Below are 115,343 nucleotides of genomic sequence, written 5' to 3'. Positions count from 1 at the left end.
GTCATGGTGAAGCGCACATCCTGCATCCGGATATTCAGCTTCCAGTGTGTCGAGGACTTCATTTATCTCATCTGAATTCTTAAAATATTTTATTGGTTTAATCTTCTTCATTTAATTAATTTATCCTATATATTGATTGATTGACTTTTTGTATGCTCTCACTATAATTGTATACTGATAGTACAAATGCATAGATTGTATACTTGTACGATATCGGTACTAATCTCAGGAGGTAAGTAATAATGATGACAAACCCAGGAATCGAAAGCAACCAGCCGCTATCCAACACGCTTTTTGTACAGATACAAAAAGATATATTAAGCGGCAAGCTGCCGGCAAACTCCAAGCTGACGGAACAGGCCGTTTGCAAGCAGTACGATGTCAGCAGGACTCCGGTTCGTGAAGCCTTTAGACAGCTGGAGTCGGATGGTCTAATCGAGAACATCCCTAACCGCGGTGCATACGTAATCGGCCTTAGCAGTCGCGATATATCTGATCTGTTTGACCTGCGCAGAACCTTTGAAGTCAAGGCTGTCGAATGGGCAATCGAGCGTATGGACGACAGTGAAATTGATACTCTGCGCGAGAATATCGAATTCATGGAATTCTACACTCTCAAGGCCGATGTCGAAAAGGTGCTGCAGTTCAATTCCGCATTTCACAACATCATCTATAAAGGTACCAAGAATCGCATGCTGTACCAGACGTTGTCGTTATATCAGACATATCTCAAGCATTCAGCACCTGCAAAAACTTTTAACGACGGTTACCTCAGAATTATTCTCGATGAACACAAGGCTATATTCGAGGCATTCGAAACCAAGAACCCTGCTGCAGGCAAAAAGGCCATGGACTATCATATGCAGCAAAGCAAGCTCCGCAGAATGTCTCACCTCTTCTAGGTACTATCCCCTCCGGTTGAGCTTCTGCTCTATCCAAGCGATAATATCCTTTGTCACGCACGCTTTGCAGCTATCGTGCAGTATATCGTGATAACAGTCTTTGTAAAGCTTATACGCTACCTCGTTATGCCCCTTTTCGGTCAACATGGTAGCTATTTTCATCACAGCATTTCCGCAGCCGCCACGTTGGTCCTCAGCACCGGCAACCATATAGATTGGAATATCCGGAAGCCTGACAATCCCTTTTTTGCTCCTCAGCTCCTCAATAACTCGAATCATCTCCCTGTATGCCGATGCGGTAAGCATGCACCCGCAATTATCATCCTGAATGTACTTATCAATTTCTTCTCTGACCTTGCTAACCCAATAAAAGTCGCTGTAAACGTCACCGCCTCCGAGCTTGGCAGTCTGGTACATCATGTTGTGAACGCTTTCAGAGATTGAGTTATATCCCTTTCTCATGATGTGGTTGTTGGCGTTCATCTTGATGAAGCTGATACCGCCGGGGATCTCGAGATTTTCCATGGATACAATCATGGCGATATTGCCATATCTTATTGTATAGAGCTCACTGAGCATTGCGCCAAATCCGGCTCCAATTATTATCCTTGGAACATCTTCGCCGACTTCATTTGAGACTTCCCGGAACAGCGAGTCGATGTCGCCGAGCAGTCCCTCATAGGAGTTCTTGCGCAAGCCAAAGCAGCCCGGATGTCCCTGTTTGCTCATCCCATGTCCGATTAAATCATTTCCACATACATAGAATCCCGCATCGTTGAGCGCCGAAGCGAATTCTCTGTAACGAAGACTATGTTCGCTTATGTCGTGCACTATCTGAACTATCGCTCGCGGATGGACGTTGGTGAATTTGAAAGAAACAACCTGGCCCTCACCGTTAGCCGCTCTCCTGTATAAATCCCTGTATTCCGACATATGCCCCCCTTATGAATAAATATAGAAGGTGTGCGGTCTACGCACGCTTGGTAATGAGTAATTACTAATTAAAAATTAATATAGCAGCTATCACGCAAGGTCGATTATGCGCGGATAACATATCAAGTATAACATAAGAGACAGGTGCAATAAAAACACCTGTCCCATGCTGCAATTATCATTTTAAAAACTTTACCTGTCTGCTATACAGCAGCTACGCTGACTAGTAAACGGTTTTATTCCAAACTAACGAATATCAAACATAAGCCCATTATCCGAGACGTCAACTTCTATCGTCTGACCATCGACTACCTTGCTGCCTATTATCATCTCAGCGATTTGATTCTCAAGGTTGCGCTGTATGTAACGCTTAACCGGTCTGGCGCCAAACTCCTCGTCATATGACTCCTTAGCTATATAGCTGCGGGCTTCAGGTGACATTTCAAGCTCAATGCCTCTATCCTTAAGCCTTTTGACCAGTGACTCAACTGTCAAATCAACGATTTTCTCAATCTCCTCCAAATTTAACGACTGGAATACGATAATATCATCGATTCTGTTGAGAAATTCCGGTCTGAAGAACGACTTCAGCTGAGATTCCTGAAGGTTAGAGGTCATAATTATGATCGTGTTCTTAAAATCTACTGTTCTGCCCTGATTGTCTGTCAATCTTCCATCATCGAGGAGCTGCAGTAAAATGTTAAATACATCAGGGTGAGCCTTCTCAATTTCATCGAACAGAATAACGCTGTACGGTTTCCTTCTGACTGCTTCAGTGAGCTGTCCGCCCTCATCATAGCCGACATATCCCGGAGGAGAGCCCACAAGTCTCGACACAGTGTGTTTCTCCATATACTCCGACATATCGATTCTAATCAGATTTTTTTCTGTGTCGAACAGAGTTTCAGAAAGCGCCTTTGCCAGCTCAGTCTTACCCACGCCGGTAGGTCCGAGGAATATAAACGAACCGACCGGACGATTCTCATTCTTAAGACCGGCCCTTGCGCGCAATATCGCTTCAGATACGGCCTTAACACCTGCATCCTGTCCGATTACCCGCTTATGCAGAATATCGCCTAAATGGAGCAGTTTTTCGCGTTCTGATTCAGCCAGTTTACTGATGGGAATTCCTGTCCATTCGGAAATTACCGACTGAATTTCTTCTTCTCCCACTTCCTCGCGCAGCAGTCTATTTTCGCTTGATTGCTCAGTCTTCTCCTTGAGTCCCTCTATCTCCTTCTCGAGTCTGGGCAAATCACCGTATCTAAGCTTTGCGAGCTTCTCAAGATCATACTCTCTCTCAGCTGTTTCTATCTGATGACGAATCTCCTCTAATTCAAGCTTCTTGTTCTTGAGTTCCTGAATATTCTTTTTCTCGTTAGACCATTTAGCGGTCAGCTCGTCATTTTCACTCCTTAGATTAGCGAGCTCTTCGCTTATTGCTTCCAGCCTTACCTTGCTCGCCTTATCGTCCTCCTTGGATAACGCTTGCTGTTCTATTTCAAGCTGCATGATTTTACGTGATATCTGATCGAGATCGGACGGCATGCTGTCAATCTCGGTTCTTATTCTGGCAGCTGCCTCATCCATCAAATCTATCGCCTTGTCCGGCAAATATCGGTCGCTTATATACCTGTTTGAAAGTGTCGCACAAGCGATAAGAGCATTGTCCGTGATTCTGACACCGTGGTGAATCTCAAATTTCTCCTTCAGCCCCCTGAGTATAGAAATCGTGTCCTCAACAGTAGGTTCGTCTACCATTACCTTTTGGAATCGTCTCTCAAGAGCTGCGTCAGTTTCTATATATTTCCTATATTCATCAAGTGTAGTCGCTCCGATGCAGTGCAGCTCTCCTCTTGCCAGCTTTGGCTTAAGCAGATTTCCCGCATCCATAGATCCCTCTGTGCGACCTGCACCAACGATATTATGAATCTCATCTATGAACAGGATAATGTTCCCGTCAGATTTATCTATCTCATTTAAAACAGCCTTGAGTCGCTCTTCGAATTCTCCGCGGTACTTAGCTCCCGCAATCAACGAACCCATATCGAGCGAGAATATCGTCTTACCCCTCAGGCCATCCGGTACGTCACCATTGACTATTCTCTGCGCCAATCCCTCTACTACGGCAGTCTTGCCGACTCCAGGTTGTCCAATTAAAACCGGGTTATTCTTGGTTCTCCTCGATAGAATCTCGATAGCTCGCCTTATTTCCACATCCCTGCCGATAACCGGATCCAGCTTCCCCTTCCTAGCGGCATCAACAAGATCGATGCCATACTTATTAAGAGCATCATAGGTATCTTCCGGATTCTGATTAGTCACTCTCTGGTTACCTCGAACCATCGTTAGAGCTCTCATAAAATCATCCTTGTTGATACCGTACTTTGTCAGGATTCCGTTAACTTCGGAGTTTTTGGAATCAATAATTGCCAGATACAGGTGCTCAACACTGACATAATCATCCTTAAAATCTCCGGCAATTTTTTCAGCTTTTATAAGGACGCTGTTGAGTTCAGGACTCATGTATACCTGCCCATTACCGCCACTAACCTTTGGCATCTTCTCAAGATTTTTCTCTAAATCAGCCTTTAGCGCTCTCACATCTACGTTCATAGCTTCAAGAAGCTTAGGAATCAATCCGTCGCTGTCGCTTATTATGGCGTAATGTACATGTGCTATCTCTAACTGCTGATGCCCGTAAGAAGTTGCTAAATTTTGTGAATCGAGAATGGCACCCTGCATTTTCTGCGTATATTTTTCAATATTCATTGCCTTCCTCCTCATTTAATATTTCATGATCCAAGTCTCACTTGCTTACAAGATAATTATTAGCACTCGTCTGTGACGAGTGCTAATAATTATCGTGATGAAATTGTGAAGAACTTCTATGCTAATATAATCCCTGTAAGCAGCGTTGAATAAACCGAACTGGTCAGTGGATACAGTATCCTGCTGACTACCCCGAATAACAGCAACAACAATAAAACCAATCCGCCATACTGATACACTGTGTAGTACCAGCCGGTCTTGCGCAGATTAAACAGCTCCGTAACTAAACCGAATCCGTCCAGCGGCGGAACGGGGATGAGATTAAATATCATCAGTGTTATATTGATCATAACGACGTATAGCAGAACCTTGACAGCTAACCCCTGCACAGAATCTGTCAATATAACATCTCTGCCCCAAAGGTTAATCGCAAATCTGGATATGAAGGCGAATACTATCGCTATTATCAGATTCATCGTTACACCCGCGACGGATACGATAAACTCGTCTAAACGAGGCCTCTTATAATAACGATTATCTATTTGTACGGGAACACCCCAGCCGAATCCGCAAAAGATAAGCGCAAAGAAACCAAACGGATCAATGTGCTTTGCCGGATTAATTGTCAATCTGCCTTGTGCCTTGGGTGTCGGGTCTCCAAATGCATTTGAAGCAAACGCATGGGCAAATTCGTGGAACGAAAGCCCCACCACTATGCCCGGCAGCGTCAACAGCATATTGAAGAAATACGTCTTGGGATCTTTAAGTCCGCCATTTAAAAAGTTAGTAATCAGAAGCAGGATTAATATAATACCCGGTCCTGACCGCAATAAGCTGCTAAGTTTATCTCTCATATAAATATTCCTTTTTGTATTATTATTCTTAAGTGGCAAATAAATAGCTAGGCCAGAATTCCATCTATGCTGAACGTCTTGCAGTCTGTAATCCTGACATCGACAAGCTGACCTGTGATATCCCTTCCGGACGAGATATTAACCAGCTTGAAGCCATCAGTTCTTCCCGAATATGCGTTTTCGTCCTTACGACTCGCTCCGTCCACGAGCACCCTTACAGTTTGATCAGCAAGCATCGAATTGTTGCGCAGAGAACATTCGTTAACCACCCCGTTTAGGCGTTCAAAACGCTCGTGCTTGACATCGTAAGGTATCTGATCTGTGTAACCAGCCGCAGGAGTGCCCTCACGAGGCGAATATATAAATGTAAATGCTGAGTCGTATCCGACATACTCGACTAGCGACAATGTCTCTGCAAATTCATCCTCTGTCTCCCCCGGAAAGCCGACTATGATGTCTGTGGTGATTGCAATATCCGGGCATGCAGCTTTTAGCTTGTCAATAATTTCGATATACCTATCTCTGTCGTATCTGCGATTCATGCGCTTCAGTACAGTGCTGCTGCCCGACTGAACAGGTAAATGGATGTGCTTACACAGCTTGTTACAAGTGCGGAAGCAATCTATCAGATCGTCTGAAAGATCCTTGGGATTGGATGTCATAAATCTGATTCTCTCAATTCCTTCAACCTCGTTAATATATCTGACGAGTGTTGGGAAATCATTGCCTTCGCCGTCCTTAAAGGAATTTACATTCTGTCCCAACAGCATAACCTCCAACACACCGTCAGAAGCCAGCTTTTTAACTTCATCGACAACATCTGCAAGCGACCTGCTCTTTTCTCTGCCGCGAGTGTATGGAACAATGCAGTAGGTGCAGAAGTTATTGCAGCCGTAAGTGATATTTACAAGCGCCTTATGCTCATAAACCCTCTTAGGCTCCTTTTCATCCGGAATTACAGGGCTGTTTGCGGTGACGGAAAACTGCTTTTTGCCAGTTGCTATTCTTGAATTGAGGAGCCTCGGAAAATCACCAATTGTCTGTGTACCAAACACAACATCTACCCATCCAAAGCTCTTCTTGATTTCCTCCTGCACGCGCGGCTGTTGCGGCATGCAGCCGCAAACACAGACGATTCGGGAATCTTTATTTTCATCTCTGCGTTTTTTAAACTGTCCGAGCATGCCGTAAAATCGCTTATCAGCATGCTCTCGGACGCTGCAGGTATTCATGACTACAACATCCGCTTCATAAGGATCAGCAACAAATTCGTATCCCATGCCTTCGAGCATACCGGCGATATTCTCCGAGTCGTGCTCGTTCATCTGGCATCCGAAAGTAATAATGTGATATTTTTTCATGTGTTATTTGTTCTCTTGTTTCCTATCTCTGTTCATCAGCAGTTCAACTGCATCGCGAGGTTTGAGGTTACCATCTATCACACTCTTGACGGCATCTGTAATCGGCATCTCTATTCCCAGCTTAGCCGCCAGCCTGCTAGCGGCCTCGACTGTATAGAAGCCCTCAACTGTAGTCTTGATCTCGGCGACCGCTTCATCCGGTGTCATTCCACCTCCGATGAGCAACCCGCACCTTCTGTTTCTCGACAGATCGGAGGAGCATGTAACCATGAGATCTCCTATTCCTGACAGCCCTGCAAAAGTCTCGCTCTTGGCACCCATCGCTTCTCCAAGCCTGGAAATCTCGTGGATACCTCTTGTCATCAGAGCAGCCTTGGAGTTATCTCCGAATTTCATGCCGTCTGCAATACCTGTGCCAAGTGCAATTACGTTCTTAAGTGCACCTCCAAGCTCGACCCCGAGAATATCATCGCCGGTGTACACACGGAAAGTCTTGCTCATCAGTATGTTCTGAATTTCCTTGGCCGCATCATCGTCATCAGACGCAGCAACTACTGTAGTTGGGTAGTTGCGGACGATTTCCTCAGCATGCGAAGGTCCGGAAACTGCGACATATTTGTTATCAACTAAGGACTTTGCAATTTGAGACATAGTCTTAAGAGAATCGTTTTCGATCCCCTTTGCAAGATTTACAAGAATAGCTTCCTTGTCGATATACTTTGCAGATTTCTCGATAACGCGTCCAAACTGCTGAGCAGGAATCGCAAATATAACTATGTCACGTTTACTTACCCCTGTACGCAGGTTCGAGGTGAACCTGATGCTGTCAGCCAGCTTGGCTCCCGGCAAATACTTCTCATTTACCCTATTCTCTCGAATCCTGTTAATATCTTCCTTGTTACGGCCGTAGATCGTAACTCTATGGCCGTTATGCGCGATTACATTCGCAATCGCGGTACCGAAGCTGCCGTTTCCAATCACTGCTACTTTCTTCTTTGCCGAACCCTTGAGCTGTGGTATCTCAACGTCCTTGTAATAATCTGCCGCCGAATCCAAAACCTCAACCCTGGTGTGGTTGATCGATGTTGCCTCGTTGATAAGCTCGTCCCTGGAGCCGGACGCCAGTATATCATCATGTACCGAGCCAGTGAGCCCCATGTCTTCATCTTTATCAAATTTATCGAGATTATCGTGAGCCTTCTCTATATTCATGCTTGATTTTTCACCGGGAGTATCAAAGCTTTCGTCTGTATCTGTATTAGATTGTGCTGTGAGCTTCTCTCTGATTCTGGAACCAATGCTCAGCTCCTTCTCCTCACCATTCATCAGTCTCTTGATATTACCGCGGTGAGTGAACACTATTACAAGTGCCATAAGGATGGCGATTGGCAAATCCTTTGGGTAGTAGTACAGCATTAACAAAGGATACATGAGTGCTGCAGTAATTGAACCAAGAGACATCTTCTTGGATACTCCGGCAACTATAACTGCAATAAGAGCAGCTGCAAAGGTACTTGGCCAATTGATAGCCATGGCAGCACCTATAAAGGTAGCCACCCCCTTGCCACCCTTGAATTTAAAGATAACAGGATATATATGCCCGATAACAACAGCTGCAAATGCTAACATCGCACCGAGATTATTAAATCTTCCCTGTGCTATTGTTACAGCCACGAGGCCCTTGAGTATATCTATTACAAGAGTACAGGCCGCAGCCTTAGTTCCCAGAACTCTGAGCACATTTGTAGTACCGGCGTTGCCGCTTCCTGCCTTCTTGATATCGATTCCGTAGAAACGACCAATTAATGTAGCCGGCGATATATTACCGATGAGATATGCAATTACCACCATTATAGTCAGCGATACATAATTCATTAATTATCTCCCTTTTTCTCATTGAACAAGAACTTGATGGACGTTCCTTCAAAGTCATATGCCTCACGCAGCTTGTTCTCCAGATACCTTGAGTACGAGAAGTGCATAAGCCGGCGCGAATTTATATTGAACGAAAACAGCGGCGGTCTGGAGCCAATCTGACTCGCATAGTAAATCTTGAGACGTTTGCCCTTGTCTGAAGGCGGCTGCCTCATCATAACTGCATCCTCGATAATGCTGTTGAGCTTACCTGTTGTGATTCGCCTCGACCTAATATCCTCAATCTTAGCTGCTTTGTCTATTATGTCGAAAACCCTCCTGTTCTCCAGTACTGATACAAAGAGTATCGGTGCATATGACACGAAGCGGAGATCCGCTCTGAGCTTGCGTTCATAATCTCTCATGGTGTTAGTTTCTTTTTGGACAAGATCCCACTTATTAACGACAATCATAAGGCCCTTGCCGGCTTCATGAGCAATACCCAGAATCTTCTTATCCTGCTCTGTTAAGCCTTCGGCTGCATCAATCATCATTATGCAAATATCACACCGCTCAACGGATGCAACAGCTCTGATGACACTGAAATGCTCGATTGAATCGTTGACCTTGCTCTTGCGTCTCAACCCGGCTGTATCTATCAGAGTGTATTCTTTATCATTATACGAAAATGGCGTATCAATCGAGTCACGGGTAGTTCCTGCAATCGGCGAGACAATTACGCGCTTTTCGTTTGTGAGTGCATTTACAAGTGAGGATTTACCGACATTAGGCTTCCCTATAATGGCAATCCTGGTTGAATCTTCATATCCATAAAGCTCATCGTCCGGGAAGCCTGTCACGATTGCATCGAGCAGGTCACCCATATTGAGCATGTTGACCGAGCTGATAGCGATTGGTTCGCCAAATCCAAGCTCATAAAAATCATATATATCGTCACCAAGCTTGCCCGGATTGTCAACCTTATTGACAACCAGTATGACCTCCTTGCCCGTCCTTCTGAGGATATCAGCAACGTCATGGTCGGCAATGGTAAGACCTTCCTTGCCATCAACCATGAAAAGGATAACATCGGCGAGCTCCATAGCCGTAACCGCCTGCTCCCGCATCTGTGAGAGAATGATATCGCCGGTATTTGCTTCAATACCGCCCGTATCGATAATGGCAAATTCACGTCCGTTCCATTCAGTCTCGGCATAAATCCTATCGCGAGTTACTCCCGGAGTATCTTGCACTATAGCCTTGCGCTCTCCAATTATTCTGTTGAAGAAAGTAGATTTTCCTACATTAGGCCTCCCTACTACAGCGAGTATAGGTTTACTCATCAAAAATACCTCCTGCAAATTCCTGCGGATCGAACTCCTTGAGGTCATGCATACCTTCACCTACTCCAATGAACTTGATAGGCAGATCGTACTCGTCCGTCACCGTTATAGAGATGCCTCCCCTCGCTGTACCGTCAAGCTTGGTAAGTATGATGCCTGTGATATCAGCAATTTCACTGAATTCCTTGGCCTGACTGATAGCATTTTTGCCGGTTGTCGAATCGAGAACTATAAGAGTCTCACGTGAAGCATCAGGATACTCACGTCCAATGATCTTATCCATCTTTTCAAGCTCTTTCATAAGATTTGTCTTATTCTGAAGCCTCCCGGCCGTGTCGCATATGAGCACGTCGATATTGTTGGCTTTAGCTGACTGAACAGCGTCATATATTACCGCAGCAGGGTCTGTACCCTCATCGTGGCGAATTACTCGCACTCCTGAGCGATTTCCCCACTCAACCAGCTGGTCGGCAGCCGCCGCACGAAAGGTGTCCGCAGCTGCGAGCAAAACGCTCTGACCGCGCTCCTTGAAATAGTTGGCAAGCTTTCCTATCGAAGTCGTCTTGCCGCCGCCATTGATCCCGATCATAAGAATCACAAGCGGATAATCTGCCGATAGTTTGTTGCGTTCGCCCTTGTCCACAATTTCGGCAATGACATCAGATAGAGCCTTCTTTATTTCGTCCGGCTTGGTCAGATACTTGGCATTGACGCGCTTTTTTAGCATATCCATTATCTTTTCTGTGGTTTCAATACCAATATCGGAGACAACGAGCGATTCCTCAAGCTCTTCATAAAACTCCTCGTCGATATTAGGGTTCCCGACGATTACGTTTGTAACTCTCTCTGTAAATTTTTTAAATGTACTCTTGTCTTTGAAAAGTCCCATGTTTATCCTTTCCGTCCTGCGCTGTACAAATGCATTTGCCGGTGCGGTTATTCGTCTGCATACTCGTTTGGATCAAATCCATCTTCAAATTTGAGCGACAGAACCCGTGAAATTCCCTGTTCAGGCATAGTGACACCGTAGAGTACGTCTGCGTGTTCCATCGTGGCCTTGTGATGCGTTATAAGAGCAAACTGCACTTCTTCAAAGTGCTTGAGGTAATTGGAAAACCGCTCTATATTCGCTTCATCCAGCGCAGCCTCAACTTCATCCAGTATACAGAATGGCGTAGGCTTCGCCTTGATAACCGCAAACATAAGCGCAATGGCTGTCAGCGTTTTCTCTCCTCCGGACATAAGGTTGATATTCTTAAGTCTCTTGCCCGGCGGCTGAGCTATGATCTCGATTCCTGAAGCCAGCGGATCAGATTCATCCTCAAGCCTTAGCTCGGCGTGACCGCCGCCAAAGAGCTCGCTGAAAATCTCCTCAAAATTGATAACCACCTTGTCAAAGTTCTCCTTGAACTTGTCTCTAATCTTGCGCTCCATATTGCTGATAATAGACTTTAGCTCCTTCATAGCTGTGGAGATATCGTTTTCCTGAGCAGTCATAAACTCATACCTCCTGCTCACGGCCTTGTACTCTTCTATTGATGATATGTTTACATCACCCAGTTCGGCCATACGAAGTTTGATTTCCTTAGCCTCTTTGTTGCCGGCAGTGATTCCGAAATTCTCATCGCGTATATCCTGAGCCTCTGCGAATGACACCTCGAATTCATCCCATAGTTTATCCTTCTGAGTATCAAGCAATGTCTCACTTCTGGTGCTCTTGACTTCAAGCTTGTATTTAGCGTCCTGCAGCTCGGTCACATCGCGGATCAATTCCTTTTGATTAGAAATTGCAACTTCATATGCAGCCTTGTTTGAGTCGATTTCTTCTCCTAATGCCTTTATCTTATCCTCCAGCTGTTTCCTGCGATTCTGCAGCTCTTCTATCTTATCACTCGACTCTGCATCGCTGCTTGTCAGCATGTGGTGCTTCTCATCGAGCTCCTCGTATGACATACGGGCATCGTCGATTTCATTTTCAAGATCCGTTACAGTATCCCTGACACGCTCTATCAGCTCATTAAGTCCAAGGATCCTGGCATCCTGCTCGCTTAGCTGCAGCTTGTTCTCAAGTGTTACCTCTCGTAACCTGTTAACACGTGAATCGTATCGCTCAGCATCTACCATCAGCTCCTCAATATGATTGTTGAGCTTCTCAATCCTCGTATCAGTCTCGGATATTTCAGCCCTGTGCTTGTCTACCATCTCCGTAGCTTTAGCGATATCACCATCAAGTGTCGCAAGCTCACTGCTAAACTGCTCTCTATGCGCACCAGCATCCTCAGTTAACTTCTTGATTCTATCAAGCTCGCTTCCTATAACACTCTTGTCAATTTCTATCTGATGCAGCTCATCGTAGCACTGCGCCCTTGACTCCTTGAGTGCCGCGACATTGGCTTCACCCGCGGCAATCTTATCTCTATGCTCAGCAATCTGTTCTCTCAGCTTATCGGCGATTTCACTTAGTTCCTTGATTTCGTTTTTGCGCTCAAGTATATTGGCTGATTTGTTCTTGTACCTTCCACCGGTGATCGCACCGCTGGAATTGATAACCTCTCCATCCGTCGTTACAATCCTATATCCGCGGCTCGACATCTTGGAAATTCGAACGGCATCATCCATGTTGCTTGCAAATATAACTCGTCCCAGCAGGTACTCAAGTATGACGTGATATTTTTCGTCCGCTCCCACTATTTGGGAAGCTATGCCGAGATAGCCGGGAGAATTTTCAATATCTCTTTCCTGATATTGCTTGTTATACCTGAGAGATGACAGAGGCAGGAATGTCGCTCTACCGGCTCTGTTATCCTTGAGCCATCTCACAGCTGCCTTTGCTGATGCATCGTCATCACAGACTATATTCTGCATAGCCGCTCCGAGCGCAGTCTCTGTCGCTATCTCGTATCCTGAGGGTACCTTGATAAGATCTGAAACCGTACCGAAAATTCCATTGACATGCTGTCTCATAAGCTGTCTGACAGCATTGTTATAGCCTTCGTAGTTGCTTTCCATCTCTTCGATGGTGTTTTTACGAGCCAGCGTGCGGTTATACTTGTTACTCAGCTCTGCAATCTGCCTATTCCGTTGATTGGACGTTTCTTCAAGCTCTCTGATCTGCACGACAATCTCGTTGATCTTTGAGGCTGCGTGGCTCTGCTTGTCTTCAACCTCAGCAAACTGTGATTCCAGTGACTTGAGCTTGCGAGCATTTTCAGCATCAGTCTCATCCTTGCCGCTGTATTCCTCATTCAGCTGATCTCTTCTATCATTAAGCGTGCTGACATAATTCTCGAGGGTTGTAATATCGGCCCTGCGGGTTACATTTTTGTTCGTCAGGCTGATAATGTCGTCCTTACTGTTTTCAATCTCTGTATTGACGGCCTCAAGCTTTCGCTTGCTATCGTTGAAATCCGCTTCTGCCTGAGCCAGCTCTCTCTCAACCTGCTCCTTTTCAGCTCTATAGGATTTTTCGTTAGCCTCAAGCTCTCCGAAATTTCGCTTTTCAGAATCCAGCTTAGCCAGGTTGTCTGAAATTACAGCTTCAAGCCTTGCGAGCTCTCGCTCAATGCTTTGAAGCTTCTCTTCGTTTACCTGTCCACGGCTGGTTACAGTGTTGAGCTCATCTATTCTATCGAGAAGCTCAGCATTGGCATCTTCATACGATTGATCGAGCGCTGCCGAATTGAGTCTTCTCTCTTCGATCAGGGCTTCGATAGATTTACCCTTCTCATCCATCTCGGATAGCGTAGCTTCCATGTCGAACAATTCAGCTCGAGAAGCCTCAACCGTACGGATCAGACTATCGATATTGTGAATAATTATATTTACGCCGACGTATTTATATCTGTCGCGAAGCACTATGTATTCGCTCGCCTTTTCCGACTCTTCCTTAAGAGTTCCAATACGGCTTTCAATCTCGGAAATGATGTCCTTGACGCGTTCAAGGTTATCAGAAGCCGCCGCCAGCTTTCTCTCAGCTTCTGCCTTGCGACTCTTATAGAGCACAACTCCGGCAGCCTCTTCGAATATCTCCCTGCGGTTCTCCGGCTTAGTGCTCACAATATCCTGGATTTTTCCTTGGCCAATAATTGAATATCCGTCAACTCCAATTCCGGTATCCATAAACAGCTCTTTGATATCTTTCAGCCGACACTGATTGCCATTAATCAAGTATTCGCTGTCTCCCGACCGATACATGCGGCGTGTTACCTGAACCTCGTTGTATTCTAGCGGTAATATTCCAAGCGAATTATCAATGACAAGTGACACCTCGGCCATACCCTTGGGCTTTCGCGTCGCAGTTCCGGCGAATATGATATCATCCATTTTACCGCCACGCAGCGACTTAGGACTCTGCTCGCCAAGTACCCAACGGAGGGCATCGCTGATGTTGCTCTTACCACTTCCGTTAGGTCCGACTATACATGTTATTCCGTCGTTGAGGTCAATAGTCACCGGGTCAGCAAATGACTTAAAGCCCTGTAGCTCAATACGTTTAAAATACAAGCTATATATCCCCTTTCATAAGTGCATCCGCTGCAGCGGCCTGCTCAGATTCCTTCTTGCTCTTGCCTATTCCTCTACCCAGCTCATTGCCGTCAACAAGCACCGCTGCCACGAACTCCTTGCTATGGTCCGGACCTGCCTCATTCACTATCTGATACCTGATATTAACTCCCTTGATATAATCCTGCAGCTTCTCTTGCAGAAGAGTCTTATAATCCTTATACAGCTCCCCCTTAACTGCAAGTCTAATCTTATCTGCAAAAAGATCCAGCACCACTCGCTCAGCTGCAGCATATCCTCCATCGATTATCATCGCACCGATAACGGCTTCGACAGCATCTCCGACAATTGATGTTTTCTGACGACCGCCACCATTTTCTTCACCATGACCCAGCTTCAGATATTCACCAAGCTCAAGCTGACTAGCTACCTCAGCAAGAGATCGCTCACACACGACATCTGCGCGAGTTTTTGACAATACTCCTTCGTGCGCCTCCGGCATAACCGCAAACATCTTCTTACCGATTATTGCATCGAGAAAAGCGTCTCCGAGAAACTCAAGCCGCTCATTGTTGAATTCATAGTGCTTACCATGCTCAGAAGCGTATGAGCTGTGAGTGAGTGCAGTCTCCAGCAGCTTTTCATTTTTGAATTTATACCCTAATTTATTTTCTAAGCTATCCATTTCATCCTAACCTATACATGACTTATGCATAACACTGCCGTGTGAATGCTATGTATCCGAAACCTGATATTTCTACGCTTCTGCGTTACCATCCGTTACTTCAGTTTTGTATTCGCTAAGCTCATCGTTATCAGCCAGAGCTTTTTCAATCTGCCCGGTCACATCTGACGCTACATAATCTCGGGCTTTGAGGATTGCATTATAGACAGCGTAAGCCTTAGAACTACCGTGAATCTTGAGAACCGGTCCCTTGAGTCCAAGAATAGGAGCTCCACCTTCTTCTGAATAGTCGAATTCCTTCTTCATTTCCTTGAGTTGCTTAGACAGCATAAGCGCAGCAATCCTGGAGATAGTTCCCCCTAGCAGAACATCCTTGAGCCTGCCCATGATCGAAAGCGCCAGACCCTCCGAGCTCTTGAGGAATACATTTCCTGAAAATCCGTCAGTAACGACAACATCGCAGACACCAGAGGCAATCTCGCGACCCTCAACATTGCCTTTGAAATTGATGGAGCTATTAGCGAGAAGTTCATGAGCTTCCTTATGAAGGTCATCTCCCTTTTCAGCCTCTGTTCCGACGTTAAGCAGTCTTACGTCCGGATGCTCAATACCTTTGACATTTTCCACGTAAATGCTGCCCATAATACCGAACTGGTACAAATATTCAGACTTGCAGTCCACATTTGCACCACAGTCTAAGAGAAGTGTCGTCTCATTCTTGCCAATCTGCGGAAAAAACGCTGCAATTGCCGGTCGCTTGATACCCTTGATACGGCCCAGCCCCAGAAGTCCTGCGGCTAGCAGTGCACCCGTGCTGCCACCAGAGATAAACACGTCGCCATCTCCTGCCTTGATCATCCTCATTCCAACATTGACTGTAGCATCCTTCTTCTTGCGTACTGCCATTGCGGGAGCTTCGTTGTTGGTTACAGCCTCGGTTGCATTTACAACCGCAATGTTGTCTCCATCCCACCCCCGCTTCTCCAGTTCGGTACTGATAAGCTCTTGAGCTCCAATTATTGTAATCGTATCCTCTATCTTTCTAGCGGCAGAAATCGCACCCTTGACGATTTCCTGTGGAGCGTAATCTCCACCCATGCCATCAATCAATATATTCATAATCCCTCCGCTATAATGCACAAACAGAATTAAGCATAATATTATACCATAAACCCCTGAACCTTGTGAATTTCTGAGGGTTATATTGTATATCGAGCATGAAAAAAGTGCTGTTATCCGGAGTCCGGCCGCACACAGCACTGTATTGATCGACATCGTATTCATCTGAGTCTGAGCTGACCACACGCCGCATCGATATCAGTACCTAGAGTCCTTCTCACTGAAACCGCAATGCCGTGTTCCTCGAGTGTCCACGCGAAACTTCTGACAGTTTCCCTGTTAGATGTGAGGTAGCCTGTACCGTCTACCTCATTGAGTGGAATCAGATTAACATGAGTAAGCCAACCCTTGAGATGGCTGGCAAGTTCTAGCGCATGCTCCCTCTGATCATTGACACCGTCGGTGAGCGCATATTCAAAAGTTATACGTCTCTTAGTCGACTCTGTGTATGTCCTGCATGCTGCGATGAGATCTTCGTACGCATATCTCCTTGCAATCGGCATGGTACGTCTTCTGATATCGTCATTGGGCGCGTGTAGCGATACCGCTAGATTCACTTGAGGAAAATCTTTCCCGAATTGCTCAATCATCGGCACAAGTCCGCACGTAGATACGGTAATATTCCTCATTCCGAGATTGTACCCCTGCTTGCTGTTAATGAGACTGATAAATTTTGATAGTCCTTCGTAATTATCAAAGGGTTCCCCTATGCCCATTATTACGACATGCCCAATGTCCTCGCCGGTCAACCTGCGCATCTTGAGAACCTGTGCCAGCATTTCTCCGCCAGTCAGCGATCTGTCAAGTCCTTTGCGTGTCGATGCACAGAACGTACACCCCATACGGCATCCGACTTGAGAGCTGATGCATATTGAGTTGCCGTAATTATATTTCATATATACGGCTTCGACGCGTGCACCATCCGAAAACTCAAATAGGCATTTACAAGTTCCGTCCTGCTTTGACTCCTGAACGGTAACCGCTCCGGGCATATCGATATAGTAATCTTGAGCGAGCGCACCTCTAAGCCTCACTGGTAGATTGCTCATCTCATCGAACGAGTCGACACCCTTTGAAATCCACTCAAATATCTGTTTGGCTCTAAACTTTTTCTCACCGTATGAAGAAACGACCCCGGCTAATTCGTCGGGATCGAAATCTGCGATGTTGAGCTTAGAATTATTTTTGTTATCTTCACTCATAATATTTATTGCTCTTAATACTTAGCTACTGCAAGTCCGGTATTGTGACCATTGATATCAAACACATCCAGGCCTGTAGCTTCAACAACAGCATCGGCGAGAGTCTCTTCCTTGATATGATCAATCGCACCTAGAACAGCCGCCTTCACATCATCATCTGCCTCCAAGCTGATGGTTATGTGGTCAAGCATCTTGAAGTCGTGCTGCTTGCGAAGCTGCTGAACCTTAGAAATAACCTCACGGACATATCCCTCGCTGACAAGCTCCGGAGTTAGAGTTGTATCCAGGATAGTGAAAACGTTGTTCTCCATACCCACAATAAAGCCTTCCTTTGCCGAAATACGTACATCGAGGAATTCTTCAGTGATGTCGTACTCAGTACCACCGAGCTCCAGCTTAACAGAACCGTTTGCGACATTTGCCAGGAGCTCCTTGGCATCCAGCTGTGCCAGCTTTGCGGCAAACTCCTTGATATTCTTCCCGAGCACCGGTCCGGCTGTCTTGAAGTCCGGCTTAACTGAGAAGTTCATGTATTTATCCAAATCGTTTTCAAACACGACATTCTTGACGTTGAGCTCCTCGGTGATCAGGGGTACGAGGTCGCTGATCAGGCTCTCGTATTTACCGTCAACGATTACCTCGCTGAGTGGCTGTCTGACCTTGAGTCTCTCTTTTTCTCTGGTTCCTCTTCCAAGGTTAACAAGAGTCTTGACTAGACCCATCCTATCCTCAGTTTTTTCATCGATGAGTTCTTTGTTGGCAACCGGGAAGTAGGCAACATGAACGCTCTTATCTCCTGTCAGCTTGACATACATTTCATCGGAAATAAACGGAGCGATTGGCGCTATCATCTTGATTGTACCGAGAAGAACCTCATAAGTAGTTGCGTAAACGCTCTTCTTATCGTCAGTCATTCCCTCGGCGTAGAATCTTCTTCTAGCTCTTCTGATGTACCAGTTGGAGAAGTCCTCTACTACGAAATCGTTGATTGCTCTGACTGTCTTCATATGGTCGTACTCATCCATGTGTTCAGTGACCTCAGCTGCAAGCCTGTTATATCTGGAGATAATCCATCTGTCCAGCTCCGGTCGATCTGCATAAGGAACCTCTATTTTCGCCGGATCTATGTCGTCCATATTTGAGTATAGTACAAAGAAGTTGTAGATATTTCTGAGAGTACCGAAGAACTTGCTCTGCACGTCCTTAACTCCTTCCACATCAAACTTAGTTGGTGTCCAGGCCGGTGATACGGATACCAGATACCAACGTATTACGTCAGCTCCGTACTTACTCATCATCTCGAACGGATCAACTGTGTTTCCTACATGCTTGGACATCTTCTTGCCATTTGCGTCGAGAATCAGGTCGTTAACCAGTACGTTCTTGTAAGGTGCTTTGCCCATGATGAAAGTGGATATAGCCATCAGTGAATAAAACCAACCTCTGGTCTGGTCAATACCCTCACAGATGAAATCAGCCGGGAACAGCTCACTTTCGAATCTCTCCTTGTTCTCAAATGGATAATGCCACTGTGCAAACGGCATCGAACCCGAGTCGAACCAGCAGTCCATAACATCGGGAATTCTCTCCATAGCCTTGCCGCAATGAGGGCACTTGAAATGAATATCATCTACATATGGTCTGTGAAGCTCTATTGTCTCCGGATCGACATCCTCTATTGCCTTTTCAGCCAGCTCAGCACGGCTGCCGGCACCCTCAAGATGTCCGCACTCACACTTCCAGATTGGAATTGGAGTACCCCAGTATCTGGCTCTTGAGATGTTCCAGTCCTTAACATCAGAAATCCAATTGCCGAATCTCTTCTCGCCAACATATGGCGGATACCAATTAACTTTATTATTATTCTCAACCAGCTGTTCTCTGAGCTTAGTCATCTCAATATACCAGCCGGGCTTTGAATAGTACACCAAAGGTGTATCGCACCTCCAGCAGTGTGGATAGTTGTGAACCATCTTCTGTTTAGCAAATACCTTGTTCTCAGCTGCAAAATGCTTGAGTATCTCTACATCCAGACCCTCGTCCATAACGAATCTACCCTTCCATGGAGTTGCCGTAAAACATCCTCTCTCATCAACCGGTTCTGCAAAATCAACACCATATTTGCGGCAAGTATTATAGTCGTCTTCACCGAAAGCATATGCCGTATGAACAAGACCTGTACCGTCATCAACTGTTACATAATCTGCATTCGCTATGAAAAAGCCTTTAACCTTTTCCGGATCATCGCCATATACAAATGTCGAAAGAGGCTCATACTCAACGTGCTCGAGCTCCTTACCTGTCATCTCATCGAGAACCTCGTATTTGCCCTCTCCGAGAACCCTATCGGCAAGATTCTTGGCTACGTAGAATACGTTGCCTTCTTCGTCGCCCTCAAGCATCTTAGCTCTGATGTATACAACCTCTGGACCTACTGTAATTAAAATGTTAGAGGGAAGTGTCCACGGTGTTGTTGTCCATGCTAAGAAATACTCATTATCTCTGTCTCTGCGTTTGAACTTGCAGGTTACTGTGAGGACCGGATCCTCCTTATAGCCCTGTGCAACCTCGTGAGAAGCAAGACCTGTTCCGCATCTGGCGCAATATGGCAGAACCTTGTGACCTTCGTAGATTAAGCCCGCATCAAAGAACTTCTTGATTATCCACCATACAGATTCGATATAGTTATTATCAAATGTGATATACGGGTCATCCATATCGGCTAAATATGCCATTTTCTCCGACATCTCACGCCATAGACCTGTGTATTTAAAGACGGAGTCCCGGCACTTCTCATTAAACTCCTTGATCCCGTACTTCTCGATATCGCCTTTGCCGGACATACCGAGCTGCTTCTCTACCTCAATTTCGACCGGAAGTCCGTGTGTATCCCATCCAGCCTTTCTCTTTACCTGGAAACCCTGCATAGTCTTGTATCTGTTGATGGAATCCTTGAGCGTTCTAGCCATCAGATGGTGTATACCCGGCTTACCATTGGCTGTCGGAGGCCCCTCGTAGAATACGAAGCTTGGTTCACCTTCTCTCTCTCTTACGCAGAGCTCCAGAAGATCTATGTCGGCCCAATGCTTGACCTGTTCTTCTTGAACTTCCGCTACTGATTGCTCAGATAAGTTTTCAAACATATTTTCATCCCTTCCTCTAACATTAATTATTGTAATAAACAAAATATTCATTAATTTTACTAATTAAAGCACAAAATGTCAACATTACCATAATGTGTATGGCTTATAAGCTCACAATATGTATGGTTTATAAACCATATAAAACAAACAATACTATTTGCGATACTCATTGAAATTTCTCTTAATCTTATCCACTAATTCCGGATATTTTACAGAATGAAGATCAGGGTAGGACTTCAAAATTCTGCCTGATCCAAATAACGAGGTCTTGCTCAGATTTTTGTAAAGCTCCTGTCTCACAAGCTCGTACTGCTGTTTCATTTCAGCAAGCTCATGGCTAACCTCTTCTCTTCTAGCGGTTGCCATATCTCGCACATCGGCCTCAAATAACGCACTCTGAACTTTGTATTCATCTACATGTTCCTTCGTACTGAGAGCGTTCTCGCCAATCCTCGTGCTCAGCTCATCACTGAATTCCCGCATCGCCTGCTGCATATCGTCAAGCTTTCTGATTTTCTTGTTGAGTCCGAGCATTATCAGAACTGATACCACAAGATCTGAAGCAAATCCTGCATATGCAATTGCAAGCACAATTAAGCCCAGAGTCGACATAGAGAATCCGCCAAGCAGCGACTGCGTCAACGGATGAATGCGTCTCACAATAAACAGAATGCCAAAACCCCAGATAAGGCTAAACTCAAGGCATATATAGCCATGGTAGTTAAGAGGCTTCCCGGAATAGTCCCACCACCTGGCGTGGAAAACTTTGAGAAGCACGTAGCCGCCGATCAACTCAAGAAGTGTAGATAGAACCACGCCAAGCAAGAACACCTCTATGTCTGATGTCGTAGTACTGTGGCTGAGATCAAGTACATTTACAAGAAGAATTACGAATAACGCTCCAAACCCGTAAATCGGGCACACCGGTCCGTTGAGAAAGCCCCTGTTTACGACTAACCCCTTGCTTACCGCCTGATAAATCACTTCCGTAATCCACCCGAGAACCGAATACACAATAAAGAAAATTGCAATGTCTGTTATCTGATAGCCCCCTATCATCGTTCCCCCTTCAATCTATATAATCGTTAAATTGGTACAGGAGTCGTTCCTGACTATCACGCATTATACCATCTGCGCGCAGTTCTGCGTACCGTCCATCGTTGCGTAAGCACCTTGCTCTAACGTTATCTGTAAGGTTTTCATACATTATGTGCTTAATCTCAGATATAGCGGCTCTATCCGTAATCGGAAACGCAAGCTCGAAACGCTTATCCATATTGCGATTCATAAGATCAGCAGAGGATATATATGTGATTTCGTCATCGTCAGAACCGAAAATATATACGCGTGAATGTTCGAGGAACCTACCCACGATGCTCAGAATCTGAACATTTTCAGTATACCCGCTGACCCCGGGTAGCAATGTACAACTCCCTCTCACCAGCATGCGGATTTTAACACCTGCAACCGAAGCCTCCGCCAGCTTCTCAATGATGGCTCTATCCGTAACTGAGTTGACCTTAATGAAAATTCGTCCCGCAGAGCCTTTTTCTATTTCTCTATCGATCAGTTTAACGATCCCTTTGCGCAAGCTCCCCGGCGAAGCCAATATACATTGAAAAGAATCATCGATTATTCCCCGCACCGCATCGTCAAACAAACGCATCACTTCAAGTCCCAGCAAATGATTTGCTGTAATAACGGAAAAGTCAGTGTATTGCTTAGCTGTGCTCTCGTTGTAATTACCAGTACCGACTTGCGTAATAATCTCATTAGCGCCTGATTTGTTAAATGATTTCCTAAAAATTACCTGGCATGTCTTAAAGTGTGATTTGTAGCTCTTGGTACCATAGTATACGTGACAACCAGCTTCTTCCAGTCGTTTTGCCCAATTAATATTGCTCGACTCATCAAATCTCGCCCTGAGCTCGATGAGGACCTTGACGCACTTGCCATTGTGTGCCGCCTTGATCAGGTACTCATATATTCGCGGGTGGTTGGACAGCCTGTATATACTGATTCTAATCTCTTTGACCTTAGGGTGAGAGGAAGCCTCTTTGAGCAGCTCAAGCAGATTATCCATAGACTCATATGGATATGCATCTAAAATATCCCTGTCCATAGCACAAGCTATCACAGACTCACCGTTCCTGCAGTTAGACGGAGCAGCAGCAAATCGCCGATATGAATTTGCACTAACAGTCTTGCTCGTCAGACATTCCTGCAAATGCACGAGATGCTTAACCGTAGGTAGCTCCGAGCATTGTACAAGTTCATTCCCAGGCAGTGTAAGCGCCTCACAGAGTATCTCGCACAGTCCAGAGCTGCTGTAATCTGTGCACACAAAAGTCCCCACAAACTCAGAGTCGGTTCGCTTTTCAAGCATCTTGCGAATACGCTCTCTGGCTCCGGCTCCAAATTCGAACTCATCATATTCAAAGTCGATATCTGCATTTCTAAAAGCTCTGAAGGCAATACTTCCTCGTGGCACGAACGGAAAGCATATCCGGGCAATATATCGGTGCAGTATATCCATCGGCGGCAACAAGCTCATAATATCGCCACGACCAATCACAACGCCTTGAAGCCATGAATCAGGAAGCTCTACCAGCATGAGCGTCCGGTTGTTGTCCGCATCAGTGTCTATGAGGACATAAAACTTTCCGTCCTCAACCATTTCGGCAAGGTTACCTACCTCGACAAAATTAGGCTCTAACTCCCTGGCCAGCCTCATCATAAACTGACCATCAAGATACTGCGCAGTCTGTGCCTTTAAGCTGTCGGATGATTCGCGCGCAGCACCAATCTGCTTCAGGTCATCATAAATTTTGAGAAGAATCTGCTCGGCTGCTGCATGTATTCGCCTGATCTCCTTCCAGATGGAATTTATCTGTTCAGATGCGGTCATTCCCGACATTGAATCCCTGCTGAGGTGATCCACCCTGCTGAGGTGATGAAGGCTGCCCACGCGAACCCTTATAAATTCAGCCAGATTGCTCTCGTATATGCCCAAGAACCTGATGCGCTCCAGAAGAGGATTGGCACTGTTTCCGGCTTCGAGCAGAACCCGCTCATTGAACTTTAACCACGACAGTTCACGATTTTGCGTGTATCCCTCCAGGTATAGCTCACTCATTTACAGCCCCATTCAATTCCTCAAGCTTGTTCAACAGATAGCCCTCGCGCACGCCGGATTCGGACACTTTGATGACATCTGTTCCAAACCTATCCATTATCGTCTTCTGTATGCACATGCCGGTTACCAGTGTCTGTACTCTCTCCGGCTTGACCTTGAGCAACGTTTTTATAAATTTCTTTTGTTCTTTAAAATACAGCTCAAAGAGCCTGTCATACTCGACTCCGCTGAGGGTAGTCGTGTCCTTGCTCCTATCGAGAAGCTTATTTGCAAGCTTACACGTGGCTCTAACAGTTCCACCAACTGCATATATGTGTCCATTTGAGAGGATAATACCATCCGGAATATTAAGCCTGTTCAGCATACTCTCGGTATCCGCCTTGATGTCACGCAATTCCTCCTCAGTCGGGAAAATACCTTTGACGTGATTGTAGTATGAGTTGAGAGATCCGATAGGCATGGTATCCGCAAAGATGACCGTATCACCTGTAAAAAGCGACACCTCCGTACTTCCGCCTCCACAGTCGGTAAGCATCCCGGTAGCCTCGCCAATATCCTTCGTAATTCCGTAATAATCGTAAAGAGCTTCCTCTTTGCCAGAGATGACATTTACTTCAAAACCGGTTTCATCCTTGATACGCTTGATAACCGCATCGCGATTGCTGAGCTCCCTGAGGCTTGCAGTGGCAATTGCAAAGACCGTGACATGCGCCATCCCGTCTACGGCAATTCTGAATTGCTTGAGCGCATCAATCATGACTTCTATGCCCTCTGCGTTCATCTCGTCATCCTCAATGTAGCCGGCTAATCCACAGGATACCTTGTTGCTCATAATCTGGTTAAAAGAGTTGTCCTTCTCTATGTTGTATACAGCCATCCTCACAGTGTTAGAGCCGATATCTATAATTACATACATTAAAACGTCCTCTGTCCATATAATTTGTGATTGGTCCATTCATTCTAACAAAATACACTTTAAATATAAAGTTGAAACACAATTCCATATTAATTTTTTGTGTTTATGTTATAAACAAGAAAACGAGCACGCATCACTGCGCGCCCAGTCTCATCGATACGAATGATTATTCATAATAATCTGTATCTGCGGTACAGGAAACAATATCTGCCGCTTATTTATTTGTGCCAAAGTCCACCTTGACGTTCTCACGCTCAGCTGCGGCCGATACCTCGAACATCGGCTTTGACTCATAACCAAACATCCTGGCGATGATTGAAGATGGGAATACTCTGCATTTTACATTATATTTCTTTACCACTGCATTATAGTATTTGCGAGCACTTGCGATGTCGTTTTCCACAGACTTGAGCTGTTCCATAAGCTCTATAAAGTTTGTGTTCGCCTTTAAATCGGGATATGCTTCTGCAACTGCAAAAAGACTCCTTAGCGTACCGGAGAGTATATTCTCATTTTCCAGCTTTTCAGCAGTTGTAGATGAATTCCCTACAGCAGATCTTGCCGCAGTTACCGCCTGAAGTGTTTCAGATTCATGAGCTGCATATCCCTTAACAGTCTCCACCAGATTGGGGATCAAATCAAACCTCTTCTTGAGATAAACATCCATCGTGGAGAAAGCTTCGTCACAGCCTACACCCAGTTTAACAAAACCGTTATAAGTAGCGATAAACCACATAGCAAAGAGTACGACTACCGCTAAAATTATCCAAATTGCCATTTCTACACCTCATTCTTATATATTAAGTTATAAACGATTCAATTTATTCTATATTACACAGCTGTTAAATCACGTGTTTTTTACATCACTTAATTGTAAAATTACCGTGGCAGACACAAGCCGGCCGTATTCTACCAGGCACCTCCGCCTCCGCCGCCGGAGCCGCCTCCCGAGAAACCGCCGCCGGAAAAATCGCCGATACCGCCACCTCCGGAATCTGCATTTGCGGCAGCGATGCCGGAATAGGTGCTATGTTGAATGCTGTTCATCATCATGTTTATTCTCATGTAATCAAACACAGTCATATTATAATAGCTGTACCCTTCATGCTCAGGTATCTTGATATTATCAAACTTCTTAACCCATTTGCTAGTTAAGCCCAATACGTATGCATATGGCAGCACATCGTAGAAATATGACGGATTATCCGTAACAAGCTCATTGATTCTGTCTATTTCAGCGGTCGCAATGAACTCTTTGAAGCCGAGTATTTCACCGTAAATTTTGCGATTATATTCACTTCTGGCTTTTATCCCAACAACAAAGACAGGTATTAAAAGCGAATACAGTGCGAATATAAGGAATATATATGTAGGCGTCTCTTTTTTTCCAATCGCCGCCATCATTAAAATAAAGCCCGCAGTAAAAATCAAATAAAGGATAATCCATACAATTAAACCTGACGCACTCTTCACAGCATTCATAGATTTACGGTAATAGTAATGAGTCCTTATTTTACTCGTTATATATATCCATATCAGCAGGGTGAATATAAGCAAACCGCCTATCATCGCGACCACTGCACCGCTAAAATAAATCGGTAAATCAGACCTGTATATCCCAAGTGCCAATGTCACTCCATATCCAATGCATCCAATAACCATCGCAAGTTGTTCCATCACTAAAGAGCTGCCGGAGAATATGGACATTTCACCCGAATACTTATCCTCAATTTGACTGCAAATCGTATCGTATGCTTCTCCAATTGACTCCCCGGCTTTTTCAAGCGAAGCGGTTTTTCCTATGCTGCTCTCACTGTCACTGCCAAATAAAGACTTGTAGAATTTATTTACAAAGCCCGGTTCATTTACAGGTGCTTTTAAAGCCTTAAACTTTATAGCTTTTTTGTCTGAGCCTTCTTCTATTTGGATGTATCCCTTAGAAGCAAGATATAAATATAGCGATGTCACATCCTTCTTGTCAACCGCTCCGTCCGCTAAATATCCTAATTCCGCCGGAGTTATACCCTCAGGTGGATTGAACATCACCGGAGACACAATCTCTTTATTTTTATTTCTGCTTAGCCTTATAAAGGCAACAGTAGCAAAACAAGCAAGAACAACTATCGTGTTAAATATATTGCTCCAGGACTTGCTTCGTGCTCCAACCCAGTAGTTCTTTGGTGTTTTTACCAGCAAAGTGATGCCGGCTTTGGCAGGAATCATTGTGTCACTTGATTCAAGAGAATGGTTTTCTTTGTTATAATACCATTTATCATTATTATCACTGCTGCTGCCATAATGACCGGAATAGGCCTTAAACCCGTCGTATTTAAAATCATCCGGAAGCTTTACTCTTAGCTTTGAAGATAAAATAACAGTTTCCCATCCGGTAGGTAATACATCCACATAAATATTATTTTCAGAATTTCTCTGCAGATAATTTTCAATCCTATATTTAATCTTATATGTCTTCCTGCCATTGACATATCTGTCAGCGCTGCCTATCTTGATAATTAAATTGCCGTCTTCTTTTTTGACATCGTAATCATCACCTTCAACGCTGATATTTTTTATTTTATAATTGCCTGCAATTGGAATATTCCTTACTATACCATGCTTTTGAGTCTTGAAATCCACATCGATGGTCTCTGTAAAATCATACGAATAATCCTTGTTAACCTTTACGTCAACATCAAAAGAATTAGTAGCATAACCGTTAACATAATAATCTTCGTTAAAGCCGGACTCAAAGTCCTGCTGCTCGGATGATATAGACTTGGTATCATTGGACACATCCTCATCTGCATAAATAGGAGCAATACCACTGAAGGCAATTACGATAACGATCATAATTGAAAGAAGAGTCCTACGTAATTTGTTTCCTTGTATATTATCAAACATAGCTATAAAATCCCTCTATAATCGAGTGTTGTCAAACACTCCCTATCTCTCAACAATTCCCCTAACCAATGTTAACAAAGCAGCACATCAGCAACAAGCCGATGTGCTGTCAACTGAATACTATATTGAGTACTAGTTTTCTACAAGCTCTTTTCTGGAGAGGTTGATGCGATTCTGGTTATCAATCTCAGTTACCTTGACCTTAACCTTGTCGCCTATATTCATGACATCTTCAACCTTCTCAACTCTGTGATTTGCAATCCTGGAGATGTGCAGAAGGCCCTCCTTGCCGGGGAGAATCTCGATAAACGCACCGAAGCTCATGATTCTTTTAACTTCTCCCTCGTAAGTCTTTCCGACCTCAACGTCAGCTGTAAGATATTCAATCATGTCTTTAGCCTTAGCTGCACTTGGCTCATCAGAACTGTAAATGCTGATTAGACCGACATCATCATCTGAAATATCGATCTTGCATCCGGTCTCCTCAACAATCTTGTTGACGTTCTTACCTCCCGGTCCGATTACAAGTCTGACCTTATCCGGATCAACTCTCATGGAAATGCATCTTGGCGCATAAGGGGAAAGCTCAGCTCTCGGTTCAGCGATTTCCTCAAGCATGTTCTCAAGGATATGAGCCCTGCCGACTCTTGCCTGCTCCAGTGCCTGCTCCAGGATTTCTCTGGAAAGTCCATGAACCTTGATATCCATCTGGATTGCTGTAACGCCATCTGGTGTACCTGTTACCTTGAAATCCATGTCTCCGAGGAAGTCTTCCATCCCCTGAATATCCGAAAGGATAGCATATCTGCTGCTGCCATCAGGATCAACTCTCTCGATTAGTCCCATAGCAATACCCGATACCGGCTTCTTGATGGGTACGCCGGCATCCATAAGTGCTAAGCAGGAACCACAGGTAGATGCCATCGAAGATGAACCATTGGAGGAAAGCACCTCGGATACTACTCTAATAGCATATGGGAATTCCTCCTCGCCGGGAATAACCGGCAGCAATGCTCTCTCAGCCAGTGCACCGTGTCCGATTTCCCTTCTGCCGGGACTACGAGGTGGCTTAGGTTCACCTGTACAGTAGCCGGGAAAGTTGTACTGATGCATATATCTCTTGGTGGTTCTGTCGATATCAATGCTGTCCAAATCCTGAGCATCAGACAGGGGTGCAAGTGTTGCAACAGACAGAACTTGAGTCTGTCCTCTCTTGAACAGTCCGGTTCCATGTGTTCTAGGCAAAAATCCGGTCTCGGAGAATAGAGGTCTGATCTCTGTAAGCTTTCTGTTATCAGGTCTAACGCCCTCATCAAGAATCATAGCTCTTACCTGCTCCTTTTTGATAGCATATAGAACCTCTCCTACTTCCTTATCCCTGTCCTCGAAGAGTTCTGCAAAATGCTCCTGAGTATCTTCCTCGACCTTCTCCATATTTTCAAGACGTTCAAGCTTGTCGAAAGTCTTGATAGCAGCTACCATCTTGTCTGTCGCATACTCTCTGACTGCAGTCTCGACATCCTCTGCAGCCTTAAATAAAACATACTCCATCTTGTCTTTGCCGACTTCCTTGACAATCTCTTCGATGAACTCGCATAGCTGCTTGATCTCAACGTGAGCAAACATGATGGCGTCGAGCATATCACTCTCAGATACCTCCTTAGCTCCTGCTTCAACCATCATGATAGCTTCTTTAGTTCCAGCTACAGTCAGGTCGATATCGGAATTCATTCTCTGCTCATAGGTTGGGTTGATGACGAGCTCACCATTTACTCTGCCAACCTTGACGGAACCGGTTGGACCATCCCAAGGAATATCCGATGTAGCAAGTGCAACGGATGATCCAATCATTGCAGCAATTTCCGGTGAGCAATCGTGATCAACGCTCATTGCAACTGCAACGACAGAAACATCGTTTCTAAACCCCTTAGGAAAAAGTGGTCTGAGCGGTCTATCCATAAGTCTGGAAGTTAGAATTCCGTGCTCTCCCGGTCGCCCCTCTCTCTTGATATATCCGCCAGGAATCTTTCCTACGGAATACATCTTCTCCTCATAATCACAGCTAAGAGGAAAGAAATCAATATCCTGTCTTGGCTGCTTAGAAGCGGTAGCTGTGCAGTTTACTACAGTGTCCCCGTATCTTACTGTAACCTGACCGTTCGCCTGCTCGCATACCTTACCGAGCTCGAGCTGCAGCAGTCTACCGCCCAGTGCTGTTCTAAATGTGTGATAATCAGTGAATCTTCCCATTATAATTAACAACTCCTTCCTGTTAATCGTACTATTTTATTAATAAGATTCGCATTGCAAACCGCCCACAACGCGAACGGTCTCGGGAAAAAGATCCCTCCTATATACAAATAAGCGGGATAAACATCCCGCTTATATTGTCAGGTAATAATATTACTTTCTGAGACCCAGTCTGGCAATAAGAGTTCTATATCTCTCAATATCAGTATCTCTTAGGTACTTGAGAAGGTTTCTTCTCTGACCTACCATCTTGAGCAGACCTCTTCTTGAGTGATGGTCCTTGGCATGCTCCTTGAGGTGCTCATTGAGATCGTTGATTCTATAGGTAAGAATAGCAACCTGAACCTCCGGAGAACCTGTATCGCCTTCCTTATTAGCGTATTCTTTGATGATTTCCTGCTTCTTTTCCTTTGTAAGCATTGTTTCTCCTCCTGTTTTGTCATCCGCCCTCGCATCGCCGCCGTTCGGAGTAACGAGCAGCTGAGGTAAGGGTATAAAAAATTACCATGTAATACTATCATACTTGGAGTTGAACTGTCTAGCATTGTTGCTGCTAAAAACACGATTATTTGAGCGACTTGAGGTATGCCTTTACCTCGTCACTCACCCTGAAGCTCTCCCGCGCTTTCTGAATAGCCTTGCGGTGTGTCCATTCATGCAGCCTATGCTGCTCGATATACGGAATTGAAGCTTCATACTGCTTGGCAATCGCAGTGGCAAAATACCAAGCCTGCATCATTCTGACATAGTATTCGTCAGACTCAACTGTCGCTACCCATTCCAGATGCCGCGGGTTAAAAGCCTCATCAAGATAAAATTCCAGCAGTACTCCCATTCCAAAGCGCATCGTATAGGTATCGCCGGAATTGATCCACCTGCACACATCGTGTTCCAGCCTGTCAAGATTTCCTTTGAAGGCTTTCTTGAAGCTGAGCAAATCACACGTAGCCCAGTTATCGACATAAGGAAGAAATTTGTCTATCTCGCAGACAGCCTCTTCATAATCCGAGATATCGCAGATGATCATGCCATGCAGATTCATCTCGTCAAAATACTCGTGAGGAAGCTCGCTTATAAATTCTTGATAATCTCCCGACTTTATCAGTTCTTTAGCATACCTTCGAAGCATCGGAGTACGTACGCCTATCACGCGTGAAGCATCCACGTTTGGAATGAGCTTGCAGTGAAACTCCTTGTAGCCTAAATCCTGAAGTCCGAGCAGGTGTTCCCTGATTTCTTTGTTTGTCATGCTTATCCTCCTCGTTTGTCAGCATGTATGATTGAATTTATTGTATAAGCTCCGGTGTCAGTCAGATCTGATATATCGCCAACTGACTATGCCCCTAATTCCTCATAGTTATGTTATTTGCTACTAATTGTTTTAGTTTGCTGAATTGCGCTGCTCGCTCAATTGTTCGTTTCTGCGGATTTTCTCGTTGTTAAAGAACATCATGATATTGGCAATCAGCAAGAGCGCAACGACTATAAACGCAGCTGACTCATATAGCCTGCGTGTAAAGAAATCACCTATAATCGCGCCTACTATAAAAAACACGATACATCCGTAATAGTGAAGGGATTTCCTGATATATTGGTATTCCTTTGTTGCCAAATACATATTCAGATTCATAGTTCCTATCTTGAGGTTGCCTGTGCACATCGTCGTCGACATCGCATAACCGCGTATCTTGGCAAACGTGACTACCTGAATTCCGCACGTAAGCGAGATAAGAGAGTTTGCCAACAGGTTGTACTGCTGCGGTAAAAAAGCCGCTATAAACATCGCTACGGTCTCGAAAAAAATAGTGATCTGCCGCCAGTGCAGCTTAGTGGGTCTGTTCTTGCGCCTTATCTTGACATGCTGCGAAATCATAACCCCTACAGCAAACGACATAATTGGCACTAAATAATGGAAGATCCCCTGCAAGTTCTTGTTACCTATGCTGATTGCGAGAAGCACGATGTTACCGGTCTCTGCGTTTGCAAAGACTCCGCCCCTGCCGGTATACGAATACGCGTCCATAAACCCGCCGGAGATGGCGAGCACAACGCCTATCCTTATAGATTCTGAAGTCTCAAACTTCTGTTTCATCTATCCCCCCTTGGATATAACTAATAAAACTCTATGCAAACGGATTCCATTCCTCTTCAGCCGGTTCGGCTCCCACAGCCCTAAGCTTGTCTTGTTCATCGATCAGCATCGCTACAATCTCGGAGTTCTTCAGCCCGGCTGCCAGATCAACCAACTCCGCTATCTGTTCTGAACGAATCAGGCTTGCTCTAATCATATACCTTATAGCTCCGGCATTCGAGTGTCCGATCGCAAGACGCATAATTGTGTCACCATGCGTCTGAGCGTACTCGCTGATCAATACGCTGCCGTCAGCCTCCGCCGGTTCATCATCGCTGTGCTCTGCCATGTATGTCAGCACCGCCAAGTCTCTATGCGACGCCGGAAGTATACCCAGCCTTGCCGGACTAATGACAAGCCTCTCAAGTAACGGTGTCTGGTCAAATGCCGTCGCATCAATCTCTGATACACTATCAGGTATAAATATATCTCGCAGAGCATTGCATTCGAGGAACATATCTCTATCTATTCGCTTGACCCCACTCGGAAGTGCCACGCTTTCCAGCGCCCAGCAATTCTCGAAGACGCCGACTCCAAATTCCTCCACCTCTTCCGGCAGCACTATCTCCCTCATGCCATAGCACATTCTAAACGCATAATTCCCAATGCCGGTAATAGAAGCTCCCATCTCTACAGCCTTGATATTCCCACGCTCGGAAAAAGCCTTATCAGCGATTGAATACACGAAATTCGGAATAATGACACGTGATACGTTTTCGTCGTAATTTACAAGGGTATGTCCTGCTATCAGCTTTGGCATAGCTCCCCCCTTACTCGCCGATGCCGGCAATCTCGGAAGCCAGTTCCTGCTCCCTGTCGCTCATGATAAGGCGCTTGCTCCATCTCGAATATTCTTCGTTGCCGTGCCTAGCGAGAAAGCCTGCACTGAACTTATCCTCGGAGAGCGTTCTCACAAATATCGTCATCTCGTTATCGCTTTCAAAAGCTTTATCTATAAATACAAAAGCATTGCTGAGGCGAGTATTTACCGACTTGACGAGACTGTTGCGTTCATCGTTAAGCTTGCCCATCTCGGAGGTGATTATAGACGCTGCTTCTCCTATGCCTCCTACTATATGCTGTCTGATGTCGCGCATAGTCTGAATAGATTTTCTGGCAATGCGTTCGTTCATCCTTGATACAGAATGTGCCTTTTTGCTCTCTCTCAGCTCGTCGTCAATCTCTGCCGCTATGCTCTTCAGAATTCCGGCAGCGTCATCAATGCCGGCACCCAGAAGCTCGTCCTTATTAAGCTTAATCCTGTTCATAACCTCTTCAATTACTCCGGAGCGAACATATTCCTTTCTAAATTCGGACGCAAGCGCATCACATAGCAATCTCACGACGGTAATGCGCTCATCGAAGGATGCCCTTACCAGCTTGGAAGCCGCTTCATCTAAGCCCTTGCCTTCAAGTATACCCACGATATCGTATTCCCTGCGATATCGATAGAAAAGGTCATAATACGAAGTGAAGTCACGCGCTATGCGTTCATCCTGTATGTACTGGCTTACAAGCTCTATATTCACGTCTATATCGTTCTGCTCATATAAGTATATCATCTCGGATAAGTCAACCCAGCCTCTTGCTGTGACAAACAGCTTGCCGTCAACTGTAAGTCTCACGCTGTAGAAGTCATCTTTTTTGACACTCAGATAGTTGAGCACCGAAGCATGAACTGCATTTGTCCTTGCGTAAGCAAGCCACGGATCGAGCTCCGGTTCCACATCTATTCGCTTAAGCCGATCCATCGTAGCAAGGTCAAATTCTCTTGCCGAACTGTTGTACTCCAGTGGATTTCCCGCCGTTATCACAACCCAGCCCTCCGGCAGCCTGTGACGACCAAAGGTCTTCATTTGCAGGAACTGCAGCATTGAAGGCGCGAGCGTTTCTGAAACACAGTTAATCTCGTCGAGGAATAATATTCCCTCATGCTTGCCGGTCTCCTTCATCTTATCGTAGACACTGGCGATAATTTCGCTCATCGTGTACTCAGTAGTCCTGTAGGTCTCGTCTCCATACTGATGTTCAGAGATAAAAGGCAGACCGATTGCACTCTGTCTCGTATGGTGCGTCATCGAGTATGAAACAAGTGCGATATCCATCTCCTCGGCAACCTGAGACATGATCTCGGTCTTGCCGACACCGGGCGGGCCGACAAGGAACAGCGGTCTCTGTCTCTCTACCTGTATTCTATATTCACCAAATTCATCCTTTGACAGGTATGAAATAACTGCGTATTTCACCTGATTCTTTGCTTCCTGTATGTTCAAATTATCTCCCTTTCCACATGATTACGTACTTCACTCATCAAAATACACCTTCATTGCCCATGCCGGCACATCATCCGAATAAGCCTCATCATCTGCAAATATAAACGCTGTATCGTATGGAGGCTTGCGCTTCGGATATGTGCCCTTTCCATCTGTAAAATACAGCAGCCCGCGCAGATTGCGAATCTCCTTGTGCTGTATGAGCTCATTTATATAACGAAACACCGGGCGGAAGTCGGTACCCCCCAGACCCTTGATCTCGATATTTTGCAGAAAACTATTCACATCTTCTCTTGTGCGCAGCACCGTATCATCCTGTATCTCTGCGTCACATTGTATCACGTGGATATTGAATCTGTTGCCAAATATCTCAGAGCTGCCCAGTATCTCGAAGCTCTTGTCCACGAACTTCTTGACTAGCTCACCGTCCGTCGAACCGGACGTATCTATGGCAATGACCAGATCCCTGATGTTCTTTTCATCCCTGTACTCCAGCGGCTCTATCAGCGGCATATCCTTATACCTTTCTAAACCGTATGTGTACATGATGTAGTCGAATGCATTGTCATCAATCTTGAGCGTCTCGTGCATGGCTGCAAACTTTCTGAGAAATGCGCTGTAGTCAACCTGCTTCTCCTCCGCACGCCTAAGCTCCTTCTGCATGCTGCCGCCGGCTTCCCCGAACCCGGAGTCATCCATCTCAAGAGCTGTCTTGACCATATCTCTGATCTTGTCCCAATCCTGATCTGCCCGCAAAGCAGCACCGTCAGCATTGCCATCGTTCGCATCAGCCTCATCCACTCTTTCAATCTCAAGCTCGTTTATATCATCTGGGCTTGAATCATAATCTGAATTTTTATCGTATAAATCAGCATCCCGATTGCATTCTCTTTTTACATCGGAGCTGTCTGAAACTTCAGAATCAGCCATATCAATGCTATGATGAACATCTCTGTACCAAAATCTGTGATCGTCCACGGTAAAGAGATCCGTCATGGTGTTAATCTCTGCCTCTATTGGTGGGTCATTAAGAAATGACCTGTACAGCCTGTCAGCCGACAGTCTGCCGCGCTTAATCCTTATTTTATGCAGCTCATCACGCCGCTCGCTGCTTGCCGGTGTATTGAAGCAGCTGAGCCCCAGCGACTCGATAAGCTCTTCAACGGCAATGTCTGCGGCCAGATTCCAGTATCTCATGTTAACTCTGCCCGTTACGAAATAGTGCTTGAATACGCAGTGGAGCAGGATATGCATATAGTCGTGTGTAAAACACGATAATCCATGCTCAGCTCTGTCGAAAATGACGCGCGGATTATAATACAGCTTTGAACCATCCGTCATAAGCGTATTCACAGCTGCGTCTCCAAGACAAACTCCCTTAAGCGCAAAAACAGCAGAGTCCATAAACCGCATACCTCCGACAATTTTGTCCTGTGCTGCGGCTATAATTTTCTCTGCTAAAAGTACCTCTTTATTATGTTCTCTATCTATACGATTATCACTACCCGGGTTATTCGATACCATGAAATCTCCTCGCGGACTTGATATCATCGGCAATTTGCACGGCAAGCTGCTCTATTGAATCGAACTTAATCTCAGGTCTCAGCAGCTGCAGAAATTCGATCTTCACACTTTGGCCGTACAAATCATGGTCAATTCCAAATATATTGGTTTCAACAGACTTCTCATACTCACCTATCGTAGGCTTCGTCCCAACGTTTGAGATGCTGCAATATGACTTGCCGCCGATCGTCGTCCGCGTAAAATATACTCCGTTAAGCGGTGCAACCTTTCGTTTACTCAGCCGGACATTAGCCGTCGGGAATCCAATAGCGGAACCGATATGGTTGCCCTGAACGACTATACCGCTAATGCTGAAAGGCCTGCCCAGAGCTTCATTAGCCTTGACAAGGTCTCCGGCTTCGACAGCGCAACGGATATACGTCGAGCTTACAACCTCTCCGCCCACCTTTACCGGCCGGATTACTCTTGTTTCATATCCGTAGCCGACTCCTAGCTGCGACAAAAGCTTTTCATCCCCACTAGCCCTTGCGCCAAACCTGTAGTTAAAGCCACAAGATACACCCTTGGCGTTAAGCTTATCACATAGAATCTCTTTAATGAATACCTCAGGAGACATATTCATTGTAAATTCATCAAAGGGAACATCAAATACGACATGTATGCCGGCTTGTTCGAGTAATTGCAGCTTCTCTTCATCGCCGGAGATGAAGAGAATTTTGTCTCTCAACTCAGCGTCACCGGCAAACAGCTCCCGCGGATGATTGGAGAAAGTAAAGCAGGCCGGAACAGCTCCGAGCTTTCCGGCCAGATCTACAGCCGCATCCAAAATCTGCTGATGCCCAATATGGACTCCATCAAAGTTCCCGAGTGCGACAGCAGTCGCAAATTCAATATTAATATCTGCAAGTGATCTATACACCTTCATATTAATCTCTGTTACCAATTACCTTTTCCGGTTTTAAAACGCCATCCTCAAGCATACGACAGGTTCCGAGAAATTCTCCATGTACGTCATAAAGCCTGTACAAATCCGGAAAGATATCCCCGTCATTCGCATTTTCAAAGGAATCACTGCCTGCTGAAGAATAATACCGAGGTTCAATCTTCCTGCCATTAAAATAAAACGGTTCGCTCCCCTCTTTCAGCACCAGCTTCCTGAGGTTGATAATAGTCGAGTCGCAATCTATTACTATTTTCTCCAGTTCCTCATCGTTCATCGCCAGCACATCATCGAGATTATAGGCATCTACAATCTCAAATACCCCGCTTCTCGTCCTTTCAAGCTTAGTCATCACTGCACCTGTACCGAGAAGCTCGCCTATCTCTGCACAGATGCTCCTTATGTAGGTGCCCTTCGAGCAGGTTACGGTGAAGGAAACCTTTCTTGTGGGAATATCAATGCTCGTAAATGCAAAGCTGCGGATTTCAATCTCGCGCTTTTTGGAGTCGATGTCGATCTCCTGTCCCTCACGAGCATACTTGTAGAGAGGTCGACCGTTGATTTTAAGAGCGGAATACCTTGGCGGAATCTGCGTTATAGTGCCTCTGTACATAGGCTCAAGTGCGAGAACATCCTCACGTGTAACTCCTGCAGCCGAACGCTCTTCGACAACTTCACCGGTAGAATCGAGCGTATCACTTACCTTCCCCAGCTCAAGCTCGGCCTCATAGGTCTTCCAATCATGGTCGTAATACTCGATAATTCTCGTCGCCTTACCGTAACATACAGGAAGAACTCCCGTCGCCATAGGATCGAGAGTTCCCGTATGCCCCACACGCTTGATGCCAAGCCTACGCCTAAGCCTGGCAACCACATCATGCGAGGTGTAGCCCTCAGGCTTGTTAATATTGATAACACCGCTATTTTTCATCATTTGCCCTATCAAGCTCTGCTTCGAGAGCCCTTGAAACATCAACAACCGCTTCGTCTACAGTTCCTTCAAAGGTAAAACCCGCAGCCCGCACGTGTCCACCGCCGCCGTAGCTCTGCGCGACACGTGCAACATTGGCATAGGACTTTGCTCGCAAACTGACTCTGACAGTGTTCGCATCCGTTTCCTTGAGTATACAGCCTATCTCGACACCATCAATGCTCATGAGCTTCTGAACTATTCCCTCAGACTCACTCATATCCGTGTCGGTTTCATCAAGGAGCTGTCGGGTGACTGCACCTATCGCAAGCTTGCCGCCAGCACACACCTTCATGCCGGAAATCACTCTGCCTTCAAGCTGAATTGAACCGAGCGATTGTCTGTTGTATAGCAGCTGAGTGATTTCGTTTCCGTCAAATCCATCAATGTCGTAGAGCTCACTGACAATTACATGAGTCCTGGCTGTAGTATTTGAATGCTGAAAGCTGCCAGTGTCCGTATTTATGGCTGCAAATACACATCGCGCGATAGGCAGAGTTATCTCAACCCCCATCTCCTTGGCTATAAGATACACCAGCTCCGCAGTCGCTGCCGAACTAGGTTCAATAACGCCAAAATCAAAAGCAGTATCCTGCTCTGAGACACCATGATGATCGATAACTGCCTTTACCCTGCCTCTGTCAAAGACAGCCGCACGGTCTCCGATTCTGCTCCTACTGCCGCAGTCGACCAAAACTGCGAGGTCATACTCATTAAAGACATCCTTGTTGCTGGTCAATGTACCGCTCTCCAGAAAGTCAAGATTCCGCGGAGTCTTGCCATCAGCGACAACATACGCTTCCTTTCCGCTGTTGCGCATCATCTGACACAGTGCAGCGGCAGAACCGAGGCAGTCGCCATCCATATTTTCGTGAGGAAATATCAGAATCTTTTCTGACTTAAGCAGATTATCAGCGATTTCCAGATAAGTGTTATTAGTCATTTTTATTACCTTCCGGTTTGTTGAATCCATCAATAATCTCATCGATATGTCTGCCGTATTCCATGGATGAATCCAGCTTGAAGTTCAGCTCCGGAGCGTGCCTCAACTTGATATCATGGGAAATTTTGGTTCTAAACAAGCCCTTTGCACTGTTAAATGCAGTCAGAACTTCCTTTGCAACTTCTCGGCTGTCTTCATCAGACAGCGTAAGAGGTGTGAAATAAACGGTAGCATAGCTCCCGTCGCTAGACACCTCAACCGCTGAAATTGTTATGATTCTGGCAGACAATCTAGGATCCTTAATTCCGTTGAGGAGATAACCTGAGATACACTTTTTTATCTCCTCTCCAAGTCTGCCCTGTCTGTAATTTCTACCCATATTACCTCTCTATTTCCACCATGTGGAAGCACTCGATAATATCACTTGGCTTGATATCATTATATGACTCTATACCCAGACCACACTCATACCCCTGAGCAACCTCCTTTACGTCATCCTTAAATCTGCGCAATGACGAGATAGTGCCCTCGTGTATTACGATTCCATCTCTTACGAGACGAATCTGTGCATTTCTCTTAACCTTACCCTCGATGATGTATGCACCACCGACGATTCCAAGGTTAGGAACCTTAAATATCTCTCTGATCTCAGCCTTACCGAGTATTTCTTCTTTATACTCCGGATCAAGCATACCCTTCATAGCGTTCTGTACATCATCGATGATGTCGTAGATTACACGGTACGTTCTGATTTCAATTTCTGCATCATCCGCACGAGTCTGAACTGCCGTAGTAGGTCTGACATTGAAGCCTATGATGATAGCTCCGGAGGTCTCTGCGAGCATTACATCAGACTCAGTAACAGTACCGACTCCGGAGTGAACTACATTTACACGCACGTCAGCTGTGTCCAGCTTCTCAAGCGACGATATGATAGCACCGACAGATCCCTGCACGTCCCCCTTGATGATGAGGTTGAGCTCCTTGGTCTCGCCCTCCTGAATCTGGGAGAACAGCTTCTCCAGAGTTGTGCTTGAGTTCTTGGCAAGTATATCCTCTCTCACCTTCTCCTGTCTGCTTTCAGCGATTTCTCGAGCAACCTTATCATCCTTAACGGCGTTGAAGGAATCTCCCGCCATTGGAACATCCGAAAGTCCCAGAATCTCAACAGGTGTAGCCGGGAGAGCCTTTCTGATTGTCTCACCGCGGAAGTTCGTCATAACCCGTATTTTACCGGATGTTGTTCCGGCTACTACACTCTGACCGGCCTTGAGTGTACCGTTGGTAACGAGCAGAGTAGCGATAGGTCCCTTGCTCTTGTCGAGTCTTGCTTCGATAACAGTACCCATAGCGAGTCTGTCCGGATTTGCGCGCAGCTCCAGCACCTCTGCCTGCAGCAGAATCATCTCCAGCAGATCAGTTATCCCTTCGCCCTTCTTGGCTGAAACCGGAACGCTGATCACATCGCCACCCCAGTCTTCAACGAGAACTCCGTGATCGGCGAGATCCTTCTTAACTCTATCTATATTTGCACCCGGCTTATCAATCTTGTTGATAGCTACGATGATAGGAACATTAGCTGCCTTTGCATGGCTGATAGACTCAACTGTCTGAGGCTTAACGCTATCGTCAGCCGCAACTACAAGCACTGCGATGTCAGTAACCTGTGCGCCTCTAGCACGCATAGTCGTAAACGCTTCGTGTCCCGGAGTATCGAGGAATACAATTTTCTTGCCGTTGATCTTGACCTCAGAAGCACCGATGTGCTGTGTTATTCCTCCGGACTCACCGGCTGTAACATTGGTGTTACGGATAGCATCGAGCAGCGAAGTCTTGCCGTGATCAACGTGCCCCATTACAGTGATGATCGGTGCGCGAGGTTTGAGTTCGCTTTCCTTATCCTCGTGCAGATCCAGCCCTTCCTCAACGACCTCCTCATGCTCTTCGGTCACGACAACCTGTATCCCCAGATCCTCAGCCAGCATTTCAATCGTATCCTTGTCGAGAGTCTGATTCACAGTTGCCATGATGCCCAGCTTCATCAGAGACATGATGATCTTGCTTACAGATATCTCGGCCTGCTCAGCCAGACCGGCAACGGTGATTGGAGCTGTGACTGCAACAGTACCTTCCGGCAGCAGCTCTTCAATCTCAACCTCAGGCTCCGTAACCTTTGGTGCCTTTTTCTTTCTATGCTTAACCTGCTTCTCGAGGTTTCTCTCATCGAAGAAGCGTGAACGGCTCTTTCCTTCGCTACGTTTTTCGTGCTTGAACTTATCTCTATCCTTGTCCTTATCCTTGTCGAAAAACTTCTTGCTCTTGCCCTTCTGCGGCTTATCAACCATAGGTGCATCTGCACGCGATGAACTCTGTGGCCTGGAAGAATTTTTCCCTTGTCTGGACTCGGAGCTCTTGCCGCCCTGTCCGTTTCGATCGTTTCTCCTGCCCCCACGTTCAGCCTTCTTGCCGTCTTTCTTGTCACCGGACTTCTTGCGTGAGCTCTTAGACTCTTCCTTAGGAGCTGTTGACGCGTCGAAAATCTTCTTGAAGCGCATTGGCTTATTAGGAGCATTTTCGTATGGTTCATCCTTCTTCTCTGACTTCTTATCTTTAGCCTTTTCCTCTGTTTTGGCAGCCTTCTTAGATACTTCCTCCGACTTCTCACCATTGTCTGCAGCTTTGACCTTCTTCGCGGGCTTCTTGTCTTCAGCCTTGCTTTTCTTGATCTTTGGCGCCTTTTGGGGTTCATCTGCAGCAGCCTCAGCCTGTACCTTCTCCTTGCTGCCAGAATCCTCTACAGCCTTAGCTGACACCTCTGCAGCCTTGTCAGCTGCAGCTTCTTCCCTGCGTGGCATTGGCTTTCCCATAGGTGCCTTAGGCTTGTGTGCAAAATCCTTGTTAATTATTGGAGCCGCCTTAATTTTAGGCTTATTGCTATTTTTGTCGGACTTGGAATCCAACCCCTTGAGCTTGCTAAAGGTATCGCTCAGTCTGTCAGCGTCCTTCTGAGCAAGATTAGTGCGCTCGGTCTTAACCTCAATTCCCATCGTATCAGCGGCCTTCTTGAGCTCCTGATATGACACTCCGAGTTCTGTCATAAGCTCATTAACCTTTTTTGTCATCCGCTACCTCCTTGTTCTCTCCAGTATCTCGTCGAGCAGTTCGTTCAAGCTCGTGTCATCCAACCCTTTGCGAAAAGCTCTGTTGAACGATCTACTCTTACGAGCAGCTTCGATGCACGACACGTCTCTGCATAAGTAGACGCCTCTGCCCTCATCATGTCCCGTTTTATCTTCGTAGATTTGTATGCCGCGGCATGTAAATCTAAACATCTCTCCTTGTGGATGTGACTCCTTGCAGCCGATACACCTGCGCATCGGTTCTCTATTGTCATTTAGAGCCATATCTCTACGCTTCCGTACCGGCTTCTACTTCGGCTTCAACCTCAGCAGGAGCTGCAGCCTCGTCAGCTGCCGGTTCTGCAGCAATCTGACCTTCTGCCGCAGGACTCTTATCCGGCTGTTCTACCTCATTAACAGCATTTTCCGATGAGTCATCCTCGTCCTCATACTCTTCAAACGCGAAGCCACTCTCCTCCAGCTGAGCCTTGCTCTTGATATCGATCTTCCAGCCGCTTACTCTTGCTGCGAGCCTTACGTTCTGGCCTTCTCTACCGATAGCAAGCGACAGCTGCTGCTCCGGAACAACGGCTGTAGCCATCTTTTCCTTCTCGCTCACGTAGTTGATGTATACACCTTCAACCTCCGCCGGTCTGAGCACGTTGCTTATTAGAATAGCCGGATCCTCATCCCATACGATGATATCAATCTTCTCTCCAAACAGCTCATCTACGATATTCTGAACTCTGCTTCCCCTGTTGCCGACACATGCACCGACAGGATCGACATTCTCATCGTGCGAATATACGGCAATCTTGGTTCTCGAGCCTGCCTCGCGAGCTACTCCCTTGATTTCAACTGTGCCGTCTGCAATTTCCGGAACCTCAAGCTCAAACAACCTTCTAACTAAGCCGGGATGCGATCTCGAAAGGAATATCTGAGGACCTTTAGTAGCTTTCTTGACATCTATTACGTATACCTTGATGCGATCCCCTACGTTGAAAGACTCGCTCTTCACCTGTTCGGATAGAGGCAGAATACCCTCGGAATTTCCAACCGACAGGAACATAGTTCCGTTGTTGATTCTCTCAATCTTGGCTGTGATGATTTCTCCCTGCTTGTTAACGAACTCATCGTAAGAGTTGCGTCTCTCAGCTTCTCTGATTCTCTGCACTACTACCTGCTTAGCGGTCTGTGCAGCGATGCGACCAAAGTCCTTAGGGTCCACCTGATACTCAATGATGTCACCCAGCTCATATCTGGAGTCGTAAGATCTGGCCTCCTCTAGGGAAACCTCCATCATGTCGTCCTCTACATCCTCGACGACCTCCTTGCTCATCAGAACAAGAACCTCGCCATCCTCGCGATCTACCGAAACCCTGACATTAGGGTAGTTGCCGTAGTTCTTTTTATATGCGAGTTCTACAGCATCCTCAATCGCAGTGATAATGTCTTCTTTTGAAATGTTTTTCTCACGCTCAAGTTCAGTGAGAGCATCCAAAAACTCTTTATTCATCGAATCCTCCTAAAATATTACTGCTAAATTTATCTTGGCAATCTTATCAGCAGGTATCACGACTTCACGTCCTTCAACCTCTACAGTTACTCTTTCATCTGTACGACCGAGCAGTCTGCCGGCAAGCTCTTTGCGACCATCAATAGCTGTGTATAGCTTGACTTCTACATCTCTGCCCTTAAATCTCTCATAGTCAGAAGGCTTCAACAGCTCTCTATCCAATCCCGGCGAGGAAACCTCGAGTGTGTAGCTTCTCTCGATGAAGTCCTCTTCATCCAGCCTGTCGCTGAGGAAGTGCGTAACATCTTCGCACTCGTTGATGTCTACATACTCCGAATCACAGCCTATTGGCTTGTCCAGATATATGCGAAGCTTCCAGTCCTTGCCTTCTTTCTTATACTCAATGTTATATATCTCAAGCTCCTTGTCTGCGAGATACTCATCCAGCAGGCCTTCAATTCTTGCACCAACATCCTGTTTTGCCATAATTCCTCCCGGGAAAAAGTCATAACATAAGTGAAAGAGTGGGTTGCCCCACTCTTTCGCTCCCAACGTCCGCATGTATGCTATCATATAAACCTTAAAATTGCAAGTTTTTCTACATATTTCTACATATCAAATATAGATACCTGGGCGCTGTCGGGAAGATCATCGAAGACTCCGCATGCCTTGAGGTCCTCAATATTGGAGCTTGACAGCTTAGTCTTGCGCTGCACCTCATCAATAGATAGGAAAGGAGCATCCTTGTACGCCTCTGCCAATGATATAGCAGCACTCCGTCCAACGCCGGTGACAGCCATAAAAGGAATGTTGATCCTGTCATCCACAACATTGAACATGCACGGGTCTGAAACTCCCAGCTCCGGCATTGAGAACTCACATCCGCGAGATAGCAGCTCATATATCACCTCATATACGACCTTGAGCTCCTTCTTTTTAGCTGAGCTGGTATCGTCATCGTCAGAATTAAGCGCATTCATAGCCGACTTTACGGCGTTTATGCCTCCTCCGGCGACATTCACATCAAAGTTGTCGATTTTGGTGGACAACCATGCGCAGTAGAACGCGCTAGGATAGTATACCTTGAACCAGGCCATCCGAAGAGCCATTATTACGTAGGCTGCAGCATGTGCACGTGGGAACAGATATTTTAGCGTCCTGCACGACTCAACATACCAGTCAGGAACACCGTGTTTCTTCATGATATCCAGCTCATCCTGCTTGAGCTCTCGGTTCTTACGGACATCCTCCATTATCCTAAACGCATTGCTCTTGTCCACGCCCTTGATAATCAGATAGTTCATGATGTCGTCACGACATGAGATTAGCTCCTCGATGGTCGCAACACCGCTTTTGATCAGATCCTCGGCATTGTTGGTCCACACGTCAGTGCCGTGCGAGAAGCCGGAAATCTTGATGAGAGCGGAAATTGTCTTCGGCTGAATGGCATCCAGCATGCCTCTGGTAAAGTTGGTTCCGAACTCAGGAATACCATACGTTCCGTGCTTAAACTCGTATTCGTCCGGATCCAGTATGTTGAGCGCATCGATGGAAGTAAATATGCTCAGAGTTTTCTTGTCAGCTATGTCTATCTTGAGTGGGTCCACCCCTGTCATGTCCTGCAGATGTCTAATCATCTGCGGAACATCGTGTCCGAGGATATCCAGCTTCAGCAGGTTCTTATCTATCTTGTGATAATCGAAATGTGTAGTTATAAACTCCGCATCCCTGTTGTTAGCAGGCTTCTGCACCGGACAGAACTCGAATATCTCGCGGTCGGCCGGAACAACGATGATGCCTCCCGGGTGCTGACCGGTAGTTCTCTTGGTACCTGTGCACCCATTTGCAAGGATGAGCTCCTCCGAGCTGGAAAAGGTCTTGCCGGTGTCCTCCTCATACTTCTTAACATATCCAAAGGCAGTCTTTTCAGCGATAGTTGCTACTGTTCCGGCCTTAAAGATATTCTTCTCTCCAAATATCTCGCCCACGAACTTATGCGCAATCGGCTGATATTCGCCGGCGAAGTTGAGGTCGATATCAGGCTCCTTGTCCCCGTTAAAGCCCAGGAACGTCGCAAACGGAATGTTGAGTCCGTTCTTGTCCATAGGGGTACCACATCTGACACATACCTTGTCAGGCATATCAAAACCGGTGTCGTACACATCCAATTTCTTTGTAAACTCCAGCTTGTGACACTTAGGGCAGATATAATGCGGCTCTAACGGATTAACCTCAGTGATCCCGGCCATCGTAGCTGCAAACGATGAGCCGACAGAGCCTCTGCTGCCTACCAAGTAACCGTCTTTATTTGACTTTTCAACCAGCAGCTGTGCCGCAACGTACATGACCGCATATCCGTTGCTGATGATAGAGTTGAGTTCAGTGTCCAGCCTCTCCCGAATCTCTTCGGGAAGCGGCTCGCCGTATATTCTCCCGGCATTTGCGTAGCAGGTGCTCCGCAGCGTCTCATCCGCGCCGTCGATGCTTGGCGGGCATTTCTCATCAGGGACCGGTTGAAATTCTTCAGTCATCGCAGCGATGAGATTCGTATTATCAATTACTATCTCCTTAGCTCTTTCCCCGAGGTAATCGAATTCCTTGAGCATCTCCGCAGTAGTTCTCAGATACAGCGAGTTGGAATTTGTATCGCCAAATCCAACTCTCGACATAACGATGTTGCGATATATTGCCGACTCTTTATCCGGATAATGGGAATCTGTAGTAGCTACGACAGGCTTACCCAGCTTATCGGCCAGCTCCACAATCTTCATATTGAGATCGATTAAATCCTGTTTGGATGTTACATTGGGATACCTGTCGCTGTTTATCAAGAAGAAATTGTTGCCGAGAGGCTGAATCTCAAGGTAATCGTAATAAGAAGCAATCCGGAGCAGTTCATCATCACTTGCACCCTTAAGCACTGCCTGAAATACCTCGCCAGCCTCACAGGCGCTGCCTATAATCAGCCCATCTTTGTATTTATCCAGCACTCTTCTAGGCAGCTGCGGTCTCCTGTAGAAATAATCAATATGAGTATACGAAACTATCTTGTATAGGTTCTTGAGCCCGGTCAGATTCTTGGCTATGAGGATAATATGATAGGTATTTCTTTTCTTGCTCAGATTGATATTTCCATTCTCATCGTAAGCATCGTCATCGGGATATAGATATCCCTCCATACCGTACAGGATTTTGATTTTTTTACCCTTTTTGGCGAGCTTCTTGGCAGTATTAGCCGCATCTGGAAACGACTGCACAACGCCGTGATCTGTTATGGCAATCGCCGGTTGACCCCAATCGGCAGCCTGTTTAACCATCTCATCGACATCGTTGAAACCGTCGTTTTCGCTCATCCTGGTATGAGCATGCAATTCCACTCTCTTGTCGCCATCATAGGTTTCAACTCTCTTGCTCTTTATCCCTCTATTGATGCTGTTAGCAATCATCACATTTTCGTGAATATAATCGTCATATCTGATATCTCCCTGTACGATTATAGTATCTCCGGCGGAGAGCGATTCACTGACAGTCTCATACTCCTGCTTGCTCTTGATAAATGCCTTGACCGCAGCTGCACGAGGTCCCTTATTAATCCTAAGCGTCATAACCCAGAAATTCTTCTTTCTGGTCTCTTTGATTTCCATTTCAAAGACATCGCCGGAGATGGCAACCTTTGTGCGGGCACCTGAAATCTCGGCAAGATTTTCGTACGATGTCTCGGCCATCGTGATTCTCTTGCCTAAAATTACCCCATCGCTTACAGGCTTAGCCTTTTCAGTCGGATTGGCTCCGCTCACGGCTAAGCACGGCTTGCAAGCTCCGTAGCTCTCGTCGTAAAAATAGCTGAACTTGACATCAGTGATATTTCCAAGAGTCTTTATAAGTCTATCCTTCATCTTGTGCTCCAGCTGAGGCCTGACATCGAAATTGGTCAGCACGTCGAGCTCCAGCACGAGTCCTTCTCTATCGAGTGAAATATGCTTAAAAGAAAGTGTTAACTCTTCAGCAGGCCTACCTGCAGATGCGCTCACCTCTTCGGGCATCAGAATTCCATCAGGTATATCAATCATATATACAGTATCTCCATCAACCTATACATTTATCAAGCTTTCGTCCTTCGAGATCACTTCAATCAATGTTGAAATCAACTGCTTCTCCGGAACCTTAGCGATTATCTCCCCGTGCGCAAATACGAGTCCTTCCATGTTGCCTCCGGCTATTCCGTAGTCCGCTTCTCTGGATTCTCCCGGCCCATTGACTACGCAGCCCATAACAGCAACCTTGAGAGGTTTCAGTCCCAGCACGGCTCTCTTGTCGGCAATCGGTCTCAGCTGAGCTTCGGCCTCGTTGGCCAGGTTAATAAGGTCGACCTCGGTTCTGCCGCAGGTTGGGCAGGAGACTATCTCGATGCTCTTTTCACGAAGCCCGACTGTCTCGAGAATTCTGCGTCCAAAGATTACTTCGTTTACAGGGTCATCGGTTAACGAAACTCGAAGCGTATCTCCGACGCCGGCAAGCAGCAGAGAACCGATGCCTACTGCGGACTTGAGACGTCCATTTGCAGGAGTACCTGACTCGGTGATACCGATATGCAGAGGATGATCCGTCATATCCTTGACCATCATATGCGCATCGTAATTTATCTTCACGTTGGACGATTTAATCGATAGAACAAGATCATCAAAGCCCATTTGTTCTATCTTGTCGAGCGTATTTACCGCACTTTCAGCAAGCGCAGCCGCTGTCACTCCACCGTGCTTCTCCAGGAGCTTCTTCTCCAGCGAACCGGAATTTACACCGACTCGGATAGGAATTCCCTTATCAGCCGCAGCCTCGACAACTCTAGCTACCTTCTCATCGCTACCGATATTGCCGGGATTGATTCTGATCTTATCAGCGCCGGCCTCTATAGCCGCCAGAGCAAGCTTGTAATTAAAATGTATGTCGGCAACAAGCGGCATCTTCGTCTGTTTACGAACCAAGGCGAACGATTTTGCAGCAGCTTCATCCGGTATAGCCACGCGAACGATATCACAGCCTGCTGTCTCCAGCTCATTAATCTGAAAGAGCAGCTTCTCACTGTCTCTAGTATCCACATTTGTCATGGACTGGATAGATATTGGCGCACCGCCGCCAATCTTAATCCTTCCACATCTAACCTGTTTAGTCATAATCCAGCTATCCCTTCTAATGTCCCAGCAGCCTCAAGATGTCCTGCCATGCCACAAATACAAAAAGTAGCATCAGAACCGCAAATCCGGCGATATGCATATATCCTTCAACCTTGTCGGAAATCATATTTCCCGTGATCTTCCGTATTATCACAAATATTATTCTGCCTCCATCAAGTGCCGGAAACGGCAGCAGATTGACAATTGCCATATTGAGGCTAATCAACGCGACCAGATACAGATATGCAATCAAGCCAGTTTGTGCGGTTTGACTGACCAGACTCACCATTCCAATTGGACCGGTGACACTATCCTTGGTAATGCCTTTATGGAACAGCTGCCTGAGTGCACCGAGCATCTCTCCGTTGAGTCTCCATGTCAGTTTTGCGCCCTGTCCTGCGCATACAAACACATTGTGCGATGCCTTTGAAACAATACCGATCACCAGTCTGCCATCTTTATCCTTCGTGGGCCTGATGCTGTAGCTGTGCTGCTTACCGGCTCTCCTGACAACCACATTTATTGACTTTGCACCCTGATTACCGGAGATTGCCGCCACAGTATCAGCCCATGATTTTGTCGCTTTGCCATCGATAGATATGATTTCATCACCGGCTTCGACACCCGAAACAGCCGCCGGAGAATCGGGTACAACCTTATCCAGAGTATTTGTAGGAATGCCTACCGAGGTTGTTATTATTATCATCAACAGCAGTGCCACCATAACATTGACAGTCGCACCTGCCACCAATACAATCAAGCGTTGCCATGCAGGCTTGTTGTTAAAAGCTCGTTCGTCATCGCTCTCCTCATTCTCCGCCTCCATGGCGCAGTATCCGCCTATGGGAATTGCTCTAAGCGAATACTGAGTATCGCCTTTTGTCCTGCCGGCTATGAGCGGACCCATTCCTACAGCAAACTCGTTGACCTTGATGTCAAACAGCTTGGCTGTAATGAGGTGTCCGAGCTCATGCGGAACGGTAATCAGCATGAGCATCAAAATTGTTAGAAGAATAGTTATTATCATATCGTCCGATTATATCGTCTGTTTTGTGAAATATTATATCAGTATTTTCTGCGTCTACATGAGGATTGATCCTAAGCAAAGAGCTCCCTTGCTCGCGCTCTTGATTCTTTATCTATCTCAAGGAGATCCTCTATTGAACATGGATCAACAGCCCTATGCCCATCCATGAGCTTGCGCAGCGAGCGCTGGATATCTATGAACTCAATCGTACCGTCAAGCAGCATTGCTACCAGCTCCTCGTTAGCACCGTTAAGCATGACAGGATAGCTGCCGCCCTCTCCAATTGCCTCATAAGCCATCGCAAGGCATTGGAACACCTCGAGATCAGGCTTTTCAAAGTGAAGGTTTGCACCCTCCTCAAACATGTTGAGGCTCTTGCCGGAATACTGCAGTCTGTCCGGATATCCCAGCGCCAGACTTATAGGAATTCGCATATCCGGAAGTCCCAGCTGCGCCATTATCGATGTATCCGCAAACTCAACCATCGAATGAACGATACTCTCCGGGTGCACATGCACATCAATTTTCTCCGGTTCAATGTCGAACAGCCATTTCGCCTCAATAACTTCAAGCCCCTTATTCATCATGGTTGCAGAATCGATTGTAATCTTGCGTCCCATATTCCATTTAGGATGACGAAGGGCTTCCCGAAGCGATACTCTCTCGAGTTCTGTCATGGAATAGTTTCTAAAAGGTCCGCCTGAAGCGGTGAGTAAAATTCTCTTCACCGCTCTTCCATGATTACCCTCAAGGCATTGAAATATGGCACTGTGTTCGCTATCGACCGGTAGGATTTTAACACCGCACCTGGTTGCCAATTCCATTATCAGGCTTCCGCCGGCGACCAAAGTCTCTTTGTTGGCTAGCGCAATATCCCTTCCCGACAAAATTGCCTCATATGTTGGAGCCATACCGCTTATGCCCATAAGAGCGTTTAACACTATATCAGCGTCAATTTTGACAATCTCACGAAGACCATCATCTCCGATATACACTTCAAGTGCAGGAAAAGCCGCACTTACTTGTGCGGCTGATTCTTCATTTCCAACGCATACAGCCTCAGGACTAAATTCCTTAACCTGTTTCATAAGTTCTTGTATTCTATTTCTGCATGTAAGTGCAGCAACCTTGAATCTGTCCGGATTTTCTCTTACGATATCCAAGGCCTGAGTTCCAATGGAACCGGTACTGCCCAGCAAAACGATTCTCTTAATTCCCATTTATTTCTCCACCCTTATTGAAGGACAAATACCGAAAAATAATATACAAACGGCGCAACAAACAGCACGCTGTCAAATCTGTCGAGTATTCCGCCATGTCCCGGTATGAGATTGCCATAATCCTTGATTCCCATCTGCCTCTTAAACGCTGAAGCAGTAAGGTCACCGGCCATGGATACAGCTCCGCCTATAGCTCCGATAATCGCACATTTAACGACTATCTCCGGCATCACAAAGTATCCAAACAGTGCCGAAAAGAGCGCAGAACCTATAAGCCCGCCGACTGCCCCCTCGATAGTCTTCTTAGGACTGAGATTAGGAGCCATCTTGTGTTTACCGATAGCCATGCCGGTAAAATATGCCATTATATCTGCCCCGAATGCAGCAATCAGCACCAGCCAGGTGAGTTGTCTATACTTAGTTCCGTCTATAAGAACTATGAAATACGGGAACAGCACTATATATACGATACCGGTGAGAGTCGCTATTGCATCGCTTGTGCCGCGGTTCTTGATATCCCAGCCGTACACAAGGCTGGCCATGATGGCAACAACAATCCATACTCCGAGGAAGTCCGGTACGTTACCAAGTATCAGATAACCCGCATAGAGGACAATCGCCATCGCAATAGCGATCTTACGAGAAGGCTTGATATCACATGCGTTGAATCCATCATAGAATTCCTTTACACCCACAACCGAGATAAAAAGCGCAGCTGCTACCAGCCACACGCCGCCAAAATACAGAACTGCCAAAAGCGGAACCATAACCAATGATGAAATAATCCTAGTTTTCATTATCTATCTTCCTTTTCTCTTCCGCCAAATCTTCTCTTGCGATGAGAAAACTCCCCTATCATCTCCGCGAATTCTTCCGGAGAATAGTCAGGCCACAGCGTGTCGGTAAACATCATCTCGCTGTAAGCAGATTGCCATATCAAGAAATTTGACAGGCGCTCCTCGCCACTCGTGCGAATAATGAGATCGGGATCCGGAATATCATTGTGCAGCACGCCGGTATAGAGATGGTTGGACACCTCGTCCTCTGTCACATCTACAGAAACGCCCTGATCAGCCATCGCCTCCCTGTCGATGATAATCTCATTTATAGCATGAACGATTTCATCCCTGCCGCCGTAGTTGAGCGCGATGTTGAATACAAGTCCGTCGTTAGCCTTTGTCTTATCAACGAGTTTGTCGATGGCTTCGATTGAGTCTACCGGCAACATGTTGTAGTTTCCCAAAATATTGATATGGACATTGTTCTCTATCAGCTCCTTGAGCTCCGAATCTACATATTTGATTATCAGTTTAAATATGCCCGACACCTCTTCTGTGCTGCGCTTCCAATTCTCAGTTGAAAACGCATATACTGTCAGGTATTTAATACCCATATTCGATGCAGCTATGACAATCTTCTTCATAGCCTGCATGCCCGCATTATGTCCGAATAGCCTTGGTCTGTTCTTGCCCCTGGCCCAGCGACCGTTTCCGTCCATAATCACCGCTACATGCGCAGGCATTTTGTTAATCTCTGACATCCCTACACCTCATAAAAGAGCAAACGTGACAAAGCCACGTTCGCTGAGAATTATACCGCCATTACTTCTTTGTTCTTCTCCTCTATGATAGCGTCAATATCTTTTACAGCCTTATCGACCTTCTTCTGAACGCTATCGAGTGAACTCTTGAGCTCATCCTCCGTAATCTCGTTAGCCTTTTCCTGCTTTTTGAAATCCTCGTTCTCATCACGTCTGATGTTACGAACCGCAACCTTTGCATCCTCACCAAACTTCTTGACCTGCTTCATGAGTTCCTTACGTCTCTCCTCTGTCAATTGAGGGATAGCAAGTCTGATAACCTTACCATCACTTGATGGATTAATACCCAGATTAGCCTCATTAAGCGCGTGCACGATATCATTGATTGAGCCGGCATCAAAGGGTGTAACCATCAGAGTGCGCGGATCCGGCGTTGTGATGTTGGATAGAGACTTAAGCGGAGTCATAGTTCCGTAATAGCTGACCATAACCTTGTCCAGGAGTGCCGGATTAGCTCTTCCTGCTCTCACCGTGTTCAAATTCTCCTTAAGAACGGATTTCGTAACTTCAATCTTCTCTTCTAAGCTCTTTTTAGCCATGATTTCCTCCATGCTGGTTCTTATAAATGTTAAATAATACCTTATTAATGGTGAGTCACTACTCGACTAGAGTTCCTATGTTCTCCCCATTTATAACCTTCATCAGTCCACCCTCTTCTGCCAGTGCAAACACATATAGCTTAATAGAGTTATCCTTGCAAAGCGTGGCCGCCGTTAAGTCCATAACCTTGAGATCCTTCTCCAAGATATCCATATATGTGAGATGCTCATACCTTACAGCGTTAGGATCTAGCTTGGGATCTGCCGAGTACACTGCATCGATTGCCTTTGCCATAAGTATGACCTCTGCATTCATCTCGGCAGCTCTGAGTGCAGCAGTTGTATCAGTGGAGAAGAACGGACTTCCCGTTCCACCGCCAAATATCACAACCTTGCCCTCTTCCAGATAATCCAGCGCCTTGCGCCTTGAATACCCCTCTGCCATATCTCTGATCTCGATTGCCGTCATGACCTTAGCCCCACAGCCGATAGAGAGCAGCGAGTCCTGAAGCGCAAGCGCATTCATCACAGTAGCAAGCATACCCATATAGTCTGCCGTCGCTCTGTCGATACTACCGCCTGTGCGTCCTCGGAAAAAATTTCCTCCACCGACAACTATCGCCACGTCAACGCCATTTTCTCTAATCTCTTTGATCTGATGTGCCGTCCTCAGCGTCACATCTTGGTTAACTCCAAACCTATCGTCTCCGGCAAGCGCCTCACCACTAAGCTTTATCAAAACTCTATTGTATTTAATGCTCATGATAACTCCTTGTGTGCTCCTATTTGCTGATCTCTGCCAAATATTTGATATTAAATTTATTACCGTTCTTTGACAAATCTATCAACTGCCGGTATTCCGAGGCTTTTCCGATTTCACTCTTAGACTGTATCAGCTGCTGAAGCATATCTAAAAAGCTTGTCTTTGTATCCGGATGCATGAAGTCAAAATCAACGTCCTCGAGTCCGTCCATCTTCCTAACCTTGTCAAAGAATTCCTCTTCTCCGCAGATTTCATCAATCAGTCCGAGTGCCTTGGCCTGTTTAGCAGAATAAATGCGTCCGTCTCCGATTTCTCGCACCTTTTCCTCAGGCATATTTCTGCCCTTCGCTACAATCTTGACGAATTGATCGTATGACTCATCTATCAGGCTCTGCATGATCCGACGCTGTTCATCCGTAAGCTCAGCGGTCATGCTTCCCATAGCCTTATTGCGTCCGCTGGTGATGGTGTGAGTCTTGATTCCCAGCTTATCCAGAAGACCGGTCACATCGTACTGCGTCCCCATAGTAACACCTATTGATCCGGTCCATGTGTTGCGATTAGCGTATATCTTGTCAGCAGCCATAGATATATAGTATCCGCCTGAAGCTGCCTCATCCTGAAAATACACATATATCGGACGACCTGTCTCCTTCTTATATTTGAGCAGCTCCTCGTATAGCTCGTCTGATGTATAGACGCTGCCGCCTGGCGAATTTACACGAATTACAATACCCCTGTTGGAAGAATCATCTATAAGATCGCCTATGGTCGACATCGTCCAGTCGTGGTCGTACGCAGCCCTCAAGCTAGTATCACCAATCTCTCCCGTGACATCCAGCACAGCAACTGAACTGCCAAGGCTAAATTTACGGCCTGATCCTTTATCGGAAGAACCGAGATTGTAAAACAAAGTAAATACAATTCCGACTGTAAATGCCAGCACAAGCACCACGATCACAACCACAAGCCACGTGTTCTCTCGTATGAATAGCTTGTTTTGCTTGTCACCGTCATTCTTCTTTTTATCGTTATTATCTGTCATATGTAGTTCCTGTCAATCATAAATTCTTAAAATCAGCTATTTGAATTCTATTAATATGTTAGCAAAATTCACCCCTATTATCTAGGTGTTATATCAATTACTTCAGCTGAAGCTACTGCGTCCTCAACCAGGCTCTCAACGTCAAGCACTGACTCGGATTGCTCGATTTTACTGAGCTTTGGCTTGGTCACCGGATGCTTAGGCAGGAACACCGTGCAGCAATCCTCATAAGGCTGAATTGAGATGTCGTAGGTTCCGATTTCCTTGGCCTTATCCATAATATCAACCTTATCCATAGCAATCAGAGGCCTCATGACAGGCATCTTGACTACGCTGTCAGTTACAACCAACGCTTCAGCAGTCTGGCTCGCAACCTGTCCGAGATCCTCGCCGGTTATCAACATCATATCCTTATTTCTGACAGCAATTCCCTCAGCAATTCTCATCATGAAACGTCTGACAAGCAGAGTAGTTTCATCCTCAGGACAATTCTTGACAATTTCCTCCTGAATAGGAAGCAAATTAATGACGTACATCCTGATTGTGCCCATGTATCCCGCAAGCGCAGCACATAAATCCTCAACCTTCTGCTGTGCACGAGGACTCGTATAAGGATATGAATGAAAATGCACAGCTTCTATGCGCATACCCCTCTTAGCCATCATAAACGCAGCAACAGGACTATCTATGCCACCGGACATCAGCACCAGCCCCCTGCCGTTAGTGCCTAACGGCAGCCCTCCGAAGCCCTTGATCTTATCTCTGAAAATATAAGTGCATTCTCTCCGTACATCCACGTATAACTCGCAGTCAGGATGGTGCACATCGACAGAGAGCACCTTGCAGGTCTTGAGTACCTTCGCACCGACTATGCGGCCAATCTCCGGTGACTGAATCGGGAATGTCTTGTCAGCCCTCTTGCCCTTGACCTTAAAGGTCTTGATATCTTCCTTTTGAATCAAATCCATCATAAAGGAAGCAGTCGCCTCGCCAATTGCCTCAATATCCTTAGGTGCTTCAACAGCAGGACTGACTGAAGCAACGCCGAATACCTTTGAAATCTTTCTGATTATCTCTTCTCTCTCAATATCCTTAGGTACCTTGACTATCATGAGTCCGTCGTTCCATCTTGATTCGGTGTCATCATAGCTATTTAGCACTCCACGTACCCGCTCGAGCAGTACGCGCTCAAAATAAGGCTTATTCATGCCCTTAAGAGCAACTTCTCCGCACCTTACAATATAAATATTTTTTTCGTTCATCCTATCCCCTATCTGAAGCTACCCAGTCTTCTAAATCTATTGACGGCAGCAGCAACCTTCTCGACAGTCTCATCCATCTCTTCAAGAGTATTGAACTCAGAGAGGCTGAACCTTATCGCGCCTTCAATCTCCCTGTGTCCTAATCCCATCGCCTGCAGCACGTGACTGTCGCCGGTCTTGTGCGATGAGCACGCTGAACCCGTTGACACATATATCTCATCCTGCTCTAAAGTGTGCAGTATTACCTCACCCCTGGTACCTAATAAGGATACGTTAAGAATGGATGGACAGCGCTTGCCATAATCATCTAGCTCCAGTCCGATTTCATCAGTGCCGTTAATCATTATATCATCCAGCTCCGAGCTCAAGCCATCACGCAGTCTATCGCTGAGTGCACACAGCTTGTTCTGTATACCTGCCAAATCAGCATAGCTCAGCTCTGTAGCTAATCCGAGTCCCGCTATATCTGTGGTGTTCTCTGTGCCGGAACGGTATCCCTTCTCCTGTCCCCCTCCGGTGATGAAGGCGGGGAGCGTGAATCCTGACTTCATATACATCGCACCAACGCCCTTTGGCGCATGGAACTTGTGTCCGCTGATCGTAATCAGATCAAACGGTGCATTTCTGAAGCTCATCTTGCCGAAGGCCTGTACCGCATCCGTATGAAAGATGACTTTTGTCCCGTGTTCCTTGTTGTAGTTTTTAACAAGCTCGCAGGCAGGTACAATCGGCTGTATCATACCTGTCTCGTTGTTGACAGCCATTAGTGTTACAAGTATTGTTTTATCGTCAATAGACTGCTCGAGCTCATCAAGCTTTAGTGCGCCTGTCTTATCCACATTCAGGTAGCACACCTCGAAGCCGTCCTCTGCCAGTCTCTTGCAGGATTCCAGCACTGCCGGATGCTCGACCTTGGAAGTTATCACCTTGTTGCCCCTGCGCCTCAGCTTTCTGGCTGTGCCGTAGATTGCTGTATTATCACCTTCCGTGCCACCTGAGTTGAATACAATCTCCCCACCGGCCGGTAAGGCTTTGGCAACCCTACCTCTCGCTGTGCGTATGATCTCCGAGCTGTTTAGGCCTAATGTATGGAGCGAGGAGGGGTTGCCAAAGGCCTCCCGGCTCAGCTTATACACGAGCTCAGTTACTTCATCGTATTGGCGAGTTGTCGCACTATTGTCTAGATATATCATCTTTTCCCCACTGTCTGCTTCGCACTGTACAATAGCAGTACACCCTTCATCAAAAATACGGTTTGCAACAATGTGCCGGTACACGTCGTTTTCCCGTTGCTTTAAAAAGCTCTCCGCAAGCGGAGAGCTTTCTTTTACTTTGCATAATCTATTGCGCGAGTCTCTCTGACTACGTTTACCTTGATGTTTCCCGGATATTCAAGCTCTGCCTCGATTTTCTTAGCAATCTCTCTAGCAAGCATTGGTATCTCATCATCCTTAACCTGATTAGGTTTAACCGCAACTCTAATCTCTCTTCCTGCCTGAATAGCGTAGGATTTATCAACACCTTTAGTGGTGTTGGCGATATTCTCAAGGCTTTCAAGTCTTTTAATATAAGCTTCAAGCGTCTCTCTTCTGGAGCCCGGTCTTGCCGCCGATAATGCATCCGCAGCTCCGACGAGAACAGCCTCAAGAGTTGTCGCCTCGACATCTCCATGATGTGCCTCTACTCCGTTGATAACCTTCCAGGACTCCTTGTATTTCTTACAGATGTTAACACCTATCTCTACGTGTGTTCCCTCAACTTCATGATCTATCGACTTGCCTATGTCGTGGAGCAGTCCAGCCCTCTTGGCAAGCCTTGGGTCCAAGCCAAGCTCTGAAGCCATCATTCCGGCTAGCAGTGCAACCTCAACCGAATGCTTGAGGACATTCTGTCCATATGAAGTTCTGTACTTAAGTCTACCCAACAGCTTAACCATCTCGGGATGCAGGTTGTGAACGCCTGTCTCGAAGCAAGCCTGCTCACCCTCCTCCTTGATTATGTTATTAACCTCTTTGGTAGCCTTCTGTACCATCTCTTCAATGCGCGCCGGGTGGATTCTGCCGTCTGAGATAAGCTTTTCAAGCGCTCTCTTGGCAATTTCTCTTCTGACAGGATCAAAACCCGACAGTATTACAGCCTCAGGTGTATCATCGATAATCAGATCCACTCCTGTTAACGTCTCGATTGCCCTGATATTCCTTCCCTCTCTTCCGATAATACGACCCTTCATATCGTCGTTAGGAAGGTTCACAACCGAAACTGTTGTCTCGGCAACCTGATCGGCAGCACATCTCTGGATAGCGAGAGTAATTATCTCTCTGGCCTTCTTGTCTGCCTCATCCTTTGTCTCTTCTTCTATCCTGGTAATTATTGCTGAAGCATCCTTCCTGATATCCTTTTCTATCTCAGCAAGCAATATGTGCTTAGCCTCTTCTTTCGAATATCCTGAAATCTTTTCCAGCTCAGCAATCTGCTTCTCCAAATACCGATCGATTTCCTTGTGTTTCTCGTCCATCGAACGCTCACGCTTAGACAAGCCATCTTCTCTACGTTCAATGCTCTCCAGCTTCTTTTCGATGTTCTCTTCCTTCTGAAGAATACGTCTCTCTGTTCTTGTTACTTCGTTGCGCCTATCACGTATTTCGTTTTCGAGATCTTCCTTTATTTTATGAGCATCTTCCTTCGCCTCGAGCACCTTTTCCTTCTTGATATTCTCAGCTGAATTCTCAGCATCCAGGATAATGTTCTGAGCCTTCTGCTCTGCGCTTCCAATCTCTTTTTCTCCGACACGCTTACGCACAACATAGCCTAGCAGCAGTCCTATCACCAGGAATACAATCCCTGCCACTACAGTTATTAACAGCGGTGTCATGCTTAACTCCTTATTCAATATTAGTTATACAGTAAAATGTTTGCTTATTCGTACTAAAAAATAAACATTGCGTGTTTAAACTCGCACTGATTAATTATATATTTTAATGAAAATATAGTCAACAGCTAGAGAATCTCTCTAATGACACGTTCCGCCATCTTGTCAAAGTTCCTGGCGATGTAAGTATCTCTTTTTGCAACAATCGGAATACCTATATTACATGAAGCGCGGATATTCTCATCTTCCATAATGACTCCGAGAAGTTCCGACCTAAATCGTATGTCTATTTCTGCCAGTCTGGGCACACACCCCATCGCTTCAAGTTCAGGAAGCATACGGTTGATGACGTAATGCCTGTTCATAACCTCGCACTTGATAAGCCTATCTTCAATCGCATCTGCATCTCTGATCGCAGCATAATCCGGTGTTGTGACGATAACTACCTCATCCGCTGAACCGTAGCACAGATCAACTGCACGATTTATCCCCGGCGCTCCGTCCATAATTATGACATCATATTCATCACTCAAATACTCAATCAACTCATCAACGTCAGCCCGTGAGATATCAATCCACTCTCCGCCTTGGTGAGCAGGAATAATCGATAATTTGTCTGCGAATTCGGATGCGATAATAGCATCCCCCGGTTCGCAGGTTCTCATTATCACATCATATATGTCAAAAATTGCCTGGTTTTGAGCACCAACATAAAGATCAAGATCCCTCATTCCCATATTCATATCAAGCAAAATAACGCGTTTGCCCATATACGCAAGCGTTAGTCCAAGATTAGCGGCAAATGTTGATTTGCCTGTACCGCCTTTTCCCGACGTAATATATATTGTTGTTGACACTTTCGCACTCTTTCCGTATTAGCTATTCCTGTTCAATGTACCCTTCAGCTCTAAGGCTAACATACCTTTCATAACCGACAATTACGTGGTCCAAAAGCTTAATTCCTACAAGCTCACCTGCCGCCTCGATTCTTCTGGTAGATATAATATCTACATTGCTGGGCTCTGGATCTCCACTTGGGTGATTATGCGCCAATATGATTGCCGCTGCACTCCTTCTGATAGCAACACTATACACTTCGCGAGGATTAAGCTCTGCCGAATTAAGCGCTCCAATTGAAACTGTGTATTCCGATTCTACATTGCACTTAGAATTTAGCAGAAACATCTGAACGTGCTCACGCTTCTCACCGCGCATCCGTTTCATGAACAGCTCAGCTACATCACTCGCGGTTCTAATCGTTATGCCGGATGCAGTGCTCGGTTCTCGAACCCGTCTGGCGAGTTCCATGCTGGCAACTATTGAGCAGGCCTTGCTCACTCCAATACCGTTGATATTAAGGAGTTCTCTGACATCAACATTGCAGAGCTCCTGCGATAGATTGTCTGCATATGCCATCACATCACGCGCCAACTCCAGCACCTTCCTGTCAGCAGTGCCGGTTCTGAGTATTAGTGCGAGTAGCTCCACATCGGTTAATGCCGACGCACCGGAGTAGAGCAATTTCTCCTGTGGAAGCTTGTACAAATTGCTATTTACAATATTCATTTTAACAACCCTCTCTCGAGAGCAACACACTGAAATTATATCAAAACACCCCGCCTGCAACAAGCACAGACAGGGCATAAAAATCCTCAATTACAGATATTTTATCATAGTTAAAAGCGTCTTCTTTCCAATATAGTCAGATTCTTAAGAGAAATCAACAGCATCAACACCAGTACCATTATCAACGCCTTCTCGACCATCATATTGGAGAGCATCGAGAAATTCAGCACGATAGCCCCAAGCAGGACCAGCATAAACATAAAGCAGTATCTAAGGCGAGCAGCATACATCACTATCTCTTTGCGCTTCTTGTCCTTGTTGTTGACTGTTGTAACGTACTTGACCACGTAGAGAATGCTTAACACTGTCTGAAACAGAATAATGGCAACAAAGCCATATAGAATCTTGCGGTCAGCGGCACCGAAAAAAACAGCTATTTCATTATGAAACAGCAGCAGTATATCGAATAAAAAAATCAGATAGCAATAGCCTCTCACCTTCCCTAAGGCAACTGCACTTTCCTTCATCCTATAACGCCTCCAAATCGTAAATTTATAACCTATTTTGCCGAGACCCTGTCAGCCTCCGCTGATATAGCATCAACAACCTCTTCTATACTCATTTCTGACGTATCGAGCAGGACGGCATCCTCAGCCTTCACAAGCGGATTAAGCTTCCTATGCGAATCCTGATAATCGCGGTCTTTTATATCATCATATATGTCATTGAAAACCGCCTGAACTCCCTTTGACACCAGCTCATCATATCGCCTGCGAGCACGAATCATCGGAGCGGCGGTGAGGAAAATCTTGAGCTCTGCATCTGTCAGCACGTTCGTACCTATATCCCGTCCGTCCATAATCACACCTTTGCCACCGGCAATTCTACGCTGAATATCAACCAGCTTGGTTCGCACATCAGGTATCTGTGAATACATCGATGCCAGCTTGGATATCTCTTGCGTCCTGATAATATCACTAACATCCTCATCATCAAGGATAATCTTCCCGTCTACAAAATCAATGCTCGTATTATCGAGAGACTCACGAATAGCCTCAATATCATTCGGAGATATTCTCTCTCTATTCAGCTTGAGGCCTATAGCACGGTACATCGCACCTGTATCTATGTACTCCAATCCAAGCTTATTGCCTACGAGCTTTGCAATAGTGCTCTTGCCTGCTCCGCCGGGACCATCTATAGCGATTCTGATCATCTAGTCTTCCTTCTCGTCCTTTGCTGCGTTTTCTGAAGTTCCCTCTTCCCCTGCAGTCTCCTTGACATATCTCTCTGCGTCATGCCCCTTGCGGTCCTTCTCAAGCAAGCTGTTGATTTCCTTAACGAAGGTGTCAACATCAGTGAATCTGTGATATACAGACGCAAACCTGACATACGCAACCTGATCGAGATCACGAAGCTCATCCATGATAAGCGCACCAATCATCTTGCTGTCGATTTCCTTCTCCATAGTATTGTTGAGCCCGCGCTCGATATTGTCAGCGATTCTCTGCACGTCATCGTACTTAACCTTTGTCTTTTCGCAAGCCTTGAGAACCCCGTTGATCAGCTTGTTGCGATCGAAACTTTCCCTTGAACCGTCACTCTTAATCACAACGAGCAATGAATTCTCGATTTTCTCAAATGTTGTAAAACGCTTGTGGCACTTGTCGCATTCGCGACGCCTTCTAATAGCCAGGCCTTCTTCCACAGGCCTGGAATCAACTACCTTAGTATCAGGGTTACCGCAGTAAGGGCACTTCATCTTGTTCCTCCATGTCAAATCTATGAGCTAAACCGCTATCGTCATACCTGCATAAATTTATAATCTTACAATCAAAATTATATCAATAAATGAGCGGCTCCGTAAAGTCGCTCATTAAGATTAGCCTAATTATATTTATTAATTTACTTCGCTATACTGTCCTTTAAGACCTTATCCATCACTCTTTCATAGAGCATGGTATCAAACAGATTATTCTGCTCCGCATATTTCTCAATTTTCATGCCGGAGGCCTTCTCATACTGAGAACGGGTATAGCCTGCATCCTTAAGAAGCTTATCGAGATAATCGTTGTATTCGCTATCTGTGATCTTTATCTTATATTTCTCTGCCAGTGCATGTAGAACCAGTTCCTGTCTAACTGTATTCTTGGCTGCTGTATTTGCCTGCTTCTCGAAGGTCGCTTTATCCATTCCGAGATTGTTCTTAAGATAATTCTCATAGGATGTATCGTTTTTCTTGGCCAGCTCTTTGTAAGTGCTAATCATACTATTGTATGCAGCCTTGAGCTCCTTATCGGGATATTTTTTAATCTTGCTCGCTTCGAGTATCTGCGAGAATATTTCCTGCTTTTCTGCGCTTGCAGCCTTGGCTTTCTTGTCCTTGAGAAGCTGCTTTTTGATGTTCTTCTCGTATTCGGCCTTGGTTTTGAATTTAGTGTTTTTAGTTACAAACTCATCGTTGTACTCAGGAATAACTGTCTTGACTATCGAATTAATCTTGATAGTGAACACGGCCGCCTTGCCTGAAAGCTCCGAATTATTAGAATAATTAGCCGGGAATGTAACATTGATATCGAAAGTCTCGCCAACCTTGTGTCCCACAACCTGTTCTGCAAATCCGCTGATGAAATTGCTGTCAGCAAGATTGAGCTCATAGCCTTTGGCAGTTCCACCATCAAACTTTCTTCCGTTGATCTTGCCGGTATAGTCGATATTCACTATACTATTTGCTTCAGCAGTACCTTCCTTAACCTCTGTCTTCTTTTTGGCCTTATCCAACGCCGCTGTGATTGCGTCCTGCACTTCAGCGTCCGAAACGTTGGGATTTGACTTTGTGTATTCAAGATTTTTGTATCTGCCGAGCTTGACATACTTGGTGAAGTCATCGTAATTATACTTGTCCGGTACAGATGCACCCCCGCACGCCGTGAGCACCAAGATAGAAGCCACAATTGTCGCCATCATCGCCGACCTTGCTATTCTTCCATGTGACATATTAACCCTCTCATATATAGTATAACGTCAGTATTTTTGTTATAAGTTAAAACCTACTACATCTTACCACAGCGAATTTGAGCGTTCAACGAGTTTCACAGTAACCACACGAGTATTACAATTTCAAAATGAGACTTGTATTTACATTCAGGCCGGACGCGTGTACCTGTGAGTTTGCCTGAAATATGCATGTATGCACAGAAAAGGTCCACACAAGCCCTTTATATAGCTTAAAGGATACGTGAAGTCAGACTGCTCCGCTTCTCGTATCCTCTATATCATTATTTAAAGAGATCGTTCTTTAAGAATCAGACCGGCAATAACGGAACAATAACCGGCTCGGATTATAAATCACCCTCAACAGACTGTTAATACCTTATCCGCATCAGATTTTATCTTCCGGTGCTGTTATTTTGCCTTAAGCCTTCTTGCTCGTGATGATCTATACATCAGAACCGCAATTGTGATCAGCATGGTGCCGATGATGTTAAACAGGTACGTTCCCATCCCGCCGGCAGAAGGCAGCTTATATAGCTGTTGTTTATTGACGATCTCTATTACACCCTCTTGAGCCCCGTTATTATTGTTGTAGGTCGTATCATAGCCTTCAATCTGTGAAATCTCGCGAACCTTATACCTATACTTGTGTCCTTTCTTTTCTGCAAGCTCTTCGTTATCGCGCCGCCAGGATTTGCTCCAGTTGTTGCTTTTGTTCAATAATACGGGAATCGCTCTTGTAGTATTATCCGTCTCATCAATTTGTATCAACACCGCATTGATCGGGATATCGGGTCGTTCATTCGGCGCCATCTCCGTGCCGTTTACATTAAGCCACTTCTTCCGTATGCCTATGTCACGAATCCTTACGTTATTGATATTGATGATTCCGTTGAGCACTCCGTTTCCTGTATATGATGTCGAATAGCCGTCCACCGGCTCTTCCTTGACATAATAGTAATACTGATGCCCTTGGTTATCCTTTGCCGGTAGGTTATCCCACTTTTTGTACCAATTATTTTCCTTGTTAAGAACAACAGGATTATCAACACCCGAATCTGTCACCTTTACGGCATCCGACGGTAGAGTCTCAGTCGGATTCTGCGGATTGCCGGTCTCCTTTACAGACATAGAGAGAGATTGTGACACCGCCGGAATCCCGGTATGATCGTAGTTCAAATATCCAATCAGTGTAATCTTAATATCAGTTCCGTCTACAATAGGATCTATCTTGTAGGTGGCTTTACTGTATGGATAAACGCCCCATCTTCCGCCTATATAACAATTTTGTTCAGACCAGTCCTGAACTTTGCTCGGTCGTATTGTTCGTCCGTTAGCCGTTACGGAATAAATTCCGACATCCTTCTTCCCGTTATGACCTTTTGTTTCCAGCGTAAATTCAATGCCGCCGCCGGATGTCGCTGTGGTGCTGAATTTATAATCTCCGGGCGTCAAAGGCGAAGTATCAGTATTGCTTCCATTACCGCTTCCGAAATACTGCGTGGTAAAATTGACCGGAACGCGCGCGCCGCTGCCGCCACCTGTATTTGGTGTTTTACTGCGATACAGCGCAACCTTAACTGACTTTGGAACCGCTCCGTTAATCTCGCTTCCGTCATCGTTGTACCACTTCTTGAGAACCTCCACAGAGGTCTTCTCCGGCTTCTTGTTCATGACATGCAGCTGCAGCTTCTGATTTCCGCCATCTGATACCAAAGACACCATATCATCATGGTCAAGCAATGTGGCATTACCCGTAGAATCCAACTTTAAGCGTATAACCTTATCGGCAACGGAAGGATATGAAGACGGAGCCTTTGTCTCTTTGATATAGTATGTTCGGTTTGCGGAAAGCCCATAGCAGCTTATCTTACCGTCAATGCCCGTCTTGAATACATTCTGTGAAGGTTCATTAGCCTTGCAATCCTCCTCATTACGCCATAGCTGCGCCGGAATAGTGCAGTCCTTATCCGCATAAATAGAGAACTCGGCATCCTTCAGCTTCTGGCTGTGATTTACAGCATCGAACTTATCGATTTCGAGACTGTAACGCGGTGCCAGGTTGAAATATATCGAGCAGTTGGACTTCGATGAACCGCGCTCCAAATAGTAGATTGTCAACTTATGATTACCGCTCTTAATCTTCTTAAGCGTCGTTGTATCGGTACTCATAAGTGCGTGGGTTTCCGGATTCTCATAGCGTATCTCCCCGGTCGAGAAGTTGATATCGCCTGACATTCTCCTGTGAATACCGCCGAGATCGAGCACTTTTACGCCATCGACAAATATCCAAACATCGTCATCGCCGCTAAAGTAAAATCGCATGTCCTTACCCGCCGCGGATTGGTTACCCTTGCCGCTGTGGCTTCCCACATCATCCGGCAGGAAGAAATCTACATCCGTCTTCATTCCGAACCAGTAATTAGTCTGACCTGTAAGCTCATGCACAGTCCCATGCTCAAAAGGCATAAATCCCGGAGTTTTATCCTGTCCGCTGTCCTGATTCTGGATAAATTGCTTGTCTTTATATACATAAAAGCGCTGTTCAGCCTTGTTATAGTCCGCACCGTTTTTATCGCTATCGTAAAAGTAATAACCCTTTCCGAATTTGCTTCCTGTCAGGGAACCATCTTCATCATATTGGAAAAGCTTATCACCGCGCCCTAGATATTCTCTTCCCGGCACAGAATTTTTTGTAAACAAATCCTTAATAATCTGATGATTATGACTGTCAACGATGTCCTTTGTGATGGTGTAGCCGCCAAGATCGCTTGTATATCTGTTCCTATTGTTTGTCAAATTTTTAGGGAAGCCCAAAGTATTGAGATCGGGATGAGTCTTATTATAGTTATACCAGTTGGTAAACAGGAAGCTCTCATATTCTTTGCCGTCCGAGCCTGTCCACTTTTTATAATCTTCCCAAATCTCTGTATGATAATTAATGCCTGTAAGTGCCTTTGCACCGTGTTTCGCATTAAATATTTCATTATAGTCAAACATATCGGTTCTGACAAAGCTGCTCGTATCAGGCTGATTAGCTACAAGAGGCTCACCCTTAGGTTTAAGATTATAATCGGCTTGCACCCAATCCGCGTAAAGCACGGTATTTTCTTGGAATGTAACCCTCTGCCCCGGAGAATAGTAATCCCCTGTCTTTATGTTGTACCATCCCTTAAGCTTATATTTAGCATTAAACCCACTGTCCGAAGGCAATGTTATTTTACCCTCATCATCTGTCTCACGAATTTCATCATTGGCGCCCTGAACAAGAGATTTAGAAACACCCAGCCCCAGTGTTCCGTCAAGCCAAACCTTATGTCGTCCGGCTCTGAGCCTGCCGGCATCCTGCGGTTTAATCATATTCAAACGATTTTCCGAAGTAAAATCATTTAAAGCAGCCGTTCCTTCTGTATCTGCCACAACTCCGGATAGCGGAACCGCAAGAGCTATGAGCAGGCAGCATAAGGAAACTCTCGCTGCTATATTGCGGTAAGCCGTCTGTTTGTTGGATTTAAATTTTTCTATCATTCTTCTCATCACGAACCTCATATGCGTTGTGCGCTAACGCTGTGCATTTCTTTCTTTACCCATGAAAACAGTCTTTAATCCGACCGCACAAACAATCAATACACAACCCCAGAAACCAAGCAGAAACAAGTCGCCCGTCTTTGGAGACGGCGGAATCAACGGCTTCTCAATAGGCATGCTCGATGAATGTTTAGGATATGCAGTTACATTATACTTCCACACATTGGTACCGTTCCCTCCGTCAACGGCAAGAGGCACGGAAACCAGGAAAGGTTCAGATATATAGTCACGATCTCCCTGTCTATGTGTACCGGACTGGACAACGAGATACATCCCCGGCTTCAAATCGGAAAAAACTGCACATCCATTCGCATCAGTTTTGCCTGCAGTCATATTAATTCCATTTTGCTTTATAAACGCACGCAGCTTCTTTGCGGCAGCGTTGGAATCAGATGCAGTCATTCCTTCAAAAGTAATCCCTGTGGATGAAAACTCAGGCAGCAGTGCATACTTAGCAGAGCCATATCTTACAGTTAAATCGGAAACCTGACATATCTCGAAATCCACATCTTTCAACGGCACAGCCTTTCCGTTTTCATTGCCCCGATAGCATACTGTCAACGTTCCTGTTTTGCCGGCTATAAGTGCGGGAACTATATTATTCTCCAGCGCCATCCCGGTTACGGCTGCGTTCCCTATCATGAACATTGTCAGCAGTGCGATTAAGACCGCGCTTCGAACTATTTTGTTTTTTATTTCTTCTGCGAACATATAACACCACCCAACTTGCGATTATGAGTACCAACAAACTTCCGTATTTTATATATTTTATAAAAGGATTTACTGCCTTATGCCGATCTAACGGAACGCGATGCCCCCTGATCAACAGCCTGTGTGTATTGATCCCATAAGGCGTACATGTCACCAGTGTCACAAGATCTTCTCCTTGGACAATGGAGAGCTTATCATTCATACGCTCCGGCAGCACAACATCAATCCGATCAATCTTGTAGGCAAGAGTCCTATCCAGCACATAAAGATAGAAACGTTCACCTTTCTTCATCTGATCAAGATCGGTGAAGAGTCTTGCACTCGGCAAGCCGCGATGTGCAGCAAGGACACAATGCGATCCCTTGCCACCGACAGGCAGACTTGTTCCGGTCAAATGTCCTACCCCTTGCTCCAGTGTTTTTTCCGAAACTCCGTGATATACCGACAGTCGAATGTCTATCTTAGGAATCTCAATATATCCCATCATGCCGCTACCGTCCGGATTAAGCACATCATCATAGGCATAATTAGCCGTATTCGCCTGATTATGTTTACCGTCAAAGGCATCTACAATTACGTTATGAGTGTGTTCACCGTTGTAAGAACGGGCATGATTCCATAGCTCATTATTTTTGTCTCCAGAGTTTTGCTTAACAGTCTTTGTATACTGAGCCTGTGCTCCGGCGTTAATTATATTATTGTAAATATTACAAATCGAAGAATAGGATAATAATGTCACTCCGCTGATAAAAAGGACAGCAATCAGAACCTTCATCCAGAATGCTTTTCTCTGTTTTTTCATCAGCTCATCTCCCTTTGTTTCTGCGCAAACGTACGGCGAGCATGTAGCAATCTACTGCAAGAAATACGCCGAGCATAATACAAAGGATATGTGCCCACGGAATCCTGCGGTGTGTCGGTTCCTTAACCTCATCGCCGGCATTATATGCGACCCTATGACCTCGCACCAACAGCCTATGTGTATTCTGTCCGTAAGGAGTACAGGTGACAAGCGTCACAAGATCCTCTCCTTCGATAATTTTCATATCTTGTGTATCTTCAGGTTTGACCGTTTTGATTCGATCCACCTTGTAAGCAATCTTTTGTCCCAAGACCTCGATAAAGAACTTATCTCCGTTCCTCAGCTCATCAAGGTCTGTAAACATCTTTGCACTTGGTAAACCGCGATGCGCGGTAATTACCGAATGCGTACTTTTCCCCCCGACAGGGAGACTGCTGCCAAACAAATGCCCGGCACCCTTCTCAAGTATTTCATTTGTCGTATAATGATAAATCGGTAATTCGACGTCGATAGACGGGATACTCACTATGCCCATCATACCGTTGCCTGAAGGGTTTAGAAGCCCTTCATATTCCGAATCATGTTTGATTCCCATCCTTTTGGCAAAGGATTCGGGAACCTTTTCATTGATTAGCTTTGTATTATATCTATGTGCTTTTGCTATTTCCTGTTTTTTCGTATCATCACTCTTACCATCAACAGCTTTGTGGTAATCAGTTATCATCCTATGAGCCTGCATTTGGTTAAACAGATTACTGTATGCAGGATAAAAGAGGACGAGAAGTCCTGCGAATAAAAGTCCAAAAACTACAGCATTTTGTTTCAATTTATGAACTATTTGCATCAATCAGGACTCCTCTTTCCTCTCAGTTTATTTTGTTGTTTTATCCCGTCTGCCGCACCCGCAGCATTCGTTCTTTAAAACAGTTTTTCTTATCCTACTGCTCTTGTTTCCTGCGACTCTTGAGATGTAGTGATACAGCAATTGCAATCAGAGAGCCTCCCACTATCATGAAGAGATATGTTCCCATACCTCCTGTTGTCGGAAGCAGCCCCGGCTTATAGTTATTGAAGAGTGTCATATCACCGCTCTTGTCAACTGTCTTCAATGTGGTACCGCCATCATAGCTAGCCTTGTAGGTCGAGGTAAACTCGTTGTTAATCTTGACACTGTATGACTCCAGGATGCCTGTTACGGCATTTAGCCTGGCAGTAATCTCAACAGGAATTTCCTTGTCGTTAAGGACATATCCGGCAGGTGCCTCAGTCTCGACGAGTACATACTTACCGGCATCCAGCTTGCTGAATTTCATAAGACCGTTCGCATCCGTTGTAGCGGTTCCTGCAACAGTATTAGTCTTATGGCCGGAAGCATCAGCCTTATAGAGAGTAAACTTTGCACCCGCCAGCTTTCCTGTAACTGTTGATGACTCTGTAATATTCTTCTTTGTGAGAAGCTCGCCTGTAGTCTTATCAACGCCGACCTTGACGATTTCTTCGCCCTTGATATTCTTGCTGCCTGCTACATCACCGTCTATATCAAATGTGTAGTGATAAGTAGTTTTATCCTTATCGTCTTCTGTGCTTGGACTGTTGGAGTATTTGATCTCCGCTTTATTTGTGTTGGCATCAAAGCCGCTTGTAGCATTGCTGTTAAGCTTTGCTTTGTAGGTCACTGTAACCTTCTTAGCCGAATCACCGCTCAGAAGATACTCTTTCTTCAGTTTAACCGTAAATGACTTGCCGCTCTTAACAAGCTCATAATCCGTATTCTCGACCAGCGTTTTGTTCTCGTCTGCAACCTTAATATCTGTTGGAGCATCAAGCCCCTCGCTTACGGTATCTTTGATCTCAAACTTCAGTTTAGCATTGTCATACACCTGTGAATACGATGGTACATCCGTAGTAATCTTGAAGCTTGTCACATCACCGGGTTTCAGCGTATCACCGTGCTTGGTGCTATCATTTTCAACCTGCGGATTGTTCTCCTTACCTGTAATTTCCTTGTCCAATGAAGGTTTAGAGCGCTTAGCATAGGCATTTGGACCAAACTGAAACTTAGAATTTGCATCCACAGTACCGCCGTCATGCTTACCGCTTCCATCAAAGTTAACTGAAACAACCATAGGGTTATAAACGTACGTGCTCTTGGTCTTGCTTACAACGACGAGGTACATTCCGGGTGTACCGGTACCTGTGTAATCCTTTCCGGAAACAGTCATATCTACGGGAGTACCAAGCTCACTAAGCCTAGTAGCCAATTTGCCGATTTCCTTACCTGTCGGTTTCGTGACATCGTTAATAGATCCGTTTAGAACCGGCTCCCACTGCCCCTTGTTATTTTGCTTAACAATTTTGTACGCCTTAACTGTCGCACCGGCTTCAACACCCTGCACAGTCATGCGACCTCCATTGTCCGCGAAAGACATCCATGCTCCACCGGTGAACAGCATGGTCACAATCATGAGGAATGCAAGCAGTAAACGTGATCTGCTTTTCACTTTCGTATTCATCTTCTTCTCCTTTTTCATTGGATTTACATAATGATAACGTATATTCCGTTTAAACAGCTCATCGCATATATTGCAGGCAGTACAATATACATATGGACTGCTTAAACAGATAAATCAACTATAAAAACGAATATTATGCGAGTATGCTGCATAAATTCCATTTTTAACATATTAATTATTTATGTCGGATATTAGTCCTCTCGGAATCACAAACGCTAAATTTAAAGCTCGAGTTTATGCATACAAAAAGGGCAGCCTTGATGTAGATACATCAACACTGTCCTCAAACAATCACCTTGAATTTTAAACACAAAAAAACATCTATGTCTGTCTGTCTGTCTGTCTGTCTGTCTGTCTGTCTGTCTGTCTGTCTGTCTGACAGATTGTGTTCCTAATCATCATGATTGTCAATTTCCCTTCTAAAGATTCACACTACCAAGTTGATTTCACACATGATATCATAAATTTATAATAATGTCTACAAATTTGCACAAATTTAAAACTAAAAAAACACACCCTCTCCATTTTATTAGAGAGAGTGTTGATAAGTCTTTTTAACTTAATGACTCAACGACATTGGATCAGGAGTTCTGCTTAAAGCTAATCGTTTTTGTTTTGTTCATTATGCTTTGCAAGTGCAGCTTCCTTGCGAGCCATCGCACGCTTACGCTTAAGATATTCATTTCTGGCTGTCAGACCCCACCATATGACTGCGAACACTGCGACGATTATCGCAGCCACGAATATGACGCCTATGTGGCTTAAAAAATATTCCATATGTTAATTAGCCTTCTTAGCGATCTCGCACAGTTCAGCAAAGCCGGCTGCATCGTAGATTGCCATCTCGGATAACATCTTCCTGTTGAGCTCAATTCCGGACTTCTTTAGGCCGTTCATAAGGTTACTGTAGTTGATACCGTTAGCTCTTGCTGCTGCGTTGATTCTGGCAATCCACAGTCTTCTGTACTCTCTCTTCTTGTTCTTTCTTCCAACGAAAGCAGATCTGAGTGCTCTCATCACCGCCGGGTTAGCAGCTCTGAAATTCCTGCTTCTCTGTCCGTAGAAGCCCTTTGCCTGCTTCAATACCTTCTTATGTCTCTTATGAGCGTTTACACCCTTCTTTACTCTTGCCATATCTCAAAACCTCCCTAAACTACTTTGCCATTGATCTAAGCATACGCTTTGTATCTGCACCGGTAAGCACTGTGGACTTACGAAGACCTCTCTTTCTCTTTGCAGTCTTCTTTGTCAGAATATGGCTTTTATATGCCTTGTTTCTCTTAAGCTTACCGGAACCGGTAAGCTTCATTCTCTTGCTTGCGCCTCTATGAGACTTCATCTTGTTCTTTGCCATAATGATTTCCTCCTAAGTTGTTAATTCATTACTTGCCGTTCTTCGGTGATAGGAACATAGTAAGGCTTCGTCCCTCAAACTTCGGCTTCTTGTCGATGACACCGTATTCAGATACCTGATCCGCAAAGCTGTTCATAACATCAAAGCCTTTAGCTGTATAATCACGCTCTCTACCTCTGAATCTAAGGCTAACCTTAACCTTATCTCCATCCTTCAAGAACTTGATTGCTGTATTCGCCTTTACATTTACATCGTGAGCCTCAATAAAGGTGCTGAGTCTAACCTCCTTGACCTGCATGGTCTTCTGGTTTTTCTTAGCTATCTTGTCCTTCTTCTGGAGCTCGTAGCGATATTTCCCGTAGTCGAGGATTTTGCAAACGGGCGGCTCAGCATTCGGAGAAACATTTACGAGGTCCAGGTTGGCCTCCTCAGCAATCGCCAGCGCTTCTCTGATGCCCATAACTCCGCGCATATCTCCATTCTCATCTATCAAACGGACTTCCTTTGCACGAATATCTCCGTTGATCTGTTGTTTATCCTTGCTAATTGGTCTACCTCCATATAATAAAAAAGCGGATACAGAAGTATCCGCGAACCAACTGATTAAATCAAGTCACAGGTAACCCGTACACCAACGCATACAAGGTGAGAAGCGGATAACTTCTTCTTCGACCCGATAATTGTAAACTACCGCCGTCCACTTGTCAATACCCATACTACTTTCTAGGATCGTCAAACATGCAGAAGTTCTGCAGCTCTCTGATTTATATCGTTTACCCTTACATTTTTCTACACTTTTATACCGCATCTATCGATGTAATCACAGCGGTGCACCAAATGGGCTGCAATAGCCCTTCTAAAAATCAAGGCGCCATACTGGCTACTACTAGGCAATCGCTATTTCTCAAGCTTAGCTACCGCGTAGTCAGGCATCATATGCTCCCAATCCCATTCTCCCTTGCACACTCTCTTATTATATGAAGGAATAACTACGGACAAGATCGACACAGCTGCGATAATAATCAGATACCAGTTGTATGGAATCATGTCAGTTGGATTAACCGAATTCTTGGTTAAGCTGGCGGTCATCAGAAACTGAGCCCCGTAAGGAATAAAGCCTTGCATGATACATGAGAAGATATCAAGGAACGAAGCCGTTCTTCTAGGATCGATTCTGTACTTCTCAGAAATCTCTCTGGCGATTTCACCGTTCACGATGATAGCTACAGTATTGTTAGCTACAGCAGCATCTGTAATTGCTGTAAGTGCAGCAATACCAACGGAAGCCGACTTAGGACCCTTGAACAGCTTGCTCGTCTTGGTAATCAGCCATTTGAGGCCTCCGTAGTGTTTAGTCATCTCTGCGAGTCCACCGACAAGCATCGATAGCAGGAATACTTCCATCATGCCCTGATAGCCTGTCCAGATTTTACCTGCAATGTCCATCAGACCGATTGTGCCGGTTCCTATTCCTACAACAGAAGCACTAAGTATTCCGATGAGCAGTACCGTAAATACATTGAGCCCTGCAAGTGCAAGTCCAAGTACCAGAACATACGGTATAACCTTGATAACGCTATAATCAAGCTGACCTACAGACGTGCCGCCCTTGCTGAATATAATCATCAGCACTATGGTAATTACCGCCGATGGAAGAGAAATCCAAGCGTTGGTTCTGAATTTGTCCTTCAGATCAACGCCCTGTGTCCTGGTAGCGGCAATTGTTGTATCAGAGATCATGGATAGGTTATCCCCAAACATTGCACCTGTCATTACCGCGGATATAACGAACGCCATATTGAGATCCGCAGTCTTAGCCATCTGATAAGCGATAGGAACTATTGCCCCTATGGTTCCCATCGATGTACCTGTTGCCGTAGATAGGAACGCAGCAATTACGAAGATCCCGGGGACGATAAATCTGGGTGAAATAATTGTAAGTCCCAGATTTGCAGTGGAAGCAACTCCGCCCATAGCTCCGGCTACTGATGAGAACGCTCCTGCCAGAAGGTAAATCATGAGCATTGTCATGATATTCTCATCACCTGCTCCCCTGGCAAAAAGTGTGAAGTTTTCATTGATTCCGGTCTTGTGATACATTAGGAATGCAACAATAACTGCAATCGTCATGGCAACTACCGTAGGAAACCGGTAGAATGCCATTTCAACACCTTTCGACTGCAAGATCATGCCTGCTCCGAGATAAATTACGATAAACAGCAGGAGCGGTAATAGTGCTACTCCGCTCGCATCTCTTTCTTCGAGAAGATTCTCTTTCTCTTTCATTTGAAAACACCTCAATACAAACTTATAATAAACATTTCCTCCGAGCGATGCCACATGCGAGTTAGCTGTGCCGCCGCTTTTTATAACACGTAAGATTATACAGGAGACACATTGATAAATTCTATATTAATAATCGATTTACTTATTATTTTTCAAGTTATTTTTAACCCTAAAATTCAACAGCCTGATGCAGATCAGTTTGCAACGCATAGTGTCAATCGAGAAACACGCCATCAGGTAAATTTGATTTACAACTTATACAGATAAGATACAACCTATACAGATAAGGTTTATTCACTTGAATTGTTGTTTACTACAATGTACAATTAGCTAATAAAATAATGCTGGGGGAGCGATAGCTGAGAGTTGCTTTGGTTTACGTTATCCGCAAGATTGTATTTGCAGTTATGCGTAATCGCGAAGCGAGACCCTTCTACCAGGCAGATAATGCTGCCACGGGAAGCTAGCTAATATCAACTGCACCCCCTCCTGAAATATAGGAGGTTTTTTAATGAACTTACAAGGTTTTGTTGAATCAAGAGTAGGTCAAGTCGTAATCATACTCGTCATCGTACTCATGCTTGTGCTCATCACGCTTGGAGGTAAGAGTAAGGGCGCTAACAGAAAGGTCGATATCAAGGCAATGACCGTCTCTGCCCTTCTCATTGCTATTGCAATGGTTCTATCAAATGTTAAAATTTTTACCATGCCTCAGGGCGGATCCATCACACTTTTGTCGCTACTTCCGATCGCTGTGGTGACATATCTGTATGGAACTAAACGAGGTATAATGGCGGGAGTTGCATTGGGCCTCGTCAACCTGATATTTGGCCCTTATGTCATCCATCCTGCACAGCTTCTACTCGATTACCCAATCGCTTTCGGAGCGTTAGGCATCGGTGGAGCGTTTAGGAACGGAAAAAACGGATTAACGAAGGTCTATGTCGTAGGAGTATTTGCAAGATACCTGTGCGCGGTTGCATCCGGAATCATCTTCTTTGGCTCATACGCACCAAAGGGGTTTAATGCGGTTACCTGGTCTGTATGGTACAATATCACCTATATTGCAGTTGAGGCAGCAATTACAATAGTTGTCATCAATATGCCGCCTGTTAAGAATCTATTCGAAAGGATTAAGAATGCAGACGAATTCGGGGCATCCCGCACTAACAAAATACGATAGCATTATACTCGCATCCAAATCACCACGCCGTCTCGATATACTGCGAGGTCATGGGATTGAGCCGATACTCATTCCATGCGATGTAGATGAAACCCTTCCTGCAGAAACCGATTATATTGATGCCGTGCGACTGCTTTCAGAGCGAAAGGCACTTGCAGCGACCTCCTTACCAGCACTTGAAAACATACGCGGTAGAGCTCTGCTGATTGCTTCGGACACCGTCGTCTACAATGACGAAATCATGGGCAAGCCAAGAGATAGAGACGATGCATTTCGCATGCTTTCATCACTCAGGAATTCCATACACTTTGTGGCGAGCGGAGTAACGCTGGTGGAGATTGACGGCGGCACACCTTTGCTAGATGGAAGAAAAAACTTTGCAGAGGTTACGGAGATAATTTGTAAGGACTACAGCGATTCTGATATCAAAGAGTATGTAAATACCGGAGAACCCTTCGACAAGGCCGGCTCTTACGCTATTCAAGGCGGATTTCGCAAATACATATCAGCAATCCGTGGTGATTACGAAAATGTTGTCGGTCTCCCATACAGCAGAATTATTGCCGAGCTCGAGCAGATGAGCCTGTAGCCGGAAACTGCTATTCCCAACCCTTGCACACATCAACCCAGCCTTCAGCATGCGCATATCTCTCGAGCTCCGGAAGGCTTAGTTCTATTGCGCTGTTGGCACTCCCCGCTGCCGGAAATACAGTCTGAAATCTCTTCAGTGACTCATCGAGATACACTTCTACGCCTTCCCTGATAGCAAACGGACACACACCGCCCATCTCATGACCTACCAACTCATCTAACCGGTCCGGAGCTATCATCCTGGCTTTGGTATGGAAGCGGCCCTTAAACTTCGGGTTGGCAATTCTCGCATCGCCCGCAACGACTATGAGAATTGGTCTGTCATCGACTATAAAAGCCATAGTTTTGCCAATTCTCTGTCCCTCGCACCCGAGTGCAGCCGCTGCGAGTTCTACTGTAGCACTCGATACGTCGAATTCCATCACCTTATCCTCGATACCTAATTTTCTGAAATACTCTCTTACACTGCTAATAGACATCAGTATCCTCTTTTCTGATTGATTCAACCTGCTAATCACAAACTGCTAATGAGTTTTTACAATTTTTTCAATTACTGCTGACCTCTCATTATTAGTAGTATAAAACACCGCCGAACATGGAAGAAGCACAATAATCGTACTACATTTTCATGTAATATGACATCTGACATGCTCCATCAGCACCTGCAGCAATTACCAGCTGCAGGTTGCCGGACTTGATTCCCCCGATTGCATATACGGGAACCTCGACTTCAGAGATGACATCAGTCAGGAATTGTATTCCGCGAGGTGCAATCCCGGGCTTGCAGGCTGTTGTAAATATATGACCGGCAATTAGGCAATCCGCCCCCGCAGAGGATGCAGCAAGTGCTTCCTCTACAGAATGAATTGATACCCATGTGTAGGGGAATTTTATATTTGAACAGACGCACAGCTCTTCATCCCTCAAACTTTCGGTTTTATGTCCATATTCCGGCCTTTTTAGGTTCATGTAATCCTGAAATGACAACTGTACCGGAACACTCATATCAAATGCTACTTGCCAAAACTTATTAACTATAAATTCGACATCAAAACTATCACAGATTTCTTTTATCTGTAAAGATAAATCTCGGTATTCGCTTTCAGGCAAATCCTTCTCCCTCAGTATCAATGTATTTGGCCTTGATTTCTCGAACACCCTCTCTACCTGCTCGTCAAGCGACAAGTCGGATAAGCGGCGGTTCGTTACGAAAATTTTTTTACACGTACACATAATCGTTCATCACCGGCTGCATTCCGTGACTACATAGGGCTGAATATATCTCGTCAACAGTCCTTCCATCTGCAATTTCAAACTGGTTGTCACCTGTCGCAGTATCGTCGCTGTGACTTCCGATACCTGTATCAACCCCTGCAGATATCCTCGTTGCTGCAATTGCGACTGCATGATCCCGAAAACCTGCTCGCTCTCTGGTCGATAGCGTCATAGCTGCGAACGGCATGAATATCCTATAGGCACACATAACCTGAAGCAGTTGTCTTTCTCCCACCGTTTCACTATCGGAAGAAAGGGAAAAACTCATGTCATCATCGCTGTTGCTGATAATCGGACGCAGTCTGGGACAAGAAAATGAGATTTCTGCCCATGGATACTTGCGCTGCAGCATATAGGCATGAAGGCCGGTTGCAAGTGCATCGCGTCTGAAATCACCTAAGCCCAAAAGGGCTGCAAACCCGACGCCGCGCATGCCTCCAATGAGCGCACGCTCCTGAGCATTGAAACGATAAGGGAATATGCGCTTGTGACCGGACAGATGCAGCTTCTCATATTCATCGGAGTCATACGTCTCTTGAAAGACCGTCACATAGTCGGCACCGCACGAGTGAAGAAACGCATATTCATCGGAGTTAATCGGATATATTTCAACACCGACATTTTTGAAGTATTTACGTCCGATTTTGCAAGCTTCACCTATGTAATTAACATCTGACATGCTGCGACTCTCCCCGGTCAGTATCAAAATCTCTTCAAGTCCTGTAGCAGCGATTGCCTCCATCTCTCGCTCTATCTCTGCGCCGTTCAACTTCGCCCTGTGAATCCTGTTATGACAATTGAAGCCACAGTAGATGCAGTAATTTTCACAATAATTGGATATATAGAGTGGCGTAAACATGTTGACCGAATTACCGAAATGCTTATCCTTCTCGAGCTTAGCTCGCTTCGCAAGCTGCTCCAGATATTTCCCCGCCGCAGGTGACAGCAACACTTTAAAATCATCCACACTGCAAGACTCATGCTCAAGTGCACGCATCACGTCGCTATCGCCGTAATGCTCAGGTCTGTATCCATTCATCTCTTTTAGAACCGCATCATATATTTCATGGGAAATAATCTCCATTCCTTCCAAATATTTCATGTGGTCTATACGTGCTTTTCCGTTCATTCGCTATCCCTCCAGAAAACCGGTGAGCGGCGACGACGCGACGCCACCATCCTTGACTATTCTGCCAAGCCCGGCGAGATACGCAGTTCTTCCGGCCTCAACCGCCTTGCCAAAAGCTCCTGCCATCGCAGCTACATCTCGTGCAGTTGCAATGGCCGTATTAGCCATAATCGCATCTGCCCCCATCTCCATCGCCTCGCAGGCCTGTGAGGGAGAACCGATACCGGCATCCACGATTATCGGGATATCTATCTCGTCAACCAGAATCCTGATTATCTCCTTGGTGACGAGTCCTCTGTTAGATCCGATTGGAGCCGCAAGAGGCATAATGGTAGCAGCCCCTGCATTTACAAGGTCGCGTGCCGCATTGAGATCAGGGTACATGTATGGCATAACCACAAAGCCCTCCTTAGCAAGTATCTCAGTCGCGCGAATCGTCTCCTGATTATCCGGAAATAGATACTTTGAATCGCGAATGACCTCAACCTTAATGAAATCGCCGCATCCCAGCTCTCTGGCTAGACGTGCAATTCTCACAGCCTCATCGGCATTCCTGGCACCGGAAGTGTTTGGCAGCAGGGTCACATTACCGGGAATGTAATCAAGTATATTCTGTCCACCGGTATTTGCTCGTCTGACCGAGAGTGTAATGATCTCTGCCTTGGCATTTTCAACGGCTGCTCGTATCAGCTCAAGGTCGTACTTGCCCGATCCTAGGATAAAGCGTGATTCAAATTCTCTTCCTGCTATTGCAAGCTTATCGTTCATATTGTGCTCCTTCTATATATTTCCTTTCATTTTTACGTATTCCGGCTCCCAGTTCTTCCCGGTCCTTATTCCTCGTAATTGCGATACAGCTTCATACACTTTGATGTAGCCTTGTACAGTCAGCTGTATTGCAGTTTTACCCGCAGTGCAACATTGTATCTGTCATCAGCAGCTCAAAACCGTCAAGCTTCGCCAAGTATCAACCTGACTATCAGATTAGCTTGATGACCTGAACAGATAGAAACTCGTGGCGCCATCAGCCCAATGCCCTCAGACACATCGGTTGTCTCATCTCCACAGATATACAATCTCTTCGTCACGCATCTGCTCTTAATCGCATTAGCATCCCCATATCCTGCCATCCCGGAGCCTGAGACAACTACCTGCTCACCGGTTTCGGATAACAACGTGCTGACGAGCATGGATTTTGCCGATGCCCGGTCAAAGGCTTCGCACACCAGGTCAAAGCCTCCAAATATTCTCACGCAGTTAGACTCATCCACCATGATATTTTCCGTCGTCACCTTCATGTACGGATTGATTTCCAGCAAAATATTGCTGATTGCATCCACCTTGTGCATACCGATATGTCTAATCGTATACGCCTGTCTGTTAAGGTTGGTTATATCTACGATATCATAATCGACGATATGCAGATGTCCAATGCCCGCTCTAGCAAGCATTACAGCCACATTGGAGCCGAGACCGCCCGCTCCCGCAATCGCTACTGACGCTCTCCGCAGCTTATCGTGAAGCTCTCTTGTAAATCTCATGTCTTTTGCCCGATTGAGTTCCGACTCACTCGGAATATTACATCTCACTGACAATTAACCTCCTCCCATAAAGCAGACAATTTCAATACAATCGCCATCAGCTATAACCACCCGTCCATATTCACTCCGGGGTAGTATCCGGCCCATATATTCAACTGCAATGCGAACCGGATTATACTCGAGGGCGACAATAAGCTCCTCGATAGTCATATCCTTTATATATTCGTGCTCTCTTCCATTAACCCTAATCAAGCTCCTCACCTCCCTTCGAAAGACTGCAAACCGCATCATATCATATGAACAAGCCGCTCATAACTCCGATTGTCTGGCACAGCTAATACAACAAAAAAAGGTCACACGAAGCTCTACACCCAAGGTGGTGTACCCCTTCGTATGACCTGTCATACTCTAACTTCAATTATATGTAATAGAGCTTCATTGTCAATACATTTGCTATTTATTGATAAATAACATAGCTATTATAGTTATTAATGCCAGCATCGAAACCGATATCTCAATGACGATGCCTATATCACGATCTTCATTTTCAAACGATATGTTCCGAACGAATGACCTGCGGGAGCTTTCTGTCCATTTGTAAGGGTTGCCAAGTCTCTCGCCACAGAAACGAACTATTCCAAGCGATTTGACGTCTGCCCACCCTGTAAATTTGTTAAGTCCGGTTGATGTTGCTGTTATTACCCCGGCTAAGGGCTTTCTCAGAAGCCAGTCGAAGTCCAACGAGAGCTGATCATGCGGCAGCATTTTAACTCTCACAAGCCAGAATACGATTGTTGCTCCGGCGAATAGAATCAGGGACTCAAGCACATGCTCGACTGTAAAAGGATGTACAGATACTGCAAATGGCAAAAGCCTATACAAAATCGAAGGAACTATACCGATTATAATGCACCCTGCTGCACCGAGAAGCATGCCGAGCTTCATGGATAGCGGAATCTCTTTGACTTCAAATTCAGTCCTGGCTTCACCAAGGAAAACAAACCAGTTGACCTTAAGAACCACGGATAACCAGGTGCCTATAGACGTGACGGTTAGCAACAGTGCCGCAACATCGTGCCCGCTTGCCTGTACCGCGTGCATTACAACAGTCTTGGACGCAAATCCGTTAAGAAACGGCATTCCCGCAATCGAAAGCGAAGCTATAAGGAATGTAAATGCTGTAATAGGCATCTTATTCTTGAGGCCTCCGAGCTCTGTAATCTTTCTCTTGCCGGTTGCCATTATCACTGCACCTGAACACATCATCAAAACGCCCTTGTAGATTATATTGTTAAACACGTGTGAAGCGGCTCCATCGACCCCCCATGCTCCACCAACAGCAAGCGATGCAACCATGTATCCAAGCTGTGACATTATATGGTAGCTGAACAGCCTGCGCAGATCATTCTCCAAAAATGCCATCAAAACACCGTAGAGCGCCATAAATACGCCTGCGTATAAAAGCATCTCTGTTCCTGCAAATATCCTAATCATGGCGTAAATTCCCAGCTTTGTGGTATATCCGCACATGAATACTGTTCCCGCAATAGTAGATTCCGGATACGAATCGGAAATCCACGAGTTAAACGGCGGCACAACTGCGTTGACGCAGACTCCAATCAGTATGAACCAGAAAGCTGCAGAACCATCTGAACCGGTATATTTAGGAATCGCAAGGGAACCGCTGTTTGCCGCATGCAGCAAGAAGCCTACCAAGAGCATGTTACCTCCAAATGCGTGCATCAGCAAATATCTGAGCGCCGCCCTTGACGAACGTCTGGTGTGTTTAGCATAGATTAAATATGCCGCACTAAATGCCGCAACCTCCCAGAACACTATAAGAGAAATCGCGTCACCAGCTAACGTCGCGGCGATAATGCTACCGCCGTAAATTACCGACATTCCCTTTTCCCATTTGTCCTGAATATCCATCCCATATATATTGTTGATAGCTCCGATAATTGCAAATATTATTATGAATATCATCGACAGCTTATCCACGTGAATAAGATTCAGTTTAAGCGCAGGCGTAAGCCTGTATACAAGATGACTGCTACTACTGAGTATGAACAAACCTGCTATGCCGACAGCAGCTGATATCAGTGCCAGAGGCTTCCTGCACTTTGCCGGCAAGATCAAAATCAAAGAGCCGATCGCTATAATCAGGAGTCCGGGATGAAAGCTATTTAACATCTTCTTCACTCCTCTCAGGATACAATGCATCTATAGATGCGCGCTTCAGCATCTCGGCTTCTTCATCAAGCTCTATTGACTCGTAATACCCCGTATCACGGCGTAGCAGCTTGTTTAATATGATCTTACTCATGACAACCAATGCTACAGAACCTGCAAGAGAAAGAACTATGTAATGTAATATCTCGTTCAACATAGCGTACCTCCTGTTGCCGAAAATACTGCGTTGCCAGTCTGCATTGCCAAGTCCAGCAGATGCAGGCCGAAGTTAGGCGCCAGTCCAAGCAGCAACGACAAGCCTGCTGTAATAACCAGCGGAATGAGCATCATCCTGTTAGCCTCTCCGTATACCGTAAAATCAGGATTTACAACGTCTCTTTTAAATGCAATCAGCACTACAGGCATAAGATAAGTTAAAGCGAGCAACGCGCTCACAATCAATGTCACACCGAACAACAGCTGCCCCGACTTAAGCGCACCCATGATGATATTTGCTTTGCTAACGAAGCCGACAAAGAACGGGAATCCCGCTATTCCGAGTGAAGCTATTGTAAATGCTGTCATCGTTATCGGCATTCTCCGACCAAGACCCACCATCTCACTGATATTTTTCTTGTGAGCTGTAACGAATATGGCACCGGCACACATGAATAGTGTGATCTTCATAAATGCATGGGCAACCAGATGATAAAGAGCACCTACTGTGCTCAGCGGAGATAGGATAGCAATTCCCAGCACAATATATGACAGCTGCCCTATGGTTGAAAAAGCCAACCTAGCCTTGAGATTGTCCTTCTTGAGCGCTATCAGTGACGATATTAGTATCGTCACCGCTGCCATCCAGGCTAGCAGGGTCGCTCCTCCACATTCTCTCGCCAGTTTCGGTCCAAATACATACATCATAACTCTCAAGGTTGCAAACGCTCCGGCTTTAACCACTACTACGGCATGAAGCAGTGCACTGACCGGTGTCGGCGCAACCATTGCCGCCGGCAACCAGCTGTGAAACGGCATCACGCCGGCCTTGACGATTCCCGCTCCAATCATCATGACAAAAATGACCAACATCCATCCGCCGGGAATCATGCCGGAATCCATGAACCCGCCGGGCTTGAATTCTAATGTTCCTGAGACTGCATACACGATAACCATAGCGGCAAAGAATATCTGACCGCTAATCAATGTATAAGCCAGATATTTTCTACCTGAACTCGTGCCCTCTGCGTCACGGTAATGGACTACGAGCGGATATGTTGCGATGGTAAGCACCTCAAAGAATATGAAAAATGTAATGAGATTTGCCGCGAAGCAAATGCCCATTGCAGCTGACAGACACATAGCAAAAGCAGCATAGTAGCCTGTCTGATTTTTCTCACCGTGACCTCGCATATAGCCGACGGAGTATGCAGACGTGAGCAACCAAAGTGTCGAAGCGCTGCAAGCAAACACGATGCCGGCTGTATCGACATTTAAGGCAAATGAGATGCCGTCCACCAGCCTAAACAGCTCGAGCCTAATCGTCTGACCCGTAAGAACCGCAGGCACCATCGAATAGACTAACAGAATCTTAAGAATGGAAGCCGTGAAGGTTATCGCCTCTCTTGTATTCGCCTTGATGTGTTCACCCAGCACATAGATGAGCCCGGATGCAACAAGTGAAACAAGAATCGCCAGCAAGGGGCGCAGATTTAGAGCTATCAAGTTCATATTCATACCCCCTTCACCGTCATCATTATCACATCAAAAACACCGGCATTGAATATACCAAGAGCCAATATGATCACAAAACATGTGCCGATTGCCAAAAGCATAGTCCATGGCAGCTCAACAGTCTCGCCATCTCGCTTATCATACAACTCCTTTGGTTGATTGATAAATATCTTCTCTATCAGCTTGAAGAAGTAGATAGCGTTGAGCAAGCTGCTCAACACCAGTATCGCGATGTACCGGTACTGATGAGTCTCCGCTGCGCCTAGAGCGATGTACCATTTGCTGAAAAATCCTACAGCCGGCGGAATTCCTATCATGGAGAGCGATGCCAACACAATCAAGCCTGATGTGATCGGCATCTTTTTATAAATCCTTCCGAAGCTGGATATCTTAAAGCTGCCGAACCTGTATCTGATGGCTGCCGAACTGAAGAAAAGTCCGCTTTTCATGAACACATGACCGATTAAATGCAAAAAAGCGCCTGCCAGCGCATACGGACTGTCAATGGCAAAACCAAGCGTGATATACCCAATCTGCGCTATTGAAGAGTATGCAAAGATCTTCCTCACATCCTCCTGCGCCATTGCTCGTACCGAACCGTAGATGATTCCACAGCACGAGAGTATGCCGATTATGTTCAGGAACAGATTGAAGAATTTAAAATCAGTTCCATATATAAAATACATATATCTGAACAGCGCGAGCGCAGGAATCTTACCCATTACACCGGCAATAAGCGGTCTCGAACCCGGTTCAGCATGCGAATAGGCAGAAGGCTGCCAACCATGAAACGGGAACATCGGCATCTTGATGCCAAATGCAGCTATAAACAGGCACATGGACACTGTCATCTCAGTATCGTAGTTGTGGGAATTCAAGATATTCCTCATATCTGCCATGTTGAGTGTACCAGTCGAAGCGTATAATATCCCGACGCCGAGAAGATACATCGTAGCCGCAACGGTTCCTACAAGGAGATATCTAAAAGAAGCCACTATGCCTCGGCTTCCACCGAGCGCTATTAGACAGTACGCTGACAGCGAGGTAATCTCGAGGAATACGTACAGGTTGAACACATCCCCTGTCATGCTCATACCGCACATGCCCACTATCAGCAGTCCGATAAGCGAGTAAGCACCGCCGATGACCTTGCGTTCATTTGTGACTTCAAAGTTCATCACATAGAGTGTCGTGATAAAACCGAGCAGCAGTATTACAACGACTATAATCGCTCCTATAGAGTCAATATAAAATTCGATGCCGTAAGGTGCTTTGTAACCGCCAAAGCTGTAATGAACAGGTCCGCCCTTAATAATGTTGATGAATAATTTCACAGCACATCCAAGAGCAACAAAAATTGCAGCTGTGACAATATTTCTGCCCAGATGTATATGGATTCTTGACAGCGCAATCGACAGCAGAGCACTGATAAGCGGCAATAAAATAATAATTATTGGAAGATCATTCATTTAAAACGGTTCTCCCTCCTGATTATATCGTCCTCCTCGATGCTCCCGTACTTCTCCTTAATGCGAGTGAGAAGCGCAAGCCCTACACCTGTGGTACCAAGGCTTACAACAATTGCAGTGAGCATTAGACCATGAGGTATCGGATTGACATATTTGCTGGCGTTAACTATAGTATCCAGCGCAATCGGAATAGTTCCACCCTTTTTCTGAGCAAAGCAAAGGTAGAAGAATATGACAGCTACCTGCATAATATTCATGCATATCAATTTCTTCATATAATTCTTGCAGGAAATCATCCCATACATTCCCAGCAACATCAGCAGAAGCGTTAGAAAATATATTCCTTTACTTGCCAGCAACGCGTTGATCTGTGTCATCATCAAATCTTACCCTCTTCATAATCGCATTCAGAATTGTAATAATAGTACCCATTACACCGATTGTTACTCCAATCTCTACAAGGAGTATGCCGATAGCATGCCTCTCGGCTGTATGCACAGGCAACGGCAGATATGTGTAGTCCATGAAAGAGCCACCGTTAAACATCGGTACCACACCGGTCATAACGTATATCAGAACGCCGATACCCGCTATACTAGACGAGTTCTTACCTGTCATCATGAACAGGTTCTTTTTGTCCGGTATGACCAGTATATCAATAATATATGTCAGTGCTATAAGCGCTCCTGACTGAAAGCCTCCGCCCAGACTGACCTCTCCGTGGAACAGTACATATAACGCATATATCAGAATCAGCGGTTCCAGCAGCGTGATCATTACATCCTTGTTGATTGTCTTGTAAGTAGGATCACCCAGCTTATAGCGATGTCCGAAATACCTCTTCGGCTCTACGATACGGTTCTTGGCCTTAGGTCTGTTTGCCAGAATCATGATTACCCCGATTCCCGCCAGGAACATTACCGTTGTCTCGAACATAGTATCGAAGGCGCGATAATCTACAATCATTGCGGTTACCATATTGGGTGAGTTAGTGTCATGCACAGCATGCTCGATGTAGTATTTGGACACATGCAATGCCGGCGCTGAATTCACATCCCCAATTGCCGGAAGCACGTCAAGCTTAGCTACAACGAGGAACAGCGTAACGATGGAAGCAATTAAAAACGTCACATTGACATATTTGCGCATCACTTGCACCGCCTATCTATGTTTTTGAGCGTCATGATGAAATAGATAGTCGAAATTACCCCGATTACCGCCTCAGTGAATGCGACATCAGGAGCCCCCATGATGATGTACAGAAACATCGTCACAAAGCTGAATGCACAGTACACAACGACTACCGCCACCAGGTCCTTATCGAAAATTATCACCAGCGTGATAGATATCAAAGCCAAAAGCAGCAGCGCTTCCACAATATATGTACTCATCTATCTACCTCCTTCTTCCAAATCATCGTTTTCATCATCAGCAACTTCTCCTTCAGCTGTGGCATTTTCTTCATCATCAGCATCCGCACGCGCTTCGATATCCAAGTCCTCACTGACACCCACGTGTCTCTTGTGATTATAATCCTGATAGTTTTTGGCATGAATTGAAGTCAGCATAATCAGATTCGTACCAAGCGGATTGGTCAGCAGAAGTATGAAGAATATGATAAACACCTTTAAGGACAGCAGCGTACCCTCTTTATAAGCGATGATTCCCAGCGTCATCATGAGAGCACCAAAGGTCTCGCCTACACCTGATGCGTGTAGACGTGTAAAGAAATCCGGAAATTTAATTACACCTACAGCCGCAATTGCCATGAAGAGGTATCCAAGGCCGATAAGTGCTATCGCAATAATATTGTGTACACCCATTACCTCCTACCTCCTATGAATTTAGCCAAAATTACAGTTGTAATGAAACCGAGAATCGCATAGCTGAGAGCGATATCGATATGCATGTCCATTCTGTCATCAATCAGTCCCACTACCAGAATCAGCATTACTATATTCGTATTTATTACAAACAGCGCATTAAGCTTATCGTATACAGTCTTGCCGACAAACATCGTGATGATCATCGTCAGCACAATCGCTAGAAGGCCGGCAAGAATTGCAATGAAAAAACTATGCATTTTTCTTCTTTCTCCTTCTCTTGAATCGCTTGGTTGTCAGCTCGACAACTTCCTTAACTGTATAATCCGTATCAACCACCACATCGACGACACGGTAATCGATCTCCTCACCGTAGAGTTTGGCAATCCTCTTCTGCATATCACCCGAAAGCAATCCGTCGGCAAACTTTCGGTTGAGTGCGTGTACAGAAAAAACGCCACTGTCATATATATCGATGGTGACAGTTCCCGGAGTTAAGGTTATTGAATTTGCAAGAATAGCCCTCGCTGCCGGATTATCATAGTCCGCCTTGAACCACACTACAAGCGGATCTATCTTGTCATTGGATGTCAATATAATCCCGGTGACATCCACAGCACTTTTCACCACTTCCTTGATCAGCCACAGGAAGTATATTAGGAGCTTCAGATAGTTGGCATGTAGAATGAAATATGTGCAGTCGGATTTGAGGCCTCCAATTCTCAGAGAATCTATGACAAAGCATGAAATCAAAAATGCGGAAATACATCCGTATAAAACGAATTTCACCTGAAATATCTCTGACATCACGATCCACAAAAGCAATAACAAGCTGAACACTTCCAGGAAGTTCAGATATGGATTGCTCACCAGGTGTCGGTCGCGAAAGAAGTCTCTCATCTCTACCTTTAACCTTTCATTTATAAAACGTTATAAAACTGATTGAAAATATAATTGCTATATAAGTATACATGATAGAATCGTACCGTTAAAGACTTTTGTTCAGATTACTGTGCATTTTAAAGTCGTTCAAATTATTGCATTTTCTCACCATTTCAATTGCAAACAACTGTTCGAAATGGTATAATTTGGTGATTTTAGTACAGGGAGATTAAACTGGAATGAAGGATTTTATTAAGGAGGGGCCAACAGTCACAATGTTCGTTCCGTACGACTGCAACAACTGCTGCCCTTTCTGTGTAAATAAAGATGATTATAGAGATACATCATCGTTTAATTTAGACCGATGCTATAAAGCGCTTGACCTGATGGATAAGGTGCTGCCTCATAACGATGTGGTTTTGACAGGCGGTGAGCCTCTTGCCGACTTGGATGCGCTTCAGGACATCTTGAATCACATCAAGGATGGTCATCACGTCTACATCAACACCACACTTCCGACCAACGAGACTCAGGATATCCACAAGGTTGCCGAGGTTCTCAACAGGAACAAGGACAAGATTAGCTGTATCAATGTTTCCAGACATCTCAAGCACTACGTAAAGGAGTGCTCGGACGGGATTTTCGATTTGCTCGAGGTACCTCATCGCATAAACTGCGTAGTATTCCAGGATGCCAACGAGCCTGAGACTAAGGAGAAGCTTCTCAAGGTTCTCGATCGATTCGCGGGACACGAGATTCAGCTAAGAGCCAATTACTCCAAGCTGACTCTTGACAACGTGTTTGACACTGAGCAGGACGATCTGTTCAGGCTCATAAGCTCCATCGCCGAATACAAGGGACAGCTGGAGAAGGAGCTTTTCCGTACCGGCTTCCTGTTTCAACTCGATGACAGCAGAATCACCTATCACAAAACTCTGCCCTATAGCAAGATTAACGGAAGAGTTGGTGACATCATCATCAGGCAGACCGGGGAGATATATGATGACTGGAACAATTACGGTGAAGAGTTAACGCTCAACTCGTTGACTTTATAGTGATAGTGATATCTATAACTATAAATCGCCAGTCTGAATCCCAGGCAGCGCAATCAATAGCGATTATACTCTCAATTTGTATACTTCATCACTTCGGTTTATTTGACAGATAGAGGATTTGATATGAAGAAGAGCGAGGAACGCCAGCAGAAGGTACTGGCATATATGAAAGAAACTATCAAGCTCAAGGGATTCCCTCCTACCGTGAGGGAGATTTGCGATGCCATAGGCATCAAGTCAACATCTACAGTTTACAGCGATATCAAGGCGCTGGAGTCACTGGGGTACATCAGAAAGGACCCCAGTAAGCCTCGCGCACTTGCGGTTGTTGACTGCGAGCATCAGAATGCAGAATTCGAAGCTGACGATATCAGTATGGTTCAGCTGCCGGTAATAGGGAATGTAGCGGCAGGGGTACCTATCCTGTCCGAGCAAAATATCGAAGACAGCATTCCATTCCCCGCCAGGTTTATCGGAAATGGCAACAACTTCCTGCTTGTAGTGCACGGAGACAGCATGGTCAATGCCGGTATCAACGACGGTGATTACCTGATTGTGCAGGAAGATCAGACCGCGGCAAACGGAGATATCGTCGTAGCAATGATACAGGGCGCCTTTGAGACAGAGGCCACGGTTAAGAGATTTTACAAGGAGAAGGATCATATCAGACTTCAGCCTGAAAATGACTTCATGGATCCGATCATCGTCGATGATTGCACGATTGTCGGCAAGGTCAAGGGAGTCTTTAGATATTTTAATTAATTTTTTCATGTTTTAATTTCCCCAAGGAGGATACAATGACACAGAGTAACGAACATCAGTACTCTAACGGCATAACCGACGCGAGAACGCTGGGTTGGCCCAAGACCATTCTGCTCGGACTGCAGCACACCTTCGCCATGTTTGGCGCTACCGTGTTGGTCCCGCTGCTGACAGGCTTAAACATTTCGACAACACTTTTGATGGCAGGTCTGGGCACGCTGCTATTCCACATTATCACGAAGGGGAAGGTTCCTGCATTCCTCGGTTCGTCGTTTGCTTTTCTCGGCGGATACGCAGCAGTTGCTCCGCTGCAGAACGGACATCCCAATACCGAGATGCTTCCATACGCATGTGGCGGTGTCCTGGTTGCAGGCTTCGTATACGTAGTTCTCGCAACACTCATCAAATTCTTTACGATAGAAAAGGTCATGAGAGTCTTTCCTCCTGTAGTTACCGGACCAATAATAATCTCCATCGGATTGATACTTGCTCCTTCTGCTATCAAGAACGCTCAGACAGACTGGCTTCTGGCGATTATAGCCCTCGCGTCTATTATATTCTTCAACATGTGGGGACGCGGCATGGCCAAGATTGTCCCTATTATTTTGGGCGTAGTTATCGCTTACGCAGTTGCGCTGCTGATGGGCAGGATAGACTTCACCGGTATGAGCAGACAGTCATTGGTTGCACTTCCACCAATCATGATGGCAAAGTTCGATCTCAGCGCCATCATCACGATCACCCCTATCGCGTTGGCTACCATGATGGAACACATCGGAGACATCTCCGCCATCGGTGCTACAACAGGCAATAACTATATCAAGGATCCCGGACTGCACCGCACTCTGCTGGGAGACGGGTTAGCCACGATGATGGCTTCTTTATTTGGCGGCCCTGCAAATACAACCTACGGCGAGAACACGGGAGTACTCGCACTCACCAAGGTGTACGATCCGCTGGTAATCAGAATTGCAGCATGCTTTGCGATTGTGCTGTCGTTCATTCCAAAATTTGCATTCATAATCGAGACTATTCCGGCAGCCATTATCGGTGGCGTATCCCTGATACTCTACGGTATGATTTCCGCAGTCGGAATCAGAAACTTGGTTGAAAACCAGGTTAACTTCAAGAACACCAGAAACACCATCATCACAGCCTTAATTCTGGTATGCTCGCTAGGCTTCAACCAGATTGGCGGACTCTCATTCAAGGTTGCCGGTGTAAACATCACGCTTTCCGGACTGGCTATCGCAGCCATTGTCGGAATTGCAGCTAACAGCCTGCTACCCGGCAAGGACTATCTGTTCAGTGAGGAAGGCGAGGACGAGAAGTTCCAGACATTCAAGATTTAAAATTATAGGGAAATACGTATCTGCGATTGACAAAGCGATGGAAGAGATCTCATACGATAGGCGAAAGCCTCACTGAGGATATTCAGTCGGAATTTAACCGCTATGAACTTGATTATCCGGATTATGCAGGCGTAAAGCATTAGACAGCTTTGTCATATGCAGATCCTACAAAAACACGGATGCTCCATACGTTATCCATGTTACTATTATTGCCGCTATGACTACACCCAGCGCAATAGCAGGCATAGCCCTCTTGAGCTGCAGATCCATCAGTGCTGCAACCAGCGCGCCTGTCCAGGCGCCTGTACCGGGAAGCGGAATGGCTACCAGAATCATTAACCCCCAGAACTGGTATCTGAGTACCACGTCCTTGTTCTTGTCCGCTTTCTTTTCCATTCTAACGACGATTCTATCGAGTCGTTCGGATTTTTTGCGCATCCAAGCGAATACATCTCTGGTAAAAACTACCAGAAAAGGAATTGGCAGCAGATTTCCAATTACCGCTATCAGTGCCGCCTGCCATATCTCAAGACCGGCTACAGCAACTCCGTATGGAATCGCACCGCGCAGCTCTATGACCGGCACCATAGCCATCAGCAGTGTTGTAATCATCCGTCCTCCTCTTTACGAACTACTGGAGTTAATCATGTATTGTATATGTGCCCATTCCCCAGAACAAGGAATTGGACTTTACGAACTAACGGAGTTAGTCATGTATACTCAAATAAAAATATAACCTTTTTCATAATCGGCCATCTGCTTTATCCTGCAGTGGACCAGTCAATTGTATCACACGGCGCAAAGCCCATCAATTCATAACACCATCACATGAACGTGATTGTGCCCAACTCCCATTTATGATACCATCATATGCATTACAGGAGGTATTTATGAAAGATAAAAACGCATGGAATAGCTACTCTCCCGCTGAGCTTGAAGCGCTCGATAAGCTCAGCAAAGGATACATAGACTTTATTTCTGAGGGCAAGACAGAGCGCGAGTGCACTGATTTACTGGTCAAGATGGCTGAAGAGCACGGATACCGCGACTTAAACGAGGTAATCAGGAATAACGAGACTTTGGATGTAGGCAGTAAGGTCTACGCGGTAAATATGCATAAGAGTCTGGTTACATTTAACATCGGCGAAGATATCGTTAACCGCGGCATGAACATCCTCGGTGCGCACATCGATTCACCGCGAATCGATCTCAAACAGAACCCACTGTACGAGACAGACGAGTTCGCTTATCTGGACACACAATATTACGGTGGCATCAAGAAGTACCAGTGGGTTACAATGCCGCTCGCACTTCACGGTGTAGTCGCTAAGAAGGACGGAACAGTTGTCAATGTCAATATCGGCGAGGCCCCTACGGATCCGGTCTTCTTCATCAGCGACCTGCTCATTCATCTCGCACAAGACCAGATGCAGCTCACAGGCACCAAGCTGATTGACGGCGAGAATATGGATATCGTATTTGGCACGCAGCCTCTCGATGAAGACACTGAAAACGCTGTCAAGGCCAACGTACTCAAGCTGCTCAAGGATAAATATGATATTGAAGAGGACGATTTCTGGTCGGCTGAGATTGAAGCAGTTCCATCCGGCAGAGCTAGAGAAGCCGGCCTCGATAGAAGTCTGATTCTGGGTTACGGACATGACGACAGATCGTGCGCCTACACGTCCGCCGTTGCCCTGTTTGAAGTTGATAATCCCAAGACCACGACCTGCGGACTGTTCGTCGACAAGGAAGAGATTGGAAGCTACGGCGCAACAGGTATGCAATCACACTTCTTCGAGGATATAGTGAGAGAGCTGTTGGATAGAATGGGAATCTACACAGAACTGAATGCCGCACGCGTTCTCCGAAATTCGCGCATGCTCTCATCCGACGTCAGTGCAACCTACGACCCTATGTATGCTGACAAGTTCAGCAAGAGAAACGCTGCTCTGTTCGGACGCGGAATAGTATTCAACAAGTATACCGGCAGCAGAGGCAAAGGGGGTTCTAACGATGCCAATGCTGAATATCTGGGACATCTACGCGCCATAATGCACAAGCACGACGTCAAATTCCAGTCTGCCGAACTCGGCAAGGTAGATGTCGGCGGCGGCGGCACTATAGCTTATATCCTCGCCCTGTATGGCATGGAAGTCGTGGACAGCGGCATTGCCGTTCTCAACATGCATGCTCCCTATGAAGCTGTCAGCAAGTCCGATGTATATGAGGCTTATAAGGGTTACAAGGCGTTTATCCTTGAAGCATAGAGCCTTTATATTTCCCGCGATGTATGTCCGCGATTAATCGTCGTCTATACGCCGAAAGATTTACAAATATCAGATATGCACAAAATCCCGTCTCTACCGAGACGGGATTTTGCACTTCATCATCTATTTGCTTATATTTTTTGTATTTATTGTGATCAGCATGTTTCACTTGCCTAGCAGAATCCGGGCAACAAAAGTTCCCAAGCTGTATGGTCAACTAATCGACCTGAACATTAACTACTCTATCTACGTATGTTGTATGCAGCAGATGGTGAGCCCTCTCTCCTCCCGGCACTCCGAAGTAATCTTCGTACATTTTGACGATGACCGGGTTCTCGTGAGACTTGCGGATCGGCGCATTCTTGTCCAGAGTATACAAGCCCTTTGCACGTTCAGCTCTGACATCCATGAAATTCCTGATCTGCGAATCAACGTGAGGCTGTCCACCGCCGTTTACACATCCGCCCGGGCATCCCATAATCTCTATGAAGGTGTAATCAGCTTCTCCAGCCTTAACCTTATCTAAAATCACCCTGGCATTTGCAAGTCCGCTGGCAACAGCAACCTTGACCTTCTGTCCCTGCAGATCATATTCAGCCTCTTTGACGCCCTTAACTCCGCGTACGTCCACGAAGTCCAGATTGATTAGCTCATCACCTGTCAGCTTCTCTACAGCAGTTCTGAGAGCAGCCTCCATTACACCGCCTGTAGCACCAAATATTACTCCGGCACCGGTGTATTCACCAAGCGGGTTGTCGTACGGTTCGTCCTCAAGCTTCATGAACTCGATACCGGCCAGCCTGATCATTTTAGCCAACTCCCTAGTCGTGATCGAGAAATCGACGTCCTGATATCCGTCCTGTCCCTGATCATTTCGACCCAGCTCATGCTTCTTGGCTGTACAAGGCATCACGCTGACGGACACAATCCTGTCCGCCGGTATCCCCATCACTTCCGCATAGTACGACTTGGTTACAGCACCGAACATCTGCTGCGGCGACTTACATGTCGACAGGTTAGGAATCAGGTCCGGGTAGTAGTGCTCACAGAATTTAACCCACCCCGGTGAACATGAAGTAATCATAGGCAGCACACCGCCACCCCGGACTCTCTCAATCAGCTCGTTCGCCTCCTCGACGATAGTAAGATCGGCTGAGAAGTTGGTGTCGAACACCCTGTCAAATCCAAGTCTGTGAAGTGCTGCAGATAGCTTGCCCTCTGCTTCTGTGCCGATCGGCTGATCGAAACATTCAGCGATAGCAACACGTGTTGAAGGTGCCGCCTGAACTATTACATACTTATCCGGATCTTCAATTGCTTCCATAACCTGAGTTACAGAATCCTTCTCGTACAGCGCTCCAACCGGACATGAAACTATACACTGTCCGCAGTTAACACAGCTCGTCTCCGCGAGTGGCAGGTCAAATGCAGTTCCGACATATGTATCAAAACCTCTCCTGTTGGTCCCGATTACACCTATGCTCTGGAGATTGTTACATGCACCGATGCAACGGCGGCATAGGATACATTTACTGTTGTCACGCACGATAGACTTAGAGCTGTCCTCAATCACAGAATGATTCTTAACACCCTTATAGTACTCCGTATCATCCACTCCGTATCTCCTGCAGAGCTTGAGCAACTCACAGTTCCCGCTTCTATAGCAGCCGAGACAATCCATGTTGTGATCCGACAACAGAAGCTGCAAATTCTTTCTTCTCGAATCAATCAGCTTAGGGGTATTTGTATGTGCTACCATCCCGTCAAATACAGGGAATACGCAAGCCGCCACAAGCGCCCTCGCACCCTCTACTTCACACAGACACATTCTACATGCACCGATTTCATTTACATCCTTGAGATAACATAGAGTAGGAATATCCACTCCTGCGATGTGCGCTGCCTCCAGTAGCGTAGAACCTTCAGGAACATTAACCTCTATATTATCAATTGTTACCTTAACATCTGACATATCGCTTCCTCCACTACTTTCTTACAATCGCACCAAATCTGCAATTATCCATACAAGCGCCGCATTTGATACACTTAGCGCTGTCAATCACGTGTGGTGTCTTAACTGTACCGGAAATAGCATCTACCGGGCAGTTTCTGGCACAGAGAGTACAGCCTTTGCACTTTTCTGCAATGATGGTGTATTTGAGCAGCTTCTTACATACGCCGGCAGGACATGTTTTGTCCTTGATATGTGCAACGTACTCATCTCTAAAGAATCTCAACGTTGACAGTACCGGGTTAGGTGCAGTCTGTCCCAGCCCGCACAAGGAGTTTCCCTGGACAAACTTGGCTAACTCTTCCAACTTGTCGATGTCATCCATTTCGCCGTTGCCCTCTGTGATTCTGGTCAGAATCTCGAGCATTCTCTTAGTTCCGACTCTGCAAGGAGTGCATTTACCGCAGGATTCGCTTACGGTGAATTCGAGGAAGAACTTGGCGATATCGACCATACAGCTGTCCTCGTCCATTACAATCAGTCCGCCGGAGCCCATCATACACCCGATATTCTTGAGGTTCTCGAAGTCTATTGGAATATCGTAGTAAGTGTTCGGAATACATCCACCTGAAGGGCCACCGGTCTGAGCTGCCTTGAATTTCTTGCCTCCGGGAACGCCGCCTCCGATGTTCTCTACGACATTGCGCAGAGTCGTTCCCATTGACACCTCGACAAGTCCCGTGTTGTTGATTTTGCCGCCGAGAGCAAACACCTTAGTACCGGGCGACTGCTCGGTTCCCAGCGAGCTGAACCACTCTGTACCCTTGTTGAATATCATCGGGATATTTGCATAAGTCTCAACATTGTTGAGAATCGTAGGACACCCGAACAGACCCTTAACTGCCGGGAAAGGTGGTCGTGGGTGCGGTTCTCCTCTATTTCCCTCGATAGACGTCATGAGTGCTGTCTCCTCACCACATACAAAGGCTCCGGCACCAAGTCTGAGATCTATATCAAAATTGAAGCCTGTACCGAATATATCCTTTCCTATCAGTCCATACTCCCTCGCCTGCTTGAGCGCAATTTCAAGTCTGTTAACGGCAATCGGGTACTCGGCACGAACATAAATGTAACCCTGATCAGCACCGATTGCATAGCCGGCAATCGCCATAGCTTCAAATACCGAATGCGGGTCGCCCTCTAGGATTGAACGATCCATAAATGCACCGGGATCACCTTCATCGGCGTTACAACATACATATTTCTGTACGTTTCCCCTATCGCCTGATGCAAATTTCCATTTTTTACCTGTCGGGAACCCGGCACCACCGCGGCCTCTGATACCGCTGTCCATTACAACCTGAATTACTTCATCCGGTGTCATCTCTGTCAGGCACCTGCCAAGAGCCTCATACCCGCCGGTGGCAATGTATTCATCGATGTTCTCCGGATCGATAACACCGCAATTTCTAAGAGCAATCCTCTCCTGCTTAGTGTAGAAGTCGGACTCTGTCATCGTCTTGGCCGGACTGCCGTCTGTGGTCTCTTCCTTGAGCAGGTAATCATCAGCGGGAACGCCTCCGATGATGTGTTCATCTACAATAGCCTCAACCTTTTTAGGATTTACCTCTTCATAATAAACGGCCCCCGGATGCACAACAACAACCGGACCCTTAGCACACAGACCCTGACATCCGGTCTGAATAATTTTGACATCATCCTCCAGGCCGTGCTTTCCGAGCTGCTCTTTCAAGGCCTCTACGACCTCTCCGCTATGGTTGGATGTACATCCGGTACCGCCACATACTAATACATAATATTTATGAACCTGTACACCATCAACTTCAGTGACAGCAGCTGCACCATCTAATCTCAGGCCGACTTGGCACATCATCTTGTTCTTGATGGACCTAAGCTCATTAAGCGATTTCATAATAACCCTCCATAAGTAAACCTCACGCTGTATAATTTAGCGTATCATTTCATAACCGGAAACTAGATGTATTTTGCGAGCACCTCCGGAATCTTGTCCGGAGTCATCTTGCCGTACACATCTCCTCCAACAATCACTACCGGAGCCAAGCCGCAGGCTCCTACACAGCGGCAGGAATCTAAAGAGAATTTGCCGTCCGGAGTGCATTCTCCATCACCGATCTGCAGTTCTTCCGATACCTTGTCAAAGATATCGCCTGCACCCTTTACATAGCATGCAGTGCCGAGACAGACTGAAACCTCGTGTTCCCCCTTAGGTGACATGGAAAACTGTGCATAAAACGTTGCAACGCCATACACCTTCTCCATAGGAATACCGGTTCCATCGGAAATAATCTTCTGGACCTGGTACGGGAGATAGCCATATATCTCCTGAGCCTTCTGCATAATCGGCATCAGACAGCCATTTTCACCCTTAAGGCCGTCAATAACCCCGCGTAGTTGTAGTTCCTGTTCAGGTGTTCCCTTAAAAGGGACGTTTGAAACCTTCATATCTTAGAACCTCCTTGGACTAACCAATTAGTCATGTTTAACAAAATTAAACTATACATTGAAAATATTATATATCTGGAACGCAGTGATTGCAACGATAGTTATACTTTTGACCATGAATGCTTCCACATATTTATTCGCTTTTTTTAATTCTAAATTTTGCATCTAAATACTCGCAATTGATAAATTAGTAACGTATAATGATAGTGTTATAAAATATCCGGGATACCGGGAAGTTGCGGAGGCACAAAATGACTTTACAAGAGATTAACGCCATAATAGATGGAGAAATTCTTACAAAGGACCCCGACATGGACATGGAGCTAGTGAACGCATTTTCCTCCGATGTGATCAGCCACATCGTGACATACGTAAGCGACAAGTCCATACTCATCACAGCCGTGTACAATCCACAGATACTCAAAACCGCTGAAATGAAGGGCGTACAGTGTGTAATTCTCATCGGGATATACGAGCCGGAGCCTTCTCTGATCTCACTTGCAAATTCCCTTGGCATCACACTTCTGCGCTCGACATATTCGATGTATGTTACGTGCGGCAAGCTGTACAGCTGCGGTTTGCAAGGAACGTTCTAAGTAATTAAAGGAGGAACTGTTGATATATCCAAAATTTTTAGACAAGGGCTCATCCATCGGGATTTGCGCTCCGAGCGCCGGGGTTGGTCGCAAGCTTGAATCGTTTGACAAATCTCTAGCGGTATTGCGCGATGCAGGCTACGACATAATTGAAACTGCCAACGTCAGAACTGATAACGTGAGGTCTGCCGACGGCAAAACCCGCGGCGAAGAGTTCAACTCACTGCTCGAGAATCCTGATGCCGAGATGATACTCGCAGCTTCGGGCGGAGATTACAATATTGAGATGCTCCCCTATATAGACGCGGAGTTGTTATCCAACTATCCAAAATGGATAACCGGTACTAGCGACCCTACCAATATCACTTACTACGTCACGACTAAGCTCGACATAGCTACCATGTATGGGTTCAACGCGGGCAGCTTCGACTGGAATGAGCTGCATGAATTTCAGCACAACTCACTAAAGTTTTTGCGGGGAGATATAACAAAGCAGCACTCCTTCGAGTACTATGATTCGAATACCGACTTTTCTGTATCCGGTAATACACTTGATGGCGAGGTAAATTGGATATTGTCGATGCCCGGGATTGAGGAAATATTCGACAAATCGTCATCCCCTGATTCACCGAAATTGATCGTAGAGGGTCGTCTAATTGGGGGATGTATCGACTGCATAGCTAAATTGATTGGTACCCCTTACGACGGAACCGGAGAATTCGTCAAGAAATATCCCCGCAAGATCTGGTTTATGGATAATTTTGCGATGAGTGCATTTGATCTGTACCTAACCATGATGCAGATGAAATACTGCGGCTACTTTGAGGGAACTACAGCAATAGTGTTCGGACGCACCATGTTCCCAGATAAGTCAGACGAAGAATATATCGCTCAGCTACGTCAGGCGATTCCGGATATACCATTCATCTGGAATGCTGACATAGGTCATGTTGAACCTTGCTTTACAGTGATTAACGGTGCTTACGGTATAGTTACATGTGCACAGGGAAAAGGTGCGCTGGAGCAGGCTTTAGTGTAGATAGATAAGGATAAAATTTTTATAATGCCTAAATAAACGTAAGAGGTAGATGCATAATTGCATCTACCTCTTGACGCTAAAATCAATGGTTATAGTGCGTCGTTATGAATAAGAACGCTCATGTAAGCACCCTTCTTAAATATTGATGTGCTTACACCCCATGCAATAGCTGAACAAGCTAGCTCACCTGCATGCTTTGACTTAATGCTTCTCGAGCTTAGCACGATTCCCTTTGGATATAGTTCAGCGCCTAGATACTGATGTAGGCTATCTGCAGAACCTGACTCAACAGCCTTGATTGAACGACCAGGATTTGTATCCCACCACTCGTTTGGCTTTGAGAATGAACCATCAGCTCTCATCTCGCCAGAAGATAGATTCTGAGCACATACTTCTCTGAGTTTTTCTAGAGTCTCATCGTCGATTACACCATCAGTAATCGAATATGCATACATTGCACACGCAACACCATCATCATCTAGTTCCTTGAGAAGGTATAGATTCGAGACACCTCTCTCCTTGAACTTCTTCCACTTAGCAGAAACCTTCTTGAGGCTTGCGTCGTTGTAAACAGATGAGTTTCCGTCCTCAAGAGCACGTCTTAGCTCTTCTAGGTTAACATCCTTCTTCTCCCAGTTGTCGATAAAATTGATTCTTAGATCACTCATGTAACTTTACTCCTTTAACTCTTCTTGCCAACTAGCTAATGTATCATTATCAAACACGATCATCGTGTCAATAAACGGTTTTACTACGATCTCCGTGTAAAAAGGTCCTTTTTTCTTGTAATATGCCGTTGCCCCGGAGCGAGATTTTATTGAGAACTTTATCTCATACTCTCCAGGAGGCATCAAAATAGACGGTGTTAAAAACTCGTCTGAAAATAAAACTCCTGATGACCAATTCTCCCCATCAACAGAAAATGACATATTATAGAAATCACCATATCCGTTATCTATTCTTAGGTATACTTTTGATAGCTCTTTGTCGTGCTTCATGGTCTTAATCATATTAAATGCCTTCTTGCGTTTAGTCTGCTTGTAATACAAGAATCCCAAACTTATAAAGAATAATATAGACATTCCCACAGGTACTATCCAAGGTCTTTCGATTAACAAACTCATAAATTAGTTCTCACTTTCCTTATTGTTGCAAAATCTCTCTAATATTGTCAAGACTGTGACTTTGATTATTGCTCTCAGGCTACCTAGCGGGCAGTCATCACAGCTAAGTGCTGGAGGCGAATACAGAAGGCTACGAAGTTTTGATAAGTTCAAAGACTTGCGAAGTTACGAATGTGAGCATTGTTTTATCACATCAAGTTAAGCAGCATTCGTATAATTCGTCAAGCGAGTGAAATTCTTTGCCAATGCTTGCAGACTTTTGCTATTCGCCGATCCCTATGTGTCTCTTAAAATTACCCACTATGCTTTCACCATCTGACATCATAAGAAATGCATTAGAGTCAACATCGTGAACTATTCCTTTTAGGTGTTCAATTTCATATTTCGATACAAGCGTGAGAACTATATTCACCTCATCTCCTGTATACGCTCCTCTTCCTTTCCAACTTGTAACTCCTCTGTTTAATTCTTCAGTGAGAAATTTTTCTATGCCGTCTTTCTTTGTAATAATCAGAACCTCCGTCTTTATGTTCTGAGTATGCATTCTATCGATAAACATCGCCTTTATAGATGAGTAAATGAAAGAGTAAACTGCTATTTTGACATTAAATAGAAGCAAACAACAACCATATACAACAAAATTCACAATATTGTTAAGCATCCCTACGCTAACGTTAGGATTCTTCTTTGCCATACACACAGCAATGATATCAGGTCCACCAGTGGAACTTCCACCTCTCAAAATCATTCCAGTTCCTATTCCTCCGATGACACCAGCTACTACGCACGCAGTTAGGTAATCATCGATATAAGGAATCTTTGGCACTGGTGCAAGTGTGAGACATATCGATGATATACCTATCGAAATCAGAGTCTTAGTCGCGAATTTAAAACCTGCTGAGGAATAAGCATATAAGAACAGCGGTATATTGATTAAGAAGTAGATAATACCCGTAAAATCAAGTCCGTATATAGTTGTGAATCCAGTATTAACGGCGATTAAATGCCTAACAATCTGCGATATTCCGAGGAATCCACCGTTATACAAGTGCATCGGAGTGATTAGGAGGTTTATGCTGAACGCATAAATTAAGTTTCCAAGAATCATCAATATGGCACTTGATAATCCATTCCATTTGTCTTCAAATTTATTAAACCAGTTCATTTCAAAAAATTTATGGTGAAGCATCCCTTAGGGATGCTTCACCTTTAGTTATTATTTACGATTCTTGATAGTTGCCTGTGCAGCAGCCAGTCTTGCGATTGGAACTCTGAACGGCGAGCAAGATACGTAGTTGAGTCCGGTCTTGTACATGAACTCAATAGTAGCAGGATCACCGCCGTGCTCTCCGCAAACACCTAGCTTAATATTCGGTCTAGTCTCTTTTCCGCCTTCACAAGCCATCTTAACGAGTTTTCCGATACCCTTCTGATCCAGTGACTGGAACGGATCTCTCTCCATGATGCCATCATTAATGTATTCTTTGATGATATTACCTGTATCATCACGTGAGAAACCAAAGCCCATCTGAGTCAAGTCGTTAGTCCCAAACGAGAAGAATTCAGCATCATCAGCGATTTCGTCAGCAGTAAGAGCCGCCCTAGGAATCTCAATCATCGTTCCTACCATGTACTCCAGCTCCGTACCTGCCTCTTCAAAGCACTTCTTAGCCATCTCATCAATAGTATTCTTGACAAATCTAAGCTCCTTGATATTCCCAACCAAAGGAACCATGATTTCCGGCTTGATCTTGTATCCCTTTTCCTTCGATACCTCGATAGCAGCAGTGATAATAGCAGCTGTCTGCATCTCGGCAATCTCAGGATATGTAACAGCCAGACGGCAACCTCTGTGTCCGAGCATCGGATTGAACTCGTGCAGCTCAACAGTCTTCTTCTCGATTGCTTCCTTGGAGATTCCAAACTGCTCGGACAGCTGGTTAACATCTGCCTCTGTCTTAGGCAGGAACTCGTGTAGAGGTGGATCGAGAAGTCTGATCGTAACCGGTCTCTCACCCATTACCTCATAAATTCCCTTGAAATCGCTCTTCTGATAAGGAAGGAGTCCGGCAAGTGCCTCTCTTCTCTCTGCCTCGGAATCAGCGAGAATCATTCTTCTAATCTTAGGAATTCTCTCGTCTTCAAAGAACATATGCTCAGTTCTGCAGAGGCCGATTCCTTCTGCCCCAAATTCAAGAGCCTGCATGGCATCCCTTGGATTATCTGCGTTAGCTCTTACTCCGAGAGATCTCACCTCGTCTGCCCACTTCATGATAGTTCCGAAATCACCGGACAGCTCAGGAGCGACCGTCTTGATGGCAACGTCATAAACGCTGCCGTCAGTACCGTTGATGGAGATTACATCTCCCTCGCGATATTCCCTGCCGTTTACTACCATCCTTTTATCAGACTCATATACAGCAATTGCACTGCATCCGGCTACACAACACTTGCCCATTCCACGTGCAACCACAGCAGCATGGGATGTCATTCCACCTCTAGCTGTAAGAATTCCCTCTGCAGCAACCATACCTGCGAGATCCTCAGGGGAAGTCTCTTCTCTAACGAGTATAACCTTTCTACCTGCTGCTGCAGCCTCGGCAGCGTCATCCGCACTGAATACAATCTCGCCGCAAGCAGCTCCCGGCGACGCAGGAAGCCCCTTTGCAACACTTGTTGCCTTGGAGAGCTCGTCCGCATCGAATGTAGGGTGCAGCAGCTGGTTGATCTGATCAGGCTCGATGCGGAGAATTGCAGTCTCCTTGTCGATAAGGTCTTCCTCGACCATGTCTACGGCAATTTTAACTGCAGCTGTAGCAGTTCTCTTGCCGTTTCTGGTCTGCAGCATGTAGAGCTTGTTGTCCTCAACAGTGAACTCCATATCCTGCATATCCCTGTAATGCTTCTCGAGGATATCCGCAACAGACTCAAACTTAGCATATACCTCCGGAAATGCCTGCTCCATCTCAGCAATTGGTTGAGGTGTTCGGATACCTGCAACAACATCCTCGCCCTGTGCATTGACGAGGAACTCACCGAAGATCTTGTTCTCTCCGTTTACAGGGCTTCTTGTAAATGCGACTCCTGTACCCGAAGTCTCGCCGGTGTTGCCGAATACCATCGACTGTACATTAACAGCTGTTCCGAGCGAAGCGGAGATGTTGTTGAGTTGTCTGTATAGGATAGCTCTGTCGTTATTCCATGAACGGAACACTGCCAGAATAGCCTCCATCAGCTGGTCTCTAGGATCCTGAGGGAAGTCTCTTCCCAGCTCTTTTCTGACTAGAGCCTTATAGCCTTCTATGATTGCCTTGAGATCATCTGTGGAGAGATCTACGTCGAACTCTGCACCAACCTCCTCCTTCTTGCCGTCGAAGATGATATCAAATTTTGCCTTTGGAATCTCAAGCACGACATCTCCGAACATCTGGATAAATCTTCTGTAACTGTCGTATGCGAATCTCTCATTGCCGGTCTTAGCAGCCAGACCCTTGACCGATTCATCATTGAGACCGAGATTCAAGATAGTATCCATCATTCCTGGCATTGATACCGGTGCACCTGATCTGACAGATACCAGCAGAGGGTTTTCAACGTCCCCGAAGCGCTTGCCCATAACCTGCTCGAGCTCAGCTAGGTGCTCATACACTTCCTTTACGATTTCTTCAGCTAGAACTCCGCCCTTATCAAGGTAATCCTTGCAAGCGTCAGTCGAGATAGTAAATCCAAACGGTACAGGCAGACCGATCTTGGTCATTTCTGCGAGATTCGCACCCTTACCACCCAGAAGACTTCTCATGTCCTTTGAGCCTTCGTTGAAGGAATAAACAAATTTCTCCATGGCATTTTCTCCTTAGTTAAAACTGCAATTTGCCTTCTATATATTCCCTAACGTCTGATAGCGGTAGACGGATCTGCTCCATCGTATCCCTATCGCGTATAGTGACTGATTGATCAGATTCTGTGTCGAAGTCAACACAGATTGAGAAAGGGGTTCCAATCTCGTCTTCTCTCCTATATCTCTTACCGATAGAACCCGCAGCATCGTACTCCACATTGAAGTACCTGCTCAGTTCTTCATAAATGGGTGTAGCTACATCCTCGAGTTTCTTGGATAGTGGCAGAACAGCGACTGTATATGGTGCCAAAGCCGGATGCAACCTGAGAACAACTCTCGTATCCTCATTGCCCTTGCCGTCTAATACCGTCTCCTCATCGTAAGCATCTATCAGGAATGCCAATGCTACTCTATCGGCTCCGAGAGATGGTTCGATGCAATACGGAACATATCTCTCGTTAGTCTCAGGATCGAGATAGCTCATGTCCTGTCCGGAGTGCTCCTGATGTCTGGTTAAGTCAAAGTCAGTTCTGTCTGCAATGCCCCACAGTTCTCCCCATCCAAACGGGAACAGATACTCCAGGTCAGATGTCGCATTGCTGTAGTGTGACAGCTCCTCCTTTTCATGGTCTCTGACACGGATATTATTCATGTTCATGCCTAGACTCCTGAGGAAGTCGATGGAGTATTCCTTCCAGTAGTCAAACCACTCCAGGTCGGTCCCGGGTTTGCAGAAGAATTCCAGCTCCATCTGTTCGAACTCTCTGGTTCTAAAGGTGAAGTTACCCGGAGTAATCTCGTTACGGAAAGACTTACCAATCTGTGCAATTCCAAAAGGAATCTTCTTGCGCGAGGTTCTCTGCACATTCTTGAAGTTAACGAAGATTCCCTGTGCAGTCTCAGGTCTCAGGAAGATTTCAGACTTTGAATCCTCAGTTACACCTTGAAACGTCTTAAACATCAGATTAAACTTACGGATGCCTGTAAAATCGGATTTTCCGCAGTCCGGACACGGAATCTTGTTATCGGCGATGTATTTCTCCATCTCCTCATCGTTCCAACCATCGCAGCTAATCTGGCGACCTTCCCTGCCCATGATATAATCTTCGATAATCTTATCTGCTCTAAATCTGGATCTGCAGCTCTTGCAATCGATAAGCGGGTCCGAGAACCCTCCAACGTGCCCCGATGCTACCCATGTCTCCGGATTCATCAGAATTGCGGCATCAAGACCGACATTGTACTTGGATTGCTGCACAAACTTGCTCCACCAGGCCTTCTTGACGTTGTTCTTGAATGCAACTCCTAAAGGACCGTAATCCCAAGTATTAGCGAGCCCTCCGTAGATCTCCGATCCCGGGAAAATATACCCTCTGTTCTTAGCCAAGGCTGTAATCTTATCCATCGTTACAGCTCTGTCCGGCTGGACTACACTCTTATCAATTGCCATACTTCTCTACCTATCCTGTCTGGTTCACTCTATAATTATTTATCTTCCTCTGCCTTGTCAACAAATACGTTGCCCGGCTGATCGGGTCCGAGATTCTCAATGTCTAAATCATAGTAATCATCAATACCTTCCCCCAGGTCGCTCTCTGTAAAATCAAAATCATCGCTCTTGCTGCGTTTCTTGAGAATTTCGCTGCCCTTACGCTTGAGATCGCTGATGTCTACGTTGTTCTTAACCTGATCAAACGCGTCGCGACTCTTGTCCTTGAGATCCTCGAAAGTATCCTGGCTCTTCATCCTGATATCGTTGTACAGCTCGCTGTCCTTGATCTTATCTACGGTCTCGCTCCCTGCGTTCTTGGCACGGTTATAGTGCTTCTTAACCTTGCCGTTTACATCTGTAACCTCTCCCTTGTCATTGACAAACTCAACATTGCAGTTGAATCCGGCCGCAGCCACTAGACCGAGTATCATACCCCAAGGAGCAATCACTACGCCTAGCAGTCCAACGGTGAGCGGGAGATTTACAAGAACCTCGTCGCCCTTCTTGATGATGATGCGGGACATGTTGCCTTTCTCCGCTGTCTTCTTGAGGCGCGCAAACAGTTCGTTACCGTACAGCCTCTCCCCTTCAGGTTCATCTGCCTTGATTGTCTCTTCGATGATTATAATTGCATCAACAACACTGCCGTCAGCTTCCTCAAGAGCGCTCTTAGCCTCTCTATAGCTAACTCCGGTCCTGTCCTTTACTAATTCAATCTTCTCCAGTGTGATTTCCATAGTATTCCTCCTCTTAAATATGACGACCTCATCTATATGCTCATTCTGTCACCAAGAATATCAACATCCAGGTAGTACTTTAAATACTCCGAGAGAATCCGCTGTAGCTCGCTTGAAACCGACGGCTTGAGTGACACCTTCTCAAAACCGGAAAGCGGCGTCCTAGTGAAGTAATCTAACACTTCAACTATATCAAAATCAGGCTTGAAAATCAACGAAGCATCACGCATATCAAGCCTTTTGTAGCAATCCTCACATAGGATTCCACCGCCGCTCACGGAGAAATACCGAATCTTTCCTCCACCCTCTTCTCGAAGCTCCGCCAACGATTTACCGCAGCTCACGCACTGCTTAAGCTCCGGCATTACACCGTTAAACGCCAGTGACTTAACGATAAACGCATACAGCAAAGTCATGTAGTTGCCTTTGGCATTTGTGATAGACTCCATAAATTCCAGCGTCATATCGAACAGCCTCGGCCTCGCCTGCTCCTCTTCAGTCGTCTTGTCGACGTACTCAAGCAGCTTGGATGCCACAACGTACCTGTCTATATCCTCGCCAATCGAGTAGTAGCTCCTCTTGACATCAGCGTTATTAATGTTGAAGTAGCTGCGCCCCTTGTAAATATCATATTCGGCAAACGTAAAGGGCCGAATCGCCAGTGCTGCTCTTCCCTTTGCTCGCTCATTGATGCTCGTCCCCGCAGCAATCTTGCCGTGGCTCCTAGTGAACAGTGTAATAAGCCGCCTGTTATTTGCAATTTTGTTTTGCCGCAGGACTATCCCCTCTGTGTTAATCAGCATCTGACTATTCGTCCTTATATCCGAGATTTTTGATGACTCTATCCGAGTTGCGCCAATGCTCCTTAACCTTGACCCAGAGCGACAGGAACACCTTGGTGCCCAGCAGCAGCTCTATCTCCTCGCGAGCGCTCTTGCCCACGCCCTTGAGTTTACGACCACCTTTGCCGATGATAATGCTCTTGTGCGATGTGCGTTCACAGCATATCACAGCTCCAATCTCAGTTATATCAGGCTTTTCCTCATACGATTCAATCTCGACAAAAATACCGTGTGGCACCTCCCGGTCGAGATATCGGAGAAGCTTTTCACGTATAATCTCGCTGACGATAAACCTCTCAGGGTGATCCGTTGCCATATCATCAGGGTAGTACATAGGCCCGTCATACATATAGCCGGACAGGCATTTCATCAGATGCTCTATGTTGGTACCCTGAAGTGCGGATATTCCAAAGATCTCGTCAAATAGTCCGCTCTCATCATATCTGCTGTAAAGCTCCAGATAAGCATCCGGGCTTACCAGGTCCATCTTGTTGATCGCGAGCACCCTTTTGGACTCCGACTCTGCCAGCATGTCGAGTATGTACTGGTCACCCTTGCCGAATTTTTTAGAGCCGTCGACTATCAGCAGGACGACATCCACGCCGCCGGCCGTGTTAAGGGCGGTCTCATTGATCGCTGTCCCCAGCTTATCCTTGGGCTTGTGAATCCCCGGCGTATCGAGGAAAATCATCTGAATTCCGTCCCCGCCATCGTGCTCGAGATCCGTGTAAATCCCGGTTATCCTGTTCCTCGTCGTCTGAGGCTTGTCCGACGTAATTGCAATTTTCTCTCCCAGCACATTGTTGAGAAGTGTGGATTTGCCGGCATTAGGCCTGCCTAAGATTCCTATAAATCCTGATTTCATCAATTCTCCAATCCGTTACCTGCAAATATCCAGTGCAGTCATTATCCGTTCCTCGTGTTCGCGCATCTCAGCTTTCTCTTCAGGCTGCATATGGTCGTAGCCTAGAAGATGCAGAAGGCTGTGCACAAACAGATATGTGACCTCCCTCTTGATAGATGTCTCATACTCCTGCGATTGCCTCTCGGCTTGATCGAGACAGATAACGACATCGCCCATCGGTATATTCACACCGGCTTCGTCTCCGTCCAGCTCCGCCAGCAGCTCGTCACTATTCTCAAACTGCGGGAACGATAATACGTCCGTCACACTGTCTATGCCGCGAAACTCACCGTTAAGCTCTCGGATTTCCCCCTCAGACACGATTGAAACACTTATATACACCGGCAGCTCACCTGCCTTAGAAAGCGTAGCTTCATCAAGCTTGCCCAAGAGCTCTGCTGCGAGCAGATGCTTAGCAGCCCTTTCAATCAGCCCTTCATCTATGCGTTCGTCAGCTTCGCACTCTCCGTAAGCGGCATCACTATAGTTGATATCTAATATCATCTTCTGCTCCCACCGCGCCGCGCATTCGCACTGCTGCTTGAATTCTCATAATCGCTATACGCCTTGATAATCCGCTTTACGAGCTCGTGTCTAACTACATCTACCTCGCTCAGGTAGCTGAACTCAACCCCATCCACATCAGCCAACACACGTTTAGCCTCTACCAGACCTGAGCCTGCTCCCTTAGGCAAATCTATCTGCGTGATATCTCCGGTGACTACCACCTTGGAATTGAAGCCCATACGGGTAAGAAACATCTTCATCTGTTCCCTCGTGGTATTTTGAGCCTCGTCGAGGATGATAAACGAATTATCCAAGGTTCGGCCTCTCATGTATGCGAGAGGAACAACTTCGATTACGCCATTCTCCTTGAGTCTGGCTGCAGTTTCCTGACCGATTATCTCAAATATGGCATCGTACAGCGGTCTCAAATATGGATCCACCTTGTCCTGCAGGTCTCCCGGCAGGAATCCGAGACTCTCGCCGGCCTCCACAGCCGGCCTGGCCAGTATGATCCGCTCAACTTCTTTGTTTTTGAGGGCATTTGCAGCAAGCGCACAAGCCAGGTACGTCTTGCCCGTTCCCGCCGGCCCTATGCCAAATACCATATCGTTGTTGCGGATGGTGTCGACATATCGCTTCTGCCCCTTAGTCTTGGGTTTGAGCGGCTTTCCCCTGTGAGTGTAGCATATCACATCGCTGACCTGCGACTTGGCATCAAAGGTTTCGCCTGCATTCTCCATATCTATCAGGTAATTCACCCTGCGAGCATCTAGCTCCGGCTCTACACGGAGATTTTCAACCATACTGCTGATGATATTTGCCGCTCTGATATTACCGGCGCCCTTGATAAAAAGTCCGTCATCACGCATGACAATCGTGGTACCGGTAGATTTCTCGACCTGCTTGATATTGGCATCAAGCGTACCAAAAAGCTGCTCTCTGTTTATATCCTCCGGAATTTCGAATCTAACTATATCTGTACTCTTATCCATGCACTTTTCCTTTGCAAATATTACTTAATATTATAGCCGTTTTACGCCCCGTTTACAACGAAATGATAACCGCCATTTAGCGCATTTATCAACAATTCGGAAAGAAAAAAACAGGGCCGCGGCCCTGTCAATTACAATATCGATAGTCATTTGCTGAGGTATTCCCTGACCATCTTGGATATAAGAGAGCCGTCAGCCTGCCCGCGAAGCTTAGACATTACGGTTTTCATCATAACGCCCATGCTCTTCATGTTGCGTTCAATGCCCTCTTCATCAGCAATCTTCTCAATCGCTGCAAGAACGGCTTCCTCGGACAGCTCCTCAGGGAGATATCTCTCAAGCACCTCTATTTCCTTGTTATAACCATCTAATAAGTCTGTTCTTCCGGCCCTCTCAAAATCAGCCAGCGCATCTCTGCGCATCTTGAGCTGCTTCTTGATGATCGGAATGATATCGGCGTCATCCTCAAGTACGACCTTCTGATCTACTTCGTGCTGCTTAATGGCAGCTCTAACGAGGTTGACGGTCTCCTTGGTGGTGACGTCGTGCTCCTTCATAGCTGTCTTGTAATCAGACATCAATTGCTCTTTAAGACCCACGCTCTTCACCTCCTAAGACTTAGTACTTTCTTGCCTTCTTCCTGGCAGCCTCAGACTTCTTCTTACGCTTTACACTTGGCTTCTCGTAATGCTCTCTCTTTCTGAGTTCGGACATCACGCCGTCACGCGCGCAAGATCTCTTAAATCTCTTAAGCGCACTTTCCAAGCTCTCGTTCTCTCTAACGGTAACCTGTGCCATATTACTGATTCACCTCCTGCCATTTCAGAGTGTTATGGACAAGTATCGTCATAACACATGAATTATAACATTTTAATAAGCAGAGCACAAGAAATAAAAAAGCGGACACATATGTGTTACTATCTGAACCAATATCAATATCCGCCTATTATCGCCTGTTATAACTATATGCATTCACTCTCTGCACGATTTATGCCATACGCTATGGTACGCGCTTAAAAGAGCTTGTCCACAATATCACTGGCCATCATCTTGCGTCGAGAATCCTCTCCTGTATCGAGCTTGTCCGCAGCATTACCGTGGATCATCACTCCGTACAGCAAGCTGTTGTTGGGACTGTTGCCTTGAGCGATCAGCGATGCAATTGTCCCTGCAAGCACATCTCCTGAGCCCGCAGTTGCAAGACCGGAATTGCCAAGGATGTTGAGGAACAACCTCTGGTCGCTGCCACTAAGCAATGATATCAGCGATACATCCGACTTAACCACCATGCTTACGCTATAACGCTCCGAGAACTTCCTGATAAAGCCAATTTTATTCTTGTCTACAACCTTGATGTCCTCGTCGCACAGCCTTGCCATCTCTCCCACATGAGGAGTAATTACGCATTCTGCCCTCCTCTTACGGAAAGGCTTGAGATTCTTGGATATTATATTGAGCGCTCCGGCATCAATAACCATCTTGATGTCCATGGCAAGCAGCTGTTTAACTAGGATTCGACCCGTCGAATCCTCCTTGAGACCCGGACCGACCAGCACCACATCAACCGACTTCGCAAACTCCGTCATCGCTCCCGAGATATCGTCATTCTTGTACGGTACTACCACAGTCTCCGGGATAGCGACGTTGAAGTAACCAACGTATTTGTTAGGGCAGAACACCTTGACCAGACCGCAACCGCACCTGTAAGCAGCCTTAGCCGCCAGCATGCTGGCTCCCATCATCGCATTAGGCCCTACCACTATCCCGACCGAGCCGAATGTGCCCTTGTGCGAGCGCTCCTCTCGGGGTATAAGCGCCAAATGCCGCGTATCCTCAAGGAAGTCCCTGTCGCAGATGTACAGCTTATCTTCAATCAAAGCGTATCCGGACTTGATAATTCCTATATCTATTAGCTTGACCTCGCCTGTAACTGCTCTGCCTGCTCCAAAGAACATACCTGTCTTGTAGTTGCCGAACGTAACTGTCAGGTCTGCCTTGAATACGGCATCCATGATGCCGCCGGTAGTAGCATTGAGTCCGGACGGAATATCTATTGCTATCTTGAATCCCGACTTGGTATTGAGGTATTCAATAAACTTGGCAAAGTTTGCTCCAAATCGCCTGTTGAGTCCTATGCCGAAGATTCCGTCGACAATGACATCGTATCGCTGCTGCAGCACCTTCATATCATCGCGCGATCCAAGTCCGTACATTCTGAACGACTTGCTCATCGAAGTCAGCACTCTGAGCTGATCTGTAAAGGCTCTCGAAACCTTGCTTCTATCTCCTACGAAATACACATTGACGATATATCCGAGATGCAATAGCCATCTGGCCGCACAGAGACCATCTGCCCCGTTATTACCATGACCAACGACGACGAGGATCTCTGTGTCCTTGTCTGGATAACGTGCAATTATCTCATCGACAAGCCCGCCGGCAGCGTTTTCCATCAGGACGGCACCGGAAATGCCCTTGTCAATCGTATATTCATCCATGTAGCTCATGGCTTTCGCCGTCAATGCATACATACAGACTCCTCTTATATCAGAAATTAGTTCGCATAGATTATATCATCGAAGCCTCTAACCTTCAACGATTCTGTCCGTACACTTGTATATTATTTACAAATTTTACGCAATATTGTAGCATAGAGGAGATATATCTGATCAGTTAAGTTTTTAGGAGAAGGATTTGGCACTCAACGAACAACAGATGCGCGATATCATAATCGCGGACAAAAGAAGGAAAAAACTAAAGAAACGCAGACGCCGTAAATTCACAGCAGCGGTATCAGTCTTAGCAGTCATGTTCTTTATAGTAGGGCTTTACCGCAACAGAGATGTTCTGGCCCCGCCGAAATTAGATCGCGGCGTAATATTTATCGATCCCGGTCACGGAGGACACGATCCCGGTTCTCAGACGAAGAGCCGAGACGAGAAGGACGACACCCTCAGAATTGCCCTTCAGGTCAAGAAGGAGCTCAACAAAAAGAACTTCAAGGTGTATATGACTCGCGAGGATGACCGCTATACCGAACGAATTAAAATCGGCAAGATGGCCAACAAAAGCAAGGCTAAGCTGATGGTCTCAATTCACAGGAACAAGGCAGAGGACAAATCGGCTCAAGGTGTCGAGGTATTCCTCCCTATGGACAACAATGAGGAAAGCCGCTATCTGGGCAATCAGATAATGAAGCAGCTGCATAAAGAGGGCTTCACCAAGCGCAGAATTCGCGCCGGCACATTAGTCAGTAAGGAGCACGAATACGATGAGCTGTCGAAGAATAAGATGCCTTCATGCTTAGTAGAGCTGGGATTCATCAGCAGCAAGCACGATAACCGGTTATTCGACAACAATCTCAAGGGTAACGCAAAAGCGATGGCAAAAGCCATAGAAAACACGTATTCTCATTACTACGAAAAGGATAAGAATTCAGATGAAAAATAGACCTTCGCTCCGGTGCAGGATATTTATGATGACTCACAGCTTCTCTCCCCGGTTACCAGGGAATCTTTTCAAGTGCCATCACGCCGGCTGTATCGAAGCTATGGGTGGGACATATAGAAAAAACTCTGTAAAAACATTTGACAAGGTCTTTCGTGACAGTAATCATTAAATCACGGAGGGCTTTTTATTATGACCAGAAAACCAAAGAAACCGATGCATCATGTCGAAATGACTGAAGGAAAACGTGAGATCATCCGCGGACTGCTCGAAGAATACGATATTGAGAGCGCTCAGGATATCCGGGATGCTCTCAAAGATCTTCTCGGTGGCACGATCAGGGAAATGATGGAGGCCGAGATGGATGAACATATCGGTTATGAGAAATCTGAGCGCTCAGATGAGTTTGATCTTGAGCGGAACTACAGGAACGGATACAAGAATAAACGCGTCAATTCCAGCTATGGCAGCATGTCCATCGATGTTCCACAGGACCGCAATTCCTCTTTTGAACCTAATGTCGTAAAAAAACGCCGGAAAGACATTTCGGTCATTGACCGGAAGATCATATCGATGTATGCGAAGGGAATGACCACAAAACAGATCTCTGAAACGATTGAGGATATATATGGCTTTGAGGCTTCAGAAAGCTTCATTTCGGACGTAACGGACAAAATTCTGCCGCAGATCGAAGACTGGCAGAACCGCCCGCTGGAAGCAGTTTATCCGATCGTATTCATAGACGCCATCCATTTTTCTGTCAGAGAAGACGGAGTTGTACAGAAGCGTGCAGCATACGTTGTTCTTGGGATCGACGCAGATGGAAGCAAAGATGTCCTGACGATAGATGTTGGAGAAAACGAGAGCAGCAAATACTGGTTGTCTGTTTTGAATTCGTTGAAAAACAGAGGCGTTCAGGACATACTGATCCTTTGTTCAGATGGATTGACCGGAATAAAGGATGCCATTTCGGCTGCATTCCCGAAAACAGAGCACCGGCGCTGTATCGTACATATGGTCAGGAACACATTGAAGTATGTGGCGAACAAAGACATGATGTCCTTCGCTAAGGATCTTAAGACGATTTATACAGCTCCCGACGAAAAGACAGCACTGACGCAGCTTGATCAGGTCACAGATAAGTGGAGTCCACAGTGTCCCTATGCTATGAAACGCCGAAGTAATAACCGGGACGCCATATCTCCGATTTTCAAGTTTTCCGGGGATGTCAGAACAGCCTTCTACACGACCAATGCCATAGAATCACTGAATTCGACACTGAGGCGGCTAAACCGCCGGAGAAGTGTATTCTCCGGTTCTCAACGCAAGTGGACAATGCCACTACGCAACCGGGGAAAAGTCCGTGGCGAGTTGTCGATCATGTATCCGTAGCGTCTGCCTGAATAGCAGAAATTGCCGGATTTCAAATAAAAGACATGCCCGTTTCAACCGAGTATGTCTTGACATGTCAAAAATAATTTGGTAGACAATATTTAAGAGCCAGCTAGAAGAAACTGACCGGCCCGTTACACATTTCTCACGAAAGACCTTTATT

General features: G+C 45.8%; 105 protein-coding genes (1 of these 105 running past the window's edge). 11 read left to right on the top strand and 94 right to left on the bottom strand.

Features of this window, described 5'->3' with window-relative positions; all coding sequences use genetic code 11:
- Positions 1-111 carry the start of an endonuclease III gene (gene nth / locus HMPREF0581_RS05320; RefSeq protein ID WP_009644605.1) on the bottom strand. The gene continues 546 nt to the left of window position 1, outside the view, so the window shows 111 of its 657 coding nt (coding positions 1-111); it begins with the start codon at positions 109-111; its stop codon lies off the left edge, out of view.
- Between the two features lie 131 nt (positions 112-242).
- Between nth and HMPREF0581_RS05315 the strand changes: the two genes are divergently transcribed.
- Entirely contained in the window at positions 243-902 is a 660-nt protein-coding gene (locus HMPREF0581_RS05315; RefSeq protein WP_036381017.1) for a GntR family transcriptional regulator, read from the top strand.
- Positions 903-905: 3 nt separating this feature from the next.
- Here the strand turns inward: HMPREF0581_RS05315 and HMPREF0581_RS05310 are convergent, their stop codons facing one another.
- From HMPREF0581_RS05310 to HMPREF0581_RS05020, 60 genes are all read right to left on the bottom strand, one after another.
- On the bottom strand, positions 906-1,835 hold the full coding sequence (locus HMPREF0581_RS05310) for a serine aminopeptidase domain-containing protein (RefSeq protein ID WP_036381014.1): 930 nt from the start codon (positions 1,833-1,835) through the stop codon (positions 906-908).
- Positions 1,836-2,081: 246 nt separating this feature from the next.
- Positions 2,082-4,607 carry an ATP-dependent chaperone ClpB gene (gene clpB, locus HMPREF0581_RS05305; protein ID WP_036381012.1) on the bottom strand — a complete coding sequence of 842 codons (2,526 nt, stop codon included), beginning with the start codon at positions 4,605-4,607 and terminating at the stop codon, positions 2,082-2,084.
- Between the two features lie 116 nt (positions 4,608-4,723).
- Positions 4,724-5,461: a site-2 protease family protein gene (locus HMPREF0581_RS05300; protein WP_051426945.1), complete on the bottom strand. Its 738-nt coding sequence runs from the start codon at positions 5,459-5,461 to the stop codon at positions 4,724-4,726.
- Positions 5,462-5,508: 47 nt separating this feature from the next.
- Positions 5,509-6,822 carry a tRNA (N6-isopentenyl adenosine(37)-C2)-methylthiotransferase MiaB gene (miaB, locus tag HMPREF0581_RS05295; RefSeq protein ID WP_036381009.1) on the bottom strand — a complete coding sequence of 438 codons (1,314 nt, stop codon included), beginning with the start codon at positions 6,820-6,822 and terminating at the stop codon, positions 5,509-5,511.
- A gap of 3 nt (positions 6,823-6,825) precedes the next feature.
- Positions 6,826-8,697 carry a glycerol-3-phosphate 1-O-acyltransferase PlsY gene (plsY, locus tag HMPREF0581_RS08535; protein ID WP_084645357.1) on the bottom strand — a complete coding sequence of 624 codons (1,872 nt, stop codon included), beginning with the start codon at positions 8,695-8,697 and terminating at the stop codon, positions 6,826-6,828.
- A complete protein-coding gene (gene der / locus HMPREF0581_RS05285; protein WP_009644837.1) occupies positions 8,697-10,019 on the bottom strand; it encodes a ribosome biogenesis GTPase Der in 1,323 nt (440 codons plus the stop codon). Before der ends, plsY begins: the two co-directional genes overlap by 1 nt.
- The gene (ftsY, locus tag HMPREF0581_RS05280; RefSeq protein WP_009644632.1) at positions 10,012-10,908 is read right to left on the bottom strand and encodes a signal recognition particle-docking protein FtsY; all 897 of its coding nucleotides are present in this window, start codon (positions 10,906-10,908) and stop codon (positions 10,012-10,014) included. Before ftsY ends, der begins: the two co-directional genes overlap by 8 nt.
- Positions 10,909-10,955: 47 nt before the next feature.
- On the bottom strand, positions 10,956-14,522 hold the full coding sequence (gene smc, locus HMPREF0581_RS05275) for a chromosome segregation protein SMC (protein WP_036381005.1): 3,567 nt from the start codon (positions 14,520-14,522) through the stop codon (positions 10,956-10,958).
- 1 nt (position 14,523) lies between these two features.
- The gene (rnc, locus tag HMPREF0581_RS05270) at positions 14,524-15,207 is read right to left on the bottom strand and encodes a ribonuclease III (RefSeq protein WP_036381003.1); all 684 of its coding nucleotides are present in this window, start codon (positions 15,205-15,207) and stop codon (positions 14,524-14,526) included.
- A gap of 72 nt (positions 15,208-15,279) precedes the next feature.
- Positions 15,280-16,326: a phosphate acyltransferase PlsX gene (gene plsX, locus HMPREF0581_RS05265; protein WP_036381000.1), complete on the bottom strand. Its 1,047-nt coding sequence runs from the start codon at positions 16,324-16,326 to the stop codon at positions 15,280-15,282.
- A 161-nt stretch (positions 16,327-16,487) separates the two neighbouring features.
- Positions 16,488-17,528, bottom strand: a complete 1,041-nt coding sequence (gene rlmN, locus HMPREF0581_RS05260) for a 23S rRNA (adenine(2503)-C(2))-methyltransferase RlmN (protein WP_036380998.1) — start codon at positions 17,526-17,528, stop codon at positions 16,488-16,490.
- A gap of 14 nt (positions 17,529-17,542) precedes the next feature.
- On the bottom strand, positions 17,543-20,671 hold the full coding sequence (gene ileS / locus HMPREF0581_RS05255) for an isoleucine--tRNA ligase (protein ID WP_036380996.1): 3,129 nt from the start codon (positions 20,669-20,671) through the stop codon (positions 17,543-17,545).
- Between the two features lie 153 nt (positions 20,672-20,824).
- Positions 20,825-21,730 (bottom strand): putative ABC transporter permease, encoded by a 906-nt coding sequence (locus tag HMPREF0581_RS05250; protein ID WP_036380994.1) that lies wholly within the window; start codon positions 21,728-21,730, stop codon positions 20,825-20,827.
- A gap of 10 nt (positions 21,731-21,740) precedes the next feature.
- Positions 21,741-23,807: a polyphosphate kinase 1 gene (gene ppk1 / locus HMPREF0581_RS05245; RefSeq protein ID WP_036380991.1), complete on the bottom strand. Its 2,067-nt coding sequence runs from the start codon at positions 23,805-23,807 to the stop codon at positions 21,741-21,743.
- Positions 23,800-24,723, bottom strand: a complete 924-nt coding sequence (locus HMPREF0581_RS05240) for a Ppx/GppA phosphatase family protein (protein WP_036380988.1) — start codon at positions 24,721-24,723, stop codon at positions 23,800-23,802. The genes ppk1 and HMPREF0581_RS05240 overlap by 8 nt, the downstream gene beginning before the upstream one ends.
- Before the next feature lie 214 nt (positions 24,724-24,937).
- Positions 24,938-25,501, bottom strand: a complete 564-nt coding sequence (locus HMPREF0581_RS05235) for a LemA family protein (RefSeq protein WP_009644833.1) — start codon at positions 25,499-25,501, stop codon at positions 24,938-24,940.
- A gap of 131 nt (positions 25,502-25,632) precedes the next feature.
- Positions 25,633-27,624, bottom strand: a complete 1,992-nt coding sequence (locus HMPREF0581_RS05230; protein WP_036380985.1) for a DUF2207 domain-containing protein — start codon at positions 27,622-27,624, stop codon at positions 25,633-25,635.
- A gap of 132 nt (positions 27,625-27,756) precedes the next feature.
- The gene (locus tag HMPREF0581_RS05225; RefSeq protein WP_036380982.1) at positions 27,757-29,874 is read right to left on the bottom strand and encodes a polyribonucleotide nucleotidyltransferase; all 2,118 of its coding nucleotides are present in this window, start codon (positions 29,872-29,874) and stop codon (positions 27,757-27,759) included.
- Positions 29,875-30,027: 153 nt separating this feature from the next.
- Entirely contained in the window at positions 30,028-30,294 is a 267-nt protein-coding gene (gene rpsO / locus HMPREF0581_RS05220) for a 30S ribosomal protein S15 (protein ID WP_009644797.1), read from the bottom strand.
- A 145-nt stretch (positions 30,295-30,439) separates the two neighbouring features.
- Positions 30,440-31,123 carry a DNA alkylation repair protein gene (locus HMPREF0581_RS05215; protein WP_084645354.1) on the bottom strand — a complete coding sequence of 228 codons (684 nt, stop codon included), beginning with the start codon at positions 31,121-31,123 and terminating at the stop codon, positions 30,440-30,442.
- Between the two features lie 132 nt (positions 31,124-31,255).
- Entirely contained in the window at positions 31,256-31,966 is a 711-nt protein-coding gene (locus HMPREF0581_RS05210) for a YoaK family protein (protein ID WP_036380976.1), read from the bottom strand.
- Positions 31,967-31,997: 31 nt separating this feature from the next.
- Positions 31,998-32,765: a leucine-rich repeat domain-containing protein gene (locus HMPREF0581_RS05205; protein WP_036380973.1), complete on the bottom strand. Its 768-nt coding sequence runs from the start codon at positions 32,763-32,765 to the stop codon at positions 31,998-32,000.
- A gap of 10 nt (positions 32,766-32,775) precedes the next feature.
- Positions 32,776-34,278, bottom strand: a complete 1,503-nt coding sequence (locus tag HMPREF0581_RS05200) for an ATP-binding protein (protein WP_036380970.1) — start codon at positions 34,276-34,278, stop codon at positions 32,776-32,778.
- A gap of 30 nt (positions 34,279-34,308) precedes the next feature.
- Positions 34,309-35,802, bottom strand: coding sequence for a vWA domain-containing protein (locus tag HMPREF0581_RS05195; protein WP_036380967.1), 1,494 nt, complete (start codon positions 35,800-35,802; stop codon positions 34,309-34,311).
- Entirely contained in the window at positions 35,789-36,727 is a 939-nt protein-coding gene (locus HMPREF0581_RS05190) for a bifunctional riboflavin kinase/FAD synthetase (RefSeq protein WP_036380964.1), read from the bottom strand. Before HMPREF0581_RS05190 ends, HMPREF0581_RS05195 begins: the two co-directional genes overlap by 14 nt.
- Before the next feature lies 1 nt (position 36,728).
- Complete coding sequence (truB, locus tag HMPREF0581_RS05185) at positions 36,729-37,676, bottom strand: tRNA pseudouridine(55) synthase TruB (protein ID WP_036380961.1); 948 nt, start codon at positions 37,674-37,676, stop codon at positions 36,729-36,731.
- Complete coding sequence (locus HMPREF0581_RS05180) at positions 37,663-38,655, bottom strand: DHH family phosphoesterase (RefSeq protein WP_009644608.1); 993 nt, start codon at positions 38,653-38,655, stop codon at positions 37,663-37,665. Before HMPREF0581_RS05180 ends, truB begins: the two co-directional genes overlap by 14 nt.
- Positions 38,648-39,034, bottom strand: a complete 387-nt coding sequence (gene rbfA / locus HMPREF0581_RS05175) for a 30S ribosome-binding factor RbfA (RefSeq protein WP_009644646.1) — start codon at positions 39,032-39,034, stop codon at positions 38,648-38,650. The genes HMPREF0581_RS05180 and rbfA overlap by 8 nt, the downstream gene beginning before the upstream one ends.
- 1 nt (position 39,035) lies before the next feature.
- The gene (infB, locus tag HMPREF0581_RS05170; RefSeq protein WP_009644859.1) at positions 39,036-41,777 is read right to left on the bottom strand and encodes a translation initiation factor IF-2; all 2,742 of its coding nucleotides are present in this window, start codon (positions 41,775-41,777) and stop codon (positions 39,036-39,038) included.
- 3 nt (positions 41,778-41,780) lie between these two features.
- Positions 41,781-42,059 (bottom strand): YlxR family protein, encoded by a 279-nt coding sequence (locus tag HMPREF0581_RS05165; protein ID WP_009644786.1) that lies wholly within the window; start codon positions 42,057-42,059, stop codon positions 41,781-41,783.
- A gap of 4 nt (positions 42,060-42,063) precedes the next feature.
- Complete coding sequence (nusA, locus tag HMPREF0581_RS05160; RefSeq protein WP_009644713.1) at positions 42,064-43,290, bottom strand: transcription termination factor NusA; 1,227 nt, start codon at positions 43,288-43,290, stop codon at positions 42,064-42,066.
- A 9-nt stretch (positions 43,291-43,299) separates the two neighbouring features.
- A complete protein-coding gene (locus tag HMPREF0581_RS05155) occupies positions 43,300-43,776 on the bottom strand; it encodes a ribosome maturation factor RimP (RefSeq protein ID WP_036380957.1) in 477 nt (158 codons plus the stop codon).
- 122 nt (positions 43,777-43,898) lie between these two features.
- Complete coding sequence (locus HMPREF0581_RS05150; protein ID WP_009644638.1) at positions 43,899-47,360, bottom strand: PolC-type DNA polymerase III; 3,462 nt, start codon at positions 47,358-47,360, stop codon at positions 43,899-43,901.
- A 21-nt stretch (positions 47,361-47,381) separates the two neighbouring features.
- On the bottom strand, positions 47,382-48,461 hold the full coding sequence (gene ispG / locus HMPREF0581_RS05145) for a flavodoxin-dependent (E)-4-hydroxy-3-methylbut-2-enyl-diphosphate synthase (RefSeq protein WP_009644721.1): 1,080 nt from the start codon (positions 48,459-48,461) through the stop codon (positions 47,382-47,384).
- A gap of 16 nt (positions 48,462-48,477) precedes the next feature.
- A complete protein-coding gene (gene rseP, locus HMPREF0581_RS05140; RefSeq protein ID WP_009644758.1) occupies positions 48,478-49,488 on the bottom strand; it encodes an RIP metalloprotease RseP in 1,011 nt (336 codons plus the stop codon).
- Between the two features lie 71 nt (positions 49,489-49,559).
- Complete coding sequence (locus HMPREF0581_RS05135; RefSeq protein WP_009644635.1) at positions 49,560-50,708, bottom strand: 1-deoxy-D-xylulose-5-phosphate reductoisomerase; 1,149 nt, start codon at positions 50,706-50,708, stop codon at positions 49,560-49,562.
- A 14-nt stretch (positions 50,709-50,722) separates the two neighbouring features.
- Positions 50,723-51,505: a phosphatidate cytidylyltransferase gene (locus tag HMPREF0581_RS05130; protein ID WP_036380951.1), complete on the bottom strand. Its 783-nt coding sequence runs from the start codon at positions 51,503-51,505 to the stop codon at positions 50,723-50,725.
- Entirely contained in the window at positions 51,505-52,248 is a 744-nt protein-coding gene (locus HMPREF0581_RS05125; RefSeq protein WP_036380948.1) for an isoprenyl transferase, read from the bottom strand. Before HMPREF0581_RS05125 ends, HMPREF0581_RS05130 begins: the two co-directional genes overlap by 1 nt.
- Before the next feature lie 50 nt (positions 52,249-52,298).
- A complete protein-coding gene (frr, locus tag HMPREF0581_RS05120; protein WP_009644610.1) occupies positions 52,299-52,847 on the bottom strand; it encodes a ribosome recycling factor in 549 nt (182 codons plus the stop codon).
- Between the two features lie 58 nt (positions 52,848-52,905).
- The gene (gene pyrH / locus HMPREF0581_RS05115; protein ID WP_009644665.1) at positions 52,906-53,610 is read right to left on the bottom strand and encodes a UMP kinase; all 705 of its coding nucleotides are present in this window, start codon (positions 53,608-53,610) and stop codon (positions 52,906-52,908) included.
- A 19-nt stretch (positions 53,611-53,629) separates the two neighbouring features.
- Positions 53,630-54,655: a signal peptide peptidase SppA gene (gene sppA, locus HMPREF0581_RS05110; RefSeq protein WP_009644723.1), complete on the bottom strand. Its 1,026-nt coding sequence runs from the start codon at positions 54,653-54,655 to the stop codon at positions 53,630-53,632.
- A gap of 77 nt (positions 54,656-54,732) precedes the next feature.
- Positions 54,733-55,917, bottom strand: a complete 1,185-nt coding sequence (gene thiI, locus HMPREF0581_RS05105) for a tRNA uracil 4-sulfurtransferase ThiI (RefSeq protein ID WP_009644776.1) — start codon at positions 55,915-55,917, stop codon at positions 54,733-54,735.
- Between the two features lie 8 nt (positions 55,918-55,925).
- Positions 55,926-57,110, bottom strand: a complete 1,185-nt coding sequence (locus tag HMPREF0581_RS05100; protein ID WP_009644698.1) for a cysteine desulfurase family protein — start codon at positions 57,108-57,110, stop codon at positions 55,926-55,928.
- Positions 57,111-57,244: 134 nt separating this feature from the next.
- On the bottom strand, positions 57,245-58,774 hold the full coding sequence (gene rny, locus HMPREF0581_RS05095; protein WP_334290776.1) for a ribonuclease Y: 1,530 nt from the start codon (positions 58,772-58,774) through the stop codon (positions 57,245-57,247).
- Between the two features lie 140 nt (positions 58,775-58,914).
- A complete protein-coding gene (locus HMPREF0581_RS05090) occupies positions 58,915-59,643 on the bottom strand; it encodes an AAA family ATPase (protein ID WP_009644831.1) in 729 nt (242 codons plus the stop codon).
- Positions 59,644-59,665: 22 nt separating this feature from the next.
- Complete coding sequence (gene radC, locus HMPREF0581_RS05085; RefSeq protein ID WP_009644836.1) at positions 59,666-60,352, bottom strand: RadC family protein; 687 nt, start codon at positions 60,350-60,352, stop codon at positions 59,666-59,668.
- A 110-nt stretch (positions 60,353-60,462) separates the two neighbouring features.
- A complete protein-coding gene (locus HMPREF0581_RS05080) occupies positions 60,463-60,879 on the bottom strand; it encodes a hypothetical protein (protein ID WP_009644803.1) in 417 nt (138 codons plus the stop codon).
- Between the two features lie 32 nt (positions 60,880-60,911).
- The gene (gene cmk / locus HMPREF0581_RS05075; protein WP_009644766.1) at positions 60,912-61,568 is read right to left on the bottom strand and encodes a (d)CMP kinase; all 657 of its coding nucleotides are present in this window, start codon (positions 61,566-61,568) and stop codon (positions 60,912-60,914) included.
- On the bottom strand, positions 61,569-62,114 hold the full coding sequence (gene nrdR / locus HMPREF0581_RS05070; RefSeq protein WP_009644677.1) for a transcriptional regulator NrdR: 546 nt from the start codon (positions 62,112-62,114) through the stop codon (positions 61,569-61,571).
- A gap of 143 nt (positions 62,115-62,257) precedes the next feature.
- Positions 62,258-63,349 (bottom strand): trigger factor, encoded by a 1,092-nt coding sequence (gene tig, locus HMPREF0581_RS05065; RefSeq protein ID WP_009644614.1) that lies wholly within the window; start codon positions 63,347-63,349, stop codon positions 62,258-62,260.
- A gap of 408 nt (positions 63,350-63,757) precedes the next feature.
- On the bottom strand, positions 63,758-66,883 hold the full coding sequence (locus HMPREF0581_RS05060; RefSeq protein ID WP_036380941.1) for a Cna B-type domain-containing protein: 3,126 nt from the start codon (positions 66,881-66,883) through the stop codon (positions 63,758-63,760).
- A gap of 24 nt (positions 66,884-66,907) precedes the next feature.
- The gene (locus tag HMPREF0581_RS05055) at positions 66,908-67,576 is read right to left on the bottom strand and encodes a pilin N-terminal domain-containing protein (RefSeq protein ID WP_242835198.1); all 669 of its coding nucleotides are present in this window, start codon (positions 67,574-67,576) and stop codon (positions 66,908-66,910) included.
- A complete protein-coding gene (locus HMPREF0581_RS05050; protein ID WP_036380935.1) occupies positions 67,533-68,447 on the bottom strand; it encodes a class C sortase in 915 nt (304 codons plus the stop codon). Before HMPREF0581_RS05050 ends, HMPREF0581_RS05055 begins: the two co-directional genes overlap by 44 nt.
- Positions 68,448-68,451: 4 nt before the next feature.
- On the bottom strand, positions 68,452-69,291 hold the full coding sequence (locus tag HMPREF0581_RS05045) for a class C sortase (RefSeq protein WP_036380932.1): 840 nt from the start codon (positions 69,289-69,291) through the stop codon (positions 68,452-68,454).
- 94 nt (positions 69,292-69,385) lie between these two features.
- Entirely contained in the window at positions 69,386-70,960 is a 1,575-nt protein-coding gene (locus tag HMPREF0581_RS05040; RefSeq protein ID WP_036380929.1) for a SpaA isopeptide-forming pilin-related protein, read from the bottom strand.
- 600 nt (positions 70,961-71,560) lie between these two features.
- Positions 71,561-71,737, bottom strand: coding sequence for a hypothetical protein (locus HMPREF0581_RS08755; protein ID WP_009644601.1), 177 nt, complete (start codon positions 71,735-71,737; stop codon positions 71,561-71,563).
- Between the two features lie 3 nt (positions 71,738-71,740).
- Positions 71,741-72,094 carry a 50S ribosomal protein L20 gene (gene rplT, locus HMPREF0581_RS05035; RefSeq protein WP_009644651.1) on the bottom strand — a complete coding sequence of 118 codons (354 nt, stop codon included), beginning with the start codon at positions 72,092-72,094 and terminating at the stop codon, positions 71,741-71,743.
- Positions 72,095-72,113: 19 nt separating this feature from the next.
- Positions 72,114-72,314 carry a 50S ribosomal protein L35 gene (rpmI, locus tag HMPREF0581_RS05030; protein ID WP_009644715.1) on the bottom strand — a complete coding sequence of 67 codons (201 nt, stop codon included), beginning with the start codon at positions 72,312-72,314 and terminating at the stop codon, positions 72,114-72,116.
- Between the two features lie 28 nt (positions 72,315-72,342).
- Entirely contained in the window at positions 72,343-72,861 is a 519-nt protein-coding gene (gene infC / locus HMPREF0581_RS05025; protein ID WP_036380926.1) for a translation initiation factor IF-3, read from the bottom strand.
- A 350-nt stretch (positions 72,862-73,211) separates the two neighbouring features.
- A complete protein-coding gene (locus HMPREF0581_RS05020; protein ID WP_036380923.1) occupies positions 73,212-74,600 on the bottom strand; it encodes a Na+/H+ antiporter NhaC family protein in 1,389 nt (462 codons plus the stop codon).
- 511 nt (positions 74,601-75,111) lie between these two features.
- On the opposite strand from HMPREF0581_RS05020, the gene thiT reads away from it, so the two are divergent.
- Positions 75,112-75,783 carry an energy-coupled thiamine transporter ThiT gene (gene thiT, locus HMPREF0581_RS05015; RefSeq protein ID WP_009644824.1) on the top strand — a complete coding sequence of 224 codons (672 nt, stop codon included), beginning with the start codon at positions 75,112-75,114 and terminating at the stop codon, positions 75,781-75,783.
- A complete protein-coding gene (locus tag HMPREF0581_RS05010; RefSeq protein WP_051426944.1) occupies positions 75,740-76,372 on the top strand; it encodes a Maf family protein in 633 nt (210 codons plus the stop codon). Before thiT ends, HMPREF0581_RS05010 begins: the two co-directional genes overlap by 44 nt.
- A 10-nt stretch (positions 76,373-76,382) precedes the next feature.
- Here the strand turns inward: HMPREF0581_RS05010 and HMPREF0581_RS05005 are convergent, their stop codons facing one another.
- The 16 genes from HMPREF0581_RS05005 to HMPREF0581_RS08300 form a co-directional block, all read right to left on the bottom strand.
- Positions 76,383-76,853 (bottom strand): YbaK/EbsC family protein, encoded by a 471-nt coding sequence (locus HMPREF0581_RS05005; RefSeq protein ID WP_009644735.1) that lies wholly within the window; start codon positions 76,851-76,853, stop codon positions 76,383-76,385.
- A 139-nt stretch (positions 76,854-76,992) separates the two neighbouring features.
- Complete coding sequence (locus HMPREF0581_RS05000; protein ID WP_039883887.1) at positions 76,993-77,607, bottom strand: thiamine phosphate synthase; 615 nt, start codon at positions 77,605-77,607, stop codon at positions 76,993-76,995.
- On the bottom strand, positions 77,594-78,778 hold the full coding sequence (gene thiH, locus HMPREF0581_RS04995) for a 2-iminoacetate synthase ThiH (RefSeq protein WP_036380920.1): 1,185 nt from the start codon (positions 78,776-78,778) through the stop codon (positions 77,594-77,596). The genes HMPREF0581_RS05000 and thiH overlap by 14 nt, the downstream gene beginning before the upstream one ends.
- Before the next feature lie 3 nt (positions 78,779-78,781).
- Positions 78,782-79,546: a thiazole synthase gene (locus HMPREF0581_RS04990; RefSeq protein ID WP_036380917.1), complete on the bottom strand. Its 765-nt coding sequence runs from the start codon at positions 79,544-79,546 to the stop codon at positions 78,782-78,784.
- 182 nt (positions 79,547-79,728) lie between these two features.
- Positions 79,729-80,367, bottom strand: a complete 639-nt coding sequence (thiF, locus tag HMPREF0581_RS04985) for a sulfur carrier protein ThiS adenylyltransferase ThiF (protein WP_036381066.1) — start codon at positions 80,365-80,367, stop codon at positions 79,729-79,731.
- A 6-nt stretch (positions 80,368-80,373) separates the two neighbouring features.
- On the bottom strand, positions 80,374-80,580 hold the full coding sequence (gene thiS, locus HMPREF0581_RS04980) for a sulfur carrier protein ThiS (protein WP_408631969.1): 207 nt from the start codon (positions 80,578-80,580) through the stop codon (positions 80,374-80,376).
- 192 nt (positions 80,581-80,772) lie between these two features.
- On the bottom strand, positions 80,773-82,512 hold the full coding sequence (locus tag HMPREF0581_RS04975) for a proton-conducting transporter transmembrane domain-containing protein (RefSeq protein ID WP_051426942.1): 1,740 nt from the start codon (positions 82,510-82,512) through the stop codon (positions 80,773-80,775).
- Entirely contained in the window at positions 82,502-82,708 is a 207-nt protein-coding gene (locus HMPREF0581_RS04970) for a hypothetical protein (RefSeq protein WP_036380914.1), read from the bottom strand. The genes HMPREF0581_RS04975 and HMPREF0581_RS04970 overlap by 11 nt, the downstream gene beginning before the upstream one ends.
- On the bottom strand, positions 82,702-84,219 hold the full coding sequence (locus HMPREF0581_RS04965; protein ID WP_009644700.1) for a monovalent cation/H+ antiporter subunit D family protein: 1,518 nt from the start codon (positions 84,217-84,219) through the stop codon (positions 82,702-82,704). The genes HMPREF0581_RS04970 and HMPREF0581_RS04965 overlap by 7 nt, the downstream gene beginning before the upstream one ends.
- 2 nt (positions 84,220-84,221) lie before the next feature.
- On the bottom strand, positions 84,222-85,691 hold the full coding sequence (locus HMPREF0581_RS04960) for a complex I subunit 5 family protein (RefSeq protein ID WP_036380911.1): 1,470 nt from the start codon (positions 85,689-85,691) through the stop codon (positions 84,222-84,224).
- On the bottom strand, positions 85,688-86,071 hold the full coding sequence (locus HMPREF0581_RS04955; RefSeq protein WP_084645348.1) for a sodium:proton antiporter: 384 nt from the start codon (positions 86,069-86,071) through the stop codon (positions 85,688-85,690). The genes HMPREF0581_RS04960 and HMPREF0581_RS04955 overlap by 4 nt, the downstream gene beginning before the upstream one ends.
- Complete coding sequence (gene mbhE / locus HMPREF0581_RS08315) at positions 86,037-86,840, bottom strand: hydrogen gas-evolving membrane-bound hydrogenase subunit E (protein ID WP_051426941.1); 804 nt, start codon at positions 86,838-86,840, stop codon at positions 86,037-86,039. The genes HMPREF0581_RS04955 and mbhE overlap by 35 nt, the downstream gene beginning before the upstream one ends.
- Complete coding sequence (locus HMPREF0581_RS08310; protein ID WP_009644663.1) at positions 86,840-87,082, bottom strand: Na(+)/H(+) antiporter subunit B; 243 nt, start codon at positions 87,080-87,082, stop codon at positions 86,840-86,842. Before HMPREF0581_RS08310 ends, mbhE begins: the two co-directional genes overlap by 1 nt.
- Positions 87,083-87,514 carry a monovalent cation/H(+) antiporter subunit G gene (mnhG, locus tag HMPREF0581_RS08305; protein ID WP_009644706.1) on the bottom strand — a complete coding sequence of 144 codons (432 nt, stop codon included), beginning with the start codon at positions 87,512-87,514 and terminating at the stop codon, positions 87,083-87,085. It abuts the gene before it with no gap.
- The gene (locus HMPREF0581_RS04940; protein ID WP_036380908.1) at positions 87,514-87,774 is read right to left on the bottom strand and encodes a monovalent cation/H+ antiporter complex subunit F; all 261 of its coding nucleotides are present in this window, start codon (positions 87,772-87,774) and stop codon (positions 87,514-87,516) included. The genes mnhG and HMPREF0581_RS04940 overlap by 1 nt, the downstream gene beginning before the upstream one ends.
- Positions 87,767-88,414 carry a Na+/H+ antiporter subunit E gene (locus HMPREF0581_RS08300; protein WP_084645347.1) on the bottom strand — a complete coding sequence of 216 codons (648 nt, stop codon included), beginning with the start codon at positions 88,412-88,414 and terminating at the stop codon, positions 87,767-87,769. Before HMPREF0581_RS08300 ends, HMPREF0581_RS04940 begins: the two co-directional genes overlap by 8 nt.
- 221 nt (positions 88,415-88,635) lie before the next feature.
- On the opposite strand from HMPREF0581_RS08300, the gene HMPREF0581_RS04930 reads away from it, so the two are divergent.
- From HMPREF0581_RS04930 to HMPREF0581_RS04920, 3 genes are all read left to right on the top strand, one after another.
- Positions 88,636-89,451: a radical SAM protein gene (locus HMPREF0581_RS04930; RefSeq protein ID WP_051426939.1), complete on the top strand. Its 816-nt coding sequence runs from the start codon at positions 88,636-88,638 to the stop codon at positions 89,449-89,451.
- Positions 89,452-89,574: 123 nt separating this feature from the next.
- The gene (gene lexA / locus HMPREF0581_RS04925; protein ID WP_036380906.1) at positions 89,575-90,213 is read left to right on the top strand and encodes a transcriptional repressor LexA; all 639 of its coding nucleotides are present in this window, start codon (positions 89,575-89,577) and stop codon (positions 90,211-90,213) included.
- A gap of 35 nt (positions 90,214-90,248) precedes the next feature.
- A complete protein-coding gene (locus HMPREF0581_RS04920; RefSeq protein ID WP_009644699.1) occupies positions 90,249-91,565 on the top strand; it encodes a uracil-xanthine permease family protein in 1,317 nt (438 codons plus the stop codon).
- A gap of 165 nt (positions 91,566-91,730) precedes the next feature.
- Here HMPREF0581_RS04920 and HMPREF0581_RS04915 read toward each other — a convergent pair whose 3' ends face one another.
- Entirely contained in the window at positions 91,731-92,177 is a 447-nt protein-coding gene (locus HMPREF0581_RS04915; protein WP_009644611.1) for a COG2426 family protein, read from the bottom strand.
- Positions 92,178-92,455: 278 nt separating this feature from the next.
- Between HMPREF0581_RS04915 and HMPREF0581_RS04910 the strand changes: the two genes are divergently transcribed.
- Positions 92,456-93,835, top strand: coding sequence for an aminopeptidase (locus HMPREF0581_RS04910; protein WP_036380904.1), 1,380 nt, complete (start codon positions 92,456-92,458; stop codon positions 93,833-93,835).
- Positions 93,836-94,052: 217 nt separating this feature from the next.
- Here the strand turns inward: HMPREF0581_RS04910 and HMPREF0581_RS04905 are convergent, their stop codons facing one another.
- The 3 genes from HMPREF0581_RS04905 to HMPREF0581_RS04895 form a co-directional block, all read right to left on the bottom strand.
- On the bottom strand, positions 94,053-95,807 hold the full coding sequence (locus HMPREF0581_RS04905) for an NADH-dependent [FeFe] hydrogenase, group A6 (protein ID WP_009644642.1): 1,755 nt from the start codon (positions 95,805-95,807) through the stop codon (positions 94,053-94,055).
- A gap of 13 nt (positions 95,808-95,820) precedes the next feature.
- Entirely contained in the window at positions 95,821-97,719 is a 1,899-nt protein-coding gene (nuoF, locus tag HMPREF0581_RS04900; protein WP_036380901.1) for an NADH-quinone oxidoreductase subunit NuoF, read from the bottom strand.
- 62 nt (positions 97,720-97,781) lie between these two features.
- Entirely contained in the window at positions 97,782-98,270 is a 489-nt protein-coding gene (locus HMPREF0581_RS04895) for an NADH-quinone oxidoreductase subunit NuoE family protein (RefSeq protein ID WP_009644755.1), read from the bottom strand.
- 251 nt (positions 98,271-98,521) lie between these two features.
- Here HMPREF0581_RS04895 and HMPREF0581_RS04890 point away from each other — a divergent pair, with 251 nt between their 5' ends.
- Both HMPREF0581_RS04890 and HMPREF0581_RS04885 read left to right on the top strand, forming a co-directional pair.
- Complete coding sequence (locus HMPREF0581_RS04890; protein ID WP_009644633.1) at positions 98,522-98,866, top strand: DRTGG domain-containing protein; 345 nt, start codon at positions 98,522-98,524, stop codon at positions 98,864-98,866.
- Between the two features lie 19 nt (positions 98,867-98,885).
- The gene (locus HMPREF0581_RS04885) at positions 98,886-99,905 is read left to right on the top strand and encodes an LD-carboxypeptidase (RefSeq protein WP_036380898.1); all 1,020 of its coding nucleotides are present in this window, start codon (positions 98,886-98,888) and stop codon (positions 99,903-99,905) included.
- An 89-nt stretch (positions 99,906-99,994) separates the two neighbouring features.
- Here the strand turns inward: HMPREF0581_RS04885 and HMPREF0581_RS04880 are convergent, their stop codons facing one another.
- The 13 genes from HMPREF0581_RS04880 to HMPREF0581_RS04820 all read right to left on the bottom strand — a co-directional run bounded on the left by HMPREF0581_RS04880 (position 99,995) and on the right by HMPREF0581_RS04820 (position 112,872).
- Positions 99,995-100,573 carry a hypothetical protein gene (locus HMPREF0581_RS04880; protein ID WP_009644738.1) on the bottom strand — a complete coding sequence of 193 codons (579 nt, stop codon included), beginning with the start codon at positions 100,571-100,573 and terminating at the stop codon, positions 99,995-99,997.
- A 6-nt stretch (positions 100,574-100,579) separates the two neighbouring features.
- Positions 100,580-100,915 (bottom strand): hypothetical protein, encoded by a 336-nt coding sequence (locus HMPREF0581_RS04875; protein ID WP_242835196.1) that lies wholly within the window; start codon positions 100,913-100,915, stop codon positions 100,580-100,582.
- Positions 100,916-101,291: 376 nt separating this feature from the next.
- On the bottom strand, positions 101,292-102,218 hold the full coding sequence (locus HMPREF0581_RS04870; RefSeq protein WP_009644678.1) for a YitT family protein: 927 nt from the start codon (positions 102,216-102,218) through the stop codon (positions 101,292-101,294).
- 27 nt (positions 102,219-102,245) lie between these two features.
- Positions 102,246-104,870: a pyruvate, phosphate dikinase gene (gene ppdK / locus HMPREF0581_RS04865; protein ID WP_009644764.1), complete on the bottom strand. Its 2,625-nt coding sequence runs from the start codon at positions 104,868-104,870 to the stop codon at positions 102,246-102,248.
- Positions 104,871-104,886: 16 nt separating this feature from the next.
- The gene (locus tag HMPREF0581_RS04860) at positions 104,887-106,317 is read right to left on the bottom strand and encodes a glycine--tRNA ligase (RefSeq protein WP_009644687.1); all 1,431 of its coding nucleotides are present in this window, start codon (positions 106,315-106,317) and stop codon (positions 104,887-104,889) included.
- Positions 106,318-106,352: 35 nt separating this feature from the next.
- On the bottom strand, positions 106,353-107,096 hold the full coding sequence (locus HMPREF0581_RS08295) for a DUF4342 domain-containing protein (RefSeq protein ID WP_009644815.1): 744 nt from the start codon (positions 107,094-107,096) through the stop codon (positions 106,353-106,355).
- A gap of 32 nt (positions 107,097-107,128) precedes the next feature.
- The gene (gene recO, locus HMPREF0581_RS04850) at positions 107,129-107,899 is read right to left on the bottom strand and encodes a DNA repair protein RecO (protein WP_009644751.1); all 771 of its coding nucleotides are present in this window, start codon (positions 107,897-107,899) and stop codon (positions 107,129-107,131) included.
- 4 nt (positions 107,900-107,903) lie between these two features.
- Positions 107,904-108,803, bottom strand: a complete 900-nt coding sequence (gene era, locus HMPREF0581_RS04845) for a GTPase Era (protein ID WP_009644773.1) — start codon at positions 108,801-108,803, stop codon at positions 107,904-107,906.
- 15 nt (positions 108,804-108,818) lie between these two features.
- The gene (gene ybeY / locus HMPREF0581_RS04840; protein ID WP_009644701.1) at positions 108,819-109,346 is read right to left on the bottom strand and encodes an rRNA maturation RNase YbeY; all 528 of its coding nucleotides are present in this window, start codon (positions 109,344-109,346) and stop codon (positions 108,819-108,821) included.
- Positions 109,343-110,341 carry a PhoH family protein gene (locus HMPREF0581_RS04835; protein WP_009644641.1) on the bottom strand — a complete coding sequence of 333 codons (999 nt, stop codon included), beginning with the start codon at positions 110,339-110,341 and terminating at the stop codon, positions 109,343-109,345. Before HMPREF0581_RS04835 ends, ybeY begins: the two co-directional genes overlap by 4 nt.
- A 146-nt stretch (positions 110,342-110,487) precedes the next feature.
- Complete coding sequence (locus HMPREF0581_RS04830; RefSeq protein WP_009644845.1) at positions 110,488-110,940, bottom strand: GatB/YqeY domain-containing protein; 453 nt, start codon at positions 110,938-110,940, stop codon at positions 110,488-110,490.
- A gap of 19 nt (positions 110,941-110,959) precedes the next feature.
- Entirely contained in the window at positions 110,960-111,139 is a 180-nt protein-coding gene (gene rpsU / locus HMPREF0581_RS04825) for a 30S ribosomal protein S21 (RefSeq protein ID WP_009644705.1), read from the bottom strand.
- 215 nt (positions 111,140-111,354) lie between these two features.
- On the bottom strand, positions 111,355-112,872 hold the full coding sequence (locus HMPREF0581_RS04820; protein ID WP_009644745.1) for an NAD(P)H-hydrate dehydratase: 1,518 nt from the start codon (positions 112,870-112,872) through the stop codon (positions 111,355-111,357).
- Positions 112,873-113,035: 163 nt separating this feature from the next.
- Between HMPREF0581_RS04820 and HMPREF0581_RS04815 the strand changes: the two genes are divergently transcribed.
- Both HMPREF0581_RS04815 and HMPREF0581_RS04810 read left to right on the top strand, forming a co-directional pair.
- The gene (locus HMPREF0581_RS04815) at positions 113,036-113,791 is read left to right on the top strand and encodes an N-acetylmuramoyl-L-alanine amidase family protein (protein ID WP_009644780.1); all 756 of its coding nucleotides are present in this window, start codon (positions 113,036-113,038) and stop codon (positions 113,789-113,791) included.
- 228 nt (positions 113,792-114,019) lie between these two features.
- Complete coding sequence (locus HMPREF0581_RS04810; RefSeq protein WP_456299003.1) at positions 114,020-115,180, top strand: IS256 family transposase; 1,161 nt, start codon at positions 114,020-114,022, stop codon at positions 115,178-115,180.
- The last annotated feature ends 163 nt before the right edge of the window (positions 115,181-115,343 follow it).

The organism is Mogibacterium timidum ATCC 33093 (assembly GCF_000525775.1).
GTDB classification, from domain to species: Bacteria; Bacillota; Clostridia; order Peptostreptococcales; family Anaerovoracaceae; genus Mogibacterium; species Mogibacterium timidum.
The sequence above is the reverse complement of the archived record's forward strand: the minus strand, read 5'-3'. Positions and strand labels throughout refer to the sequence as shown.

Excerpts from the sequence above, each read along its gene's own strand:
- plsY (WP_084645357.1), bottom strand. The coding sequence starts at position 8,697 with ATGAATTATGTATCGCTGACTATAATGGTGGTAATTGCATATCTCATC.
- HMPREF0581_RS04930 (WP_051426939.1), top strand. The coding sequence starts at position 88,636 with ATGAAGGATTTTATTAAGGAGGGGCCAACAGTCACAATGTTCGTTCCG.
- thiI (WP_009644776.1), bottom strand. The coding sequence starts at position 55,917 with ATGAACGAAAAAAATATTTATATTGTAAGGTGCGGAGAAGTTGCTCTT.
- rnc (WP_036381003.1), bottom strand. The coding sequence starts at position 15,207 with ATGGATAGCTTAGAAAATAAATTAGGGTATAAATTCAAAAATGAAAAG.
- HMPREF0581_RS05180 (WP_009644608.1), bottom strand. The coding sequence starts at position 38,655 with ATGACTAATAACACTTATCTGGAAATCGCTGATAATCTGCTTAAGTCA.
- HMPREF0581_RS08755 (WP_009644601.1), bottom strand. The coding sequence starts at position 71,737 with ATGGAATATTTTTTAAGCCACATAGGCGTCATATTCGTGGCTGCGATA.
- HMPREF0581_RS04895 (WP_009644755.1), bottom strand. The coding sequence starts at position 98,270 with ATGAAGGTTTCAAACGTCCCTTTTAAGGGAACACCTGAACAGGAACTA.
- HMPREF0581_RS05150 (WP_009644638.1), bottom strand. The coding sequence starts at position 47,360 with ATGATTGATATACCTGATGGAATTCTGATGCCCGAAGAGGTGAGCGCA.
- HMPREF0581_RS04870 (WP_009644678.1), bottom strand. The coding sequence starts at position 102,218 with ATGCTTCACCATAAATTTTTTGAAATGAACTGGTTTAATAAATTTGAA.
- HMPREF0581_RS04965 (WP_009644700.1), bottom strand. The coding sequence starts at position 84,219 with ATGAACTTGATAGCTCTAAATCTGCGCCCCTTGCTGGCGATTCTTGTT.
- HMPREF0581_RS05250 (WP_036380994.1), bottom strand. The coding sequence starts at position 21,730 with ATGATAGGGGGCTATCAGATAACAGACATTGCAATTTTCTTTATTGTG.
- clpB (WP_036381012.1), bottom strand. The coding sequence starts at position 4,607 with ATGAATATTGAAAAATATACGCAGAAAATGCAGGGTGCCATTCTCGAT.
- HMPREF0581_RS05300 (WP_051426945.1), bottom strand. The coding sequence starts at position 5,461 with ATGAGAGATAAACTTAGCAGCTTATTGCGGTCAGGACCGGGTATTATA.
- HMPREF0581_RS05195 (WP_036380967.1), bottom strand. The coding sequence starts at position 35,802 with ATGGTATCGAATAACCCGGGTAGTGATAATCGTATAGATAGAGAACAT.
- frr (WP_009644610.1), bottom strand. The coding sequence starts at position 52,847 with ATGGCTAAAAAGAGCTTAGAAGAGAAGATTGAAGTTACGAAATCCGTT.
- ftsY (WP_009644632.1), bottom strand. The coding sequence starts at position 10,908 with ATGGGACTTTTCAAAGACAAGAGTACATTTAAAAAATTTACAGAGAGA.
- ppdK (WP_009644764.1), bottom strand. The coding sequence starts at position 104,870 with ATGGAGAAATTTGTTTATTCCTTCAACGAAGGCTCAAAGGACATGAGA.
- HMPREF0581_RS05080 (WP_009644803.1), bottom strand. The coding sequence starts at position 60,879 with ATGAAGGAAAGTGCAGTTGCCTTAGGGAAGGTGAGAGGCTATTGCTAT.
- HMPREF0581_RS05010 (WP_051426944.1), top strand. The coding sequence starts at position 75,740 with ATGCAGACGAATTCGGGGCATCCCGCACTAACAAAATACGATAGCATT.
- rseP (WP_009644758.1), bottom strand. The coding sequence starts at position 49,488 with ATGATAATAACTATTCTTCTAACAATTTTGATGCTCATGCTGATTACC.
- HMPREF0581_RS05240 (WP_036380988.1), bottom strand. The coding sequence starts at position 24,723 with ATGTATGTAATTATAGATATCGGCTCTAACACTGTGAGGATGGCTGTA.
- HMPREF0581_RS04820 (WP_009644745.1), bottom strand. The coding sequence starts at position 112,872 with ATGTATGCATTGACGGCGAAAGCCATGAGCTACATGGATGAATATACG.
- HMPREF0581_RS08300 (WP_084645347.1), bottom strand. The coding sequence starts at position 88,414 with ATGAGAGACTTCTTTCGCGACCGACACCTGGTGAGCAATCCATATCTG.
- rpsO (WP_009644797.1), bottom strand. The coding sequence starts at position 30,294 with ATGCTTACAAAGGAAAAGAAGCAGGAAATCATCAAAGAATACGCTAAT.
- HMPREF0581_RS05050 (WP_036380935.1), bottom strand. The coding sequence starts at position 68,447 with ATGAAAAAACAGAGAAAAGCATTCTGGATGAAGGTTCTGATTGCTGTC.
- plsX (WP_036381000.1), bottom strand. The coding sequence starts at position 16,326 with ATGAATATATTGATTGATGGCATGGGTGGAGATTACGCTCCACAGGAA.
- recO (WP_009644751.1), bottom strand. The coding sequence starts at position 107,899 with ATGCTGATTAACACAGAGGGGATAGTCCTGCGGCAAAACAAAATTGCA.
- HMPREF0581_RS04990 (WP_036380917.1), bottom strand. The coding sequence starts at position 79,546 with ATGAACGATAAGCTTGCAATAGCAGGAAGAGAATTTGAATCACGCTTT.
- HMPREF0581_RS05040 (WP_036380929.1), bottom strand. The coding sequence starts at position 70,960 with ATGAATACGAAAGTGAAAAGCAGATCACGTTTACTGCTTGCATTCCTC.
- ybeY (WP_009644701.1), bottom strand. The coding sequence starts at position 109,346 with ATGATATTAGATATCAACTATAGTGATGCCGCTTACGGAGAGTGCGAA.
- HMPREF0581_RS05000 (WP_039883887.1), bottom strand. The coding sequence starts at position 77,607 with ATGTGTACGTGTAAAAAAATTTTCGTAACGAACCGCCGCTTATCCGAC.
- HMPREF0581_RS05100 (WP_009644698.1), bottom strand. The coding sequence starts at position 57,110 with ATGATATATCTAGACAATAGTGCGACAACTCGCCAATACGATGAAGTA.
- HMPREF0581_RS04940 (WP_036380908.1), bottom strand. The coding sequence starts at position 87,774 with ATGCATAGTTTTTTCATTGCAATTCTTGCCGGCCTTCTAGCGATTGTG.
- lexA (WP_036380906.1), top strand. The coding sequence starts at position 89,575 with ATGAAGAAGAGCGAGGAACGCCAGCAGAAGGTACTGGCATATATGAAA.
- HMPREF0581_RS04960 (WP_036380911.1), bottom strand. The coding sequence starts at position 85,691 with ATGAATGATCTTCCAATAATTATTATTTTATTGCCGCTTATCAGTGCT.
- HMPREF0581_RS05205 (WP_036380973.1), bottom strand. The coding sequence starts at position 32,765 with ATGCCAAAGCTGATAGCAGGACATACCCTTGTAAATTACGACGAAAAC.
- HMPREF0581_RS08295 (WP_009644815.1), bottom strand. The coding sequence starts at position 107,096 with ATGGAAATCACACTGGAGAAGATTGAATTAGTAAAGGACAGGACCGGA.
- HMPREF0581_RS05020 (WP_036380923.1), bottom strand. The coding sequence starts at position 74,600 with ATGAAAGAGAAAGAGAATCTTCTCGAAGAAAGAGATGCGAGCGGAGTA.
- rbfA (WP_009644646.1), bottom strand. The coding sequence starts at position 39,034 with ATGGGTAGAAATTACAGACAGGGCAGACTTGGAGAGGAGATAAAAAAG.
- HMPREF0581_RS05215 (WP_084645354.1), bottom strand. The coding sequence starts at position 31,123 with ATGACAAACAAAGAAATCAGGGAACACCTGCTCGGACTTCAGGATTTA.
- HMPREF0581_RS05230 (WP_036380985.1), bottom strand. The coding sequence starts at position 27,624 with ATGTTTGATAATATACAAGGAAACAAATTACGTAGGACTCTTCTTTCA.
- thiH (WP_036380920.1), bottom strand. The coding sequence starts at position 78,778 with ATGAACGGAAAAGCACGTATAGACCACATGAAATATTTGGAAGGAATG.
- rlmN (WP_036380998.1), bottom strand. The coding sequence starts at position 17,528 with ATGAGTGAAGATAACAAAAATAATTCTAAGCTCAACATCGCAGATTTC.
- HMPREF0581_RS05315 (WP_036381017.1), top strand. The coding sequence starts at position 243 with ATGATGACAAACCCAGGAATCGAAAGCAACCAGCCGCTATCCAACACG.
- rpsU (WP_009644705.1), bottom strand. The coding sequence starts at position 111,139 with ATGGCACAGGTTACCGTTAGAGAGAACGAGAGCTTGGAAAGTGCGCTT.
- HMPREF0581_RS04970 (WP_036380914.1), bottom strand. The coding sequence starts at position 82,708 with ATGTTGAACGAGATATTACATTACATAGTTCTTTCTCTTGCAGGTTCT.
- miaB (WP_036381009.1), bottom strand. The coding sequence starts at position 6,822 with ATGAAAAAATATCACATTATTACTTTCGGATGCCAGATGAACGAGCAC.
- HMPREF0581_RS05190 (WP_036380964.1), bottom strand. The coding sequence starts at position 36,727 with ATGAAGGTGTATAGATCACTTGCAGATATTAATATTGAATTTGCGACT.
- thiT (WP_009644824.1), top strand. The coding sequence starts at position 75,112 with ATGAACTTACAAGGTTTTGTTGAATCAAGAGTAGGTCAAGTCGTAATC.
- era (WP_009644773.1), bottom strand. The coding sequence starts at position 108,803 with ATGAAATCAGGATTTATAGGAATCTTAGGCAGGCCTAATGCCGGCAAA.
- mnhG (WP_009644706.1), bottom strand. The coding sequence starts at position 87,514 with ATGGGTGTACACAATATTATTGCGATAGCACTTATCGGCCTTGGATAC.
- mbhE (WP_051426941.1), bottom strand. The coding sequence starts at position 86,840 with ATGCGCAAATATGTCAATGTGACGTTTTTAATTGCTTCCATCGTTACG.
- HMPREF0581_RS05125 (WP_036380948.1), bottom strand. The coding sequence starts at position 52,248 with ATGTCAGAGATTAACAAAATGCCTGCGCATGTAGCGGTGATTATGGAC.
- HMPREF0581_RS04890 (WP_009644633.1), top strand. The coding sequence starts at position 98,522 with ATGACTTTACAAGAGATTAACGCCATAATAGATGGAGAAATTCTTACA.
- HMPREF0581_RS05005 (WP_009644735.1), bottom strand. The coding sequence starts at position 76,853 with ATGTCTATTAGCAGTGTAAGAGAGTATTTCAGAAAATTAGGTATCGAG.
- HMPREF0581_RS05210 (WP_036380976.1), bottom strand. The coding sequence starts at position 31,966 with ATGAAACAGAAGTTTGAGACTTCAGAATCTATAAGGATAGGCGTTGTG.
- HMPREF0581_RS04880 (WP_009644738.1), bottom strand. The coding sequence starts at position 100,573 with ATGAGTGATCTAAGAATCAATTTTATCGACAACTGGGAGAAGAAGGAT.
- HMPREF0581_RS04875 (WP_242835196.1), bottom strand. The coding sequence starts at position 100,915 with ATGATTAAGACCATGAAGCACGACAAAGAGCTATCAAAAGTATACCTA.
- nrdR (WP_009644677.1), bottom strand. The coding sequence starts at position 62,114 with ATGAAGTGCCCTTACTGCGGTAACCCTGATACTAAGGTAGTTGATTCC.
- pyrH (WP_009644665.1), bottom strand. The coding sequence starts at position 53,610 with ATGAGCATTAAATACAATAGAGTTTTGATAAAGCTTAGTGGTGAGGCG.
- HMPREF0581_RS04860 (WP_009644687.1), bottom strand. The coding sequence starts at position 106,317 with ATGGCAATTGATAAGAGTGTAGTCCAGCCGGACAGAGCTGTAACGATG.
- HMPREF0581_RS04835 (WP_009644641.1), bottom strand. The coding sequence starts at position 110,341 with ATGGATAAGAGTACAGATATAGTTAGATTCGAAATTCCGGAGGATATA.
- rpmI (WP_009644715.1), bottom strand. The coding sequence starts at position 72,314 with ATGGCAAAGAACAAGATGAAGTCTCATAGAGGCGCAAGCAAGAGAATG.
- rplT (WP_009644651.1), bottom strand. The coding sequence starts at position 72,094 with ATGGCAAGAGTAAAGAAGGGTGTAAACGCTCATAAGAGACATAAGAAG.
- ispG (WP_009644721.1), bottom strand. The coding sequence starts at position 48,461 with ATGACTAAACAGGTTAGATGTGGAAGGATTAAGATTGGCGGCGGTGCG.
- HMPREF0581_RS04810 (WP_456299003.1), top strand. The coding sequence starts at position 114,020 with ATGACTGAAGGAAAACGTGAGATCATCCGCGGACTGCTCGAAGAATAC.
- HMPREF0581_RS05310 (WP_036381014.1), bottom strand. The coding sequence starts at position 1,835 with ATGTCGGAATACAGGGATTTATACAGGAGAGCGGCTAACGGTGAGGGC.
- HMPREF0581_RS04915 (WP_009644611.1), bottom strand. The coding sequence starts at position 92,177 with ATGATTACAACACTGCTGATGGCTATGGTGCCGGTCATAGAGCTGCGC.
- tig (WP_009644614.1), bottom strand. The coding sequence starts at position 63,349 with ATGTCACATGGAAGAATAGCAAGGTCGGCGATGATGGCGACAATTGTG.
- HMPREF0581_RS05235 (WP_009644833.1), bottom strand. The coding sequence starts at position 25,501 with ATGGCAATTTGGATAATTTTAGCGGTAGTCGTACTCTTTGCTATGTGG.
- HMPREF0581_RS05060 (WP_036380941.1), bottom strand. The coding sequence starts at position 66,883 with ATGAGAAGAATGATAGAAAAATTTAAATCCAACAAACAGACGGCTTAC.
- truB (WP_036380961.1), bottom strand. The coding sequence starts at position 37,676 with ATGATGAAAAATAGCGGTGTTATCAATATTAACAAGCCTGAGGGCTAC.
- HMPREF0581_RS04975 (WP_051426942.1), bottom strand. The coding sequence starts at position 82,512 with ATGTTAAATAGCTTTCATCCCGGACTCCTGATTATAGCGATCGGCTCT.
- cmk (WP_009644766.1), bottom strand. The coding sequence starts at position 61,568 with ATGATCAGAATCGCTATAGATGGTCCCGGCGGAGCAGGCAAGAGCACT.
- HMPREF0581_RS05155 (WP_036380957.1), bottom strand. The coding sequence starts at position 43,776 with ATGGCAAAACAGGATGTTGGTGCAAGAATTGAAGGCCTGCTGGATGAG.
- HMPREF0581_RS04920 (WP_009644699.1), top strand. The coding sequence starts at position 90,249 with ATGACACAGAGTAACGAACATCAGTACTCTAACGGCATAACCGACGCG.
- HMPREF0581_RS04905 (WP_009644642.1), bottom strand. The coding sequence starts at position 95,807 with ATGTCAGATGTTAAGGTAACAATTGATAATATAGAGGTTAATGTTCCT.
- HMPREF0581_RS05045 (WP_036380932.1), bottom strand. The coding sequence starts at position 69,291 with ATGCAAATAGTTCATAAATTGAAACAAAATGCTGTAGTTTTTGGACTT.
- nuoF (WP_036380901.1), bottom strand. The coding sequence starts at position 97,719 with ATGAAATCGCTTAATGAGCTTAGGTCCATCAAGAACAAGATGATGTGC.
- sppA (WP_009644723.1), bottom strand. The coding sequence starts at position 54,655 with ATGACAGATAATAACGATAAAAAGAAGAATGACGGTGACAAGCAAAAC.
- HMPREF0581_RS04910 (WP_036380904.1), top strand. The coding sequence starts at position 92,456 with ATGAAAGATAAAAACGCATGGAATAGCTACTCTCCCGCTGAGCTTGAA.
- HMPREF0581_RS05130 (WP_036380951.1), bottom strand. The coding sequence starts at position 51,505 with ATGAAAACTAGGATTATTTCATCATTGGTTATGGTTCCGCTTTTGGCA.
- HMPREF0581_RS04955 (WP_084645348.1), bottom strand. The coding sequence starts at position 86,071 with ATGATGACACAGATCAACGCGTTGCTGGCAAGTAAAGGAATATATTTT.
- ppk1 (WP_036380991.1), bottom strand. The coding sequence starts at position 23,807 with ATGAGTGAGCTATACCTGGAGGGATACACGCAAAATCGTGAACTGTCG.
- ileS (WP_036380996.1), bottom strand. The coding sequence starts at position 20,671 with ATGTTTGAAAACTTATCTGAGCAATCAGTAGCGGAAGTTCAAGAAGAA.
- nusA (WP_009644713.1), bottom strand. The coding sequence starts at position 43,290 with ATGAATAAAGAGTTTTTGGATGCTCTCACTGAACTTGAGCGTGAGAAA.
- HMPREF0581_RS08310 (WP_009644663.1), bottom strand. The coding sequence starts at position 87,082 with ATGAGTACATATATTGTGGAAGCGCTGCTGCTTTTGGCTTTGATATCT.
- HMPREF0581_RS05055 (WP_242835198.1), bottom strand. The coding sequence starts at position 67,576 with ATGATAGGGAACGCAGCCGTAACCGGGATGGCGCTGGAGAATAATATA.
- radC (WP_009644836.1), bottom strand. The coding sequence starts at position 60,352 with ATGAATATTGTAAATAGCAATTTGTACAAGCTTCCACAGGAGAAATTG.
- infB (WP_009644859.1), bottom strand. The coding sequence starts at position 41,777 with ATGACAAAAAAGGTTAATGAGCTTATGACAGAACTCGGAGTGTCATAT.
- der (WP_009644837.1), bottom strand. The coding sequence starts at position 10,019 with ATGAGTAAACCTATACTCGCTGTAGTAGGGAGGCCTAATGTAGGAAAA.
- HMPREF0581_RS05165 (WP_009644786.1), bottom strand. The coding sequence starts at position 42,059 with ATGGCTCTAAATGACAATAGAGAACCGATGCGCAGGTGTATCGGCTGC.
- HMPREF0581_RS05135 (WP_009644635.1), bottom strand. The coding sequence starts at position 50,708 with ATGGGAATTAAGAGAATCGTTTTGCTGGGCAGTACCGGTTCCATTGGA.
- HMPREF0581_RS05225 (WP_036380982.1), bottom strand. The coding sequence starts at position 29,874 with ATGGGAAGATTCACTGATTATCACACATTTAGAACAGCACTGGGCGGT.